General features: G+C 33.1%; 101 protein-coding genes (1 of these 101 running past the window's edge). 62 read left to right on the top strand and 39 right to left on the bottom strand.

Going from position 1 to position 115,343, the window contains the following annotated elements; all coding sequences use genetic code 11:
• Both rsmI and ASE40_RS02030 read right to left on the bottom strand, forming a co-directional pair.
• On the bottom strand, positions 1-190 hold the 5' end (the start) of the coding sequence (gene rsmI / locus ASE40_RS02035; protein WP_057115141.1) for a 16S rRNA (cytidine(1402)-2'-O)-methyltransferase. Its footprint begins 527 nt before the window's first position; 190 of the gene's 717 nt are visible here — the first part of the coding sequence; the start codon lies at positions 188-190; its stop codon lies beyond the left edge, outside the window.
• A 110-nt stretch (positions 191-300) separates the two neighbouring features.
• Positions 301-1,368: a hypothetical protein gene (locus ASE40_RS02030; RefSeq protein ID WP_057115140.1), complete on the bottom strand. Its 1,068-nt coding sequence runs from the start codon at positions 1,366-1,368 to the stop codon at positions 301-303.
• A gap of 235 nt (positions 1,369-1,603) precedes the next feature.
• Here ASE40_RS02030 and ASE40_RS02025 point away from each other — a divergent pair, with 235 nt between their 5' ends.
• Positions 1,604-2,194: a thymidine kinase gene (locus tag ASE40_RS02025; protein WP_057115959.1), complete on the top strand. Its 591-nt coding sequence runs from the start codon at positions 1,604-1,606 to the stop codon at positions 2,192-2,194.
• A gap of 42 nt (positions 2,195-2,236) precedes the next feature.
• Complete coding sequence (locus ASE40_RS02020; RefSeq protein ID WP_057115139.1) at positions 2,237-2,656, top strand: hypothetical protein; 420 nt, start codon at positions 2,237-2,239, stop codon at positions 2,654-2,656.
• Between the two features lie 901 nt (positions 2,657-3,557).
• Here ASE40_RS02020 and rpoN read toward each other — a convergent pair.
• The 3 genes from rpoN to ASE40_RS02005 all read right to left on the bottom strand — a co-directional run bounded on the left by rpoN (position 3,558) and on the right by ASE40_RS02005 (position 9,403).
• On the bottom strand, positions 3,558-5,018 hold the full coding sequence (gene rpoN / locus ASE40_RS02015; RefSeq protein WP_057115138.1) for an RNA polymerase factor sigma-54: 1,461 nt from the start codon (positions 5,016-5,018) through the stop codon (positions 3,558-3,560).
• A gap of 136 nt (positions 5,019-5,154) precedes the next feature.
• Positions 5,155-6,600 (bottom strand): asparagine--tRNA ligase, encoded by a 1,446-nt coding sequence (gene asnS / locus ASE40_RS02010; RefSeq protein WP_057115137.1) that lies wholly within the window; start codon positions 6,598-6,600, stop codon positions 5,155-5,157.
• Positions 6,601-7,036: 436 nt separating this feature from the next.
• On the bottom strand, positions 7,037-9,403 hold the full coding sequence (locus tag ASE40_RS02005; protein WP_057115136.1) for an efflux RND transporter permease subunit: 2,367 nt from the start codon (positions 9,401-9,403) through the stop codon (positions 7,037-7,039).
• A 247-nt stretch (positions 9,404-9,650) separates the two neighbouring features.
• Here ASE40_RS02005 and ASE40_RS02000 point away from each other — a divergent pair, with 247 nt between their 5' ends.
• The 3 genes from ASE40_RS02000 (at position 9,651) to ASE40_RS01990 (ending at position 13,579) form a co-directional block, all read left to right on the top strand.
• Positions 9,651-10,412 (top strand): sensor histidine kinase, encoded by a 762-nt coding sequence (locus ASE40_RS02000; RefSeq protein ID WP_057115958.1) that lies wholly within the window; start codon positions 9,651-9,653, stop codon positions 10,410-10,412.
• Positions 10,375-11,094: a LytR/AlgR family response regulator transcription factor gene (locus tag ASE40_RS01995; RefSeq protein ID WP_057115135.1), complete on the top strand. Its 720-nt coding sequence runs from the start codon at positions 10,375-10,377 to the stop codon at positions 11,092-11,094. Before ASE40_RS02000 ends, ASE40_RS01995 begins: the two co-directional genes overlap by 38 nt.
• 214 nt (positions 11,095-11,308) lie before the next feature.
• Entirely contained in the window at positions 11,309-13,579 is a 2,271-nt protein-coding gene (locus tag ASE40_RS01990; RefSeq protein WP_057115134.1) for a cation:proton antiporter, read from the top strand.
• Between the two features lie 417 nt (positions 13,580-13,996).
• Here ASE40_RS01990 and ASE40_RS01985 read toward each other — a convergent pair whose 3' ends face one another.
• From ASE40_RS01985 to pyrH, 3 genes are all read right to left on the bottom strand, one after another.
• Positions 13,997-16,492 (bottom strand): DUF5686 family protein, encoded by a 2,496-nt coding sequence (locus ASE40_RS01985; RefSeq protein ID WP_057115133.1) that lies wholly within the window; start codon positions 16,490-16,492, stop codon positions 13,997-13,999.
• 119 nt (positions 16,493-16,611) lie between these two features.
• Positions 16,612-17,175, bottom strand: a complete 564-nt coding sequence (gene frr, locus ASE40_RS01980) for a ribosome recycling factor (RefSeq protein ID WP_057115132.1) — start codon at positions 17,173-17,175, stop codon at positions 16,612-16,614.
• 77 nt (positions 17,176-17,252) lie between these two features.
• Positions 17,253-17,960, bottom strand: coding sequence for a UMP kinase (gene pyrH / locus ASE40_RS01975; RefSeq protein WP_057115131.1), 708 nt, complete (start codon positions 17,958-17,960; stop codon positions 17,253-17,255).
• A gap of 159 nt (positions 17,961-18,119) precedes the next feature.
• Here pyrH and ASE40_RS01970 point away from each other — a divergent pair, with 159 nt between their 5' ends.
• Positions 18,120-18,635, top strand: a complete 516-nt coding sequence (locus tag ASE40_RS01970) for a hypothetical protein (RefSeq protein ID WP_057115130.1) — start codon at positions 18,120-18,122, stop codon at positions 18,633-18,635.
• Between the two features lie 81 nt (positions 18,636-18,716).
• On the top strand, positions 18,717-19,334 hold the full coding sequence (locus ASE40_RS01965; RefSeq protein ID WP_057115129.1) for a thioredoxin family protein: 618 nt from the start codon (positions 18,717-18,719) through the stop codon (positions 19,332-19,334).
• A 338-nt stretch (positions 19,335-19,672) separates the two neighbouring features.
• Here the strand turns inward: ASE40_RS01965 and truB are convergent, their stop codons facing one another.
• The 4 genes from truB to ASE40_RS01945 form a co-directional block, all read right to left on the bottom strand.
• Positions 19,673-20,362, bottom strand: coding sequence for a tRNA pseudouridine(55) synthase TruB (gene truB / locus ASE40_RS01960; protein WP_057115128.1), 690 nt, complete (start codon positions 20,360-20,362; stop codon positions 19,673-19,675).
• Complete coding sequence (locus ASE40_RS01955; RefSeq protein WP_057115127.1) at positions 20,362-21,159, bottom strand: undecaprenyl-diphosphate phosphatase; 798 nt, start codon at positions 21,157-21,159, stop codon at positions 20,362-20,364. The genes truB and ASE40_RS01955 overlap by 1 nt, the downstream gene beginning before the upstream one ends.
• Positions 21,160-21,252: 93 nt before the next feature.
• Positions 21,253-21,516, bottom strand: coding sequence for a DUF3098 domain-containing protein (locus ASE40_RS01950; RefSeq protein WP_057115126.1), 264 nt, complete (start codon positions 21,514-21,516; stop codon positions 21,253-21,255).
• 69 nt (positions 21,517-21,585) lie between these two features.
• Positions 21,586-22,461: a cell division protein FtsX gene (locus ASE40_RS01945; RefSeq protein ID WP_057115125.1), complete on the bottom strand. Its 876-nt coding sequence runs from the start codon at positions 22,459-22,461 to the stop codon at positions 21,586-21,588.
• 515 nt (positions 22,462-22,976) lie between these two features.
• Between ASE40_RS01945 and ASE40_RS01940 the strand changes: the two genes are divergently transcribed.
• From ASE40_RS01940 to ASE40_RS01920, 4 genes are all read left to right on the top strand, one after another.
• Positions 22,977-26,018, top strand: coding sequence for a leucine--tRNA ligase (locus tag ASE40_RS01940; protein WP_057115124.1), 3,042 nt, complete (start codon positions 22,977-22,979; stop codon positions 26,016-26,018).
• Positions 26,019-26,394: 376 nt separating this feature from the next.
• Complete coding sequence (locus tag ASE40_RS01930; RefSeq protein WP_057115122.1) at positions 26,395-27,243, top strand: alpha/beta fold hydrolase; 849 nt, start codon at positions 26,395-26,397, stop codon at positions 27,241-27,243.
• A gap of 1 nt (position 27,244) precedes the next feature.
• Positions 27,245-27,718 carry an RNA polymerase sigma factor gene (locus ASE40_RS01925; RefSeq protein ID WP_057115121.1) on the top strand — a complete coding sequence of 158 codons (474 nt, stop codon included), beginning with the start codon at positions 27,245-27,247 and terminating at the stop codon, positions 27,716-27,718.
• Positions 27,705-28,301: a hypothetical protein gene (locus tag ASE40_RS01920; RefSeq protein WP_057115120.1), complete on the top strand. Its 597-nt coding sequence runs from the start codon at positions 27,705-27,707 to the stop codon at positions 28,299-28,301. The genes ASE40_RS01925 and ASE40_RS01920 overlap by 14 nt, the downstream gene beginning before the upstream one ends.
• A 73-nt stretch (positions 28,302-28,374) precedes the next feature.
• Here the strand turns inward: ASE40_RS01920 and ASE40_RS01915 are convergent, their stop codons facing one another.
• On the bottom strand, positions 28,375-28,776 hold the full coding sequence (locus ASE40_RS01915; RefSeq protein WP_057115119.1) for an MmpS family transport accessory protein: 402 nt from the start codon (positions 28,774-28,776) through the stop codon (positions 28,375-28,377).
• A gap of 165 nt (positions 28,777-28,941) precedes the next feature.
• Between ASE40_RS01915 and ASE40_RS01910 the strand changes: the two genes are divergently transcribed.
• From ASE40_RS01910 to ASE40_RS01900, 3 genes are all read left to right on the top strand, one after another.
• Positions 28,942-30,930 carry a sensor histidine kinase gene (locus ASE40_RS01910; protein ID WP_057115118.1) on the top strand — a complete coding sequence of 663 codons (1,989 nt, stop codon included), beginning with the start codon at positions 28,942-28,944 and terminating at the stop codon, positions 30,928-30,930.
• A 15-nt stretch (positions 30,931-30,945) separates the two neighbouring features.
• Positions 30,946-31,575, top strand: coding sequence for a response regulator (locus ASE40_RS01905; RefSeq protein ID WP_057115117.1), 630 nt, complete (start codon positions 30,946-30,948; stop codon positions 31,573-31,575).
• Between the two features lie 104 nt (positions 31,576-31,679).
• Positions 31,680-32,366: a zinc metallopeptidase gene (locus tag ASE40_RS01900; RefSeq protein ID WP_057115116.1), complete on the top strand. Its 687-nt coding sequence runs from the start codon at positions 31,680-31,682 to the stop codon at positions 32,364-32,366.
• Positions 32,367-32,508: 142 nt separating this feature from the next.
• Here ASE40_RS01900 and ASE40_RS01895 read toward each other — a convergent pair whose 3' ends face one another.
• The 3 genes from ASE40_RS01895 to ASE40_RS01885 form a co-directional block, all read right to left on the bottom strand.
• Positions 32,509-32,979 (bottom strand): Lrp/AsnC family transcriptional regulator, encoded by a 471-nt coding sequence (locus ASE40_RS01895; protein WP_012022648.1) that lies wholly within the window; start codon positions 32,977-32,979, stop codon positions 32,509-32,511.
• 242 nt (positions 32,980-33,221) lie between these two features.
• Complete coding sequence (locus ASE40_RS01890) at positions 33,222-33,971, bottom strand: uroporphyrinogen-III synthase (RefSeq protein WP_012022647.1); 750 nt, start codon at positions 33,969-33,971, stop codon at positions 33,222-33,224.
• Between the two features lie 14 nt (positions 33,972-33,985).
• Positions 33,986-34,654 (bottom strand): DUF4271 domain-containing protein, encoded by a 669-nt coding sequence (locus ASE40_RS01885; protein WP_057115115.1) that lies wholly within the window; start codon positions 34,652-34,654, stop codon positions 33,986-33,988.
• A gap of 106 nt (positions 34,655-34,760) precedes the next feature.
• On the opposite strand from ASE40_RS01885, the gene ASE40_RS01880 reads away from it, so the two are divergent.
• Genes ASE40_RS01880 through ASE40_RS01870 form a run of 3 tightly spaced genes read left to right on the top strand, consistent with a single transcriptional unit; the run spans position 34,761 to position 37,334 of the window.
• Complete coding sequence (locus tag ASE40_RS01880) at positions 34,761-35,486, top strand: polyprenol monophosphomannose synthase (protein WP_057115114.1); 726 nt, start codon at positions 34,761-34,763, stop codon at positions 35,484-35,486.
• 9 nt (positions 35,487-35,495) lie between these two features.
• Entirely contained in the window at positions 35,496-36,836 is a 1,341-nt protein-coding gene (locus ASE40_RS01875; protein ID WP_057115113.1) for a dihydroorotase, read from the top strand.
• Between the two features lie 9 nt (positions 36,837-36,845).
• Positions 36,846-37,334: a DUF4296 domain-containing protein gene (locus ASE40_RS01870; protein WP_057115112.1), complete on the top strand. Its 489-nt coding sequence runs from the start codon at positions 36,846-36,848 to the stop codon at positions 37,332-37,334.
• Here ASE40_RS01870 and ASE40_RS01865 read toward each other — a convergent pair.
• Positions 37,329-38,327 (bottom strand): NAD-dependent epimerase/dehydratase family protein, encoded by a 999-nt coding sequence (locus ASE40_RS01865; RefSeq protein WP_057115111.1) that lies wholly within the window; start codon positions 38,325-38,327, stop codon positions 37,329-37,331. The two genes, ASE40_RS01870 and ASE40_RS01865, sit on opposite strands and share 6 nt — an antisense overlap.
• Positions 38,328-38,526: 199 nt before the next feature.
• Here ASE40_RS01865 and tyrS point away from each other — a divergent pair, with 199 nt between their 5' ends.
• The gene (gene tyrS, locus ASE40_RS01860; protein ID WP_057115110.1) at positions 38,527-39,822 is read left to right on the top strand and encodes a tyrosine--tRNA ligase; all 1,296 of its coding nucleotides are present in this window, start codon (positions 38,527-38,529) and stop codon (positions 39,820-39,822) included.
• Positions 39,823-40,300: 478 nt separating this feature from the next.
• On the top strand, positions 40,301-40,645 hold the full coding sequence (locus tag ASE40_RS01855) for a hypothetical protein (RefSeq protein ID WP_057115109.1): 345 nt from the start codon (positions 40,301-40,303) through the stop codon (positions 40,643-40,645).
• A 62-nt stretch (positions 40,646-40,707) separates the two neighbouring features.
• On the opposite strand, the gene ASE40_RS01850 is transcribed toward ASE40_RS01855, so the two are convergent.
• From ASE40_RS01850 to ASE40_RS01835, 4 genes are all read right to left on the bottom strand, one after another.
• A complete protein-coding gene (locus ASE40_RS01850) occupies positions 40,708-41,688 on the bottom strand; it encodes an acyltransferase (RefSeq protein ID WP_057115108.1) in 981 nt (326 codons plus the stop codon).
• 113 nt (positions 41,689-41,801) lie between these two features.
• The gene (locus ASE40_RS01845) at positions 41,802-42,140 is read right to left on the bottom strand and encodes a T9SS type A sorting domain-containing protein (protein ID WP_057115107.1); all 339 of its coding nucleotides are present in this window, start codon (positions 42,138-42,140) and stop codon (positions 41,802-41,804) included.
• A 203-nt stretch (positions 42,141-42,343) separates the two neighbouring features.
• Positions 42,344-43,471: a hypothetical protein gene (locus tag ASE40_RS01840; RefSeq protein ID WP_057115106.1), complete on the bottom strand. Its 1,128-nt coding sequence runs from the start codon at positions 43,469-43,471 to the stop codon at positions 42,344-42,346.
• Between the two features lie 206 nt (positions 43,472-43,677).
• Complete coding sequence (locus ASE40_RS01835) at positions 43,678-46,452, bottom strand: TonB-dependent receptor (RefSeq protein WP_057115105.1); 2,775 nt, start codon at positions 46,450-46,452, stop codon at positions 43,678-43,680.
• 233 nt (positions 46,453-46,685) lie between these two features.
• Here ASE40_RS01835 and ASE40_RS01830 point away from each other — a divergent pair, with 233 nt between their 5' ends.
• The 3 genes from ASE40_RS01830 (at position 46,686) to ASE40_RS01820 (ending at position 50,157) form a co-directional block, all read left to right on the top strand.
• Positions 46,686-47,369, top strand: a complete 684-nt coding sequence (locus ASE40_RS01830; RefSeq protein ID WP_057115104.1) for a response regulator transcription factor — start codon at positions 46,686-46,688, stop codon at positions 47,367-47,369.
• A 228-nt stretch (positions 47,370-47,597) separates the two neighbouring features.
• Positions 47,598-48,683 carry a sensor histidine kinase gene (locus tag ASE40_RS01825; protein ID WP_057115103.1) on the top strand — a complete coding sequence of 362 codons (1,086 nt, stop codon included), beginning with the start codon at positions 47,598-47,600 and terminating at the stop codon, positions 48,681-48,683.
• 163 nt (positions 48,684-48,846) lie between these two features.
• Positions 48,847-50,157 (top strand): porin, encoded by a 1,311-nt coding sequence (locus tag ASE40_RS01820; RefSeq protein ID WP_057115102.1) that lies wholly within the window; start codon positions 48,847-48,849, stop codon positions 50,155-50,157.
• A gap of 123 nt (positions 50,158-50,280) precedes the next feature.
• Here the strand turns inward: ASE40_RS01820 and ASE40_RS01815 are convergent, their stop codons facing one another.
• From ASE40_RS01815 to ASE40_RS01790, 5 genes are all read right to left on the bottom strand, one after another.
• Positions 50,281-51,360, bottom strand: a complete 1,080-nt coding sequence (locus tag ASE40_RS01815) for a glycosyltransferase (protein ID WP_057115101.1) — start codon at positions 51,358-51,360, stop codon at positions 50,281-50,283.
• Between the two features lie 233 nt (positions 51,361-51,593).
• Positions 51,594-52,148: a hypothetical protein gene (locus tag ASE40_RS01810; RefSeq protein ID WP_057115100.1), complete on the bottom strand. Its 555-nt coding sequence runs from the start codon at positions 52,146-52,148 to the stop codon at positions 51,594-51,596.
• Positions 52,149-52,211: 63 nt separating this feature from the next.
• Complete coding sequence (locus tag ASE40_RS01805) at positions 52,212-55,646, bottom strand: hypothetical protein (RefSeq protein WP_057115099.1); 3,435 nt, start codon at positions 55,644-55,646, stop codon at positions 52,212-52,214.
• 418 nt (positions 55,647-56,064) lie between these two features.
• Complete coding sequence (locus ASE40_RS01795; protein ID WP_057115097.1) at positions 56,065-57,324, bottom strand: aspartate kinase; 1,260 nt, start codon at positions 57,322-57,324, stop codon at positions 56,065-56,067.
• 200 nt (positions 57,325-57,524) lie between these two features.
• Positions 57,525-58,013, bottom strand: coding sequence for a GNAT family N-acetyltransferase (locus tag ASE40_RS01790; protein ID WP_057115096.1), 489 nt, complete (start codon positions 58,011-58,013; stop codon positions 57,525-57,527).
• Positions 58,014-58,276: 263 nt separating this feature from the next.
• On the opposite strand from ASE40_RS01790, the gene fbp reads away from it, so the two are divergent.
• Positions 58,277-59,281, top strand: a complete 1,005-nt coding sequence (gene fbp, locus ASE40_RS01785; protein ID WP_057115095.1) for a class 1 fructose-bisphosphatase — start codon at positions 58,277-58,279, stop codon at positions 59,279-59,281.
• A gap of 225 nt (positions 59,282-59,506) precedes the next feature.
• On the opposite strand, the gene ASE40_RS01780 is transcribed toward fbp, so the two are convergent.
• Positions 59,507-59,938, bottom strand: coding sequence for a TerB family tellurite resistance protein (locus tag ASE40_RS01780; RefSeq protein WP_057115094.1), 432 nt, complete (start codon positions 59,936-59,938; stop codon positions 59,507-59,509).
• Between the two features lie 169 nt (positions 59,939-60,107).
• Between ASE40_RS01780 and ASE40_RS01775 the strand changes: the two genes are divergently transcribed.
• From ASE40_RS01775 to ASE40_RS01755, 5 genes are all read left to right on the top strand, one after another.
• A complete protein-coding gene (locus tag ASE40_RS01775) occupies positions 60,108-60,701 on the top strand; it encodes a HupE/UreJ family protein (RefSeq protein ID WP_057115093.1) in 594 nt (197 codons plus the stop codon).
• 5 nt (positions 60,702-60,706) lie between these two features.
• Entirely contained in the window at positions 60,707-61,138 is a 432-nt protein-coding gene (locus ASE40_RS01770) for a deoxycytidylate deaminase (protein WP_008465062.1), read from the top strand.
• The gene (locus ASE40_RS01765) at positions 61,138-62,715 is read left to right on the top strand and encodes a S41 family peptidase (protein ID WP_057115092.1); all 1,578 of its coding nucleotides are present in this window, start codon (positions 61,138-61,140) and stop codon (positions 62,713-62,715) included. Before ASE40_RS01770 ends, ASE40_RS01765 begins: the two co-directional genes overlap by 1 nt.
• A gap of 17 nt (positions 62,716-62,732) precedes the next feature.
• Positions 62,733-63,098, top strand: a complete 366-nt coding sequence (locus ASE40_RS01760) for a nuclear transport factor 2 family protein (RefSeq protein ID WP_057115091.1) — start codon at positions 62,733-62,735, stop codon at positions 63,096-63,098.
• Between the two features lie 76 nt (positions 63,099-63,174).
• Positions 63,175-63,492 carry a hypothetical protein gene (locus ASE40_RS01755; protein WP_057115090.1) on the top strand — a complete coding sequence of 106 codons (318 nt, stop codon included), beginning with the start codon at positions 63,175-63,177 and terminating at the stop codon, positions 63,490-63,492.
• Positions 63,493-63,593: 101 nt separating this feature from the next.
• Here the strand turns inward: ASE40_RS01755 and ASE40_RS01750 are convergent, their stop codons facing one another.
• From ASE40_RS01750 to ASE40_RS01740, 3 genes are all read right to left on the bottom strand, one after another.
• On the bottom strand, positions 63,594-64,199 hold the full coding sequence (locus tag ASE40_RS01750; protein ID WP_057115957.1) for an FAD-dependent oxidoreductase: 606 nt from the start codon (positions 64,197-64,199) through the stop codon (positions 63,594-63,596).
• 1 nt (position 64,200) lies between these two features.
• A complete protein-coding gene (locus ASE40_RS01745) occupies positions 64,201-64,404 on the bottom strand; it encodes a hypothetical protein (RefSeq protein WP_057115089.1) in 204 nt (67 codons plus the stop codon).
• Between the two features lie 107 nt (positions 64,405-64,511).
• Positions 64,512-65,090 (bottom strand): MarC family protein, encoded by a 579-nt coding sequence (locus ASE40_RS01740; protein ID WP_057115088.1) that lies wholly within the window; start codon positions 65,088-65,090, stop codon positions 64,512-64,514.
• A gap of 370 nt (positions 65,091-65,460) precedes the next feature.
• On the opposite strand from ASE40_RS01740, the gene ASE40_RS01735 reads away from it, so the two are divergent.
• From ASE40_RS01735 to ASE40_RS01635, 22 genes are all read left to right on the top strand, one after another.
• On the top strand, positions 65,461-66,030 hold the full coding sequence (locus tag ASE40_RS01735; RefSeq protein ID WP_057115087.1) for a DUF3109 family protein: 570 nt from the start codon (positions 65,461-65,463) through the stop codon (positions 66,028-66,030).
• Positions 66,031-66,366: 336 nt separating this feature from the next.
• Positions 66,367-67,344, top strand: a complete 978-nt coding sequence (locus ASE40_RS01730; protein WP_057115086.1) for a ribonucleotide-diphosphate reductase subunit beta — start codon at positions 66,367-66,369, stop codon at positions 67,342-67,344.
• Positions 67,345-67,609: 265 nt separating this feature from the next.
• Positions 67,610-70,003: a ribonucleoside-diphosphate reductase subunit alpha gene (locus ASE40_RS01725; protein ID WP_057115085.1), complete on the top strand. Its 2,394-nt coding sequence runs from the start codon at positions 67,610-67,612 to the stop codon at positions 70,001-70,003.
• A gap of 247 nt (positions 70,004-70,250) precedes the next feature.
• Positions 70,251-70,391 carry a hypothetical protein gene (locus tag ASE40_RS22225; RefSeq protein WP_241774308.1) on the top strand — a complete coding sequence of 47 codons (141 nt, stop codon included), beginning with the start codon at positions 70,251-70,253 and terminating at the stop codon, positions 70,389-70,391.
• A gap of 53 nt (positions 70,392-70,444) precedes the next feature.
• On the top strand, positions 70,445-70,792 hold the full coding sequence (locus tag ASE40_RS01720) for a type II toxin-antitoxin system RelE/ParE family toxin (RefSeq protein WP_057115084.1): 348 nt from the start codon (positions 70,445-70,447) through the stop codon (positions 70,790-70,792).
• Positions 70,776-71,081 carry a helix-turn-helix domain-containing protein gene (locus tag ASE40_RS01715; protein WP_057115083.1) on the top strand — a complete coding sequence of 102 codons (306 nt, stop codon included), beginning with the start codon at positions 70,776-70,778 and terminating at the stop codon, positions 71,079-71,081. The genes ASE40_RS01720 and ASE40_RS01715 overlap by 17 nt, the downstream gene beginning before the upstream one ends.
• 10 nt (positions 71,082-71,091) lie before the next feature.
• Positions 71,092-71,364 (top strand): hypothetical protein, encoded by a 273-nt coding sequence (locus tag ASE40_RS01710; RefSeq protein ID WP_057115082.1) that lies wholly within the window; start codon positions 71,092-71,094, stop codon positions 71,362-71,364.
• A 187-nt stretch (positions 71,365-71,551) separates the two neighbouring features.
• Positions 71,552-72,949 carry a DUF1800 domain-containing protein gene (locus ASE40_RS01705; protein ID WP_057115081.1) on the top strand — a complete coding sequence of 466 codons (1,398 nt, stop codon included), beginning with the start codon at positions 71,552-71,554 and terminating at the stop codon, positions 72,947-72,949.
• 12 nt (positions 72,950-72,961) lie between these two features.
• Positions 72,962-74,128: a DUF1501 domain-containing protein gene (locus ASE40_RS01700; RefSeq protein WP_057115080.1), complete on the top strand. Its 1,167-nt coding sequence runs from the start codon at positions 72,962-72,964 to the stop codon at positions 74,126-74,128.
• A gap of 532 nt (positions 74,129-74,660) precedes the next feature.
• Positions 74,661-75,500, top strand: a complete 840-nt coding sequence (locus ASE40_RS01695; protein WP_057115079.1) for a prephenate dehydratase — start codon at positions 74,661-74,663, stop codon at positions 75,498-75,500.
• A gap of 87 nt (positions 75,501-75,587) precedes the next feature.
• The gene (locus ASE40_RS01690) at positions 75,588-76,733 is read left to right on the top strand and encodes a pyridoxal phosphate-dependent aminotransferase (RefSeq protein WP_057115078.1); all 1,146 of its coding nucleotides are present in this window, start codon (positions 75,588-75,590) and stop codon (positions 76,731-76,733) included.
• 117 nt (positions 76,734-76,850) lie between these two features.
• Positions 76,851-77,711 (top strand): prephenate dehydrogenase, encoded by an 861-nt coding sequence (locus ASE40_RS01685; RefSeq protein ID WP_057115077.1) that lies wholly within the window; start codon positions 76,851-76,853, stop codon positions 77,709-77,711.
• Positions 77,712-77,723: 12 nt separating this feature from the next.
• Complete coding sequence (locus ASE40_RS01680; protein ID WP_029270594.1) at positions 77,724-78,806, top strand: bifunctional 3-deoxy-7-phosphoheptulonate synthase/chorismate mutase type II; 1,083 nt, start codon at positions 77,724-77,726, stop codon at positions 78,804-78,806.
• A gap of 315 nt (positions 78,807-79,121) precedes the next feature.
• On the top strand, positions 79,122-80,099 hold the full coding sequence (rsgA, locus tag ASE40_RS01675; protein WP_057115076.1) for a ribosome small subunit-dependent GTPase A: 978 nt from the start codon (positions 79,122-79,124) through the stop codon (positions 80,097-80,099).
• A gap of 120 nt (positions 80,100-80,219) precedes the next feature.
• Positions 80,220-80,672, top strand: coding sequence for a D-aminoacyl-tRNA deacylase (dtd, locus tag ASE40_RS01670; protein ID WP_057115075.1), 453 nt, complete (start codon positions 80,220-80,222; stop codon positions 80,670-80,672).
• A gap of 64 nt (positions 80,673-80,736) precedes the next feature.
• The gene (locus ASE40_RS01665) at positions 80,737-82,644 is read left to right on the top strand and encodes a DUF3857 domain-containing protein (protein ID WP_057115074.1); all 1,908 of its coding nucleotides are present in this window, start codon (positions 80,737-80,739) and stop codon (positions 82,642-82,644) included.
• A 21-nt stretch (positions 82,645-82,665) separates the two neighbouring features.
• Positions 82,666-84,678 carry a DUF3857 domain-containing protein gene (locus tag ASE40_RS01660; RefSeq protein ID WP_057115073.1) on the top strand — a complete coding sequence of 671 codons (2,013 nt, stop codon included), beginning with the start codon at positions 82,666-82,668 and terminating at the stop codon, positions 84,676-84,678.
• Positions 84,679-84,948: 270 nt separating this feature from the next.
• Complete coding sequence (locus ASE40_RS01655) at positions 84,949-85,275, top strand: nucleotide pyrophosphohydrolase (RefSeq protein WP_012022600.1); 327 nt, start codon at positions 84,949-84,951, stop codon at positions 85,273-85,275.
• A 134-nt stretch (positions 85,276-85,409) separates the two neighbouring features.
• Positions 85,410-86,639, top strand: coding sequence for a 3-phosphoshikimate 1-carboxyvinyltransferase (gene aroA / locus ASE40_RS01650; RefSeq protein WP_057115072.1), 1,230 nt, complete (start codon positions 85,410-85,412; stop codon positions 86,637-86,639).
• Positions 86,640-87,051: 412 nt separating this feature from the next.
• A complete protein-coding gene (queA, locus tag ASE40_RS01645) occupies positions 87,052-88,101 on the top strand; it encodes a tRNA preQ1(34) S-adenosylmethionine ribosyltransferase-isomerase QueA (protein ID WP_057115071.1) in 1,050 nt (349 codons plus the stop codon).
• Positions 88,102-88,466: 365 nt separating this feature from the next.
• Positions 88,467-89,744 (top strand): kynureninase, encoded by a 1,278-nt coding sequence (kynU, locus tag ASE40_RS01640; protein ID WP_057115070.1) that lies wholly within the window; start codon positions 88,467-88,469, stop codon positions 89,742-89,744.
• A gap of 327 nt (positions 89,745-90,071) precedes the next feature.
• Positions 90,072-90,512 carry a YMGG-like glycine zipper-containing protein gene (locus tag ASE40_RS01635; protein ID WP_057115069.1) on the top strand — a complete coding sequence of 147 codons (441 nt, stop codon included), beginning with the start codon at positions 90,072-90,074 and terminating at the stop codon, positions 90,510-90,512.
• Positions 90,513-90,568: 56 nt separating this feature from the next.
• On the opposite strand, the gene ASE40_RS01630 is transcribed toward ASE40_RS01635, so the two are convergent.
• Positions 90,569-92,380 carry a hypothetical protein gene (locus ASE40_RS01630; protein ID WP_057115068.1) on the bottom strand — a complete coding sequence of 604 codons (1,812 nt, stop codon included), beginning with the start codon at positions 92,378-92,380 and terminating at the stop codon, positions 90,569-90,571.
• A gap of 169 nt (positions 92,381-92,549) precedes the next feature.
• Positions 92,550-94,106: a hypothetical protein gene (locus ASE40_RS01625; RefSeq protein WP_057115067.1), complete on the bottom strand. Its 1,557-nt coding sequence runs from the start codon at positions 94,104-94,106 to the stop codon at positions 92,550-92,552.
• A 116-nt stretch (positions 94,107-94,222) separates the two neighbouring features.
• Between ASE40_RS01625 and ASE40_RS01620 the strand changes: the two genes are divergently transcribed.
• A complete protein-coding gene (locus ASE40_RS01620) occupies positions 94,223-96,613 on the top strand; it encodes a penicillin acylase family protein (RefSeq protein WP_057115066.1) in 2,391 nt (796 codons plus the stop codon).
• Positions 96,614-96,969: 356 nt separating this feature from the next.
• Here ASE40_RS01620 and ASE40_RS01615 read toward each other — a convergent pair whose 3' ends face one another.
• From ASE40_RS01615 to ASE40_RS01600, 4 genes are all read right to left on the bottom strand, one after another.
• Positions 96,970-97,419 (bottom strand): hypothetical protein, encoded by a 450-nt coding sequence (locus ASE40_RS01615; RefSeq protein ID WP_057115065.1) that lies wholly within the window; start codon positions 97,417-97,419, stop codon positions 96,970-96,972.
• Between the two features lie 150 nt (positions 97,420-97,569).
• Positions 97,570-99,030: a serine hydrolase gene (locus ASE40_RS01610; protein ID WP_057115064.1), complete on the bottom strand. Its 1,461-nt coding sequence runs from the start codon at positions 99,028-99,030 to the stop codon at positions 97,570-97,572.
• Between the two features lie 245 nt (positions 99,031-99,275).
• Positions 99,276-100,784 carry a serine hydrolase gene (locus ASE40_RS01605; RefSeq protein WP_057115063.1) on the bottom strand — a complete coding sequence of 503 codons (1,509 nt, stop codon included), beginning with the start codon at positions 100,782-100,784 and terminating at the stop codon, positions 99,276-99,278.
• Positions 100,785-100,859: 75 nt separating this feature from the next.
• Positions 100,860-101,654, bottom strand: coding sequence for a helix-turn-helix domain-containing protein (locus tag ASE40_RS01600; RefSeq protein ID WP_057115062.1), 795 nt, complete (start codon positions 101,652-101,654; stop codon positions 100,860-100,862).
• A gap of 316 nt (positions 101,655-101,970) precedes the next feature.
• Here ASE40_RS01600 and ASE40_RS01595 point away from each other — a divergent pair, with 316 nt between their 5' ends.
• Positions 101,971-103,311, top strand: coding sequence for an FAD-dependent oxidoreductase (locus ASE40_RS01595; protein ID WP_057115061.1), 1,341 nt, complete (start codon positions 101,971-101,973; stop codon positions 103,309-103,311).
• 77 nt (positions 103,312-103,388) lie between these two features.
• Here the strand turns inward: ASE40_RS01595 and ASE40_RS01590 are convergent, their stop codons facing one another.
• Positions 103,389-104,906: a helicase HerA-like domain-containing protein gene (locus tag ASE40_RS01590; RefSeq protein ID WP_057115060.1), complete on the bottom strand. Its 1,518-nt coding sequence runs from the start codon at positions 104,904-104,906 to the stop codon at positions 103,389-103,391.
• 381 nt (positions 104,907-105,287) lie between these two features.
• Between ASE40_RS01590 and ASE40_RS01585 the strand changes: the two genes are divergently transcribed.
• The 8 genes from ASE40_RS01585 (at position 105,288) to ASE40_RS01550 (ending at position 111,759) form a co-directional block, all read left to right on the top strand.
• On the top strand, positions 105,288-106,112 hold the full coding sequence (locus ASE40_RS01585; RefSeq protein WP_008464979.1) for a MotA/TolQ/ExbB proton channel family protein: 825 nt from the start codon (positions 105,288-105,290) through the stop codon (positions 106,110-106,112).
• A 43-nt stretch (positions 106,113-106,155) separates the two neighbouring features.
• Positions 106,156-106,767 carry an ExbD/TolR family protein gene (locus ASE40_RS01580; protein ID WP_057115059.1) on the top strand — a complete coding sequence of 204 codons (612 nt, stop codon included), beginning with the start codon at positions 106,156-106,158 and terminating at the stop codon, positions 106,765-106,767.
• Positions 106,768-106,785: 18 nt separating this feature from the next.
• A complete protein-coding gene (locus tag ASE40_RS01575; protein ID WP_057115058.1) occupies positions 106,786-107,343 on the top strand; it encodes an ExbD/TolR family protein in 558 nt (185 codons plus the stop codon).
• 39 nt (positions 107,344-107,382) lie between these two features.
• A complete protein-coding gene (locus ASE40_RS01570) occupies positions 107,383-108,186 on the top strand; it encodes an energy transducer TonB (protein WP_057115057.1) in 804 nt (267 codons plus the stop codon).
• Entirely contained in the window at positions 108,186-108,416 is a 231-nt protein-coding gene (locus tag ASE40_RS01565; RefSeq protein ID WP_057115056.1) for a hypothetical protein, read from the top strand. Before ASE40_RS01570 ends, ASE40_RS01565 begins: the two co-directional genes overlap by 1 nt.
• A gap of 2 nt (positions 108,417-108,418) precedes the next feature.
• A complete protein-coding gene (locus tag ASE40_RS01560; RefSeq protein WP_057115055.1) occupies positions 108,419-109,342 on the top strand; it encodes a PstS family phosphate ABC transporter substrate-binding protein in 924 nt (307 codons plus the stop codon).
• A 16-nt stretch (positions 109,343-109,358) separates the two neighbouring features.
• The gene (locus tag ASE40_RS01555) at positions 109,359-111,026 is read left to right on the top strand and encodes a tetratricopeptide repeat protein (RefSeq protein ID WP_057115054.1); all 1,668 of its coding nucleotides are present in this window, start codon (positions 109,359-109,361) and stop codon (positions 111,024-111,026) included.
• Positions 111,027-111,126: 100 nt separating this feature from the next.
• Entirely contained in the window at positions 111,127-111,759 is a 633-nt protein-coding gene (locus ASE40_RS01550) for a 7-carboxy-7-deazaguanine synthase QueE (RefSeq protein ID WP_057115053.1), read from the top strand.
• A 76-nt stretch (positions 111,760-111,835) separates the two neighbouring features.
• Here ASE40_RS01550 and ASE40_RS01545 read toward each other — a convergent pair whose 3' ends face one another.
• Together ASE40_RS01545 and ASE40_RS01540 are read right to left on the bottom strand one after the other, a co-directional pair.
• On the bottom strand, positions 111,836-112,381 hold the full coding sequence (locus ASE40_RS01545) for a YfiT family bacillithiol transferase (protein WP_057115052.1): 546 nt from the start codon (positions 112,379-112,381) through the stop codon (positions 111,836-111,838).
• 19 nt (positions 112,382-112,400) lie between these two features.
• Entirely contained in the window at positions 112,401-113,108 is a 708-nt protein-coding gene (locus ASE40_RS01540) for a class I SAM-dependent methyltransferase (RefSeq protein ID WP_057115051.1), read from the bottom strand.
• A 73-nt stretch (positions 113,109-113,181) separates the two neighbouring features.
• On the opposite strand from ASE40_RS01540, the gene ASE40_RS01535 reads away from it, so the two are divergent.
• Both ASE40_RS01535 and ASE40_RS01530 read left to right on the top strand, forming a co-directional pair.
• Positions 113,182-113,676 carry a YkgJ family cysteine cluster protein gene (locus ASE40_RS01535; protein WP_057115050.1) on the top strand — a complete coding sequence of 165 codons (495 nt, stop codon included), beginning with the start codon at positions 113,182-113,184 and terminating at the stop codon, positions 113,674-113,676.
• A gap of 107 nt (positions 113,677-113,783) precedes the next feature.
• Positions 113,784-115,019, top strand: a complete 1,236-nt coding sequence (locus ASE40_RS01530) for an ABC transporter permease (RefSeq protein WP_057115049.1) — start codon at positions 113,784-113,786, stop codon at positions 115,017-115,019.
• Positions 115,020-115,343 lie beyond the last annotated feature (324 nt).

The following is a 115,343-nucleotide window of genomic DNA, read 5'->3' as shown; positions in this document are numbered from 1 at the left end:
TTGTTTTATGTTCGTTGTGCATATGATGGCTGTGCATGTGTGTGCCAATTTCAAAATGCTTCAAGAGTTTGCCGCTTGTTCGGGTATCCTCAGCCAAAATCAAATCGACTTCTTTCAAAACCCGAATGGCTCTAAAAGTCATGTCCTCAAGATTGCCAATTGGCGTTGGAACGATATATAATTTTGACATATATTTTATTTTATAACACGAATTTCACTAATTGACACAAATTTTCATTGTCTATAAAAATTTCACAAAGCAAAAATTCGTGATAATTCGTGAAATCTGTGTTTCATTTTTTACGAGAATTTCTTCTCTATAATTCCAAGGAAACGTTCTGCGTAATCATCTTTTCCTTCCCAATTATTATAATCTGGTTTTACCATGTTTTCAATAAATTCTTTTGCTTCATCATAAGAATCAAAAGTCATTAATTGATTTAAAACACGGCTGTAATCTTCTGTACTGTTACCGAAAAGATTTTTAGTGAATGCAATTCGATCGTTCAAATCAATATGAAAACCTCTTGCCAGTTTTTCATTTAAACTAACCGCTTTTGGTTGTGCAGGAGTTTCAAGAATAGCCGTTTCTGCCTTTTTCTCTTCTTTAAAATCATTGATTGAAGGAGCTTTTGCTGGAGGAACAGCCTCAAAACTGTCAACTTTTACAAATTGTGCATCGGCATAATTCACTCCAAAATCTTCAAATAAAATGGTAGGTATTGGAGAAATTTCTTTTTTTGGTTCTTCTTTAACTTCCTCTTTTATTTCTTCAGTTTCTAATTCGAAAGCAGGTTTGAAATCTGGAATTGGTTTTAAATCGTTTACGGTTGTAAATGAAAATTCTTCGATGTTCTCCTTAGGTTCTTCTATCTTTTCACTTTCTTTTTCTGCTTCCACTTCAATAATTTCTGAAACAACTGCTTCCTCAGTTTTTTCTACTTCAGGTTCAATAATTTCAGCAGCAATTGGCTCTGGTGTTTCCTCAATAATTGGTTCAGTAACTTCTGCAGCTATTGGTTCTTCAGTTTCTTCTGTAATCGGTTCAGGAATTTCAGCAGTGATTTCTCCTTTAACTTCTGGTTCGTAAGATTCCTCAAGTTCAATGATTGCGGCAGGAGTTTCTATTTGAACGGCAGCGGGAGTTATTTCCTCTTTATCAAAAATTGTTTCTAATTCTGAAGTAATATCATTTTGCCCGATTGTTGGTTTTGCAGCATCAAAATTTTCTTCTACAAACTTTAATACCGCTAATTTCTCATATAATTTCTGAGTTTCAAGATACAATTGATTGATATCGGACTTGTTTTTAAGTTTCAAAATTCGATGTGCAATGCTGATTAAATCGGCTTCCAATTTTTTTTTCATAACTGTTGAAATTATAGTGAATAAGGTATTTTAGTGTATTTAATGTCTGAATGTCTTTATTCTGAAAGAAATCCAAAAGATATTTTTTTATTTCTGTTAATAAGCGTTAGCTAATCTCCGATTTGATAAAAATTTTCTACTTTTGAAAAAATGTAAAACAGCACATTTTTACGTCGATTTATTACCAGTACAAAGTAATAAAAACTATTCATTTTTAAAGGCAGAAAAATACAAAATGTTTCTCGAAAATACAGTAAATCACAAAGAACAATTTGGTTGGATTGAAGTTATTTGTGGATCAATGTTTTCGGGTAAAACCGAGGAATTAATCCGCAGATTAAAACGTGCTCAATTTGCCAAGCAAAAAGTCGAAATTTTCAAACCCGCAATCGATACCCGTTATCATGACGAAATGGTAGTGTCGCACGACGCTAATGAAATTCGTTCCACTCCAGTTCCCGCAGCGGCCAATATTTTAATTTTGGCGCAAGGCTGTGATGTGATTGGTATTGACGAGGCTCAGTTTTTTGATGATGAAATTATCACGGTTTGTAATGATTTGGCCAATCAGGGAATTCGTGTAATTGTTGCCGGACTTGATATGGATTTTAAAGGAAATCCGTTTGGACCAATGCCCGGACTTATGGCAACAGCTGAATATGTAACCAAAGTGCATGCAGTTTGTACCAGAACTGGAAATTTGGCCAATTATAGTTTTAGAAAAACAGATAATGATAAATTGGTTATGCTGGGTGAAACTGAAGAATACGAACCACTTAGCCGTGCAGCGTATTTTAATGCAATGAAGAAAAACGAGGAAAAATAGCTGACCTTTTAATATTTACTTAGCAACGTAAGAAAGAAAATTATGAGAAAACAGAATCTTTTATTATTAATTATAATTGGTGTTGCTTTGGCCGCTGCAGCTTTTTTTCAATTTTATCTTTCTGAAAATGCTGATGAAGTAAATACCGAAGTAAAGGAATTAGTTGAAAAATACAATAAGAATTGCCCGCTGACAATTCAAGAAGGAATTCGTTTAGATAGCGTGACTTTGCCAGAGGAGAGGAATGTTCAATACAATTTAACATTAATGAATGTCGTTAAGGAAACTGCAGAAGTTAATGTAATTCAGGAAGAAATTGAAAAAAGTCTCGTAAGTACTGCAAAAGCAAATCCTGGACTTCAGGTTTTTAGAGATAATGACTATACGTTGGTTTATAGTTACAGTGATAAAAAGAAAGCATTTTTATTTACTGTAAAGATATTACCAGATCAATATAAATAATTTAGCGTTCTAGAGACGTTACTAAACCCGACAGATTTTTAAAACCTGTCGGGTTTCTTGTTTTAAAGAAATAGTAATATTTCATTCCGTAGGAATGTCTCATCGGTAGATATAATTTGATATGGGTGGTTTACGTTCCATAAGACGTTTGATTAGAGAACAAATTATTATTGAGGTTAATTTCGTAAAAACAGGTGTCCCTACGGGACACAATGCAATACATTGTTTTTTTGCTACCGATGAAATATTCCTACGGAATATAAACAATATAGGGATATTATTTTTGGTTAATTGATAAAACCTGTCGCGTTTGCTGCTTTAAAGAAATAGTAATATTTCATTCCGTAGGAATGTCTCGTCGGTAGATATAATTTGATTTGGGTGGTTTACGTTCCATAGGAACGTTTGATTAGAGAACAAATTATTATTGAGGTTAATTTCGTAAAAACAGGTGTCCCTACGGGACACAATGCAATACATTGTTTTTTTTGCTACCGATGAAATATTCCTACGGAATATAAACAATATAGGGATATTATTTTTGGTTAATTGATAAAACCTGTCGGGTTTGCTGCTTTAAAGAAATAGTAATATTTCATTCCGTAGGAATGTCTCGTCGGTAGATTATAATTTGATCTGGGTGAGTTTACGTTCCATAGGAACGTTTGATTATAGGATAAATTATTGTTGAGGTTAATTCCGAAAACAGGTGTTCCTACTGAACACAATTTATCACATTAATTTTTTTAGACCGATCAAATATTCCTGACGGAATACCGAATACAACATCATTTGAAATAATAAACAAAAAACCTAACAGGTTTTAAAACCTGTTAGGTTTGCTATTCTTGTAAAACTTTATTTTTCTTAATCTCTTAATGGTTAGAAAAAACAAAAAAAACTAAATCTTCTTTCTCATTCTTGCAACTGGAATATCAAGCTGCTCACGATATTTTGCAATCGTTCTTCTTGCAATTGGATATCCTTTTTCTTTTAAGATTTCAGCCAATTGATCGTCTGGAAGCGGTTTCTTTTTGTCTTCTTCTTCGATTGTATTCTTCAGAATTTTTTTGATTTCCAAAGTCGAAACATCTTCACCTTGATCATTTTTCATCGCTTCAGAGAAAAATTCTTTGATTAGTTTTGTTCCGTATGGTGTTTCAACATACTTGCTGTTCGCTACACGCGAAATTGTCGAAATATCCAAACCAACCATATCTGCAATATCTTTTAAGATCATTGGTTTTAATTTGGTTTCGTCACCATCTAAGAAATATTCTTCCTGATAATGCATAATTGCATTCATCGTTACAAATAGTGTTTCCTGACGCTGTCTAATCGCATCGATAAACCATTTTGCAGAATCTAGTTTTTGTTTGATAAATTGAACAGCATCTTTTTGAGCCGATGATTTATCACGAGAATCTTTATACGTCTGCATCATTTCCTGATAATCCTTAGAAACATGCAGGGAAGGAGCATTTCTCCCGTTTAAAGTCAATTCAAGTTCGCCATCAACAATTCTGATCGCAAAATCAGGAACTACATTTTCAGTTACTTTATTGTTTCCAGTATAAGATCCGCCCGGTTTCGGGTTTAGTCTTTCAATTTCGTGAATTGCTTTTTTAAGCTGTTCGTTAGAAACGCTGTATTTCTGTAGTAGTTTATCGTAATGTTTTTTCGTAAAAGCATCAAACTGATTTTCGATAATATCGATCGCTAGATCAACATATTCAGTTGGTGTTTTGTGTTTTAACTGAAGCAGTAAACATTCCTGTAAATCTCGTGCACCAACTCCAGAAGGTTCTAATTCGTGAATCACGGTCATCATTTTTTCGACCATTGCTTCATCAGTATAAATTCCCTGAGTAAAAGCCATGTCGTCTACAATATCTGGAACGCTTCTGCGGATGTAACCCATATCATCAATACTTCCAACAAGGAATTCGGCGATTTCGCGTTCTTCATCATTTAAAATAAAAGTATTTAACTGATTGATTAAATCCTGATGAAAACTAATTGGAGAGGCAAATGGAGTTTCGCGTTCTTCGTCGTCACTGTAATTATTCACCTGAGTTTTGTAATCAGGTGTATCGTCGTCGCTTAGATATTCATCAATATTAATGTCGTCTGCTTCGATTCTGTCAGATTCTGCATCATCATAATCGTCGTAATCTTCATTGGCAAATTCATCTGCTTCGTATTCATCTTCTTTTCCAGCTTCGAGAGCCGGATTTTCGTTCATTTCTTCTAATAAACGTTGCTCAAAAGCTTGCGTAGGCAATTGAATTAACTTCATCAGCTGAATCTGCTGTGGAGATAATTTTTGGGATAATTTTAAATTTAAAAATTGCTTTAGCATAAAAAAAGTTGCTAAGATACTAAGGCACTAAGGTGCTGAGTATCTTATATTGGCGAATTAATTCGCGGTTGAATTATTTTTTATTTATATTTTAAAAACTTAGAATCTTAGCACCTTAGTACCTCAGAATCTTAGATTAAAATTCCGCACTACCAGGAGTTCTTGGGAAAGGAATTACGTCTCTAATATTTGTCATTCCTGTTACAAACAATACCAAACGCTCAAATCCTAATCCGAAACCTGCGTGAGTGGCAGAACCAAATCTTCTGGTGTCTAAATACCAGTATAATTCTTCTTCGTCGATGTTTAAAGCTTTCATTTTTTCAACCAAAACATCGTAACGCTCTTCTCTTTCAGAACCTCCAACGATTTCTCCAATTCCAGGGAAAAGAATATCCATTGCACGAACTGTTTCTCTTCCTGGTTCTGTGTTGTCGTTCAAACGCATGTAAAACGCTTTAATGTTTGCTGGGTAATCGTATAAAATTACCGGGCATTTAAAGTGTTTTTCAACCAAGTAACGCTCGTGTTCAGATTGTAAATCAGCTCCCCATTCGTTAATTAAGTAGCTGAATTTTTTCTTTTTATTTGGAGTTGAATCTCTTAAAATATCAATAGCTTCAGTATAAGAAACACGTTTGAAGTTGTTTTCTAAAACGAAGTTTAGTTTTTCCAACAAACTCATTTCGCTTCTTTCAGCCTGTGGTTTTGATTTTTCTTCTTCTAAAAGTCTTCCTTCTAAGAATTTCAAATCGTCTTTACAGTTGTCTAAAGCATATTTAATTACGTACTGAATAAAATCTTCAGCCAAATCCATGTTGTCATCAAGATCATTGAAAGCAACTTCTGGCTCGATCATCCAAAACTCAGCCAAGTGACGAGAAGTGTTTGAATTTTCTGCTCTAAACGTTGGTCCAAAAGTATAAATCTGACCCAAAGCCATTGCGAAAGTTTCGCCTTCTAATTGTCCCGAAACCGTTAAGTTCGTATGTTTTCCGAAGAAATCTTTTTTGAAATCAATGTTTCCTTCTTCGTTTTTTGGAAGATTATCCAAAGGCAGAGAAGTTACCTGAAACATTTCTCCAGCACCCTCAGCATCAGCACCAGTAATAATTGGCGTGTTTACATACACAAAACCTTTATCTTGAAAATATTTGTGAACTGCATAAGACAATACCGAACGCACACGCATAATTGCTCCAAAAGCATTTGTACGTACACGTAAGTGTGCATTTTCGCGTAAAAACTCCAAAGAGTGTTTTTTAGGCTGCATTGGGAATTTCTCCGCATCAGAATCTCCAAGGATTTCCAATTTAGAAACCTGAATTTCGTATTTCTGACCTGCACCTTTACTTTCGACCAAAGTTCCAATTACAGAAACCGCAGCTCCAGTTGTGATTCTTTTTAAAATCTCTTCTGGTGTATTTTCAAAATCAACAACACATTGTATATTATTAATGGTAGAACCGTCATTAAGCGCGATGAACTGATTATTTCTAAAAGTTCTCACCCATCCTTTTGCATTAACCTCCTGAAGCGTCGTAGTACTGTTTAATAAGTCTTTAACCTTTGTGTGTCTCATTTTAATTTTAGATTTATAGATTGCTGATTTTAGATCAAAATAAAATCAGTGTTTTTTATATCGAATTGCAAATATAAACGATAATAATTAATTTTTGAAGCGGATTCCTGCTCTTCGCTGTATCTTTCTGTTTTTAAAGAAAAAACAGAAAGGATGCCGCTTCGATCAGGGCTAGAGCAGTCGTTTTCATCAGAACCATTTTAAGTGCATTGGAATGACAGATACATGTGAATGTCATTAGTGTTATTAATTATTTAAAAAGGCATACAGTCTTAAAATAAATAATACAGATCCTGCAATAATAAGAAATAACCAATATTTTTTTAAAGGCTTCAAATCATAGCTGTTTGAGGACTTCAAAATCATTCCAAAGGCAATTGAGATTAGAGGTACACATAGTCTTAATATTTCCATGTTTGGCTTTTTTATTGAAATACTACTTCTCTAAACTCTCCAATTCCTCTTTCTTAGTTTTCTTCTTTTCAAAAGTCAAAACCAGCGAAGGCAATACAACTAAATTAGCAAACATTGCAAAAGCCAGCGTACAAGAAATCAATCCTCCAAGTGCAATGGTTCCGCTAAAGCTTGATAAGGTAAAAGTTGCAAAACCTAGAATTAAAACTACAGAGGTATAGAATGTGCTGATTCCAGTTTCTCTTAAAGCACTAAAAACTGATTTTTTTACTTTTCCATTACTTTGAAGTAAGTCATGTCGATACTTCGCCATAAACTGAATTGCGTTATCAACCGAGATTCCGAACGCAATACTAAATACCAAAATTGTAGACGGTTTTAACGGAATTCCAAAATAACCCATTAATCCGGATGTAATACAAAGCGGTAAAACATTTGTAATTACTGAAGCCATTACCATTTTGAACGAACGGAATAAATATAAAATTAGAACCGCGATCGTTAAAATTGCAAAAATTAAGGACTCGATTAAATTTTCAACCAAATAAGAAGTTCCTTTTTGGAAAACCAATGCTTTTCCCGTAACGGTAACTTCGTAACGATCTTTCGGGAAAATTTCATCAATTTTAGAATGTAATTTTTTCTCGACTTTCGCCATTTCATCCGTTCCGATATCCTTCATGAAAGTTGTGATTCGCGCATATTGGCCAGTCGAATCAACGTAAGCTTTCATTAAATTTTCTTTACTGTTTTTAGTTGCATTTTTAGCATAACTCAAAATAAAAGTCTGCTCCTGCGAAGTCGGCAGTTGATAATATTCAGGATTTCCATTGTAGAAAGCCTGTTTAGAATATTTAACCAAATTTACAATTGAAACTGGTTTTGCTAATTCTGGAATCTCAGAAATTGTATTTTGCAATTCGTCCATTTTACGAATAGTCGAAGCTTTCATAACACCTTTTTTCTTTTTGGTGTCAATCATAATTTCTAATGGCATCACACCATTAAACTCTTTTTCGTAAAATAAAATGTCTTTAAAGAAAGAAGCGCTTTTTGGCATTTCACCAATCAAACTTCCTGAAACTTTCATTTGAGAAACACCGATTACACTAAAAACCAAAAGCAAACCATAAATGATATAAACATATTTACGTTTTGTTCTCACTAAATCTTCTACAACATTCAGCAAAGTCGAAATGTAGGTTTTAGTCAAATGGTATAAATGTTTTTCATTTGGCAATGGCATAAAACTGTATACAATTGGCACAATGAAAAGCGTCAATAAATAAACAGAAATTACGTTGATTGAAGTTACCAAACCAAATTCAAAAAGTAAATCGTTTCCAGTAATCATAAACGTTGCAAAACCAATCGCTGTTGTTAAATTCGTCATTAAAGTCGAAACCCCAATTTTTGAAATAACACGCTGTAACGCTTTTGCTTGATTATTGTGTAATTTAATTTCCTGCTGGTATTTATTGATCAAGAAAATACAGTTTGTAATTCCGATTACAATAATTAACGGCGGAATAATCGCAGTTAAAATTGTGATTTTATAACCAAATAACCCAAGCGTTCCAAACGACCAGATTACACCAACGATTAAAATACAAATTGAAATGAATGTCGCTCTAAACGAACGGAAAAAGAAAAAGAAAATCAAAGAAACGGTAAATAAAGCCGCACCGATGAACAATCCGATTTCGCCTTTCATATCGGCAGCATTGATCGTTCTGATGTATGGCATTCCTGAAACCTTAAGATCAATTCCAGTAGTTTTTTCGAATTTATCGATCTTAGGAACTAAGTTTTCTAGAATAAAAGTCTTTCTTTCTGCGGTATTTACCAGTTTTTTATTGATGTAAATTGCAGAACGAACGCTGCCGCTTTCTTTATTAAATAAAAGTCCTTCGTAAAAAGGTAAATTATGAAACAAATCGTATTGAACGCTTTTTAAATAAGCTGGATCTAAAACTTTGCTTTGATCGATAAAAGGCGTTAAAACAAATTTTTCGTTAACCGTATCTTTTTCAAGCTTTTTTAAATCATTTAAGGAAACGACCAAATCAACTTCTTTAGATTTTTTTAAACCTGTCATCAATTCATTCCACGCCGCATAATTTTTTGGCGTAAAGAATTTAGGATCTTTAAAACCAATAACTACCAGGTTTCCTTCTTCACCAAATTTATCCAAGAATTTTTGATATTCTTTATTAGCAATATGATCTTTAGGAAGCAAGTTTGCTTCGGTATAAGTCATAGCTAGGTTTTTCCATTGAAAACCAAGGAAAATCGTTAAAGCTGATAGGACAACTAGAATTGTTATTCTGTTCTTAAGTATAATTCGGGCCAATTTCTCCCAAAATCCAACTTGAATCGCGTTTTTCATAAAATCTTTAAAAATGGTTGCAAATGTAGTGAAAAGTGCTCGAAATCATAAATAATCGATTGTATTTTACTTAACGTTAACACAAAAACTCCAATTTATGATTTGTGATATATTTCTTTCTTTTTGCGGTTTACTCATCAGCTTTTCTCATATTTGCACTAATTAAAACGAAGAATTTAAAAATTAGTATAAGTGCTCAACCTGTTCAATATTGTTCTGGTTGCTGAAAAATAAAAACGATAACAAAATGCAGGATAACAATACCACAACTTTTATTTTCTTAGCAATTCTGCTGCTCTTGATCGTCATAATTTGTTTTATGATGTATCAATTAATGCAGACTAAAAAAGCAAAAGAAGATGCAGAAAAAAGTTTTTATGCTTTAGAGGTAAAGGTGAATGATCTGCAGCTGGAGAATCTGGAGTCAAAATTAAATCCGCATTTATTCAAGAATATTCTAAATTCAATTCAGTCGCATGCATATCAGACTTATTTTGCTTTAGATAAACTCGCCAATGTTTTGGATTATATTTTATACGAAAGCAAAAAGAAATTTGTAACGGCGAAAGAAGAGATTGATTTTGCGTTGAATTTAATCGAAATCAATAAAATCAAAATCAGTCCGCTTTTTGAATTAAAAGTTAAAACTAATATTAATCAAGATGATAAATTATACGATCAGCCACTATTGGCGCCGTTAATTTCAATTGATTTAATCGAAAATGCTTTTAAACATGCCGATCTTCAAAGTGCAGATGCTTTTATTTCTGTTGTTTTTGAGTTTAAAGACAATGCTTTTTTTATGACGGTTTCGAATAAAATCTCCGATAAAAAAGTGCTCAAAAAGGAGCGAAGCGGTTTTGGACATGCCACTCTGGAGCATCGTCTTCGAATTATTTATAAGAATAATTTCAAACTCGATAAGTTTATAGAAAACGATGTTTATATTGCTCATCTAAAAATTGATTTACTTGAATACAAAACTGAAATGCTTGCTTCTGGACGATGAGCTTCCTGGATTAACGTACCTTAAAATGCTTTGTGAACAAATTCCTGAACTGGAAATTGTAAAAACGTATAATAATCCGCAGAAACTTTTGTCTGATATTTCAGATCTGGATTTTGATCTCTTAATTTCTGATATCGAAATGCCAGGCATGGACGGTTTGCATTTGGCTGAAATGCTCGATGATAAATTGGTCATTTTTTGTACGGCTTATAAAGATTATGCCGCAGATGCTTTTAATATAGATGCAGTAGATTATATCACAAAACCTGTAAAATTGGAACGTCTGCAAAAAGCAGTCTCAAAAGCTTTTGAACGTTTTGATAAACCAGATTCGGCTAAAAAATTCATACAGTTGAATACAGATAAAGGAAAAACTTTGCTGTATTTTAATAAAATTCAATATATCAAAACGGCTGTAAGCGACAGCCGTGACAAAACGGTTCTGCTTTCTGACGGAAGTTTTCTGAATTTAAAAAACGTAAAATTCGACACCCTTTTAAACGAATTACCCGAAGCCGATTTCTGCAGAATAAATAAGAAAGAAATTGTGGCAGTAAAGGCAATAAAATTCTTTAATCATAATGAAATTGTATTGCATCATCTAGAAGAAAAAAATAAAAACACGACTTTAATTTTAAGCGAAACCTATCGTTCTGATTTTTTGAAGAAAGTGAAGATATAGAGTTATTTATGTGTCAGGCTGAGCGAAGTCGAAGCTTTGTTCTCGAAATAAAGCCTTAGATTCCATTCACATTGCTAGTAGATTTTTGTTGAGCTTTAGAACTTATTACAAAGTTTTTCCGACTTGTTACATACATTGAAAATTAGCAGGAAATTTGTTTTTTCACTTGAAGCTCACTTCTGATATTTGCGGCAATAAATTAAAAGAACGAGTTATGAATAACATTAAAAACTCTTTATTCTACGTAACAATTATTGGAGGTTTTACCGCTCTAATATATTGGATAATTTCAAAAGGCGCAGCATTAGAAGTTGGACGCGATATCGTCAAGAAAAAAATAGAAAGTAATCATTGGAATGATTTCCTTCATTCTATGGTCGAAAATTTACAGCATCCGCTGGCTATTTTATTGGCGCAAATCGTGACTATTATTTTAGTAGCGCGTTTATTTGGATGGTTTTTTAGAAAAATCGGACAGCCATCTGTAATTGGAGAAATGATTGCCGGAATTGTTTTAGGGCCATCTTTGGTCGGAATGTACTTTCCAGAATTCTCTGCGGCTTTATTCCCAAAAGAATCATTAGGAAATTTACAATTTTTAAGTCAGATTGGTTTAATTCTTTTCATGTTCGTTATCGGGATGGAGCTGGATTTGAAAGTGCTTAAAAACAAAGCACACGATGCAGTTGTTATCAGCCATGCCAGTATCGTAATTCCGTTTGCTTTAGGATTAACATTGGCCTATTTTATTTATCACACTTTTGCCCCAATTGGTGTTGAGTTTTCTTCTTTCGGATTATTTATGGGAATTGCCATGAGTATTACTGCATTTCCGGTTCTAGCCAGAATTGTCCAAGAGCGAGGCATGCAGAAAACAAAACTCGGAACTATTGCCATTACTTGTGCAGCGGCAGATGATATTACTGCTTGGTGTATTTTGGCAGTTGTAATTGCTATCGTAAAAGCAGGTTCATTTACAAGTGCATTATATGTAATTGGTTTAGCGATTCTTTATGTAATTATTATGCTGAAAATCGTTCGTCCGTTTTTAAAGCGTGTCGGAGATTTAAATTCAACAAGAGAAAGTTTAAATAAACCTGTTGTTGCTATCTTTTTTATCACACTTTTAATCTCAGCATATGCTGCAGAATTAATTGGAATTCATGCTTTATTTGGAGCTTTCCTTGCAGGAGCAATTATGCCTGAAAATAATAAATTCAGAAACATATTTATTGAGAAAGTAGAAGACGTTGCTATAATAGTCTTATTGCCTTTATTCTTCGTTTTTACAGGTTTGCGTACGCAGATTGGGCTGCTTAATGATCCTGAATTATGGAAAATTACTGGATTAATTATAGCGGTTGCTGTAGCCGGTAAATTTTTCGGAAGTGCGTTGGCAGCTAAATTTGTTGGACAAAATTGGAAAGATAGTTTGGCAATTGGAGCTTTGATGAATACAAGAGGTTTAATGGAGCTTGTAGTTTTAAATATTGGCTATGATCTTGGAGTTTTGTCAACAGAGATTTTTACCATGATGGTAATTATGGCTTTGGTAACTACTTTTATGACAGGCCCGGCTTTAGATTTTATAGGCTTTATTTTTAAAGATAAAGCGACGAATGTACCGCAGGAAATTGGGAGTAAGAGCAAATATAAAATCCTGCTTTCGTTTGCAACTCCAGAAAGAGGGAAAAAACTTTTAAAAATTGCCAACAGTTTGGTTAAAAAACAACCAGACAATTCGATTGTAACAGCAATGCACTTGTCTTTAAGTACAGAAATTCACTCTTTTGATGTAAAAGATCATGAACGTAAAATGTTAGTTCCAATTATCGAAGAATCCAACCGATTGAATCAAAATATTGTGAGTCTTTTTAAAGTTTCTAATGATATAGATACGGATATTATTGATTCGGCAAACCAAGGAGAATATGACTTATTATTGGTTGGGTTAGGACAATCTATTTTTGATGGAACTCTACTTGGAAAGATTCTTGGTTTTACAACCCGAATAGTAAATCCAGATCGTTTAATCGATAAATTCACAGGAAAAGAAGGATTGTTTGAAAATTCTCCTTTTGATGAAAGAACCCGTCATATTATTGCAAAAACCAGAATGCCGGTTGGTATTTTTATCGATAAAGATTTTGAAGAAATAAATCAGGTTTTCATGCCTGTATTCAGTAGAGAAGATGCTTTTTTAATTGATTATGCTAAAAAACTAATCAATAATAACGGTTCGCAGATTACAGTTTTAGATGCCAGCGGTGAAGTAAAAAACACTCGTGATATTCAGGAAACTATCCGATCTATCGAACAGATTGCGCCAAATCATATTATGATTATGCATGATAGAACAATTAAAAAAGAATTTTTAGATGGTCAAGACTTAATGATTATAAGTTTAGACAGCTGGAAAAAATTAATTGAATCTCAAAGTACTTGGCTGAACAATACACCTTCAGTCCTGATTTTGAAACCATAAATTTTTAACAAAATATCAATTTTTTTATCCCGAGGCTTCGGGACCAAATTCCAATTTTTATGATTGTGGTTTGGGATTTTTTTTTGATTCTTTCTTGCACGCATACCTTTGTCAAAGTTTTAAACTTTGATAAAGGTTTTTTTGTCATTTCGACGAAGGAGAAATCTCCACGAGTAACTCCATAACGAATATCCAATCTTTGTAGAGGTTCTTACGGAGATTTCTCGTTCCTCGAAATGACAGACTATCTGAAGATTTTTTTTAAGCATGTTTTTTGTCATCCTGACGAAGGAAGGATCACACTAGCGATTCGGCAAAGTAATTTTACATAAAGAATTGCCAATCTTTGTCGAGTTACGAGTGTGATCCTTCCTTCGTCAGGATGACAAACCTATCGTAAAATTTGGAATTTAATTCTTAAAGTCCAAGATCAAGTACATAAGAAATCTTAACTGCAATATTGTCTTCAAACTTCAATAATTGGTTTGGGCCATAACGATAGAATCCGCCAAGACCGAAACCTTTGTAGATTTTATTTAGCTCAATTCCCGATTCAAAATAACCTTTATCAAGTGTTTTGTAATCGGGTCCAACATGTTGTTCTGGTTTTTCCATATTTCCCCAAGCCATTCTGGTTACTAAAACCAGCGACGGACGAACTTTTCTCATAATTTTAATACGGTCAAAACCATGCTTGATCTGAAACATAAGATATTGACTAGAGAAGAATTCATTAAAATACATGGTTTCAAAGGCATTTCTTCCTGCAAAAGTAATACGCTGAATAACAGTTTCTTTGGTTAAATTATTTGGAGAAGTATTATACAAATGAGTAATAGGAACATCTCCCATTGCATAACCTGCCTGCAAAAGCAAACTCGTCTTCTGGCGATTTAAATATTGTTTTTCGTATTCGGCTTTAAAATCTATTTTGCTGAAAGTAAAATCATTATCAAATACATTTGGTAATGACTGTGTATATTGAAACGTAAACCTTGGAAATTTTTTATCTGTTTCATTTCTTCCTGTTGGAGTCTGCATAAACTCGCTGAAAGGCGCCCATACAATCGACAGCATTGCTGTAGTCATTACATAGCTGGAATATAATTTTCCGTCATGATTAAAAAGATAATCAAATTTAGGTTCAATATAATTTCGCGAAACTTCTAAAACTGCTTCAGTTTTCGGAATAAATTTAGTCTGGATATTACCTCGCCATCCTGAATATTCGTAAAATGTACTAATATTAATTGGCCGCGGGTCATAAATTTTAAACACACGTTTGTCTACACTGAAAACGGTACTTGCAATTTCCCGTACATCATCAGCATAATAACCATTCAGCCAGGTATTGGTATATTTATCTAATAAAACGCCGGCTCCCACACTGTATTTAAAAACACCATCTTTGGTTCCGTACGCCGTATAACTTTCAAGTCTGAAGTTTTTCGAAAAGCGATCATTTGTAATTCCGCCTAAACCAATTCGGAAACCTTCATAATTATTAAAACTTATAATCTTCTTTAAATCCAGATCAACAGGACCAATAGGATAGAAGCCATTAATAATTTTTCGGCCTATTCCTAAACGCTTTTCAACTCTATTGCTCACCGAAAGACTGTCTAGTAATAAATATGTTTTTTGGCTTTTTAAGTCAAGATTTTCTTTGCGGTAAGCTTCCCAAAACGATTCAGGTTTTTTGGCCGCATCGTCTTTAATTTCGATATAAAGCGATGGATTTTTTATAGCAGTATTGGTGTTGACACGAATATCGAAACTATTACTTTCTGAAAGTAAATAGGTGAAATCTGAAGCCACTTTTTTTCTGGGTTCAAAATTTTCTTCAACATCTCCGTCAAACTGAATCGTTCCTCCTAAAATTCTAATATCATCGTCATTTTTTCCTTTTACAATTTTGAATGTGGTATTGCTTTGGAACCAAATTTTTTCTTTCGGAATATATTCAAATTCGTGAATGCCGCTAATATCCAAAACACCTTTAATTCGCATTACCGCTTTCGCAACAGCAAAATTTTCTTTATCAATATACAATACGCCTTCTAAGCCAGAAGATTTTCGCTTAAGTTTATTTTTGAAATAAATCATATACGTGTCGCGGCCTTTGATGCTGACAGTATCTAACAATTTATAATTATAACTCGATGGCGCTTGATTAGAAATCGGATTTTCATATTTCGTTTCAAACAATTCGTACTTCGGATCGTAGATGGAAATCGACTGAAGATTAAATGCCAAAACTTCGTAAATAGGCTGTTTAAAACCAGCTATTTTGGTGCCAAGAACAGTTTCTTTTAATTTGTTATTTCCAAATTGATATTCCGAAACTTTCTCGGTTTGAAATAAATGCTGTCTGCTTACAATTTCTTTAAACTTATAATCAGAAGAATCAACATTGATGATTTTTTTATTTAAATCTTTGTAAGACGCGGTAGAGTCGATCCTGCCGTCTATCGAATCTGGATTAGCGGTTACAATAAGTTTGTTGTATGTTTTGTACTCAAAATTATTGAGTTTTTTCTGCGGATCATTTAGCGGTTTATTGGCAATAACTTTTCGAATTATTGTCAATGCAGGATTTTCATTAGAAACCACAACTTCTTTCAAATCATCTGTCTGCTGTACAAGCGAAACGGCATAAAAAGTTTTATTGCTGATTAATGCAATGGTTTTGGTTTGAAAACCAACATAAGATACTGATAGAGTTGTAGCAGATGTGCTGATTTTAAAAATAAACTTCCCATCAACATCTGTAATAGTATTGTTGTTTTCTGAGGTGGTTATTGTGGCAAACGGAAGAGGTTTGTTATTTGAATCGGTTACGATTCCGTTTATTTGAAATTGCGCTTGAAGAGTAAGCGTAAAAAACAAAGTCAAAAAACAAAATAGCTTCATACAGAATGATATAGTTTCAAAAACGAAAAGAATTTAATTTTCGTATGCAAAAATAACAATAAAAAAATCCGTCTGGTACTATTCACCAGACGGATTTTTTAAATATCTCAGATCTTTGATTACACTTTCATGATTTCGGCTTCTTTTAAAACCAATAATTCATCAATTTTTTTAATAAAAGCGTTTGTCAAGTTTTGAACTTCTTCTTCAGCAGATTTGCAAATGTCTTCAGAAGTTCCTTCTTTTTCTAATTTTTTGATTTCGGTATTTGCATCTTTACGAGAGTTACGAATACCAATTTTAGCATCTTCAGCCTCAGATTTTGCTTGTTTAGCCAAATCACGACGACGCTCTTCTGTCAATGGCGGTACGCTGATGATTACCATATCACCATTGTTCATCGGGTTAAATCCGATGTTTGCAATTAAGATAGCCTTTTCAATTGCTTGCAGCATATTTTTTTCAAATGGCTGTAATGTAATTGTTCTAGCATCTGGAACGCTGATTTTAGATACCTGAGAAAGCGGTGTTGCAGATCCATAATAATCTACAAAAACACCTCCAAGCATTGCTGGAGAAGCTTTTCCTGCACGAATATTAAGAAATTCTTTCTCTAAGTGTGCAATAGTACCATTCATCGATTCTTCAGTACTTTCTAAAATAAAGTCTATTTCTTCAGTCATTTTTTTTTAGTTTTCAGTTTTCATTCTCAGTTTTCAGTTAAAGTCTTATTTATGCGACTGTAAACTGTTACTGATGACTATATATTAACTACAGTTCCTATGTTTTCGCCTTCGCAGATTTTCAACAAGTTTCCAATTTTATTCATATCAAAAACTACGATTGGTAATTTGTTTTCTTGACTAAGTGTAAATGCAGTAGTGTCCATTACATTTAAACCTTTTTTAATTACGTCGTCAAACGAAATAAAGTCAAATTTTACTGCAGAAGCATTTTTCTCAGGGTCAGAATCATAAACACCATCAACACGAGTTCCTTTTAAGATAACATCAGCATTAATTTCGATTCCTCTTAAAACTGCTGCAGTATCTGTTGTAAAATATGGATTTCCGGTTCCGGCACCAAAAATTACGATTCTGCCTTTTTCTAAGTGGCGGTCTGCTCTTCTTTTAATGTATGGTTCTGCAATAGATTCCATTTTTAAAGCAGTCTGCAAACGCGTTTTCATTCCTTTATCTTCAAGAGCACCTTGTAAAGCCATTCCGTTAATTACAGTTGCAAGCATCCCCATGTAATCACCTTGAACTCTATCCATTCCAGAACTTGCTCCAGCAACTCCTCTAAATATATTTCCTCCTCCAATAACAATTGCAATCTCTACTCCTTTACTGTGAATCTGCTTAATTTCATCTGCATATTCGGCTAATCTTTTTGGGTCTATACCGTATTGTAAATCACCCATTAGCGCTTCACCGCTAAGTTTTAGAAGAATTCTTTTATATTTCATGTGTGTGTCGCGTTAATTTGTGCAAATATAGACATATTCTGATTTTTAGAAATAATGTTTGTAAAATAATTTTGGGTTCACTTTATTATTCAGATTTTTTATTTTTGTAAGAAAAAACTTTTTTTAAAAATAAGTTTTAAATATTTAATTGATTGGTAGATGAAATTTTTGAATGAATACAGTAAAATCGAAGAAGACGAATTTATTAATAGTCTTACCGAAGAAAGCTTATCAAATTTAATTGATGATTTGTGTAAGTATTGGTTTGTAAATAATAAAGAAAAAGGAGATTCAAAATTTTCATTTAGAATATGGTATTCTTTTGAATTTCATATTTGGCGATTAGGAGAAAATCTAAGAAATATTATCAAGAAAAAGAATTTCAAAAAATCTGCACGAGTTGAGAAAGCAATTATTGATGTTCTCATGAATAATACATATGGCAAAGGCAGGGAAACTTTTGCACTATTAGTTGGGGAATTTAAATTTTACTTATCAGAAAAACAGTTTGCAATTTTGTTAGATGATAATGATGTTTATGGTCATATAATAATATCTCTAAGAAAATTAAAAATGAAAGGTTTTGACGAAAAAATTAAGGAGATTATGAATTCAGAAAAAGGTTGGATAAAACAAGAAGCCAAAAAATATTTAGAAAAGTCAACGTCTTGGTAAATTGTTTGAAATCTGACAATTGTCATTATCCTCGTCTTTCTAAATTTTGTATTTTTATTCTATCCTAAAAATCAAACCAATATGAAAAGCATCGTAGCCAAAGCATTATTCAACAGTCATTCCTATGCTGAATACAGAAAATTAGTAACCGATTTATTGTCTGAAGGAAAGTCGACAGGAAACGAACAATCGGAAAGTTTGACTAATTATTCCAAATTAAACGAAGCGAGAATGAACAGACTGGAGAAAACCATACAAATTGCAGAACCTATTATTGATAAACTACAACATTTAGGCAATCATTACATTTGGCTGGTACTTTCTGAAGGCTGGTGCGGTGATGCGGCACAGATTCTTCCAATTTTAAATAAAATGGCTTTGGCTTCAAACAAAAAAGTGGATCTAAGAATAGCACTGCGTGATGAAAATGATGATTTAATGAATCAATATCTCACAAATGGCGGAAGAGCAATTCCTAAAGTAATTGTTATTTGTAAAGAAGCCGGAATTGTTCGTGCCGATTGGGGACCAAGACCAAAAGGTGCCGCTGAATTAATGGCAAATCACAAAAGAGAGGTTGGCCCAATTGATGAAAAGATAAAAACAGATTTACAATTGTGGTATTTGGCAGACAAAGGAATCTCGGTTCAAGAAGAATTGCTGGAAATTATGGAGAATATTAAATATAATCGACTTTGATTTTGGTAATGTGTTGATAACAAATAATTTGGTTGATAAAATTATCTTAAAGTGTTTTTATTTTACTTCTTATTTTGTAACTTAGTAAATATAATCCCACTTCTATTATAACTTTCTGATTTACTCTTTTTATTGGTGTTTATTTATTGTCTAACATTAAAATACACTATTATGAAAAAGTTATTTGAAAGATTTTATGATTTCTTTTCTCAATTTTTATTTGGAGGGAAAAATGTGCCTCACTATTAACTCAATGAATCAGTATGAGATAATTGTACTATTTGTTTAAAGAGTTGGCACATTACTATTTTCAAATTGTAATGTGCTATTTTTATTTTTTACTGCAGGCTTTCCTCGAAAAGAGTAATATCAATCGCATTTTTTACATCGTAATTGCCAATTTTGGTGCGGCGTAATACAGTTAAATGTGAACCTGAATTCATCGCTTTCCCGAAATCGTAAGCTAGAGAACGAATGTAAGTTCCTTTACTGCAAACTACTCTAAAGTCTATTTCTGGCAGTGCAATTCTTGTAATTTCAAATTCGTGAATAGTGGTTTTTCTGCTTTCAATTTCTATAGATTCGCCAGCGCGTGCATGTTCATATAAACGAACACCATCTTTTTTAATAGCCGAAAAAATAGGCGGTTTTTGATCTATTTCTCCTAAAAACTGCTTTACCGTTTCGTGAATCAAAGCTTCATCGATATGATCTGTTGGAAAAGTCTGGTCGATTTCTGTTTCTAAATCGTAAGATGGAGTAGTGGCTCCGATGTAAAAAGTTCCAGTATATTCTTTTGCCTGACCTTGAAGCTCCGAAATTCTTTTGGTGAATTTTCCAGTACAAATCAATAAAAGTCCAGTCGCCAGCGGATCTAAAGTTCCTGCATGGCCAATTTTGAACTTTTTAGGAAGTCCAACTTTATTAATTAAAAGGTATTTTAATTTATTGACAGCTTGAAACGAACTCCATTTTAATGGTTTGTCAATCAATAAAACTTGTCCGTCTAAATATTCTTCAGGTGTCATTATATGATGGTAAGCGGGTGAATGAAAAAGTGAATCAATAATAAAATGATTCCAGCTAAGATTCGGTAATAACCAAAAACTTTAAAGCCATTTTTAGTTAAGAATCCGATGAAAGTTTTAATGGCCAAAAGTGCTACAATAAAAGCAACAATATTCCCGATAACAAGCATGTTAATTTGATCGTGAGACAATTCAAATCCTGCTTTGTAATAATCGTAACATTTTTTTGCTGTTGCCCCTAACATAGTAGGAACTGCTAAGAAAAATGAAAATTCAGCAGCAGAAGTTCTTGTTAGTTTTTGTGACATACCACCTACAATACTAGCACCGCTTCGTGAAACTCCAGGAATCATTGCCAGACATTGAAATAGTCCAATTTTAAAAGCTTTTGCGTAAGTAATCTCAGTTGAAACTTCAGGATCGTTTGGTTTGTTGAACCATTCGTCTACTTTCAATAAAATAATTCCTCCAATTAGAAGTGAAATAGCAACCGTAACGGGATTTTCTAATAAGCCGTCAATAAAATCACTTAATAGTAATCCTAAAACCACTGCAGGAATAAAAGCAACTAGAAGTTTAAAATAGAAATCAAAAGTTTGAAAGAAACGTTTGAAATATAAAATTACAACCGAAAGTATAGCACCAAGTTGAATTACAATGGTAAAAAGTTTAGTGAAATCGTCATGAGCGATTCCAAAAAATGAAGAGGCAATAATCATGTGTCCAGTTGAAGAAACAGGTAAAAATTCTGTAATTCCTTCAATAATGGCAAGAACGATAGCTTGTAATGTATTCATTTATTTAGATTGTTAGATTATTAGACTTCTTAGATATCAGACTTTTTAAAGATATTAATCTAATAATCTAAAGATCTAAGTTGTCTAAGGAGTCTATTTTGTTTTTTTGAAAATAGAATAAATCGTAATTCCAAAACCGATTAAAACAGTTGTCGGTGCTAAACGGATACGTCTAAAACTAAAAATATCTTCGTTAAAAACATTCGGATCTTTACTTCCTCCGCCAGACATTAGAATAAATCCTAATGCAATAACAGCAATACCAATTAATAAGATTTTATAATTGATGCTGTCAAAAAGGAATTCCTGTTTTGGCTGTTCCTGAGCTTGTTCTTTGTTATTGTTGTTGTTTTTCATTTTGTCATTGCGAGGTACGAAGCAGTCTCACCCTCTTTTGAGTTTATTTTTTTCTAAAGCAATCTAAAATTAATAAAGATCGTCAGTTCTTAAATTCAAGAAACGTTGTGTTGCAAAATGTGTGCTGATCCAAGTAATCAAAACACCTAATCCGAAAACAGCAACTAAAACCAAAGCGATTAAAACTTTGTCTTCTAAAATTCCTAAACCAGGGAAATTAGTTTCTACATAAATTAAAAGTGCAATCAAGGCGATAATTGCCAAACCAGCGCCCAGCATACCTAATTTTACACTTCGCATTACAAATGGTTTACGAATAAATGCTTTGGTTGCTCCAACCATCTGCATAGTTTTGATGATAAAACGATTAGAGTGAATTGATAAACGCAGTGAACTATTGATTAATAAAACAGCAATTATAGTAAGGAAACCACTGATTATTAAAATCCACATACTAACTTTTTTGATGTTGTCATTTACCAGATTTACCAATTGTTTGTCATAAACAATATCTTCAATCATCGTATTTTTTTTCAAATTACTTTCAATCTCTAAAATGCTGTCTCTTTCAACATAATCAGCTTTTAAGTGAATGTCGTATGAATTCAATAATGGATTTTCTCCTAAAAAAGTTAGAAAGTCTTCACCAATAATGTCAGTGTGTTCTTTAGCTGCTTTTTCTTTAGAAACATAAGCAAAAGATCTAGCGAATGGTGCTCTTTTCAATTCGGTATTAAAAGCTTTGATGACGCTGTCATTAGCTTCATTTTTAAAGAAAACGGTCATGGCGATTTTTTCTTTAAAATCGTTGGCCAGTTTTTTAGAATTAATAATGAATAATCCCAGTACTCCCAAAAGGAATAAAACCAAGAATACACTTAATACAACCGAAAAATAAGAGGAAATTAACCTGCGCTTTTGAAATTTATCAAAGTTAGAACTCATAGTTTGCTTAAATTATGTGGTAAAAATAATAAAGAATTTCTTTATTTAAAGTTAATAACGAACTTTTATACTATAAATGTACAATTTGATATTGAATAAAAGTTTATTTAACTGCAAACAAGAATAAGTTTTTTTAAGATTACTTATCTGAGGGCATAAAGCAGATTTTACCGCAAAGTGCGCAAAGTAATTTAAATTGTATAAAACACAAAGCTGCGCAAAGTTCTAGCGGCATAAAGCTTTGTGAACTTATATGTTTTGAATCTACCGCTAAATAAAAACCTTAGCGAACTTTGCGGTTGAAAAAAACGGTGAACCTTAAAATTTACTTTCAAAAACTACATGAAATGCGACTCAATATTAAGTATTTTTAATAATTTGAATAAGTATTTTGATATTTTATTTGTTTGTCTATGAAATGCTTTGGTACAAACCACAATAAATGTAAATTTGCGGCTAATTAACTAGTGAAAAGCCTTAGAACCTTAGTCACTTAGAATCTTAGTCACTTAGAAATGAAATACAATCCAAACGAAATTGACGCCAAATGGCAAAAATATTGGGCAGAAAATCAAACTTTTGCAGCAAAAAACAACTCTGAAAAACCTAAACATTATGTTCTCGATATGTTTCCTTATCCATCTGGAGCGGGATTACACGTTGGGCATCCGCTGGGTTATATAGCTTCAGACGTTTATTCTCGTTTCAAAAGACATCAAGGTTTCAATGTTTTGCACCCGATGGGTTACGATAGTTTTGGATTACCTGCAGAACAATATGCAATCCAGACAGGACAGCGTCCAGAAGATACAACGCGCGTAAATATTGACGGTGGTGTAGACAAAGAAGGAAAACAAATCGCAGGATATAGAAAACAATTAGATAAAATCGGGTTTTCGTTTGACTGGAGTCGTGAAGTGCGAACTTCAAATCCTGATTATTACAAACATACGCAATGGATTTTTATCCAATTGTTCAATTCTTGGTATTGCAAAAAACAAGGAAAAGCATTTGATATTTCAGAATTAATAACTGTTTTTGAAGAAAGTGGAAACGCATTAGTTGAGGCAGTTTGCGATGATAACGTAGTAATTTTTACTGCTGATGAATGGAATTCTTATTCTGATGATCAAAAAGAAAAAATCTTGTTGCAATACAGAATGACGTATTTGGCAGAAACCGAAGTAAACTGGTGTCCAGGCTTAGGAACTGTTTTGGCAAATGACGAAATTGTAAACGGAGTTTCAGAACGTGGAGGCTTTCCTGTTATAAGAAAAAAAATGACACAATGGAGTATGCGAATTTCTGCTTATGCCGAACGCTTGCTTCAAGGTTTGAATGATATTGATTGGAGTGAGTCTATAAAAGAATCACAAAGAAACTGGATTGGAAAATCAGTTGGTGCGTTGGTGACTTTTAATGTGAAAAATCATAACGAAGTTATCGAAGTGTTTACGACAAGACCTGATACTATTTTTGGAGTAACGTTTATGACTTTGGCTCCAGAACACGATTTGGTGGCTAAAATTACAACTCCAGAACAAAAAGCTGCTGTTGAAGCCTATATCGAAAAAACAGCAAAACGATCAGAGCGTGAGCGTATGGCGGATGTAAAAACTATTTCGGGAGTATTTACAGGTGCTTATGCTGAACATCCATTTACAAAAGAAGCAATTCCAGTTTGGATTGGGGATTATGTTTTGGCAGGTTACGGAACAGGTGCTGTAATGGCGGTTCCTTGCGGAGACGAAAGAGATTACGCTTTTGCTAATTTCTTTAAAGGTCAAAACGGAATGCAGGAAATCAAAAATATCTTCGCTAATGTTGATATTTCTGAAGCTGCTTATGGATCAAAAGATAATGTTGAAATCGCTGGTTCTGATTTCTTAAACGGGTTAAACTACAAAGAGGCAACAGCAAAAGCGATTTATAAATTAGAAGAGATCGGACAAGGAAAAGGTAAAACAAATTACCGTTTGCGTGATGCCGTTTTCTCTCGTCAGCGTTATTGGGGCGAACCATTCCCAGTTTATTATGTAAACGGATTGCCAAAAATGATTGATGCACAACATTTGCCAATTATTTTGCCAGAAGTAGAAAAATATTTACCAACAGAAGATGGTCTGCCTCCATTAGGAAACGCAGCAGTTTGGGCTTGGGATACAAAACAAAACAAAGTTGTTAATACTGATTTAGTTGACAATGTTTCGATTTTTCCTTTAGAATTGAACACTATGCCAGGTTGGGCAGGAAGTTCATGGTATTGGATGCGTTACATGGATGCACACAACGAAAATGAATTTGCAAGCAAAGAAGCTTTGGCTTATTGGGAAAATGTAGATTTATATATCGGAGGAAGCGAGCACGCAACAGGTCACTTATTGTATTCTCGTTTCTGGAACAAATTCTTAAAAGACAAAGGTTTTGCTCCAACTGAAGAGCCATTCAAAAAACTGATCAATCAGGGAATGATTTTGGGGACTAGTGCTTTTGTTTATAGAAATTATTATCAAGTAAATTTCAATGCTACAGGTTTTGACGACATTTTAAAGAACGAAGTTACAAAGTCGCCGATATTTATTTCAAAAAATTCTTTGAATTCATTAAATAATGGAACGGCATCAGAATCTCTTAATTTAACTATTGAAAAACTTAAAAACGATTTTAGGAATAGAATTAGAGAGATTATTGGTGCGGATGAATATATTGATGTAAATATTGATTATAATTTTCAACCTATTCACGCTGATGTTTCAATGGTAAATTCTTCTGATGAATTAGATATTCAAAAATTCAAGGCTTGGAGAGAAGATTATGCTGATGCTAAATTTATTTTAGATGATAACGAAAAGTACATAGTTGGCCGCGAAGTCGAGAAAATGTCGAAATCGAAATACAATGTGGTAACTCCAGATGATATTTGTGCAGAATATGGTGCTGATACATTACGTTTATACGAAATGTTTTTAGGTCCGTTAGAGCAGGCAAAACCTTGGAATACTGCTGGAATTTCTGGTGTATTTGGTTTCTTAAAAAAATTATGGAGATTGTATTTTGATGATAATGGTTTAATCGTAAACAACGACGAACCAACAAAAGACAATTTGAAATCGTTGCATAAAACAATCAAAAAAGTGGCTGATGATATTGAGAATTTCTCTTTCAATACTTCGGTTTCTCAATTTATGATTTGTGTAAACGAATTGTCTTCTCAAAATTGTCATTCAAGAGCAATTTTAGAGCCGTTAGCAATTTTAGTTTCGCCATACGCACCGCATATCGCAGAAGAATTATGGTCACAGTTAGGACATACAACTTCTATTTCTGAAGTTGCTTTCCCAATTTTTGATGAGAAACATTTAATCGAAACCAATAAAGAATACCCAGTTTCTTTCAACGGAAAAATGCGTTTCACAATCGAATTGCCTTTGGATTTAACCAAAGAACAAATCGAAGAAATCGTAATGAAAGACGAAAGAACTCAAAAACAATTAGACGGAAAAACTCCGAATAAAGTGATTATTGTTCCTGGGAAAATAATTAACCTAGTCGGTTAATTATTTTAAAATTCCAATATAAAAATTCCAAATTCCAATTTTACGATTGGGGTTTGGGATTTTTTTTATGCTTGTTTTTTTCGCCACGAATTCACGAATTTTATTTTTTAAAAACATATAGTTTGTCATTTCGACGAAGGAGAAATCTTCACAAGTAACTCTACAAAGATTGGCGATTTTGATTGCGGAGCTACTCGCGAAGATTTCTCCTTCGTCGAAATGACAAGATTGAGGAAAAACTTTGCGGTTAAAAACCCGCGCAAACATTGGCGTTTTAAATTTTTTCATTAAAAATTTAAAAACTTTTGTAACATTTTAATAGTCGTCGTATCAAAAGCATGGATCCGATTTAATTAACAACTTAAAACTATTAAAAATGAAAAAGTATATCATCTTAATTATCGCATTCTTATTCTCTGCATTATGTATCAATGTTTTTGCACAAACAAAATCATATCCTTTTGAAGTTATCAAAACAGGAAAGGGAAAACAATCTATAATATTCATTCCTGGATTTGCTTCTTCGGGGGAAGTTTGGAACGAAACCAAAGCAGCTTTCGAAAAAGATTTTACTTGTTACACTCTTACAATGGCTGGATTTGCTGGAGTAAAACCACAGCCCAATCCTTCATTCGAAAACTGGAAAGCAGGAATTGCCAATTATATCAAAGACAATAAAATCGAAAAGCCAATTTTAGTTGGCCACAGTATGGGAGGCGGGCTTGCGCTGGCAATCGCTTCTGATTATCCAGATTTAATTGGTAAAATTGTGGTTGTCGACGCGCTTCCGTGTTTGGCAGCTTTGAGCGATCCTTCTTTTAAATCAAAAGAAAATAATGATTGTTCGCCAATGGTTACTCAAATGGCAGCAATGAATGAAACGCAGTTTTATGATATGCAGAAACAAACGATGCCGAGACTTTTGCAAGATTCATCAAAATTAGAAATGGTTGTAGACTGGAGCGTAAAATCGGACCGAAAAACTTTTTCGGAAGTGTATTGTGATTTCTTTAATATCGATTTGAGAGAAAGAATTGCAACGATAAAATGTCCGTCATTAATTTTATTAGAATCTTATTTTATAAATTTAAAACCGGCAATCGAAGGGCAGTATAAAAACTTGAAAACAGCTAATTTTCAATATGCGGATAAAGGTTTACATTTTATAATGTACGATGACAAAGATTGGTATTTGGCACAATTAAACTCTTTTATAAAATCTTAAAATGGAATTCGAAGATATCTACAAAACATATTGGGATAGAATTTTTAGGCTTTGCATGGGTTTTGTAAACGATTATGACGCCGCGCAGGATTTGACTCAGGAAACGTTTATAATTGTCTGGCAGAAACTGGAAACCTTTAGAAATGAATCTTCTATTGGAACCTGGATTTTTAGGATTGCTTCTAACAATTGCCTGAGGCAGATCGAAAAACAGAAGCGTTTCCCAAAATCAGAGCTGCCTGTTCATCTTTCAGAAGAAAAACAAACCTCATTAGAACCTCAAATTCAGTTTTTATACAAGTGTATTGCTGAATTACCCGAAACAGAACGTATTATTATTTCGCTGGAACTGGAAGATGTAAAGCAGACAGAAATTGCCAAAATTGTTGGACTTTCTGATGCAAATGTGCGAGTAAAAATTCACAGGATAAAAGAAAAACTGACCGAAAAATTTAAAGAAAATGGACAACGATAACAATATAGATTTTAAAGATTTATGGAAAAAACAATCTGTAAGTCAGCCAGATATGAAGGATTTGCTGGCAAGAGTAACCAAGTTCAAAAAGGCAGGATTAAGAAGTTTATGGATTATTAATATATTGCTTTTGGCTACCTGTATCTTTATTGTTTGTATTTGGATATACTATCAGCCGCAATTTATTTCGACTAAAATCGGAATTATTATAACGATTCTGGCCATGGTGATTTATTTATTTACCTATAATAAATTACTGAGCAAGTATAAAAATATTGAAGCCACACAAAACAATCAAGAGTATCTTCAAAATTTAATTATAATTAAAAAGAAACAACAATTTCTGCAGACCAAAATGATGACTTTTTATTTTTTGGCGCTTACAGTTGGTATTTGTTTATATATGTATGAATACGCCAGTAGAATGACGCTTTTAGGAGCTGGTTTAACGTATGGCATTACTTTATCATGGATGTTTTTCAATTGGTTTTATCTTCGCCCGAAACAAGTCAAAAAACAGCAGGAGAAAATAAATAGTCTAATTGAGAAGTTTGAAGAAGTAAACAATCAATTAGAGTTATAAAAAAAGAAGCTTCGTAATATTACGAAGCTTTACTTTTTACCAAAAAACTAAAATCTAAATTTTAAAGTAAGATTTATAGAGGAAAAACGTAAGGAGTAAGAGATAAAACAATTATTCCGTCGCTAGTTGCTGTTGCAGTTAGTTCGTTTTGCAATTTTCCGCCAACATAAATTTTACCAGTTAAAGTTTGTCCAGCAACTCCGCCATATCCACTTGCGCTTAATGATGCTCCCATAGATTTTGCTTCAGCTGTAAATTCTTTAGTCCAAGGAAGCTTAGTAATGTCTTCATTTAATGCGTTCCCGCCTTTTTCAAAATAAACAGTAGATAATGTTCCTGTGTAGTTTCCAGTTATTTCATATTTTACATCTCTTGAAGCTGTTCCAGTGTTATTATCGTCATTGTCGCTGCTGCAAGAAACTGCTGTAAAAGCAAGAGTCAATACAATTGCTAAAGTTTTTAAAATCGATTTCATAATAAAATTCTTAAATTAATATTCATAGTCAAACAAAATTAGACCCTTACTAAAGAGATATCAATACCTGATAAAATGTATTTTTTATTACCTGATATCAGGTAAAAGAGCTAATTTTTTTTTGAAAGTCGCTAAGCTTTAATAACTTTGAGTAAATACCCATTTATGAAGAAAATCTACGCCTTTATCTTTTTTTTGTTTTTTTCTACTATTTCCAATTCACAAGTAATCCTTTCATTAGATGACGATACGGTTTATATTGACAGTATTGTTAAGTCTACAAAAAATGTAAAGTCCGACAGCATTAAAAGTTTGAACAGTTTTAGACTGTCCAAATTATTTTTAATGGTTCAGGATGCCAAAAAATCCAAAGAATATCTCGAACAAGGAAATCGATTAAAAACAAAATTTCCTTTCTTACGGGATATTTCGCTTTATTATAATGCTTACAGTTTTATTGAAAAAGGCGATATAGATGGTTTCGAAAAAGCCTTATTAGAAGCTAATGAAAAACTTAAAAAATACCGCTATAAGGAAGCATATAGAATTCGGGCAATTATACTTCAGAATTATGGCATTATGCAGCAACGCAAGAATAATGAAAATGCTTATATGCGTCTGTTGGTGAATGAAGCAATTCCTATTGCCAAAAAAAGCGGTGATTATGAGTTAATCAGCGGTTTAAATAAAGCCGTTGCCATTATTTTCATGAATAATGGCGAAAGGGAAAAAGCTGCAGAATATCTCGATCAAGCCCAAAAATATATCGAAAATACTACTAAAAAGTCTCCGACGCTGGCAGAGTCTAAAATGGAAACTTATATCATAAATGCAGAGAATTTGGTAGAACTTAAACATTTTTATGATGCTAAAAGTATACTCGATAAAGCTTTTTTGACTTTAAAAAAATATCCAGAATCGAATTTGAATGATTCTTATTTTTATGCAGAAGGAATTTATTATGCTAAACAAAATAAACACAATGAAGCATTAATAAGTTTTGAGAAAGGCATAAATTCTTCTGTAAAACATGGTAACTCTATCGCATTAAACAGATTAAAATTTGCGGAGTATGAAGTGCTTTTTAAACTCAAAAACTACGATAAAGCCAAAAGTAATCTAGAATATTTGGTGCAAAACACACCATTTATTGTTGACAAAAAAAATTATTATAAAGAATTATCTAAAGTTTATAATGCGACAAAAGAATACTCCAAAGCCTATTCGTATTCGCATAAATACAATGTTATAAATGATAGTTTGAACGATGCCAATCTGAAAAATGAAATTATTGAATTCGAGGCAAAATATAAAAAAGCAGAAAGTGAGAAGAAAATCTCTTTACTGCAGTCAGAAAATGAAAAAGCAGTTTTACAAGTCAATAATAATCGATTAAACACAATGCTTTTTGCAGCGCTTTCGTTTTTATTGTTCCTAACAGTTTTGTTTTTATGGATTTATAATAACTATCAAAAAAAGCTGAGCTTTCAGAAAGAAGTCAATTTACAGCAAGAATTATCAGCGCTGGAAAATCAACAGAAATTATCGATTTCAAATGCATTGATTCAAGGAGAAGAAATCGAACGAAAGAGAATTGCAAGAGATTTACATGATGGATTAGGAAGTATGCTTTCTGGCTTGAAAATGCATTTGAGTCTTGTCAACCGAGAAAATAACGAAAACAGTCCGAACATTAATGAAATGCTAAACGACTCCATTAAAGAGCTTCGTAATATTTCTCAAAATTTAATGCCCGAAAGTTTAATGAAATTGGGGCTTGAACATGCGTTGAAAGATTTGTGTGTTTCTCATTCTACTTTAGAAACTGCAGTTGAGTTTCAGTATTTAATTAAAAAATCAAAATTTCCACAGCATTTTGAAATTATGATTTATCGCATAATACAGGAACTTCTAAATAATGCTTTAAAATATGCTAAAGCTTCACAAATTTTAGTTTCCTGTTCGCAGAATAAAGATGTGTTCTTTATTACTGTAGAAGACAATGGAGTAGGATTTAATGTAAAACACGCCGAAAAAAGAGAAGGTATGGGACTGCGAAATATTAAAAACCGCGTCGCATTTTTGAATGGGAAACTAGAAATTGATTCGGTTGTCAATAAAGGGACTTCAGTATATATTGAATTAAAAATTTAAATCCAGACTATATAAATGATACATAAAACAGTAATTGTAGACGATCATCCGATTGTGATTTCGGGAATAGCAGGTTTGTTGTCGGATTTGGATGCTATTAAGATCGTAGAAAAATTTGAGTCGGGAGTATCGCTTTTAGAATATATCGAAGACAATAAAGTTGATCTCATCTTAATGGATATTTTTCTGCCAGTTATAAATGGCGTTGACTTGTGTAAAACCATTAAACAAAAACATCCTAAAATTGTAATTATCGGCATGAGCAGTCAATCTGAAAGAAGCTTGGTAATGCAGTTTATTCAAAATGGAGGGAATGGCTATATCTTGAAAAATGCCTCTTTTGATGAATTTAAAAATTGTATTTATAAAGCTATTGAAGGTGAAATTGTTTTTAGTGAAGAAGTAAAAACCATAATCAGCCAGCCTTTATCTGAAGACTTAGAACGCATTCCAGGTTTAAGCAGAAGAGAACGTGATATTGCATTATTGCTTTCGCAGGGAAAATCGACTCAGGAAATTGCAGATGATTTGTTTTTGAGTTTTTTGACGGTTCAAACGCATCGTCGAAATATTCTTCAAAAATATAAAATGAAAAACGTAGCAGAATTGATTGCTTTTCTGCTTAAAAACAATATGTTAAACTGAGACAAAACTAGTAAATAAATGTCAAAATGGCATTTTGTTAAAATGGTTCATAATTTGCAGTTTGTTTTGTAAATTTAAAAATCAATCTAAAAACACTAGAAAATATGGGATCTGGATATCTAATTATTGCTGGAGCTATAATGTTGTTCAGCTGGCTGGTAAGTTCTCAGCTAAAGAGTAAATTTGAATTATATTCAAAATTACAACTAAGAAACGGAATGAGCGGTGCTGAAATTGCCGAAAAAATGCTTGCCGATAACGGAATTACAGATGTTCGTGTTATTTCGACACCAGGTCAGTTAACAGATCATTATAATCCTTCAGATAAAACAGTAAATTTAAGTGAAGCCGTTTATAATCACAGAAACGCCGCAGCTGCAGCAGTTGCAGCACACGAATGCGGTCACGCCGTACAGCATGCAATTGGTTACGAATGGCTGACAATGCGTTCGAAATTAGTGCCAATCGTAAGCGTTGCTTCAAACTACGTGCAATGGATTTTAATTGCGGGAATCTTAATGATTAAGGTTTTTCCACAATTATTATTAATTGGGATTATAGTTTTCGCGGCAACAACTTTGTTTTCGATTATTACACTTCCTGTAGAATACGATGCGAGTAACCGTGCGCTGGCTTGGTTAGAAAATAAACACATGCTGACACAAGAAGAGCAGGCAGGAGCAAAAGATGCTTTAAAATGGGCTGCAAGAACGTATGTAGTAGCTGCAATTGGTTCTATCGCCACGTTGTTGTACTATATCTCGATTTATTCGGGAAGCAGGAGAAATTAATTAATTTAAATTTTCAATATTTTAAAATTCCAAATTCCAAATCTGTTAGGTTTGGAATTTTTTTATTCTTTCCGATAACGAATGAATCAGTAATACTTTTCGAATTTGGAATTTGGATTTTGAAAATTGGAATTTTAGATTGCTAAAGCTGAATCTGTCTATCAATCTGCTGATCTAAAGAAATAAAAGTTTCAGTTCTAGAAACACCTTCAATCGCTTGAATTTTTGTATTTAAAAGCTGCATTAAATGTTCGTTATCACGACAGATTATTTTAATTAAAACAGACCAGTTTCCAGTAGTATAATGACATTCTAAAACTTCAGGAATTTTTCTAAGTTCTTTTACAGCTTCCGAATTTCGGGAAGCTTTGTCCAAATAAACTCCAATAAACGCCATTGTGTTGTAACCTAAAACCTTTGGGTTTACAGTAAACTTAGAGCCAGAGATTACGCCGGATTGTTCTAGTTTTTTTAATCTCTGATGAATTGCCGCACCAGAAATTCCGATTTTATTGGCGATTTGCAAAATTGGTTTTCGGGCATCGTCCATTAAATACCGAAGGATTTCTTTGTCGATACCGTCAATTTCAATTAAGAGGGAGTTGATTTTCATAACTTACAATTTGAAACTATTTTTTGTGATTTGGGTTTAGAATAGGAATCAAATGTAATTAAAATGGCTTGTAAATAGAAATTCCAATGTAAAAAATCCAAATTCCAATTTAAGAAAATCCAAATGCGTTCCAGTGGTTGAAACCACTTGTTGTGTTTGATTTATGAAGTCGTTAAAACAAAAAATCCAAATCCCAGTGATTAGTTGGAATTTGGATTTTTAAAATTATATATTTCTTAAGGTTATTTTCCTTTGTTTGCTTCGGCAACGTATTTTTCTAGAGCCATTGTCATAGAAGGCGTTTCAGGAGTTGGAGCAAGAATATCAATTCTTAAACCATGATCTAGAGCCTCTTTTTGAGTTGTGCTTCCAAATACTGCGATTCTGGTGTCGTTTTGTTTGAAATCTGGGAAATTCTTAAACAGAGATTTAATTCCAGTTGGGCTGAAAAAAGCTAAAACGTCATAATAAACATCAGCTAAGTCAGACAAATCACTCATTACAGTTCTGTAAAAAATAGCTTGTGCCCAATCTACTTTAAGACTGTTTAATGTTATAGGAGCATCTGCATTTAATTGATCAGATGCAGGAAGTAAAAACTTTTCGTCTTTGTACTTCTTAATCAGCGGAGATAAATCCGCAAAATCTTTTGCTCCAACGTAAATTTTACGTTTTCTGTACACAACATACTTTTGAAGGTAAAACGCAACAGCCTCAGATTGACAGAAATACTTCAATCCTTCAGGAACTTTATAACGCATTTCATCAGCAACTCTAAAAAAATGATCTACAGCATTTCTACTTGTTAAAATGATCGCAGTGTAATGATTAAGATCGATTTTTTGTAATCGAATCTCTTTTGCGCTAACCCCTTCCACATGAATAAATGGTCTGAAATCAATTTTTATTTTGTGTTTTTGTTGGAGCTCAAAGTAAGGAGAATTCTCCACTTTAGGTTCAGGCTGTGACACCAAAATTGTTTTCACTTTCATATTATAAACATTTTCTAAGCACTCCCTTTTGTTATCCAATAATAAAGAAAATAATAAGGGGCTATTTCAAGAGCGCAAAGATATAAAATAAAATAAAATAACTTGCTGATAATTGCGTTTTGATATGTTTTAATTGAAATAAAGTAAGAGTATACACTAATACACAGGGAAATACCTATGATTATTATCGGTATGATTTGTGGAATATTATTGTAATAGAACAAAATAGCATTGATTGGAAGGATTAAAACGCCAATATATGTTCTGTAAGTTACTTTTTGTAAGTTAAAAAGTTCTACAAATTCATCAATGTTGAATGAAGTTGCTACGATTTTCTCGATTAAATACTTTCCTAAAATGAAATAAAGAAGGAAAGTTGCGATCTGAATAAACAAAACCCAATCAGTTTTAGAGGCCTGTCCAAAAATGTTCATCGTAAGCAAAATGAAAAATGCGTACGAAACAATTTGTACAAAAAATAAACCAACTGTAAAACTGCTTTTTAAATGGTTGTTGTCGCGATAAATTTTAGCATATTTATCAGAAAAAATAAGTTTACTAAATTCACTAAATCTAGTTTCATAAGCAGATTTTGTCATGGCAACAACAGCAAAGGTCAGCACAAACAAAAGTGTTGCCCAGTCTTTGTTTTCCAGAATTCGAGGATGAAGTTGTTCAATCATAGCGTTACAAAATTAGTAATTTTTTGATGCAATACTTTTATTATATATTTATTATGAATCAAATGCTATAAAAAGTTTACTTTTGCGGTGAAATTACCGAGAAAAAATGAATGATAGTATTGTCATAATTCCCACATATAACGAAATTGAGAATATAGAAAGTATAGTAAGAGCAGTACTTTCGCAGCATAAATCTTTTCATCTGCTGATTATTGATGACAATTCTCCTGATCATACTGCAAAAAAAGTGATTGCATTACAGGAAGAATTTCCAGATAAGCTTTTTTTAGAACAAAGAACCAAAAAATCAGGTTTAGGAACAGCTTATGTTCATGGCTTCAAGTGGGCTTTAGAACGCAATTATCAATTTATTTTTGAAATGGATGCCGATTTTTCCCATAACCCAAATGATTTAGAAAAGCTGTACGATGCCTGCCATTTTGGTGGCGCAGACCTTGCAATTGGTTCTCGTTATGTAACGGGTGTAAACGTTGTAAACTGGCCTCTAAGCCGAGTTTTGATGTCTTATTTTGCATCGGTTTACGTGAAATTTATCACAGGAATGAAAATTCATGATGCCACTGCAGGTTTTGTATGTTACAAACGAGAAGTTCTAGAAAAAATCAATTTGAATAAAATAAAATTTGTTGGGTATGCGTTTCAAATCGAAATGAAATACAGAACATACTGTGCAAAATTTCAAATTACAGAAGTTCCTATTATCTTTACAGATAGAACAAAAGGAGTTTCTAAAATGAGTAATGCCATTATTAAAGAAGCTATACTAGGCGTAATTTCACTTAGATTAAGAAAATTAGTCAATTCATTATAAACCAACATCATGAATAGGATTTTAATAAAAAATGCCAAAATTGTAAACGAAGGGACAATTTTTGAAGGAGATGTTTTAATAGAAAATGATTTGATTGTTGAAATTGCCGACAGCATTTCGTTAAAAACATCAAATTGTATAGTAATCGATGCCGAAGGAAGTTATTTAATGCCGGGAGCAATTGACGATCAAGTACATTTTAGAGAACCGGGTTTAACGCATAAAGGAGATATCGAATCTGAATCTCGAGCTGCTGTTGCTGGAGGGATTACTTCTTTTATCGAGCAACCAAATACGGTTCCTAATTCAGTAACACAAGAAATTTTAGAAGATAAATATCAAATTGCATCTCAAAAATCATTTGCGAATTATTCGTTTATGATGGGTGCAACAAATGATAATTTGGAAGAGGTTTTAAAAACAAATCCAAAAAACGTTGCCGGAATTAAAATTTTCTTAGGTTCATCAACAGGAAATATGCTGGTTGATAACGAAGCAGTTTTAGAAAAGATTTTTTCTAGCACACCAATGCTAATTGCGGTTCACTGCGAAGATGAAACTACAATTCAAAATAATCTTGCGGCTTTTAAAGAGCAGTATGGAGAAGATGTTCCCGTAACTGCGCATAATTTAATTAGAAGTGCAGAGGCTTGTTATATTTCTTCTTCAAAAGCAGTTGCTTTGGCAAAACGCACAGGAGCAAGACTTCATATTTTCCATCTTTCAACTGCGAAAGAAATGGAATTGTTTACGAATAAAATTCCGTTAGAAGATAAAAAGATTACTGCTGAGGTTTGTGTACATCATCTTTGGTTTACTGACGAAGATTACAAAACAAAAGGAAATTTCATTAAATGGAATCCAGCCGTAAAAACTGCCGAAGATCGTGCTGAACTTTGGAAAGCTTTGAACGACGGGCGAATTGATGTAATTGCTACAGACCACGCACCTCATACAAAAGAGGAAAAAATGCAGTCGTATTTAAAAGCACCTTCTGGTGGTCCGCTCGTACAGCATGCTGTTGTAGCTATGTTTGAAGCACATCATCAAGGTAAAATTAGCGTGGAGAAAATAGTAGAGAAAATGTGCCACAATCCAGCTAAAATTTTCAAAATCGAAAAAAGAGGTTTTATAAGAGAAGGTTATCACGCCGATTTAGTTATTGTAAATCCGAGCCTGCCTTGGAGTGTAAAACCAGAGAATATTTTATACAAATGCGGATGGTCGCCTTTTGAGAATTTTACTTTCAAATCAAGAATTACACATACTTTTGTAAACGGAGAATTGGTTTATAATAATTTCAAAGTAAAAGATACGAGAGCCGGAAAACGATTATTATTTGACAGATAAAAAACGACTATGAAGAATTTTATAGTAATAGTATTGGTTTTGTTTCTTTCTATAAGCTGCAAAAAAGAGCTGGTAAAACAGCCTGCGAAGCTTATTGAAAGAGAAAAAATGGTTGATATCATGTACGATTTGTCGCTTCTTGAAGCAATGAGGTATCAAAAGCCATTGTCTTTAGATTCGATAAACAGTGATCCAACAAAGTTTATTTTACAAAAATATAAAGTAGACAGTCTGCAATTTGTTCAGAATAATATGTATTATGCTTCTGATTATGAAAGTTATAAAGATATGTTCGATGAGGTAAACAAGAGATTGGCTAAAAATCAAAGAGCAGCAGATTCTCTTGCAAAAATCGATGAGAAAAAAGCAGCAAAAGAGAATAAAAATAAGCCAAAGGAATTGAAGGAAGTTTCGAAAGATTCTGTCAAAAAAAGCATTCCAAAAATCAATATTGATTCTATAAAAATGGCGCAAAGAAAAAATAGAAGACAATTATAATTTTGAACTGTCTTTAATGTACTGGTGAATATCTGTAAAAACCGTTCCTAGAGCGGTTTTTATTTTTTCATTACTATATAAATTCTTAGAGTAAGAGGCTTTTGCAGTTGCTTTGGTAATACTTCTTTCTCTAAAAAATAAGGTCGAAAATATTCCATCAGCAATCCATAAGAAATTCATAAAAAATGGTTTAGCATGGATATATGGTCTTTTTGCATTTAATGCATCTGCAACGGTATTTAAAAGATCTCTAAAAACAATGTTATCTGCAATTAATGTAAAACGTTCATTTTTAATGTCGCTTTTCATTAATTCAATAGTAGTTTTTATTACATCATCCACAGAAATAAATCCAGTACTTCCGAGTGTGTAAAACGGAAGGCCGTTAGAAACTTTTTGGTAGATTTTACTGCTTCCTTCTTCAAAAATCGTCATTTTGGGCGGACCTAAAATTACTCCAGGATTTACAATAATCACCTTTAAGCCTTCTTGCTGTCCGCGCCAAACTTCCATTTCTGCACCATATTTAGAAATGGCGTAATCGCTGTGTGGTTTTTCGGGATTCCAATCTGTTTCTTCGGTAATATGCGTTTCGTGTGCTGCAATATCGCCCAAGGCAGCGATTGAACTTATAAAACAAAATTTTTCTATGTTTTTGGCAATAGAAAAATTAACCATGTTTGCCGTTCCTTCGATATTTGTTTTTCTGAGTTTTTCCTCGTCTTTTGGATCAAACGAGATCAAGGCGGCGCAGTGATAAACCTGACTTATGTCGATAAAAGCATTTTCTAAGGAAGGAACATCTAAAATATCAGCCTCAATCCAATTTATTTTTTCAAATAAATCTGGTTTTTTATAGAACTCAAAAATCGATTTTGTTTTTTCGATTTTACTTTTTGATCTATATACAGCCCGAACATTTTCTCCATTTTCAATTAAATGAAGTAATAAATGTGCGCCAACTAAACCAGTTCCTCCAGTTACTAATACCATTTTGTAAAGATAAGTTTTTTGGTTTAAGGTGCAAAGAGACAAAGGTTCAAAGTTGCAAAGGTTTTGGTGTCGAAATAGATTTTGTAATTGACTTTTGCGATTGAAATTGATGTTGAAATTGAGTTTTACGATTGATATTGGAATTGCTTTTTGATATTGCCATTGCCATTGATTATATTTGCGCAAATTATTTTAAAAAATGAAGAATCTAGTTGAAGAATTAAAATGGCGCGGGTTATATCATGATAGTATGCCTGGAACGGAAGAACAATTACTAAAAGAGGCTACCACTGCGTATATTGGTTTTGATCCAACGGCAGATTCACTGCACATCGGAAGTATGGTTCAGATTATTTTATTGGTTCACCTAAAGAATTTCGGGCACAGACCTATCGCTTTAGTGGGTGGAGCAACAGGAATGATTGGTGACCCTTCTGGTAAATCTGATGAAAGAAATTTGCTTGATGAAGAAGCTTTGGCTAAAAACGTTGCAGGAATTAAAAGTGTCTTGTCTCGTTTCTTAGATTTTAGTTCAACCGAAGCAAATGCGCCAGTAATGGTAAATAACTATGATTGGATGAAAGAATTCTCTTTTATCGATTTTGCACGTGAAGTTGGAAAAAGAATCACTGTAAATTATATGATGGCTAAAGATTCTGTAAAAAAGAGATTTAGCGGTGAAGGTGAGGGAATGTCTTTTACAGAGTTTACATATCAGTTAATTCAAGGTTACGATTTTTATCATTTATATAAAAACAACAACTGCATCTTGCAAATGGGAGGTTCTGACCAATGGGGTAATATTACCACGGGTACAGAATTAGTGCGCAGAATGGGAGGCGAAAACGCAAAAGCTTACGCTTTGACAACGCCTTTGATTACAAAAGCAGACGGATCTAAATTCGGTAAATCTGAAGGAGGAAATGTTTGGTTGGATGCTGATAAAACTTCGGTATATAAATTTTACCAATTTTGGGTAAACACTACAGATGTTGATGCGGAAAAATACATCAAAATCTTTACCTTCTTAGATAAAGAGACAATTGATGCATTAATCGAAGAGCATAAAACAGCTCCGGATTTAAGAGTCTTGCAAAAGAAGCTGGCAGAAGAAATAACTGTTTTTGTTCACAGTAGAGAAGAATTAGAAAAAGCAATTCAGGCTTCGAATATTTTGTTTGGAAAGTCAACTGCAGAAGATTTAAAAAAATTGGATGAAGCTACTTTTTTAGAAGTTTTTGACGGAGTTCCGCAAGCTGAAATCGCAAAAGCTGATTTAGAAAACGGATTGGATATTATTACTGTTTTGAATGAAAAAACAGGTTTTTTTAAATCGAACGGAGAAGCTAGAAGAGCTTTAACAGCAAATTCTATTTCTGTAAATAGAGAGAAAATAAAAGAAGATTTTGTATTAACATCAAATGATTTGATTAATAATCAATTTGTTTTATTACAAAGCGGAAAGAAAAATTATTTTGTGATTCGCGTTGTTTAATCTTTTAATCGAGTAGTTGTATAATTGTTTAATCGGAAATTTGCGATTAAATAAGAGACATTTTTATAATATCAGAAATCCGAATATTCGAAAAGAATATTCGGATTTTTTCGTTTAACGAACGATTCGTTCCGTAGGAATGTCTCATCGGTAGAATAAAAATTTGGATTTCGTTTTACGTTCCGTAGGAACGTTTGATTAATAGAGAAGTATTGTATAATAACAAGTGTCCCTACAGGACACAATGCTAAATAATATTCTTTTTTCTACCGATGAGATATTCCTACGGAATATTAAAATTATGGTTGTTATGTACTGACCAAGTAAAAAAAAGATTATTAGGACTGTATTTTTTCTGGATTGGTTAATTTATTCACTGAACCAAATTTATTTTTTTGGGACTTTTGCTCTTTAACTTCTACTATGAAAAAGTATATGTTTTTTTACTAAGTTTATCATCTCAAAACAAACATAAGATATGCTTCTAATTTTATTTATTTACTGGATTTGGAAAGGCTTTACTAATCTGGCCTTAGAATATGATAAGAACAAATGGGGTTATTTCGCTATTGGAATAATATCTTATTATGCAGGAACTCTTCTTGCTGGATTTGTTGTAGGGCTTCTATCTGTTTTTATTGGAGGTTTAGATAGTATTGATGACAGTAGTTTTAGCAGTGCAGGATGGAATATACTTTTTGTACTTTGTGGAGTTCTGACTTGTTATGGAGTTTATAAATTATTAGAACATAAAGGTCAAAAAGAAAAACTACTACAGAAAAAAGAAGGTATAGAGAGTATTGGTGTAAGTGATGAAAATTAATTTTTGATTAAAGGTTTAGCCGTTTAATCTGTTATCATTTATTTGATTAATGATCGATTAAACTATAAAACCATCAAATTACAACCGCGAATATCAGAATTATCAAAACGTCCCAAAACCTCGAAAGAGTTGTTGGGATTTTTTTTGCCTAAATCCTGCGTAGCGATAAAAGAGCATGAATTAATATTCGCCAAGTCAATCACGTTGATGCCGCCCGTTTTTCCATCTTTCACATAAGTGAGAGCATCTTCTGGATCGCGAATTAAAATATTCATCCAAGACGGACATTCGAAAACACCTTCTCCTAAAGAATAGGCCTGCGCTAAAAGTTCTGTCATTCCGTACTCTGAATGAATAGAAGAAACGCCGAAACCTTTGCAAAGCTGTTCGTGCAATTCTTCTCGGATCATTTCTTTGCGTTTTCCTTTCATACCTCCAGTTTCCATTATAATGGTATTTTGAAGATTGAATTGATGTTTTTCGATCAAATCTAATAAAGCGTAAGTCACGCCAATTAAAATAACATTTTGACCCGAATTGTCCAGTTCAATTAGCTTTTGGGTAAGTTCTCCGTAGTTGTGTAAATAAAACCCACTTTCTGGCTGATTAGAGAGTTTAATTAAGTCATCGACCATATAGATTAATGAAGATCCTTCACGTTCCAAATAAGACGGCAAAAGGGCTAAAACGACATAGTCTTCTATATTGCCATAAAACTGAGAAAATCCTTTGCGATAACTTTCTTCGTAAAGCGTAACATCTGTTACCAAATGCCTGCTTGTAATCATTCCAGTAGTACCGCTGCTGGTAAAAGTTACTTGCGCGAAATCATTGTTTGAAACTACTTCGTGGCTTTTAAAAAATTGAATAGGTAAAAATGGAATTTGCTGTAATGATTTTACCTGTTGCGGATTAACTTTTAGGAAATCACAAAAATCGCGATAAACCTTATTGTTTTCGTGCTGAAAACGAAACACTTTTAGAGCTATTTTTTCAAATTGTTTCTGACTCGAAATCGTAAATATATCGCTGGTTGTGATCAAAACTTTTTTTTGCAAAGATATTTATTTTTTAGTCGCAGTCACAGTTTTCAGTTGCAGTTTGTAAACTGAGAACTGTGACTGCGACTGAAAAATAAAAAAGCTCCAATGGAGCTTTATCTTATAATTAGTTTTCGGGTTGCAGATGCGTTTTGTTCGCTTATCTTAATGATATAAACCCCTGAAGGTAATTCAGCAACATTTAATTCTCTAGAGGTTAAATGTGCTTGCAGTACTTTTTTCCCTAAAATATCAAACACAATAATTTCTTTCTCTAGATCGTTTTTAGAAGATATGTAAACTTTACCATTAGTAACAGGGTTAGGGTACAAGCTTAATCCCTCAATAGAAGTCGATTCTTGAGTTTTTGGTAATTGCTTGCTGTCTTGCGCCGAGACGCTCACAGTAAAGAAAAATGCCAATAAGAAAGTAATATAAAAGTAGTTTTTTGCCATCGCGTATATTTGGATATTGTAAATATACAAAAAAAATTACAAAAAGTGCGCCAAAAAAAAACATCCTAAATATTTAGGATGTTTTTAACATTATGTGTTCGAAGTTATTAAGAATGTTATTTTTGATAATAACTTGATTTAGCAAAAAAAGCTGTCTGAAATATTTCGGACAGCTTTTTTGTTTTTTATGATCTAAATTTGGATTATTTAGTCCAGTTAGCCCAAGTTGGTAAGTCAGCACCAGCACCAGCACCAATTGCACCAGTAGTTGTTCCAGACAATTTAGGACCAGTTACATCAGTGATCTGAGCTCCAAAAGTGTAGTTTGTGATAGTAAAGTTACCAGCAGCAATATTTGCAGTTGCACCAGCATCTGTAGATAATTTAGCAAGAGCAGCAGGCATATCGTTAGCAACATATAAGTTTGTGTAAGCTTGTTTTCCACCACCTTCTTTGTAGTTGATTGCTTTTTCGTCAGCTGTAAAAGTAGCACCACCTTTAATGATAGAGATGTTAGTTATTTTAGCGTTAGTCATTGGAACAGCCCCACTTGGATCTTTAGCGTTAGTAGATCCTTCAACTCCTGCTTTACTTACACCTTTAATGTAAACGTTTGTAGCAGTACCTTGCCATCCGTCAGCAAAATCTAAAGAATCATCATAAGAGTTTATGATTGTTAAGTTAGTAGCATTTACTGCTCCACCGAAAAATTCGATTCCGTCATCACCACTTTCGAAAGTGTAGATGTCAGACACTATAGTTCCAGAACCTACTCCGAAGAAAGAAACTCCATTGTATTCTTTTTCAGAAGTGTATTTAGAACCTGTGTAAGAAATTTTCAAGAAGTTAATATTTCCAGAAGAATCTGAATTGTCATTTCCTCCGTAGCTTAAACCACCTACTTCAGAAGTACCATTGTCTCCAGTGTTTACTTTACCATTACCAGCGATAATTAATCCACCCCAGTCACTTTGAGCAGGAGTTGCTTTTCCAGATGTCATAATAACTGGTTTCGCAGCTGTACCATTGATGTTAATTTTAGCGTTTCTTTCTACAGCAATATATAAAGAAGTTGCTTCTGCAGTAGGAGAACTTTTAATTACTGTCCCAGCAGGAATTACTAAAGTAGCTCCACCTTTAACAACTAAACCTCCAGTTAAAGTATAAGTTTGAGTAGGATCTAAAGTTACAGTACCGTCTTTAATCTCTCCTTTTAAATCGTCAACTTTTAAAACAAAAGAACTGTTGTTTGTGTCTTTGTTATCATCAGAACTACAGCTTGTTAAAGCAAGTCCTAATATTGCAGCCATTGCAAATAAACTTTTTTTCATTTTTGTTGTGTTTTATTGTTTTATTTATTTAAGGCAAAGTAAATGAACATATGTTTTTGCTGAGTTAAGACGATATTAACAATCTATTAAGTATGATGGGGTAAAACCGTACCGTCTTAATATAAAATTTACATTGCGATTTTGGATAAAAAAAAGGTGATTAGTATTGTCTAATCACCTTTTATAATTTATTGAAAATATCTCTCTTAGAAAGTGTAGTTTAAAGTAAGTCTTAGATCTGAACCAGCTTTGTATGAAGTCACTATAATATCACCAATAGCTTCTTTTCCTGGTACTTTCCCTTGCTCTTGTACACGCTCGAAAGTTGGGTTTAAAATGTTGTTGTAAATAAGACCTAATTTTAAGCTTTTAGTCAAACTTGTGTTCAAGATAAAATCTAATTTATTCACAGCTTTGTCAACCATGTTTCCAACTCTTGAAGTTCCAATTACAGCAAGTTTATCTGAGAAATAAGAGTAAGATACTGTTGCTGAAATATCCTTACTTTCTGTAAATTGATTTAAGAATGAAATGTTAGCATTTGCTAAGAAGTTAGAAGCTCCGGTTAATTTACTTTCAGTAAATGTAAAGTTTGCTCCAAAATCATTTTCATTGTTTACTTTATCATTGCTTAGATCTTGGTTTGTGTATAAGTATGATCCGTTTGCATCAAAAGAAAGTTTTGTTTTTAAGTTATCATTTTTTTCAATTTCAAAAATGTCTTTTCTAAATTCTACTTCAACCCCTGCTACTGTTCCTTTATCTCCTGTATTTGCATATGAAATGTCATTTGAAGACGAATTCAAGAACATTTCGTTGATTGGATTTTGAATGATTTTTCCAAATGCAGTTACGGAGATTAACTCACCTGCTTTCGGGAAAAATTCCCATCCTAAATCGAAATTATAATTTGTTGAAGCATATAAATTAGGGTTTCCTTCGTATGCTTGTGCTACATCTTCGTAAATAATTGGCACTTTTTCTTTAAACTGAGGAAGCGTATATGTTTTACTAGCAGAAAACTTTAAGTTTTGCTTGTCTGTTAATGTATACTTTGAAATTAAACTTGGTAAGATATTAAATTTAGAGTCATTTGAACTGTCTCCGCCTGGAACTGTTGTTGTGATATAGTAAACATTCTGAGTCAGTTGCTCTAATCTTGCACCTAATATCACACTCAATCTTTCAGTTAAAGAATATTGAACATTCAAGAATGCAGCATTGATATCTAAGTTTCCATTATATTCTTGGTGGATTCTATTTGAGTAAGATGAACCCCAGTGTGCAGGATCTAAATAGTTGTCTACGTGGTGAATATCTTCTTTAGGAAAAGAAATTGTGCTTCGGTCTGGGAAGAACGAATATTGTTCCATGTCGTAATCTACATCCTTAAATTTTCCTGAATAACCAACAGTTACCTTTCCCTTATAAGTATCATCACTGCCTTTTTTGAAGTTATAAGTAAGCGCAACATTTGCAGCGATTTCATTTTCCTTTAGATCTTGAAAAAATCGGTGATTATTGATGTTCGAATTAGTAAAGAAAGTATAGTCTATCGCATTTGGAGCATATACAAAAGAGTTTTGCATACGATCTGGAATTGCACTGTTAGAGATACTGTATCCTACTCCCCAATTTAAATTCCACTGATCGTTGAATTTGTTTTTTCCTGTTAATTGGTTTACAATTAATTGAGTTCTTTCAAAAGTTCCACGTTTAATAAAACCAGTAATTTGTTGAGTAGCATCTCCGCCACCGTCAAAATTTTGATTTGTTCCTTCGTACTCACTGTAATCCTGATCACTTGAATTTAAGAATAAAGAAGTAAAGAAGATCGAGTTTTTATTATTGATTTTATAATCAGCTGTACCCATAACAGTTGTTGTAGTGTTATGTTTGTAAGCCGTTCTAACAAAGTCAGAAAAGATATCTCCGTCAGAAGTAATTCCTCCTCTGCTGTAACCTTCAGTATATTTGTTTTTTGCACTGAAAGATCCTGTGACAAATGTACCAATTGAACTTTCGTCATTGATATTAAATTTCTTTCCTCCAGATAATGTGTAAAAAGCATTTAATACATTTTTGTTCTCTTGTCTATCCCAGCTTGTTGTATAACTATAAGGAAGTAAAGGAGCATCAGGAATACCTACTTTTTTAAATCCAGTGTAAGACGGTCCGTCTTGCAGGTAAAAATGATCTTGTCCTAAAACATTTGTGTTTGCTCCAGTACCGATAGAAAAAGTAATAAAAGGGCTTCCGCTGAATTTTTTAGCGTTGATGTCAATATTAGCTCCTCCAAAATCGGCATAGTTTTGAGCTTCAAAAGTTTTGCTGATTCCAATATTATCTACAATGTTTGTAGAGAAAATTTCTAAAAGAATGTTTTTGTTTGCGGGATTGTTTGATGGTAACGGAAGACCATTTAAAGTAGTTACATTGTAACGGTCACCTAAACCTCTAACAAAGACATTTCCTGAGTCATCTTGTTTAGAAACTCCACTAACTTTTGCAACTGCATTAGCCACATCATTAACTCCTTTTCTAGCTATTTCCTCAGCACCAATTGCAGCTTTAAAAGAAACTGCGTTTTTTTGATCTAATAATAATGCCGATTCTTTTTGTTTGTTTACTGTTGCAGATTTTACAACTACATCCTTAAGTGTATAACTTCCAGAAGAAAGAGTTTGATTGATAACTACAGTTTCATTTGCTTTTACAGCAACTGGAGTTTCTACAGATTCATATCCTAAAAAACTAAAAATAAGAGTATAATTTCCTGGATTTACGCTCAACGAATATTTTCCGTCTACGTCAGTGTTTACGCTAATATTTGTACCTTTAACTAAAACATTAGCAAATGGTAAAACTTCATTGTTCATTTCTTTGTCGGTTAGAACTCCAGAAATTGTACCTTTGTTTTGCGCGATCGAAATCGTACAGATAAATAATGCAATAAAGAGAAATCTTAAATTGAATTTCATTTCAGTGTTGTGTTTAATTTATTTTTGTGCAAAGAAATAACTGCGCCGTGAAGTCCATGTTACGAACTTGTTATGTTTTTGTGTGCTAAAGATTATCAAATTGTTACCAGATTAAATTACCGTTAACACCAATTTTTAAAGGTTCTTTTGTTAGTATATTTACCCTGTGAAATAAAAAACATCGGATAAATAATTAAAAAGATTTGATGTAAAAATCTCAATTTTTGCTATTTATGAAAAAAACACAAACTAAGATTTTATTAGTTGACGACGAACCGGATATCTTAGAAATCGTTGGCTATAACCTTGCTCAAGAAGGCTACCAGATTGTTACAGCTTCTAACGGAAAAGAAGCTATAGCAAAGGCTCAGAAAGAATTGCCAGAATTAATTATTATGGATGTGATGATGGCAGAAATGGACGGAATGGAAGCGTGCGAGCATATTAGAAAAATTCCTGAATTAAATAATGTTATCATAACATTCCTTACAGCAAGAAGTGAAGATTATTCTCAAGTAGCTGGTTTTGACGCTGGTGCTGATGACTATATTACCAAACCTATTAAACCAAAATTATTGGTATCGAAAGTAAAGGCTTTGTTAAGAAGGTTAAAAGAACAAGAAGTGGTTTCAGATACTTTAAATGTAGGCGGAATCGAGATTAACCGTGAAGAATATAAAATCATAAAAGGCAGTGTAGAAATTGCTCTGCCAAGAAAAGAATTCGAATTATTTTATTTATTAGCTTCAAAACCTGGAAAAGTTTTTAAAAGAGATGAAATTCTGGATAAAGTTTGGGGTAACGAAGTTGTAGTTGGAGGAAGAACAATTGATGTTCACATCAGAAAACTGCGCGAGAAAATAGGCGAAGACCTTTTTAAAACTATAAAAGGAGTTGGTTATAAATTTGAAGTATAAACAGTCAATAAAAATTTGAACCATATAAGTGATATAATTTCATTTAAATTATAGAACGTACTTTTGGTTATACTATACTAAGTTCATCTTTGTCAAAGTTCAAACTTTGATAAGATGAACTTTTTAAATTCTTATTTTTATGGTAAGAATTATGAGCTTTGAATTTAAATGAACTTATATCACTTACATGGTAAAATATAATAATCTCTTAATGGTTAAATATTATCAATGAAAATTAATTTTAAAAAAACATACAAATTTGCTATAAAATCGGCATTGTATATTAGTCTCTTCTCGACTGGATTTGTGCTGATTCTAATGTCTTTATTTTATAAAAACCAACTGAAACATCAAGTAGCTTTTGGGATAATTTTCATTATTGCGATTTACATATTCTCGTTCTTGGTTATACAATATCGCGTAGAACGTTTCATTTATAGAAGAGTAAAGAAAATTTACGATGAGGTTTCGTTATTAGAATCAACAACTCTTATCAATCAGCCAATTAATACTGATATGGAAACGCTTTCGCGGGAAGTGAAAAAGTTTGCAACCGATAAAAAACTCGAAATCGAAATGCTCGAAATTCGAGAACAGTACCGAAGAGAGTTTTTAGGAAACGTTTCGCACGAACTTAAAACGCCTTTGTTTACCGTACAAGGTTATGTTTCAACTTTACTTGATGGCGCAATGGATGACAAACACATTCGCAAAAAATATTTAAAACGTGCCGAAAAAGGTGTAGAGCGTTTGATATATATAGTTGAAGATTTGGATATGATCACCAAATTAGAATCGGGCGATTTAGATCTAAATATGACCGATTTTGATATCGTTGAGCTCATTCAAAATGTTTTTGATTTATTGGAAATGAAAGCCGATAAAAAGAAAATCAAATTGGCATTTGAAAGTAAAAATGTGCAGTCAGTTATCATTCGCGGAGATCAGGACAGAATTCAGCAGGTTTTAGAAAACCTAATTGTGAACTCCATTAAATACGGAAAAGAAGGCGGTTTAACAGAAGTCGGAGTTGTAAACTTAACCAAGAAAAAAGTCTTGATTCGTATTAGCGATAACGGAGAAGGAGTTGAAAAACAAAATATCCCAAGACTTTTTGAACGTTTTTACCGAGTTGATAAAAGCGGAACCCGTTCTGAAGGAGGTTCTGGTTTAGGATTAGCGATTGTAAAACATATTATTGAAGCGCATAAAGAGAAGGTTTATGTAGAAAGTGAGTTCGGAATTGGTTCAGAATTCTCTTTTACGCTCGAAAAAGCATTTAAAAATCAAAAAACAGACGTTAAAAAATCGTAACGTCATTTTTGCTGAAAGCCCTAAAATGAAGGTGTTTAACAATAAATCAACATTTCATTTTAGGCCATAACATTAAATTTTTATTATAGTAACATCTGGTTAATGATTTCTTAACATAGGTGCTCCATCTTTGCATCCTGAAATTAAGGGAATTACAGAACTAATGATAAAAAGAAAAATAGCAGCCATTTTATTGCTGATAACTTGTGCCGCTAATGCGCAGGAAACAAACAAACAAGAACTAAATAAACAGGATGTAAAAAACGAAGTAATGCGTATTTTAGATTCTATCAACAAAGCAAAACTTCCGGAGACTAAATCTGGAGGAGGAGTTGAAGAACATTGGTATGACAGAATCTCTTTAAGAGGTTATGCGCAAATCAGGTACAACGGACTTTTTTCTACAAACGACAAAGTTTCTTGCGATCAATGCGATAAATCCTGGGGAACAACTTCTACAGCTCCAGATGCAAAAGCAAATAATGGACTTTTTATCCGCCGTGCGCGTTTAGTGTTTTCGGGTCAGGTTCATCCAAATGTATTTTTCTATTTCCAACCCGATTTTGCGAGTTCGCCAAGTACAGGAATTCAAAATTTTGTACAAATTCGTGACCTTTATTTTGATCTTTCTTTTGATAAGAAAAAAGAGTACCGAGTTCGTGTTGGGCAGAGTAAAATTCCATATGGATTTGAAAACATGCAGTCAAGTTCACAGCGTTTGACTTTAGACCGTGCCGATGCTATAAATAGTTCAATAGCAAATGAGCGTGATTTAGGGATATTTTTTTACTGGGCACCAGCCGAAATTAGAGAGCGTTTTGCGATGCTGGTTAGAGATGGCTATAAAGGTTCGGGTGATTTTGGTGTATTTGCTTTTGGAGTTTACAATGGGCAGATTGCAAATAAACTGGACGGAAATAGAGATCTAAATGTGGTTGCAAGAGTAACGTATCCATTTGTAATTGGAAGTCAGATTATCGAACCAGGAATTCAGGCTTACACAGGGAAATGGGCTTTTACGGGAGAAATATCATCTGGAGTTATAGTAAACGATCCGCAGTATGTAAAAGACCAAAGGGTAGGAGCAACATTTGTTTTATATCCAAAACCATTCGGAATCCAGACAGAATATAACATCGGAACAGGACCTCGATACAATCCACAAACCAATACAGTTGATGAAACAGATTTGAATGGAGGATACGTTTTATTAAACTACAAATGGGACATCAAAAAACAACATGTTTATCCTTTCGCCAAATTTCAATATTATGACGGAGGAAAAAAATACGAGAAAGATGCCAGAAGTTATGTGGTTAGAGATTATGAATTAGGTGTCGAGTGGCAGCCAATTAAAGCTTTCGAATTAACAGCATCTTATGTAATTGCAGACAGAACTTTTGAAGACAGTGCACTCCCAATAAACAGACAGAAAGGAAACGTTCTAAGATTACAAGTGCAGTTTAATTTCTAAAGAATAAAAATAAATCCCTGTTAATTAGTGATTTTGCGAATAAAAATCCGTTTAATCTGTGTTCTAATTTTGACGCAGATTAAACGGATTCTCTATAGAAAAGACATGGATAAATACGGATTTTTAGTGAGAATTATTCTCAAAAACAGTAAATAAGGAATCCCAGTCGATATTGTTTTCAAATTGGGACAATCCTTTAAAGGACTTTACTTTTGATAAATCTTCAATAGTAAAGTCGTCCTGCATGGCATACGGTACTAAATTTTCCTCTTGAAGTTTTATCGCCAGATATTCTTGTTCATATTGACCAGGAGTTGGAATAAAAAAAGCTTTTTTACCCAATTTGGCTAAATCCATTACAGTAGTATAACCTGAGCGGCATAATACAAACTCACTTTCGTTAAAAGTTTGTTCAAGCTGTTTTGAGTTCATGAAATTATAATACGTTATATTTCCTGCCTGCCATTTTTCCTGTGACTTTTGAATAATTCCCTGTACAAAAACTACTTTACCAGGATATTTAGCTGCTTCTTTCTGCAGCTTTTCATCTAAGTAAGTACGCTGCGGCTCAGGTCCCGATAATATAATCATTAGATCATATATTTTAGGAGTATCCTTTTTCTTCATGCGGCTCAGCGGTCCAATATATTTTAAATTGAGTTCGTTGCTTTTAAGATGACCTAAATCTCCAGTAAGATTTACTTCATCATTTGTGTCAGGAACCCAGCATTCAGTATATTTTTTAATAAAATGCTGATGACATTTACTCGTAAACCAAGTAGTATTTCCAGTCATCACATTCAATTGATGCGTCATAAAAACAGAAGGCACTTTTTTGCTGAAAACCCCTAATCTGTTATCTGAGATTATACCATCAATACCGTATTTTTTGATCCAGCTATTGACCATTTTTTTCTCATCTAAAATAGCAGTAATCATTTTAGGAAGATTTTTGATCAGCTTCCATTTAAAGTTTTTACCATTCTTTGCATATTCAATATGATAAGAAGGCAGTTCTAAAGTTTGTATATAAGGAAACTCTTTTCGCAGCAAAGCCAAAGCAACACCATCTGAAGCGATAATGGGAATATAATTATTCTCCTGAAGCGCTTTAATGATGGGAATGCATCGAGTTGAATGGCCAAGTCCCCAATTTAATGGAGCTACTAAAATAGTTTTATTCGCAGAATAATCAATGCTCATTTTTAACACTTTTTAAAAACGAAGATAAAGAAATATGTTTTCTATGCTATTTCAAGGGTATTACTAAATTATTAACTCAATATTTTTTTTAAGGTTCTAAGATGCTGAGGTACTAAGGTTCTGAGTATTTTTTTTATGAAAAAAAAGCCGAACAATAGTTCGGCTTCAATAGTGTTTCTTAGATTCTCAGAACCTTAGCGCCTCAGCACCTTAGTCTCTCAGAACCTTTTAAACTAATCCTGAATATAAGTTTTATTACCATTTTTGTTAATGTAGTATTTACCGCCTCTTGGTCCAGTATATACTTTTTTACCATTGTATTCACCGGTAACTTTATCTGGAACAGCTGGAGCTTTTTCGTTAGTCTCCTTTAAAGTTTTAGCAGCTGATTTTTTTGCGGTAGATGCATCTTTTTTTGCAGCGTCAGCTTTTGCGGTTGTTTTTTTAGCATCGGCTGTAGCTTTGTCTGCTGTTTTTTTAGCTTTGTCAGATTCAGTTGTTGCTTTTTTTGCATCGCTTTTAGCTTTAGCGGCTTCCTTATCTGCAGTTTTTTTTGCTTTATCAGCAGTTTCTTTTTTTGCTTTTGCCGAAGCTTCTTTCGCATCGTCTGCTGCTTTTTTAGACTTTGAAGCTTCTTTTTTTGCATCAGATGAAGCTTTATCTGCAGTTGATTTTGCTTTTTTTGCTGAAGCTTCTGTTTTACTTTTCGCAGTTTTTGCAGTTGTTTCCTGAGCGTAGAAATTAGAGGAGAAAACAACTAAAAAACAGATTAATACTAATTTTTTCATAAGGTTATATGTTTAAATTCAAACTAAAATTAAACAATTTTTTGTCATCTTTTTCGCAGGTCACTAAAAATATGCACGAAGCTGAACATTTCCTGTATGAATCGTATTTCCTGTTTCGCTTTTACGGCCCTGATAATTTAAATTAACATCTAAGAAAGACGTAATATTCTTTTGCAGAAGAAGTTTCCAAACTAAATTTGATCCAGCCTGCAGTCCTTCAAGCATTTGAAAACCGACAGATGAAAATTCATTTCCGTTAAATTCATTTTCATAAAAAGAAAATTCACCATTTACGGTTACTTTCTTTTCTCCGGCATAAGAAAAAGAAGTTCCGATTCTGTTTTGTTTTAAAGTTTCAAGATTGCCAATTTGATTCTTCTTGTTTTGCAGCTCATAAAAGAAATCTAATTTGGTGTTTTTAGAAAACAAATAACTAATTTTTGGGGAGAGCTGCCAGCCATTAATGTCGTAATTCTTCTCAGTAAAATCTTCAGAAACCAAATCAGTTTTTATGGTTTTGCCAAAAAGATTAAACAGCCAGCTTTTTTGATACAAATGAGTGTATTGAAGCTGATGCGAATAATTGCGGACATTTTGCGAACCTATAGAAAGCAAACTTTTGCCTTTATTTACAAGATAAGAATACGTAACAGAATGTTTTTGCCGGCCTCGATTGTAGAACAAACTGTTTCTAAAACTCGAATTCAATCCTAAAATATTTTCTTCAGAGGAATCAAAGGGATTAAGTTCCAGCTTTTCGCCTTCGCTTTTTACTTTTCGATCCATTATAAAAGAAGTCTGATTGTAGAAATAAGATAATATTTTTTTATAACCTTTCTCATTCTGCCATTGCAGCGGATTCAATGTCAAAGACTGCGAGAACTTATTTTGGTTCGTTTTAATATAAATCTGGTTCGGTAAAAAGATTCGAACATATTTTGCCTGATCTTGAAAAACTGCAACTTCAAATTCCTGTAATTCCTGAATTCCGTTTCCGTTATAATCATTCCAAGTATAAACTCCCTGTCCAGTTGGAACTTCAACATACGTAAATTCCTGTTGTGCAATAGTTCCAGAACTTGTTTCGTAAGCTGTTCCAATCTGCATCAATTGATTGAAAAAACGATCATTATATAAAACTCTGGAATTTAATGAAGGTTCATTTTTTCTCGTATTATCTGTAAAATCTAAATTTCGATAACTTGCATAAACCGCTAAATCAGTTTTTTTGTTTTGAATCAATTTCGACTTTAAATAATAAGTCTGCGAATTATTAACGTGCTGCAATAGTCCGTTTTGTAAACTATCATTTCTCCTTTGTAAAAAGCCTATTTCGACAAAAACTTTAGTACTGTCGCCTCTTCCCGTAAAAACGCCATATTCTGAGAATCTTTGGCTTAAAGCCGAAAACTGATTGGTAATTTTATCTTTTTCCTGATTGTCTTCTAATTGCATACTGCCTCCAATCCAGTTTTTACCAAAATGATATTTGGTTCGGGTTTGGTTTCGAATGAATTTTGAGGTTGAAGCAGTTGCATCAGAATTTAAAAAACTCCCATTGTTTTCGATCGTCCAGTTTTTTATTTTAAAGAGAGCAGTTGTTGTATGTCTGGAGCCGGTATAACTTTCGCTGAAATCTAATTTCTCAAACTGATAATTTATTAATCCTATATTAGAAGTTTCCTTTTTAGAATATAAATCAAAATTTAAACCTGTAACCAGCAGACTTTGATTGCCCAAAAGTGTTCCCGTTAAGTTCCAGTCGCGGTTAAATTCAATATTATATAAACGCTCAACCGATTTGAAATTTTGCTGCACATATTGATAATTTCCAAAAACATCTAAATTCCAGCTTCTAGAAAAAAGACGTTTTTTAATATTTGTTTTAAAAGCAACGCCTTCATTATTGCCATCATCAATTTTAGAAAATAAATTTTGATCGTTATTGCTCACAGCCAATTCAAAATCGACTAAAGTTTTCTCGTCCGGATTATATTTCCCCAAGAAAGTGGCGACTTGAAGTTTAATTGGTGCTACAAGCTGTACAATTGGCTCATAATTTCCTTGCAGAACTCCATTAACAGGCGCAGCATATTGATAAATACGTTCAACAGAATTATTATTTTGAATGATATAATTTCCAGCATTTGCACCAACAAGACTAAATCTTACATTGTACAGAACATTGGCTGGATTATTAGAATATTCATAAACTTCCACTGAATTTACCAATGTTTTTTTATACAGGATTTTGTTGTCGGCATAACTATCTTCGTAGGCAGAAGGCGCTTTCATTAAATTGATGTTATCTCCAGCTTCACTCAAAATCTGGACTTGTTCTGTAGAAAGATTTTGCTGCAAAGGCTGATTTTTCATGTCATTTTCAGAATAGACATAACCGCCAAAACTCCAGTTTTTATTTTCGTGTGTGGCGCCGGCGTACGTCACAAGTCGATTGTAATTTCTTTCAGAATATTGGTATTCTACATTAATCCTCATTTCTGAAGTTATGGTGAAAAGCGAAGTAAAAACAATTTCTCCAGCATTATAATCAATTACATAATCGTTGTTTTCGCCGCGTTTTAACAAAACACCGTTTACGTAAACACGTTCGGAACCAGAAATAACCAAAACATATAACTCACCGTTTTGACCTTTTAGTTTATACGGACCTTGATTTCCTTCCTGTCCTATAAAAGTACTTTTAGCATATTGCCCTTTTACAAAAGCAACAGATGCAAAAACATTCGTTTTACTTTTTTCGGTATCAAAATCAAAGCTGGCAGAAATTCCCTGAACCTTTTTATTGAAACTTAAAAATTGTGTTTTGCGATTCTCTAAGAAAACATCGCCTGCGCGAATGTTCCAATCATCACTGAAAAGTTCCATGAAAATATTATCGAACTGATCCAGCTTTTGCGAATAACCGCCATCCTGCAGGGGAATATTATTGTCTTGAAGAGAAGCTCTCAAGCTGACTTTATCTGAAATTTTACCCGTAATCTGTAAATCTAAATTGGAATTTAAAACCGTGCTCTGATTATTCCCAACTGTAATGCCTCGCGTAATGCTTCCAGAAGTGTTCAAACCATCAAAAGGCGTTACTTTTTTAGCATTTGCATTATTATCAATTCGGTACAATTTTTCGGTTCCAACGTCGCTGCTTACAATCTGATCCGATTTGTAAAGACTGTATTCTTTGGTTAAGAAATCTGGATATTTTAGATAATTGACAATTAAAGTGTCAGAAGCAGATTGGAATTTTTCATTTAAAAGTAAGAAGCCTTTTTGAAAATCAATTTTGTAGAAAGTCGAATCAATCGGTTCGTTTTTGGTATTTAAAAGCTCGAAGAAACTCGAATTAATACTCACTTTTTCCAGCCGAATGGTGTCTTTTGAGGTTACTATTTTTTTGGTTTTGTACAGCGATTCAGTTTCCTGAGCCTGAAGCGCAGAAAACCAGATGAAAACCGTCAAAAACAGTAATTTTTTCAACATAATACTTTAACTCTGAAAAGTCAAAAGTAGTATTTATAATTGGGAAAAATAGAAACAGAAATTTTGAGTTTTTAAAATGATGAAGTGCTTTGTTTTTCTTCATTTTTTTCGTTTCTCAATAGTTTCTTATAAGTTATAAAAACTGCAATAAATGTTAAGAAAGGACCAATTGAATTTCTGAAATCTGAAAATGAAATGTCATTTACATTTTCTTTTTTTAATATAGGACTTAAGTCTATACCAATGAATATGATAATGAAAACAAGTAAAAGGACTATTGTGAATTTTTTGGTTATCATATGATGAGATAAATTACTTTATACTTTGTGATAAAACTACTAAATATAATTAAAAAAAAGGCTTCATCAATTAAGATGAAACCTTTTATAATGAATTGAAATAATTAACGCTTAGAAAATTAATTTAGTTCTTTAGTCACAATCTGCATCGTTTCGCGGCTGACTTGTTTTAATAAAACTTCTTTGTTGGCCTCAACAGTATGAGCAGCGTCTTCATTAAAGTGACGGATAGTGTAAAGTGTTACATTTTCATTGAAATCAACTTTGAATTTTTTCGAAAGAATCGCATTCAAATCGTTGAAATTTCCAAATTTATCTTCCACACAAACAGAGAAACTAATCGCCGAATTCTGAATCAAGTTCACTTTGATTTTAAATTCATGGAATAATCCAAAGATCTCACTGATATTTTCTTCCATTATAAAAGAAAAATCAATTGATGAAAGCGAAATTAAAAGCTGTTCTCTTTTTACAATAAAACATGGATATTGTGGTTCCAAATCAACTCCTTTAGAAACACAAGTTCCTTTTAATAACGGATTGATAAAAGATTTAACGTATAACGGAATTTCTTTTTTCTGTAATGGCTGTAATGTTTTTGGGTGAATTACCGTTGCACCATAAAATGCTAATTCGATAGCTTCACGATATGAAATTTGGTTTAATAAACTCGCATTTTCAAAATAACGAGGGTCGGCATTCATAACTCCAGGAACATCTTTCCAAATTGTAACACTTTCAGCATTTAAGCAGTAAGCAAAAATTCCCGCAGTATAATCAGAACCTTCACGGCCTAAAGTTGTAGTGAAATTATTTTCGTCTGCACCCAAAAATCCCTGAGTAATATTTAATGTTTTTCTAGGAACATTTTTGCTGATAAGCTGTTGTGTAGTTTCCCAATCTACTTCTGCATCTCTATAATTTGCATTTGTTTTGATGAAATTACGAACGTCAAGCCATTGCGTCTGAATTCCCATGAAATTCATGAAATGACTTAAGATATTAGTCGAAATTAATTCACCAAAACTTACTACTTGATCGTAAACAAAGTTATAGTTTGGAGATTTATTATGCGATAAAAAATATTCCAATTCAGCAAACTGCGCATTTACGGCAGCAAAAACCTCATGTTTTTCGTCTTCAAATAAATCTAATAATATTTGATTGTGATATTTTTTTATTTCTTGTACAGAAGAACTTAATTCTGCCGATTTTTCAAAATAATTTTTGATAACAACTTCAAGAGCATTTGTAGTTTTACCCATCGCCGAAACTACCAAAATCACATCTTCATATCCCACTTTTTGTAAAACGTCGTATACGTTTTTAATTCCATCTGCATCTTTTACCGATGCTCCACCAAATTTAAATACTCTCATTTTTAATTAATAGATTTTAGATTTTAGATTTCAGATTCAAATCGAAACCTAGTATTTTTTAATTTTTTTGCCCGAATTATTTCAATTAAAAGGATTTAAATCTTTGTTAGTTCGCCACGAATTTCACAAATTGACACGAATTAATTAGTGAAAATTAGTGAAATTCGTGGCAAAAACCTTTTAAACTGTGCAAACTGCTTTTATAATTTTTCTAAGAACGAATTAACTCCAGCTTCATCCATTTGAACCACTTGCCAGTCTTCTAGAATTTTTGCGCCAGAATTCTTGTAAAAATTAACTGCAGGTGTGTTCCAGGCTAAAACATTCCATTCTACTCTTCTCACTCCATCTCTTTTACCTTGCTTCATGATTTCGGCATACAGAGCAGAACCTAAACCAGTACCGCGCATTTTCTCTTTTACAATTAAATCTTCAAGGTGTATTGTTTTTCCCTTCCAGGTAGAGTAGCGGTAATAGTATAAAGCGATTCCAACAATTTCTTTTTGTTTTTCGTCGTTTTCGATCTCTGCAACAAAAACATGAAATAATGGTTTTTCCCCAAAACCATCACGCACTAAATCCTCTTCTGTAATAACAACCGCTTCGGGTTCTTTTTCGAATATTGCCAGCTCCTGAATTAGCCCCAACACCGATTTCATATCTTCAGGATTTCCTTTTCTAATATTCATAATTGGTAAACGTTATTTTTTTGTCCTTTATAGTATTGCTTTTTCCTAATGCAGCATTTGTTTTCACCAAGACATGCAAGAGGCAATTTCATGTATTCGTATTTTTATCTACATATTATCAAAGAAAACAGAGCTTTGATTGTTGCTTTATGTAAAATATTAGCAAATATACAATAGTAGCAAACTAACAAAATAATTTTTAAATCATTCTCACAAAATAAGCGATATTTGTGACTTAAAATTAAAACTATAACGATTTAGCAATGGAAGAACGCAATAAAACACTGGGAGAGTTTATTATTGAGAACCAAAAAGCATTTCAGTATTCGTCGGGAGAGCTCTCGCGAATTATCAACTCTATTCGATTGGCAGCAAAAGTGGTCAATCATAAAGTAAACCAAGCGGGTTTAGTGGATATTATCGGCGCTGTAGGCGAGCAGAATATTCAGGGCGAAGACCAGCAAAAATTAGATGTCTATGCAAACGAAGTATTTATCCAGACGTTAATAAACCGTGAGATTGTCTGTGGTATTGCTTCTGAAGAAAACGACGATTTTATTACAGTTCAGGGGAGCGACAACTGTCATAATAATAAGTACGTGATCTTAATGGATCCGCTTGACGGATCTTCAAACATTGATGTTAATGTTTCTGTGGGAACTATTTTTTCTGTTTTCAGAAGAATTACTCCAATAGGGACTCCGGTAACTAGCGAGGATTTTTTACAACCGGGAATCAATCAAGTTGCAGCAGGCTACGTAATTTATGGAACTTCGACAATGCTGGTTTACACAACAGGTTATGGAGTAAATGGGTTTACGTTAAATCCAGCGATTGGAACATTTTATCTTTCGCATCCGAATATGAAGTTTCCGAAAGACGGACATATCTATTCGGTCAACGAAGGTAATTATGTTCATTTTCCGCAGGGAGTAAAAAATTACATTAAATACTGCCAGCGCGAAGAAGGGGACAGACCTTATACTTCTAGATATATAGGAAGTCTGGTTGCCGATTTTCATCGAAATATGATCAAAGGCGGAGTATATATTTATCCGACAAGTTCAAAAGCGCCAAAAGGAAAATTACGTTTATTATATGAATGTAATCCAATGGCATTTCTTGCAGAACAAGCTGGAGGAAAAGCCACAGATGGTTTTGGAAGAATTATGGAAATCCAGCCGACAGAACTACACCAAAGAGTTCCATTTTTCTGCGGAAGTTATAATATGGTAGAAAAAGCTGAGGAATTTATGGCAGCTGAATAAAGTATTCAGTTTTCAGTCTCAGTTTTTAGAGACTATTTAACTCTAGCTTACATTTCAATCCCGACAGGTTTTAAAAACCTGTCGGGATTCTTTTGCGGAAAAATTAAGATTCAGTTTAAAACAGAAAACCCGAAAGATTTTAAATCTCTCGGGTTTTTTATTTTATTTCAATTTAGGCATCAGTAAAAAACTGAATACTGTGACTGTAAACTGAATACTAAAAAATTACTTGTTCATATTTTCCATTTCGAAAAGGAAAGTATCTAAGTCTACTTTTTTGTCAACTAATGAAAGAGCTTTAGCAACAATGTAGTTTACGTTTCCTGGAGTAAATCCTAATGCTAATCCCATACGAGTTAACATAACTTCTTGCTGGTCTCCTAAATGATGATCTACGTGAACCATTCTTGCTAAATCATATAAACGCTCCAAACGTTGAGTATATAAATAAGGTGGGTTTATTGGATGTTTCCACGGATCTTTAAGGATTTCTGTATATTCTTCTGCTGAAATTTCTAATCTTGAAGCTAATTTGTCCAAAAAGTCTTTTTCTTCTGGACTTACATGTCCGTCAGCGAAAGCTACACGCACAATTGCAGAGAAATGACCTCTGTTTCTTTGTTTGAATTCGTTATCAAATAATTCTGAAAATGGCATAATTAAATCGGTTTTTATGCAACAAATATAATCCTATTTTTAAATTATTGTTTTTAAATTTCTCATAAAATTTAACTTATTTTTATTGAAGGAATTAAGTGCTTAGATCTTTAATTTTGAAAATTAATCGTAAGTTTACAACCCCTAATTATTTAATTATAGAATATCTATGTCACAATTTTGGATTTATTTTCAAATAGGATTAAAACACGTTTTGGATATTAATGCCTACGATCACGTTCTTTTTTTAATCGCCTTAACCGTTCCGTATTTATTTAAGGACTGGAAAAGAATTTTTCTCTTAGTTTCCTTGTTTACAATTGGACACACATTAGCTTTAATTCTTTCCGTTTACGGCATAATAGCGATAAAAGTAAATATTGTAGAATTTCTTATTCCAATAACAATTTTAGTAACCGCTCTGTATCATTTGTTTACAGCAGGAAAGACTTCTAAAAATGATGGCGTGAATCTGGTATTTTTCATAACTTTATTCTTTGGAATTATTCATGGTTTAGGTTTCTCTAATTATTTCAAAACAATATTAGGAGGATCTGCAACATCAAAATTGTTACCTTTGGGAGAGTTTGCTCTAGGAATCGAAGCTGCACAATTGGTAGTTGTTTTTGTTGTGCTGGTAATTTCATATATAGTGCAGACTGTTTTCCGTTTTTCAAAACGCGACTGGGCACTAGTAATGTCGGCTTTTATTATTGGAGTTGTTATTCCGATGATTATTGAAAGTCCGATTTGGAACAGATAATATAAATGGAAGTAAAAAAACTGAATAAATACGATAAAGCTTATCTGCGAATTGCAAAAGAGTGGAGTCTGCTTTCGTATTGTAAACGAAAACAAGTTGGTGCCATTATAGTAAAAGACAGAATGATTATTTCTGATGGTTACAATGGTACGCCATCTGGATTTGAAAATTGCTGTGAAGATGAAAATGGTCTGACTCGCTGGGACGTTTTACACGCAGAAGCAAATGCAATTCTAAAAGTAGCAAGATCGACACAATCTTGCGAAGGTGCAACCTTATACATTACACTTTCACCTTGCAAAGAATGCAGTAAATTAATCCATCAATCGGGAATAAAAAGAGTGGTGTACAAAGACGGATATCGTGACGATTCTGGAATTCAATTTTTAATAAAGGCAGGTGTTGAAGTAGAACATATTCCTGTTTTAGAAGAGTAATGAAATTTAACTCAAAATATTTACCAATAGTAATAGGAGCGACTTTTGCTCTTGGAACAATTGCGGGCAGCCTTATGAATGCTCCTGCAAGCGACCAGCTTTTGGCTAAAAATTACTCTAAAACTAAGCTTAACAAATTAATTGATTTTATCAATACAGAATATGTTGATAGTGTCAATACAGATTCGATTGTAAATCTTACAGTCGATAATATTCTTTCTAAATTAGATCCGCATTCTGTTTATATTCCGCCAAGCGAACAAGCAGAAGTTGCTGAAAGTATGAAGGGTGACTTCGTGGGAATTGGAATTAATTTTTATATGTATAAAGATTCTGTTGCGATTATAAAACCAATCGAAAACGGACCTTCAGCGAAAGCGGGACTAAAATCTGGAGACCGAATTTTATTTGCTGGGAAAACCAAATTATACGGTAGAAAATTACCTTCAGACAGCTTATTCTCAAAATTAAAAGGTTTGCAAGGTTCGGAAATTGAATTAACAGTTTTTAGAAAATCAGAACAAAAGAAATTAAAGTTTAAAGTAAAACGAGATATTATTCCAATTAAAAGCGTTGATGCTTCTTTGATGATTGGAAATAATGTTGGATACATCAAAATCAATCGTTTTGCCGAAACCACTTTTAATGAATTTAAAACTGGTTTAACAAGACTCAAACAAAAAGGAATTCAATCACTTGTAATTGATCTTCGTGACAATGGAGGCGGTTACATGGAAGAAGCAATAGCAATCGCAGATGAATTTCTAAAAGACAAACAGCTGATTGTTTTTACGAAAAGTAAAAATGGTACGACTGAAAAAACGTATGCAACAAAAGCAGGTAGTTTTGAAACTGGAAAAGTATATGTTTTAATTAATGAAAACAGTGCTTCTGCCAGCGAAATTTTAGCTGGAGCAATCCAAGATAATGACCGAGGTACAATTGTAGGCCGACGTTCATTCGGAAAAGGTCTAGTACAGCGCGAAATGGATTTTAACGACGGATCGGCTGTAAGGTTGACTGTTGCGCGTTATTATACTCCAACGGGAAGATCAATTCAGAAACCCTATAAAAAAGGAAACGAAGAATATTTCAAAGAATCAGAATCTAGAATTGCTACGGGAGAATTATACGCAAAAGACAGTATAAAAGTTGCTGATTCTTTAAAATTCAAAACGCCAAAAGGCAAAATCGTTTACGGCGGCGGCGGAATTGTTCCCGATGTTTTTGTTCCGATGGAAGCTGAGCATGGAAATGAAAATGTTGGTTATCTATTGCAAACTGGAATTGTAGGCCATTTTGTTTTTGAAGAATTAGATAAAAATAGAGATGCTTTTGCAGGACTTAGTTTTGCTGCGTTTTTAAACAAAATGAAAACCTCTGATGTGTATTTCAAAAAATTCAAAAACTATATCCTTATGACAGGTTTGGATTTAAAATTAGATAAAACCAAATCGCTTGTAAACCGATATATCACTGCCGAATTTGCGAGACAGTTGTATGGAGAATTGTATTATTATGATGTGATCTTGAAAGAGGATGCGATGATTAAAACAATTCTGAATCCTAAGAAGTAACTTCAATTTTTTATACGATGAAAATAGAAACCGTTATTAATGCAGAAATAGAACTTCTAACTGCTATTAAAAATTCGGATGTTTCTGCATTGGAGACAATCCTGCACGATGATTTATTATTCAATCTTCCAGATGGACAAACGATCACTAAAGAATTTGATTTGAATTCCTATCGTTCTGGAAAAATGAAAATAGATTTTCTAGAAGCTTCAGATCAAATTATAAATATAATAGACGATTCTGCTGTCGTTGCAGTTACTATTTCATTAAAAGGAAGTTTTGATAATAATCCAATAAATGGTGTTCTTAAGTACATCAGAGTTTGGAAACAGTTTGAAAGTAATTTAAAAGTCATTGCAGGAAGCTGTATCCAGCTGGCATAAATTTTGAAAAGAAATTTAATAATAACATAAAACAAAGCTTCGTAAACTTGACTTACTTTGTGACTAAAACTCAAATATGAAAAATTTAAAAAAAATAAGTTTCCTTGTACTTCTAATGGCTTTTGTAATCTCTTGTACAACTATGAAAAATGATACAAATGGTGCGGTTTCAGGAAAAGTAGAATCTATAGAATCTGGAAAAGACGGTTACACAGCAAAAATTACTACTGACAAAAAAGAAGTATATTTTGCAACAATCAGTATCGTAAACGTGGGCGGACCGCAAAACTATAAGCAAGTAAAAATTGGCGACGTAGTTTCTGTAAAGGGAGAAAAATGGAAAACCGATGATGAAAATCACATTAAAGTCACAGAAATCGTTTCGGTTAAATAAAAAGATAAACCATATAAGTTATATAAGTTCATTTAATATAGATGCGTAAAGCATTATATTTACTTATATAACTTATGTGGTTTATAATTTTGTAAATGTTTTTATCGAATACTATCGTGCGCATGAGTCTGCACGCCGTTATTCCATAAAGTTAGAATATCAGTTGCAACAGCAGCACCGCTTCCGGCAGCAATTGCCAATTGGCTTCTCCAGCCGGCTAAAGTTCCAATCACATAAATGCCGTCGGCAACTTTATGGTCGTCGTTTTTAAGCTGAATGCGCTGTTTTTCTGGAAGTGCTTTTTTATGGGGTTCAACATATTGCATTAAACCTTCAATATCAAAAGTATTAGCAGAACCAATTCCGACAACTATATTTTTTGTTTTATAAGAATTTTTGTTGGTAACTACAGTAAATTCAGGATAACTGCCTTCAAGTCGAATTACTTTCTCATTCGGAATTTGAGTAATATGCGGATAAGTTATCGCCAAATCCTGTGTGCTTTCAATCAGCAATTCAGAGCCTAATTTGCCTGGTGAAATACCATAAGCATTGTAAAAGATTGCCTCTTGTAAAGAAGAATTTTTCTGATGAGTAAAAATCCCGATTTTTTTGTCAGTAACAAAAGTTTTGTTTTTTGCGGATCCTAAGACAAGAGCACAAGACATACCTGATACTCCACCGCCAATAATTAAAACGTCAAACATGTTATCTGTTTTCATTCATTTTTTCCTCAATTCTTTTTGAAATCCTAAAGATCAAAAGAATAAGAACAGCGCAAAATGAAGCTGCGATTCCAATAAAAGCTACAATACTGTCTCCTTGAAAAGGATTTTTAAAGTCTAGCAGCGTAATATTAAAAACAATTAGAGCTAATGCTAAAAGCACTAAGATTGAAGTGAAAATTTTCATATGATTGTCTTTGTTTGTCTAAAATAATAAAAGTAGAACTTAAAGTGAAAATGAACTCCAAGTTGTATTTTAGAATATTTTACGGGGTAAATTTATAAAAATAAAATTTAGACAAACAAACCTTTAACATTAGCAGCGAATAATTTAACAGCAATTGCTAAAAGTATCACGCCAAACGTCTTACGAACTACTCCAAGTCCGTTTTCTCCTAACAAAGTTTCAATCTTTTTAGACGATTTTAGAACAACATAAACCAAGATTATATTCAATAAAATCGCAATGATAATATTAATAGTGTGAAATTGAGATCGAAGAGATAATAAAGTCGTCATAGTTCCTGCACCGGCAATTAGAGGAAAGGCTAGGGGAACAATAGAAGCAGAACCGGGTTCTTCGTCACGATAAATTCTAATTCCTAAAATCATTTCTAATGCCAGAAAGAATAAAACAAAAGAACCTGCCACGGCAAATGAATGCACGTCGATACCTATAAGGTTCAATAAGCCTTCTCCAACAAAAAGAAAAACAATCATAATAGCACCAGCTACAATAGAAGCTTTTTCAGATTCGATGTGTCCCACTTTTGCGCGTAGATTGACAATAATCGGAATTGAACCAACAATATCAATTACGGCAAAAAGCACCATACTAACTGTAATGATTTCTTTGAAGTCTATATCTAACATATCGCTTTGATTTTAAGGGATTAAAAACTGCTGCAAAAGTAGATAATAAAGTTAGGTGTTTTTTCAATACGATTCACTTTTGTTATAAAAACACGTTTTAGTTGTTAAAAAAGTGATATTTATAACAAATGATTCTTTTTACACAGAGATTCGCAAAGATTTTCCACAGAGTTACACAAAGATTTTAAAGTTAGATCTTGAAACCTTGTGAGCTTAAAAAGTTCTGCTCCATAAAACTTTGTGTAACTCTGTGGAAACCTTTGCTTCCTCTGCGTTAAATTTTCCTTCCAACCTGTAGAAAAATTTGAAAGTATTTTATCTGCTTTCTTTGACTATCTTTGCACTTTATAAATTAGAGTATTTTAATATCATGTTTCAGTTAGGTAAAACTATTATTTCAGAAGATATTCTGGAGAAAGAATTTGTGTGCAACTTGTCTGCTTGTAAAGGGGCTTGTTGTGTTGATGGAGATGCGGGCGCGCCTTTAAATGAGGCTGAAACGAAAATCTTAGAAGAAATCTATCCAAAAGTAAAACCCTTTTTACGAAAAGAAGGAATTGCAGCAATCGAAGCACAAGGAACTTGGGTAACCGGAACCGATGGTGATCTTGAAACACCGCTTATTGATAATAAAGATTGTGCTTATGTGATTTTTGATGGAAAAACTGCGCTTTGCGGCATCGAGCAGGCTTACAACCAAGGAATCGTAGATTGGAAAAAACCAGTTTCTTGTCATTTATATCCAATTCGTGTCAAAGACTTCACAGAATTTGCTGCGGTGAATTATGACAAATGGGATATTTGCGATGATGCTTGTTCGTTAGGAAAAGAATTGGAAGTTCCAGTTTATAAATTTGTCAAAGAAGCGTTGATAAGACGTTTTGGAGAAGACTGGTATTTGGAGCTTGAAAAAGTTGCTGAAGAACATAAAAATTCTTAAAAAATCGGCTATTCTTATATAGTCTTTTTGACTATATATTTTGACTCAAAAAAATAAAGTTTTGACTCAAAAAAAACTTTTTAAAACTATTTTAAATCTCTTGCTTTTTATATTAAAAAGTCTATATTTTACGGGGCTTCACGAGATAACTCTTGTGTTTAAATAATTCATTTACAGTAGATTAATTATTTGTATGAAAATGTTTCGAAAATTTAACGTTGTTAAAAACTACGTCAAATTGTGAATAAGTTTGGCTTTCATTTTTGACGTTAAATGACAATCTTTGTAGTCTACTGAATCAGTAAAAATTCAATAAAAAAATTAACAGAATCTGTCATGTCACAAATCGAACCAATATTACAAGAAAATAAAAACCGCTTCGTTATTTTTCCGATTAAACATCATGATATTTGGGAATGGTATAAGAAAATGGAAGCAAGTTTTTGGACTGCTGAAGAAATCGACTTACACCAAGATTTGACAGACTGGAATAACAAGCTAAATGACGATGAAAGATATTTCATTAAGCATATTTTAGCATTCTTTGCTGCTTCTGACGGAATCGTAAATGAAAACCTTGCTGAGAACTTTGTAAATGAAGTTCAATATGCAGAAGCGAAGTTTTTCTACGGATTCCAAATTATGATGGAGAATATTCACAGTGAGACTTATTCTTTATTAATAGATACTTACGTTAAAGACGAAGCAGAAAAAGCAGAATTATTTAATGCTTTGGAAGTTTTCCCTGCAATTGGTAAAAAAGCAGAATGGGCTTTAAAATGGATCGAGTCTGATTCGTTTGCTGAAAGACTTATTGCTTTTGCTGCTGTTGAAGGAATCTTTTTCTCAGGTGCTTTCTGTTCAATTTATTGGTTGAAAAAACGCGGTTTAATGCCAGGTTTAACTTTCTCTAATGAATTGATTTCGCGTGACGAAGGCGTACATTGTGATTTTGCAGTTCACCTTCACAATCACCATTTGGTAAACAAAGTGCCAAAAGAAAGAATTAAAGAAATTATTGTTGATGCACTAGATATCGAAAGACAGTTTGTAACTGAATCTCTTCCGGTAAGTTTAATTGGTATGAATGCTGGTTTAATGACACAGTATTTAGAGTTTGTTGCCGATAGACTTTTGGTTGAATTAGGATGCGAGCGCGTTTACGGATCAGCGAATCCATTCGATTTCATGGACATGATTTCTCTTCAAGGAAAAACTAATTTCTTTGAAAAACGTGTTGCCGAGTATCAAAAATCTGGTGTGATGAACACAGATAGCGATGCTCAGAAAATTTCATTTGATGCAGATTTTTAGACAACAAAAATACTTTTAGCATCTACTCTTCTAGAGGTGCTGAAAAAAAAGATTAACAGAATATTTTAAGGTTGAATCTCTTTCCCAAATCGCAGATTCAATGACAATTTTTGACGTATTTAAATTCGATTTTCGAATTTGAAACGAGTAACTATTGAGAATTCGGTAATTCTCAAAAAATAATTTAAAAACACGCAATGTTTAAGTGCTGGAAACCGTTTTTCTAGTGTCTTTCATTTTTTCAATAACTAAATTTAGTAAGCTTATGTATGTAGTAAAAAGAGATGGCCACAGAGAGCCCGTAATGTTTGATAAGATTACAGAAAGAATCAAAAAATTGTGCTACGGCTTGAATGAGCTTGTAGATCCGGTAAAGGTAGCGATGAGAGTTATCGAAGGATTGTATGACGGAGTTTCTACTTCTGAATTAGATAACCTTGCGGCAGAAACTGCAGCATCTATGACTATTGCTCACCCGGATTATGCACAATTGGCAGCTCGTGTGGCAATTTCAAATCTACATTCTAATACAAAAAAATCTTTCTCAGAAACGATGAAAGATATGTATCACTACGTTAATCCAAGAAACGGTCAAGACGCGCCGTTAATTGCTGATGACGTATATAAAGTGATTCAGGAAAATGCTGCTTTTTTAGATTCTCACATCATTTACACAAGAGATTTTAATTACGATTACTTTGGTTTCAAAACCTTAGAGCGTTCTTATCTTCTTAAAATAAACGGAAAAATCGTAGAGCGTCCACAGCACATGTTAATGCGTGTTTCTGTTGGAATTCACTTAGACGATTTAAAATCGGTAATTGAAACTTACGATTTAATGTCTAAAAAGTTCTTTACGCATGCAACGCCAACGTTGTTCAATGCCGGAACTCCAAAGCCACAAATGTCTTCTTGTTTCCTTTTGGCAATGCAGGATGACAGTATTGATGGTATTTACGATACATTAAAACAAACAGCAAAAATCTCGCAGTCAGCGGGAGGAATTGGATTATCTATTCATAACGTTCGTGCAACAGGATCATATATTCGCGGTACAAACGGAACTTCAAACGGAATTGTTCCGATGTTGAGAGTTTTCAACGATACGGCTCGTTACGTAGATCAAGGTGGAGGAAAACGTAAAGGAAGTTTTGCCATTTACATCGAAACTTGGCATGCTGATATCTTCGATTTCTTGGATTTGAAGAAAAATACAGGAAAAGAAGAAATGCGTGCGAGAGATTTATTCTTCGCGATGTGGACATCAGATTTGTTCATGAAACGTGTTCAGGAAGATTCAACTTGGACTTTAATGTGTCCTAACGAATGTCCAGGGTTATATGATGTTTACGGAGATGAATTCGAAGCTTTATATACAGATTACGAATTTAGAGGAAAAGGTAGAAAAACTATCCGCGCTCGTGAGTTGTGGGAGAAAATCCTAGAATCTCAAATCGAAACTGGAACTCCATATATGTTGTACAAAGATGCAGCAAACCGTAAATCGAACCACAAGAATTTAGGAACCATTCGTTCTTCTAACTTGTGTACAGAGATTATGGAGTTTACGTCTAAAGATGAAATTGCAGTTTGTAACTTAGCTTCTATTTCGTTACCAATGTTTATTGAAAACGGAAAATTCGACCACGAAGCACTTTACAATGTTACAAAACGTGTAACTCGTAACTTGAACAAAGTAATCGATAGAAACTACTATCCAGTAAAAGAAGCTGAAAACTCAAACATGCGTCACCGTCCAGTTGGATTAGGAGTGCAAGGTTTAGCAGATGCTTTCATTATGCTTCGTATGCCGTTTACAAGTGATGAGGCTAAAAAATTAAACCAAGAGATTTTCGAAACTTTATATTTCGCTGCTGTAACTGCTTCTATGGAAATGGCAAAAGAAGAAGGCCCATATTCTACATTTGAAGGTTCTCCAATGTCTAAAGGAGAATTCCAATACAATATGTGGGGAATGAAAGATGAAGAATTATCTGGTCGTTGGGACTGGGCTTCATTAAGAAAAGAAGTGGTTGAACACGGAGTTCGTAACTCATTATTAGTGGCGCCAATGCCAACAGCATCAACTTCTCAAATTCTTGGAAACAACGAAGCTTTCGAACCTTATACATCAAATATTTACACACGTCGTGTATTGTCTGGAGAGTTCATCGTAGTAAACAAACATTTACTAGAGGATTTAGTAAAATTAGGTTTATGGAACGAAGATTTGAAACAAGAAATTATGCGTCATAACGGATCTGTTCAAAATATAGATAAGATTCCGCAAGACTTGAAAGATCTTTATAAAACAGTTTGGGAAATGTCGATGAAAGATATTATCGATATGTCTCGTCAAAGAGGATATTTTATTGACCAATCTCAATCGTTGAACTTGTTCATGCAGGATGCCAACTATTCTAAATTGACGTCAATGCACTTCTATGCTTGGCAATCTGGTTTAAAAACAGGAATGTATTACTTAAGAACAAAAGCGGCTGTAGATGCGATTAAATTCACATTGAACAACGACAAAAAAGAAGAAACAGCTCCATCATTAGTGGCAGAAACTGAAGCAATCAGCGTTGAGGATTATAAAGCAATGCTTTTAAAAGCGCAAGCGGCAGATCCTGAGGATTGTGAAATGTGTGGGTCTTAATGATTTTATAGTTTAGATTTGAGATTTTAGATCTTTAAAAATATAAAAGCAGTTATTATAGTGATAACTGCTTTTTTTTATTTTATATTTGTTTTTTAATAGTAAAAATAATACAAATATGAAAATGTAAATTGATACGTATAATAGAATTGCAAAACAATTAAAAGAAGAATATTCTAAACTATCAGATTTTGAAATTTTATCATTAGCAATTCAAATACAGAGAAATCAAATTTTAGAGAATGGATTGGCAGTTAGCTCATCAGATAAATATCCGAGTGCGCTAGAGGCAATAGCTATTGCACTAGGATATGAAGAAAGTAATGCCGTTACTATTACTGATGTTTTACGAAATATTGTAAATAGGGAAGAAGCTTCATTATTTTAAATGTTAGGATCAATGAGTTGTACTTTGGTGCAACTTTTATACATTTGTACTTTATGAGTTATAATCAAAAGATTAGAACTGTCATTTTTTTTAAAAATTATTTCAATGAATTTTTTGTCAAACAAAAAGAAAAAGTTCAACAAAAAATTGTTTGGACGATTAATTTAATTGAAGAGCTCGATAGAATTCCCGAAACGTATTTGAAATTTATTGAAAACACAGATGGACTTTATGAAATTCGAATACAACAAGGAAATGATATTTTTAGAATTTTTTGTTTTTTTGATGAGGGAAAATTAGTTGTATTAGCTAATGGATTTCAAAAGAAAACTCAGAAAACACCAAAGAAAGAAATTAAAAAAGCTTTAAAAATTAAAAAGGAGTATGAAAACGAAAAATAACAACCTAACAACCTTAGAAGAGTTTAAAGAGCAACATTATGGGAAAATTGGAACACCAAAACGTGACGAACTAGAAGCGGGCTATGAAAATTTTAAAATTGGGGTATTGCTTCAGGAAGCCAGACTTCAAAAAGGAATGACTCAAGAAGAACTTGCATTAAAAGCGGGAACAACAAAATCGTATATTTCTAAGATTGAGAATAACGTAAAAGAAGTTAAATTTTCGACCCTGCAGAAAATTGTAGAGCTTGGTTTGGGAGGTCATTTAGAGCTGTCAATTAAATTATAATTTGAAATAAATGGATTTATTAGAAAGAATATTTCAGAATAAAAAAGAGTTTTACAATCTCGTTTTGGAATATTTTCACAATATAAATTCAGCAATATATGAAGATACTAAATTCGATATGATTGTTTCAAAATCAATCTCTATTTTGATTGACCACGATTTTATTCCAACTCCTTGTATTGAGATCAAATTAGAACTTCGCAAGAATCAGATTAAGAGAGGTAATTATTTTCTTTATGTTAGTGAAAATAAAGAATTCATAGATGAGCTTCTAATAACATAACTCGTGGTTGAAACCACGGGCTGATTATGATTGCTCAATATTAAATAAACAATATCTCAAAAAATTCACCGTTCTAATATTACCAAAGACTTTTAAAACTTAGCACCTCAGAATCTTAGCGACTTAGCATCTTTTAAAATTAAACCTTTAAAAGAAAGTCAAGTCTTATTGTAATAATTTCTGAACGATGAAAAAAAGCAGTCTTTGGTCCCTTCGATTAGGTTTTTCAGGAAAACAAGCTTCAACAATTGAAAAACTCGGATTAGAAAAATTTCTAAAGCATTCCTACGATTCAAAGTTTGACACAGAAATGCCAGCATTTCTGCAAGATCAGCCTAAAACCACTTTAGAGCTTAAGCAAGTTCGGGAATTAGTCAAAAATTCAGATCCAGAAACCAAAAAGGAAATTCAGAAAAAAGAAAATCAAGCAACCGCCGCACTTAAAAAGTGGTGGATTGCCAAAATGCGTAATGACGAATTTCCATTACGCGAGAATATGGTTTGTTTTTGGCACAATCATTTCGTTTCCACTTCTCAAAAAGTAAAAATCAATTACTGGATTTATCAGCACAATATGATTTTACGCGAAAATGCTTTTGGAAACTTTAAAGATTTAACCAAGCAGATTCTGAAATCGAATGCAATGGTGCGCTATCTCGATAATGGCGATAATAAAAAAGGCAAAATCAACGAAAACTTAAGCCGTGAATTGCTGGAATTATTTACCATCGGAATTGGGAATTACACCGAAGAGGATATTAAAAACGGCGCCAAAGCTTTGGCCGGTTTGAATATTGGTGATGACGGCGCCGTCTACAGAAAAAACATTGAAGATAATAGTGATAAAACCTATTTCGGGAAAACCGGAAATTGGAAAGCAGACGACTTAGTCGATATTATTTTCGAACAGAAAAACATTCCGTACCTCATTACCAGAAAAATCCTGAAATGGTTTATTTATGATAATCCGCCGGAAGATTTGGTAGTTTATTACGGAGATTATTTTCGGAAGCAAAAGTTTGAAATCGAGCCTTTGCTGACAAAGATTTTTACAGAAGAATTTAAAAAAGAGAATTCGGGAAATAAGATTAAAGACCCGTTGGTCTATATTTTACAGCTTTGCGATGAATTGCAGATTGAGAATGTTGATGATGCCGCAATTATGGCATTTATAAAACAGCAGGGAATGGATTTGTATAATCAGATCAATGTAAAAGGCTGGGATGGCGGAAATTCATGGCTGACTTCGCAGATTTATCTCCAAAGAAACAATACATCCGATTTATTATGCAGTGGTAAAAGCCTAAACAGAAAGGTTTTAAAAACTATGGTAAACGGCGTCGAAAAAGAAAAATCAGAATATGAAAAAACTGCGGTAAAAGTCGTTTTTGATTCAAATGGAAATAATAAAAACATTATTGCTGAATTGTCAGATAGATTGTTGTTTTCTGTCAGCAATTCGGCTCAAAAAGACATGGAAAATCTTTTGAAATACGATTTCGACCCAAAAGATCCTCATGCTGATTTTGCTGTAGTCAGAGTTTTCAATTACATCACAAAATTGCCCGAATATCAATTAATCTAGAAAATAAGAATCATGAACAGAAGAGATTTTCTAACATTAACAGGAACATTTACAGGTGGGATGCTTGTTCTTCCTGATTTTTTACACGCTTTTGGTTCACAGTCAAATTTAGTAATTGGCGAGCAGTGTATTGTTTTTGTGCAGTTGAATGGCGGAAACGACGGTTTGAATACTTTTATTCCATTTGAAGATCCGTTATATTATGAATTGCGAACAAAAATTGCATTAAATAAAGATGCCGTTGTGGGAAAGAATAGAGGAATGGCTTTTCATCCGTCGTTAAAAGATTTTGCTCAAATGCAGCAAAACGGAGATTTAACTGTAATTCAGAATGTCGGATATCCAGAACCTATTCGGTCGCATTTTAGAAGTCAGGAAATTTGGCAGACAGCAACCGATTCTAATAAATATGTAAACGAAGGCTGGTTGGGAAGATTTTTAGATCTGCAATGTAACGGACATCAGGCAACGGCGGGAATTAATTTAGATTCGATTGATAATTTAGCTTTAAAAGGAGTAGAGCCTAATTTTATCACGGTAAAAGATCCGGATCGATTTAAAGTGAAATCTAAAGAAGAAAATGTGACTTTGTCTAAAAATCCGCATTTAGATTTTGTTCGAAAAATCGCTAATTCCGTTACCGAGGGATCAGATGAAATTCAGAAAGCGTTAGCAAAATCGAAAACAGAAATCAGTTATCCTAAAACAGAATTATCTAAAAACCTAGAATGGATTGCGCGATTGATAAAAGGAAATTTAAATTCAAAAGTATATTACACTTCGCTTAACGGATTTGATACGCATGATAATCAGCTTTCGATTCACGAACGAAAATTGACGGACTTAAACGATTCCATATATAGTTTTTATTCAGATCTAAAAGAAGCGCAGTTATTACAGAATGTCACAGTTGTAGTTTTTTCAGAATTTGGGCGACGTGTAAAAGACAACGGAAACGGAACGGATCACGGAACTGCAGCACCAATGTTTATCATAGGAGGAAATAATAAAGGAACGATTTTAGGCAATAATCCAAACTTAGCCGACTTAGATAATGGCGATTTAATACACGAAATAGATTTTAGAAGTGTTTATGCTTCTTTACTAAAAGAAAAAATGAATTTCGATTATTTCAAGATTGGGATTTCTAATAAGCCGGTTTCGGGATTGTTTACATAATCGCAATCTTGTCATTTCGATCCCGAGGCTTCGGGAGAGAAATCTCCGTTAGAAACTCTACAAAGATTGGCGCTTTTGATTACGGAGTTACTTGCGGAGATTTCTCCTTCGTCGAAATGAAAAACAAACCAATTTTGCTGGTAAATCATCTTCGAAATACTATTTAAATAAGGAAAACCTTAGAACCTTAGCAACTCAGAATCTCAGAACCTTAAAAACCTCAATTGTAAATATCTCATTTCAAGCCGATATTTTTATATTATCCTACAAAACCTCCTAAATTTGTTAAGAAATCCTTTTTTGTTTCATAAAAAGCATTATTTTTTTTGGTGCGGTGAAAATAATTTATACATTCGCAGAGAATTTATTGAAAAACACAAACAAAATGTCTAATAACCGTTTTTATTTTAGCAACTCTTTTTATTTCTTCTTTAGTAGAAGTAAGGATTGTGCTATGGTTATTTGAGAAATATAAAATACAAATAAAACTAATATACAATCCTGATGCAAATCAGGATTTTTTTTTGAATATATGACAACGAAAATTGCAATACAAGGTATAAAAGGTTCTTTTCATCATCAGGTTGTGAAAGAGTATTTCTCTGAAAATGTGGAAATTGATGAATGTTTGTCTTTTGAAGAATTGATTGACAGTCTGCTTTCTGGAAAATCAGAGCAAGCAGTTATGGCAATTGAAAATTCGATTGCAGGGCCAATTATTCCGAATTATGCTTTGATTGACAAGAATAATTTACACATTATTGGAGAGCATTATTTGAGCATCCACCAAAATTTAATGACTTTAAAAGGTCAGAAAATTGAAGACATAAAAGAAGTTCATTCGCACCCAATGGCACTTTTGCAATGCATGGATTTCTTAAAGCAATATCCAAACATCAAATTGGTTGAAGATAAAGATACTGCCGAAACAGCAAGAAGAATTCAGGAAAAACAATTAACCGGAATTGCGGCAATAGGAAGTAAAGTAGCTTCTGAAATGTATGATTTGGAAATCATTGCTCCTGAAATTCAAACGATCAAAAACAATATGACTCGTTTTGTTATTATCAAAAAGCAAAATTCATTTTTGCCAGAAAACGAAATCAACAGAGCTTCAATCAAATTTGAATTAGATCATAAAAGAGGAAGTTTAGCAGCAGTTTTAAACGTAATGAGCGACTGCAAACTGAATTTGACAAAAATTCAGTCACTTCCAAAAATCGAAACACCTTGGAAATATTCATTTTTCGTAGACGTAACATTCGAGAAATATGAAGACTTTGCAAAAGCAAAAGCATTACTGAATATAATGGCAGAATATTTAAAAGTTCTGGGAGAATACAAGAATACAAAACCTTTGAGTCAGTCTTAAAGTTGGAAAGTCGAAAGTCTTAAAGTCCAAAATAGAAAGTTTAAAAGAGCCTAAAGCCTAGAGCTTACGGCCTAAAGCAATATAGAAATGATTACAACAGCAAAACGATTAGATACAGTTGAAGAATACTACTTCTCATCAAAATTGAGAGAAGTTCGTCAATTGCAGTCTGAAGGAAAATCGATCATCAATATGGGAATTGGAAGCCCTGATTTGAGTCCGTCAAAAGCAGTAATTGAAGCAGTCGCTGCAGCAATTCAAGACGAAAACGGGCATGGTTATCAAAGCTATCAGGGATTACCAGAAATGAGGCAGGCGATGGCAGATTTTTATAAAGATCAGTTTGGTGTTGAAGTGAATCCTAATAATGAGATTTTACCTCTGATGGGTTCGAAAGAAGGAATTATGCACATTTCGTTAGCATTTTTAAATGAAGGCGATCACGTTTTGATTCCGAATCCGGGTTATCCAACTTATACTTCAGTAACCAATTTGGTTCAGGCAGTTCCTGTTTATTATGATTTGAAAGAAGAAAATGGCTGGGAACCGGATTTTGAAGCTTTAGAAAAATTAGAGCTGGAGAAAGTAAAAATTATGTGGCTGGGTTATCCGCACATGCCGACTGGAGCGAGAGGAAGTTTAGCGTTATTTGAAAAATTGGTTGCTTTTGCTAAAAAACACAATATATTATTGATCAACGACAATCCGTATAGTTTTGTTTTGAATGATAACCCGATGAGTTTATTGCAAGTTGAAGGTGCAAAAGATGTGGCTTTAGAATTGAATTCACTTAGTAAAACGTTCAACATGGCAGGCTGGAGAGTTGGAATGGTTTTAGGAAATCCTGAAATTATTGATGCTGTCTTAAAAGTAAAAAGCAACATGGACAGCGGAATGTACTACGGAATTCAGAAAGGTGCGATTGCGGCTTTAAAATGTGATAAATCGTGGTTTGAAGATCAAAACAAAATCTACAGACGCCGAAGAGAATTAACAGAAAAACTAGCAGAAAAATTAGGCTGCGAAGTGTATAAAGAAGGAGTTGGATTATTTGTTTGGGCAAAACTTCCGGAAGGAATCGAATCATCAGAAAAGTTCATTGACGAAATATTATATGAGAAACATATTTTCATTACACCGGGAACAATCTTCGGAAGCAATGGTGAAGGATATATTAGATTCTCATTGTGTGTGAAAGAGGAAAAAGTACAGGAAGCGATAGATCGATTTTAGTAATTGTAGATATCAGATTTTAGATTTTAGATTTTCAGGCTGAGCGTCTCGAAGCTTCGGGAAAAGCCTTTTTAATTGGAATTTGGAATTTAAAATTTTGGAATTTAAAGAAATAGTATGAAAGTATACGTAATAGGAATAGGGTTAATAGGCGGATCGATGGTGCTGGACATCAAAGACCAACATCCTGATTCGACAATTTTTGGAATTGATAATAACGAAAAACATTTGCAGGAAGCAATTGATTTAGGAGTTATCGACGAAGCAGGAAGTTTCGAAGATTTGGCTGAAGCCGATTTTGTAATTGTTTCGGTTCCGGTTGATGTGGCGCTGACAGTTTTGCCTAAAGTTCTGGATTCGGTTGGAGATAAAACGATTGTTTTTGAAGTAGGTTCAACGAAAAAGCCAATTTGTGAAGCAGTAGCCAATCATCCAAAAAGAAGAAATTTTATCGCTACACATCCGATAGCAGGAACGGAGTTTTCGGGACCTTCGGCAGCGATAAGAGGTTTGTTTAAAGGAAAAACAAATATTATCTGCGAAGTGGAAAAAACCACTTTTAAATTGCAGGAAAAAGCATTAAAGCTTTTCAGCGAAATCGGAATGAGGATTCGATATATGGATCCGACTTCGCATGACAAACACATTGCTTACGTTTCGCATTTGTCACATATTAGTTCGTTTATGCTTGGGAAAACGGTAATGAATAAAGAAAAAGACGAACAGGATATTTTTGATATGGCGGGAAGTGGATTTGAAAGCACGGTTCGTTTGGCAAAAAGTTCGCCGGCAATGTGGACGCCGATTTTTAAGCAGAACAAAGAACACGTTCTGGAAACATTAGAAGAATATATTTCAAATCTCAGTCGGTTTAGGGATTTGTTGAAAGATGAAAATTACAACGCCATTTTTGAAGAAATGGAAAGCACAAATAAAATAAAAGAAATACTAAACGGATTAACAACAACTAAAAAGTAAATTAGAATTAAGATGGAAAATAAGAAAGAAATGAGAAAGTGGTTAGAAGATTTCAATTTAAATCACCCACTTGTGATAGCTGGACCTTGTAGTGCAGAAACTGAAGATCAGGTTTTGAAAATTGCTCACGAATTAAAAGATTCAAAAGTTAGTGTATTCAGAGCTGGAATCTGGAAACCAAGAACGCGTCCGGGAGGCTTTGAAGGTGTTGGAGAAATTGGTTTGAAATGGTTACAAAAAGCAAAAGCCGAAACTGGTTTATTAATGGGTACTGAAGTTGCGACTGCAGCACACTGTAAACTAGCTTTAGAACACGATATCGACGTTTTATGGGTTGGGGCCCGTACAACTGCAAATCCTTTCGCAGTTCAGGAAATTGCTGATACTTTAAAAGGAACAGATAAAATCGTTTTAGTTAAAAACCCTGTAAACCCAGATTTAGCTTTATGGTTAGGTGGTGTTGAGCGTTTACATATGGCTGGAATTGAGAAATTAGGAGTTATCCACAGAGGTTTTTCTACTTACGAAAAAACAAAATACAGAAATATTCCAGAATGGCAGATTGCTATCGAATTGCAAAATAAATTCCCTGATCTACCATTGATCATTGATCCATCTCACATTACAGGAGATCGTAAAATGATTTTCGAAGTAACGCAAGAGGCTTTAGATTTGAACTACGACGGTATGATTATCGAAACACACTACGATCCGGACAACGCTTGGTCTGATGCTGCGCAACAAGTTACTCCAGACGCTTTGAAACAAATCATTAAAGATTTGACAATCAGAAAAACGGATGATACTACAGATGAGTACAGTTCAAAAATGACTAAACTAAGAGCTAACATCGATGTTTTGGATGCTAACTTATTGGAATTATTAGGAAAACGTATGAAAGTGGCTGACGAAATTGGTCAGGTGAAAAAAGATGCAAACGTAGCGATTCTACAAAATAACCGTTGGAACGAAATTTTAGGAAAAATGATTTTAGAAGGTGAGAAAAAAGGTCTAACTGAAGAGTTTGTTTTGAGAATGTTCAAAGCGATTCACCAGGAAAGTATTGGTCATCAAGAGAAAATTTTCAACGCATAATTTTGCTGAACCATATAAGTGATATAAGTTAATTTTAGTTTTTGAAAACAAGATCCCTAAATTTTCTTATAACATTAATTGAAGATAGATTGTTTTTTAAAATCTCCATTACTTTGAAAGAAGTTTTGGGGATTTTTGTTTTTAGATTATATCAACCAACGTTTGAATCTTAATGGCGGAACGTTTATCTCAATCAATTCAGAAGGTTGAAACCTTGGGCTATGTTTAAAATTATTCATTTATCTTTGCAGGGATTTAGTTTTCAAATCTGAAATCTAATCCCGAAGTTTCGGGACAACAATCTAAAATTAAAGAATGACAGGAATCGTATATAAATCTACAGGAAGCTGGTATACCGTAAAATCTGAAAAAGGCGATTTTATAGAATGCCGTATGAAAGGGAAATTCAGAATGAAAGGTATCAAAAGTACCAACCCAATTGCTGTAGGCGATATTGTCGATTACGAATTAGAAGAAACTTCAGATGCTGTTACGGGAACGATTTATAATATCCATGAAAGAAAAAATTATATCGTTCGTAAATCAGTTAACTTATCTAAGCAGATTCATATTATAGCATCGAATATTGATCAGGTTTTTTTATTGATTACTATTGATAATCCGCCGACAACGACGAGCTTTATAGATCGTTTTTTGGTTACGGCAGAAGCATACGGAATTGAAGCTATCCTGATTTTTAATAAAATTGATACACTCAACGAGCAAACTTTAGACGATCAATTGTATTTGCAGCATATTTATACCGAAATTGGATATAAATGTCTTAGAATTTCATCAACAGAAAATAAAGGCGTTGACCAGTTAAAGGAAATGATGATTGGAAAAGTAAGCATGTTTTCCGGACATTCTGGAGTTGGAAAATCAACTTTGGTCAATGCAATGGAACCAAGCCTGCATTTAAAAACTACTGTAATTTCAGAACAAAGCAAACAAGGACAGCATACGACTACTTTTGCCGAAATGTATGATTTATCTTTTGATGCTCGAATTATTGACACACCAGGAATTAAAGGTTTCGGAATTGTCGATATGGAGCCATCTGAAATCAGCGGTTATTTTCCAGAATTCTTCAAACTGAAAGACCAATGTAAGTTTAACAACTGTTTACACAAAGAGGAACCTCATTGTGCGATAAAAGCAGCTTTAGAAAAAGACGAAATCGCTTGGTCACGTTACAATAGTTATCTTAAAATCCTTGAAGGAGATGACGAGCATTATCGCACCGATACTTATGGTGAAGATCGTGCAGCTAGTGATGAAACGAGAAAATAAAAAATCAATTTTTAAAATTCCAAATTCCAATTGTAAAGATGTACTGCTGTGTATCTAACGTCCAGAAATAAAATCCAAATAATCTTTTAATCATGGTGTAAAAGCCACTCCAGATAAATAATGAAAATAATAATCCAAAGAGTTTCAGAAGCATCAGTAACTGTAGAAGGTCAAACAACAGCAGATATTCAAAAGGGATTATTAGTTTTAGTTGGAATTGAAGACGCCGATACTCAGGAAGATATTGATTGGCTTTCTGGAAAGATTATAAAAATGAGAATTTTTGGAGACGAAAATGATGTTATGAATTGCTCAGTTCAAGATATTGACGGCGATATTATTGTAGTAAGTCAGTTTACACTTCATGCTTCTACTAAAAAAGGCAACCGCCCATCTTATATAAAAGCTGCAAAACCAGATTTTGCAATTCCTATGTATGAAAACTTTGTAAAATCTCTAGAAAAAGAATTGGGCAAAAAAGTTCAAACAGGAATTTTCGGTGCCGATATGAAGGTTAATCTCTTAAATGATGGACCAGTTACCATAATAATGGACAGCAAAAATAGAGAGTAAAATTTTATTAAACATTTGTTAAGGATTTCTGAAAATAATATATATTTGACGAAAATACCTACTAATGAAAAACCTCTTTTGCGCGTTATTTTTTGTTATAATCACGGTTAATTCATTTGCTCAAAAGAGCGATTATTCCATTTTAAAAATTTCTGATAGTCTTAAAGAAAACGCCAATGCTGTTCTTCGTTTAGACCAGATGGATATTGTTATTGCTTCGCAACGAAGTATGAATATAAAAGTACAAAGAGTTGTTTCTGTTTTAAATAATAAGGGTTTAAACGATATTGACGCTTTTCAGCATTATGATAAAACAACTTCCATAAAAAGTATTGAAGCCGTTGTTTATGATGCATTCGGAAACGAAATAAAAAAAATCAAACGAAAAGATTTTAAAGATCAAAGCGCCGTAAGCGGGAGTACCCTTTTTTCAGATAATCGAGTACTTTATTTAGATTATACTCCTATTTCTTATCCTTTTACAATTGTTTATACTAGTGAGGTGGAGACTTCAAACACTGCATTTATACCACAATGGTATTTTTTAGGCGGTTATTATTTAAGTGTAGAAAAATGTGCGCTGAATGTTACTTTCCCTAAAGAACTGGGGTTTAAAAAGAAAGAGTTCCGTTTTTCTGATTTTAATATAACAAAAACAGTTGATACAGATACCAAACTGAGTTATACAGCTGTTAATATCCTAGCTCAAAAGCAAGAAGATCTTAGTCCTTCTCAAACAGATCTTTTTCCTAAAGTAATGATGGGACTCGAACATTTCCATTTAGAAGGAGTCGATGGCACGGCTACCACTTGGGAAGCTTTTGGTAAATGGTATGGAGAAAAAATCCTAACCGGAACTACAACTTTACCAGAAGAAACTAAAACAAAAATAAAAGCACTTGTTGGCAATGAAAAAGATCCTGTCAAAAAAGCAAAGATTATTTACGATTATGTTCAAAAGAAATCTAGATATGTAAATATTGCGGTAGGCATTGGCGGCTGGAAACCAATGCTCGCAACAGATGTAGATCGTTTAGGTTATGGAGATTGTAAAGCATTGTCAAATTATACAAAAGCACTTTTACAGGCTGTTGATGTTCCTTCATACAATACAATTTTATACGGAGATCGCTATAAATCAGATATTCAATCGGATTTTGTTTCCATGCAGGGGAACCACATGATTCTTGCTGTTCCAGATAAAGATAATTATATATGGCTGGAATGTACCAGTCAAGATGATCCTTTTGGTTATCAAGGAACTTTTACAGACGATAGAGATGTTTTGGTAGTAAAGCCAGAAGGCGGAGAAATTGTAAGAACTAAAATTTATGACGATAAAGGAAATACCCAAACAGGAAAAGGAACTTATACAATTGATGAGAATGGAAATTTTTCTGGTACTTTAAAAATAGCTTCCCAAGGAAGTCAATATGCTGCTAAATCCAGAGTTGAGAATTTACAGCCAAACGAAAAAGAAGAACATTATAAAGAATATTGGGATAACATCAATAATTTAAAATTAGGTAAAATAACTTTTACGAATGATAAAGAGAATATTCTTTTTACCGAAGATGTTCAGTTAAGTGCATCAAATTATGGGGCTGTTTCTGGAAATAAAATGATTTTTGTTGTCGATGCATTCAACCAATATACCGGAAATGTAAAGCGCATTAGAAATCGTAAAAATCCATTTCAAATTCAGCGTGGCTATTTAGATACAGATGAAATTGAGATAAATCTGCCAGCAGGTTTTAGTGTCGAATTTCTGCCTCAAAATTATGAGTTAAAAGGAAAATTCGGAGAATATAAAACAGAAATCCTTAAAAAAGAAAACAACAAAATAACCTATAAAAGATCTATGTTCTTAAACAAAGGAAAATATTCAAATAAAGAATATGACGAATACCGTTTGTTTATGGAGCAGGTTTCTAGAAATGATAACGCCAAAATAATACTAACCAAGAATTAAAACTATAACCAAAAACAACCAATGAAAATTATTAAACTTTTTAGCCTGTCTGTGATTTTATTAATCGCTCCCAAAGCGATTTCACAGGATTTTAGATTAGGGAAAGTTTCTGTTGCAGAATTAGAACAGAAAGCACATCCTAAAGATACTTCAGCCGTAGCGGCAATTTTGTATAAAAAAGGAGTTTCCAAAGTGGAATACGATCAAAATGACGGCTTCTATATGATGACAGATGTCGAAACCCGTATTAAAATCTATAAAAAAGAAGGTTATGAATGGGCCAATCAACAAGTTTGGTATCGAAACACGACAAATTTAAAAGAAAGGGTCTTTTTTACAGATGCAGTTACCTATAATCTGGTAAATGGTAAAGTTGAAAAAACTAAGTTGAAAAGCGACGGATCGTTTGATGAAGTTATCTCTAAGTACAGAGGACAAAAAAAGATTACAATGCCCAACGTAAAAGAAGGTTCAATAATCGAATTTCGATACACGATTAAATGTCCAAATCCCGGTATAATTCGCGATTGGGATTTTCAGACCTCAATTCCTATAAATTATTCTGAACTTAAAGTCGCATATCCGGAATATTATGTCTTTAATCCAAGACAAAAAGGTTATATTTTTCCAAAAGTAACAACATTAAAAAATCCAAGATCAATAACTATTAATAGTAAAGAAAGAACTGGTACATATTTGTCTAAGACTGAATTTTCATCTGATAAATTTGAATATTTGGAAACAGAAATAACTTATGTGGCAGAAGATTTTCCTGCACTAAAAGACGAAAGTTTTGTGAATAATATTGAAAATTATACCTCAAGTGTACAGCATGAATTATCGCTTGTTCATTTTCCGAACAGTCCAATGAAAGAGTTTTCTACAGACTGGAATTCTGTAGTAAAAACTATTTACGAATATGATGATTTTGGTCCTGAACTTAATAAAACAGGTTATTTTGAAGAGGATTTAAAAAAAATGCTGGCAGGTATAAATGGGCAGGATGAAAGAATCTGGGCAATTTTGAATTTTGTAAAGGCAAACATTAAATGGAACGGTTACACGGGTTACAGTTGCGATAATGGCGTTAAAAAAGCCTATAAAGAAAAAACAGGAAATATTGCCGATATCAATTTAATGCTTACTGCAATGTTGCGTTCTTCAGGTTTAACAGCAAATCCTGTTTTATTAAGCACGCGTTCTAACGGAATTGCATTGTTTCCAAACAGAAATGCTTTCGACTATGTAGTTGCAGCAGTTGAAACTCCAAACGGCTATATTTTATTAGATGCAACCGATAAATATTCAACTCCGAATGTTCTTCCTTTTAGAACATTAAACTGGATGGGAAGGCTAATTAGAAAAGATGGTTCATCACAAGAAATAGATTTAATGCCTAAAAAAGCATCAAATGATATTGTTTTTATGAATTATGATATTGATGCCGAAGGACATGTTAAAGGAAAAACCAGAAGACAATGCTCAGATTATAATGCAATGATTACGAGAGAGAATTTCGAAAAATTAAAAGAAGAAGAGTATTTAGAGAAACTTGAAAATAATAGTGGTAAAATCGAAATAAGCGAATACTCAAGAACAAATGAAAAAGATTTATTAGCTCCTGCTATCGAAACTTACTCATTTACCGGAAATAATTTGTGCGAACTTATTGGCGGTAAAATTTATGTGAACCCAATGCTGTTTTTTGCTAAAGACAAAAATCCATTTAAGCAGGATGTTCGCGAGTATCCAGTAGATTTTGGTTATCCGTTTTTAGATAAATACAATATTACAATTAAAATTCCAGAAGGTTATACGGTAGAAACGCTCCCAGCGGCAGTTGCTTATAATATGGAAAATAATTTAGGAAGTTTTAAATTTAATATTGCCGCAAACGATAATGTACTTCAATTAAGTATAGCTCATCAAATAAATGAAGCAATCGTTACCACAGAACAATATGAAATGCTGAAAGAATATTACAAAGGCATGATTGAAAAACAAACAGAAAAGATTGTTTTAAAACGTATTTAAGATGCTGTTTAGATCTCTACTAATAGTATAAATATCCAGGCTCATGATTATGAGCTTGGAAAAATACTAATGCCGGATTAGAAGAAAAAATAAAGCCTGTAGAGTTTCAATGTTAAATGTTTTAAATGAAGGAAACAAAATTCAGTTTAGCTTTTCAAAAGACATTAACAATAGTATTTTTGCAGCCGAGCACTACAATACATTGAAAATTCTTTTTCAGAAAATGATTGCTAGTCAAAACGAAAAAATTGTTCTAAAAAAAGCTTAAAGATGGATTTAAAAAATGCCCAATTAGATGTTGATACCTGGATAAAAGAACATGGTGTTCGTTATTTTAACGAATTAACAAACATGGCTCAGTTAACAGAAGAAGTAGGTGAAGTAGCAAGAATTATTGCGCGCAGATACGGAGAACAATCAGAAAAGGAAAGTGATAAAAACAAAGATTTAGGCGAAGAACTAGCCGATGTCGTTTTCGTGGTTTTATGTCTGGCAAATCAAACAGGAATCGATTTACAAGCCGCTTTTGATAAAAAAATGGACTTAAAATCGGTTAGAGATAAAGATCGTCATAAAAACAACGATAAATTGAAATAATTGTGAAATATCACTCATAAGTTTTGAATTATGAGTTTTGAATTTTGAATTATGAATGGGGAGTGGTAAATTGCGGGGCTGAATTATGTTTCTAATCATTCATAATTCAAAATTCACAACTTACAATTAAAAAAATGAATTTAAAATTAAGCACGAATTCAATATTCACGATTGATGATTCGCAACTAAATATCACCGGTTCTAAAAGTGAAACGAATCGCTTACTATTACTAAAAGCATTATTTCCAAATATCACTTTAGCCAATACTTCAAACTCCGATGACAGCGAAGTAATGCAGAAAGCATTAGCAGGAAATGATGAAATTGTAGATATTCATCATGCAGGAACAGCAATGCGTTTTCTTACTGCTTATTTTTCGGTTAACGAAGGCAGAGAAGTGGTGCTGACAGGATCAAGCAGAATGCAGGAACGTCCAATCAAAATTTTGGTGGAAGCTTTGGCTCAATTAGGAGTTGAGATTTCATACGAGAAAGAAGAAGGTTATCCGCCAATCAGAATCAAAGGCAAAAAAGTTACTGCTTCAAAAGTAAAATTAGCTGCAAATGTGAGCAGTCAATATATTTCGGCACTTTTATTAGTTGCTTCAAAACTAGATAATGGTTTAGAATTGACTTTAGAAGGAGAAATCACTTCAATTCCATACATTAAAATGACTTTGGCTCTTTTGAATGATTTAAATATTCAAACTAGTTTTGAAGGAAACGTGATCAAAGTTTTTCCAAAAGAAGCAGTCGAATCAAAAGAAATGGTTGTAGAATCAGACTGGAGTTCGGCTTCTTATTTCTTTAGTTTAGTGGCGCTGTCTGATGCTGCCAAAATAACTCTAAGCAGTTATAAAGAAAACAGCCTGCAGGGAGATTCAGAATTAGTTTCACTTTATGAAAAAATGGGAGTGAAAACTACTTTCCAAAATAACAAAATGACTTTGGAAAAAGTAGCTGGATTCAATTATCAAGACGTAAATTTTGAATTGAATAATACACCAGATATTGCGCAGACAATTGTAGTAACCTGTTTAGGGTTAGGCATTGGATGTCACTTAACGGGTCTTCATACTTTAAAAATAAAAGAAACGGACAGATTAGAAGCGCTAAGAATCGAACTTACAAAATTAGGAGCCAATATTTCTGTAACCAATGACAGCTTGACTTTAGAACGTTCTGAAAATATTAATCACGATGTTCATATTGCAACATACAACGATCACCGTATGGCAATGGCTTTTGCACCTTTAGCAATAAAGGTTCCAATTATTATCGATGATGCAGAAGTAGTTTCTAAATCATACCCAGATTTCTGGAACGATTTAAAAGCTTTGAACTTCCAAGTTTCAGAATTGTAGAAATAATTGAACCATATAAATTATATAAGTTCATTTAAATAAAAGTGCAATAAAACATAGCCTCTGGTTTCAACTAGAGGTTTTTTTATGTTCGAATTTGAGTATAATCGTAAAGTTTGTCATTTCGACGAAGGAGAAATCTTCGTAAGTAACTCCGCAACGAAAATCCAATCTTTGTCGAGCTACTTCCGAAGATTTCTCCTTCGTCGAAATGACAATAATACGTTGAACAGGTTTGTGTAAGAAAAAAAAAACATTTTAAATAGTTGCTAAAACAGCACAAAATCAAGGACTTTTGAAAATAAACGTCAAAACACTTGACAACGCCTATCTCACAATCGTATATTTGCAGGCGATTTAAAATTTTAGATAAAAAAGTCTAAGATTGATATTTTAAAATCTAACTTCAAATATGAAATTATCACACTTCAATTTCAATTTACCGAAAGAACTTTTGGCTGAATTTCCAGCAGAAAACAGAGATGAATCTCGTTTAATGGTAATTGACCGTAAAAAAAACACTATCGAACATAAAATGTTTAAAGACGTTATCAACTATTTTGATGATGGAGACGTTTTAATTCTTAATAATACAAAAGTTTTCCCTGCGCGTTTGTACGGAAACAAAGAAAAAACTGGAGCCAGAATTGAGGTTTTCTTATTAAGAGAATTAAATTCTGAGCAACGCCTTTGGGACGTTTTAGTAGATCCTGCTAGAAAAATCCGTATTGGTAACAAACTTTATTTTGGTGACGACGATTCATTAGTTGCTGAGGTAATTGATAATACAACTTCTCGTGGTAGAACTTTACGTTTCTTATACGATGGTTCTTATGAAGAATTTAGAAACAAATTGACAGAACTTGGAGAAACTCCAATTCCTAAATACATCAACAGAGAAGTAACTGCCGAAGATGCTGAAAGATACCAGACTATCTACGCAAAAGAAGAAGGAGCTGTAGCAGCGCCAACTGCTGGTTTACACTTCTCAAAACACCTTTTGAAAAAATTAGAAATCAAAGGAGTAAATTTTGCTGAGGTAACTTTACACGTTGGTTTAGGAACTTTTAACCCAGTTGAGGTGGAAGATTTATCTAAACACAAAATGGATTCAGAGGAATTGATTATCAATCAACAAGCTTGTGATATTGTAAATGAGGCAAAAGCAAAGAAAAAACGTATTTGTGCAGTAGGAACAACTTCTATGCGTGCAATCGAAAGTTCTGTTTCTTCTCAAAATACTTTAAATCCGTACGAAGGATGGACAAATAAATTTATTTTCCCTCCTCATGATTTTAGTATTGCAAACTGTATGATTACAAATTTCCACACACCAAAATCAACATTATTAATGATGATTTCTGCTTTCTGTGGTCATGATTTAATGAAAAAAGCATACGACGAAGCGATCAAAGAAGGATACAAATTCTATTCTTACGGAGACGCGATGTTAATTCTTTAATTAGAATTTATCTTATAAAGAGACCCGACAAGTTTTTAAAACCTGTCGGGTTTTCTTTTTTTTATAGTTTTGTTTCAAGTTTCAAGTTTCAGGTTTTAAGTTAACGCTCGTGTGATTTACCGCAAAGTGCGCAAAGTTTTTTTGCTCAGTTTGTGTCTGCCAAGTGCTAAAGAACGCAAAGCTTTGCGAACTTAGTGTTTGTAAACGTCAACCTTGATAAAATCTTTGCGCACTTTGCGGTTAAACACACAAAGCATATCAACCTGAAACCTGAAACTTGAAACCTGAAACTTGAAACCTGAAATTTTGAAACCTGAAACAAAACAAACAAAATTTGTTATTTTAGCATCCAAAACAAAAACACAATGACTTTTCAAAATACACGCGAATTCGCGAAACAACTTGATGCTCAAGATGCATTAAATCATTATCAAAACGAATTTATTTTTCCAAAAGTGAATGATAAACGTGTTATTTATTTCACAGGAAACTCTTTAGGATTACAGCCAAAACGCACCAAAGCTTATGTAGACGAAGTAATGAATGACTGGGCAGAATTGGCTGTCGAGGGTCACTTTTATGCACAAAAACCATGGTGGGATTATCAGGAAAGATTTGCAGAACCGTTGAGTAAAATTGTAGGTGCACTTCCGTCTGAAGTTACTGTAATGAATACTTTGACGGTAAACCTTCATTTATTGATGGTTTCTTTTTATCAGCCAAAAGGAAAGCGTTATAAAATTATCTGCGAAGAAAAAGCATTTCCATCAGATCAATATATGTTTCAGAGTCAGGTTCATTTTCATGGATATAAACCAGAAGATGCTATCGTAGAAATTAAACGCCGCGAAGGCGAACACAATATTCGTCTTGAAGATGTTTTAGCAAAAATTGAAGAAGTTGGCGATGAACTGGCTTTGGTTTTAATTGGAGGTGTAAACTATTATACGGGGCAAGTTTTCGACATAAAAACTATTACTGCTGCAGGACAAAAAGCGGGTGCAAAAGTAGGCTGGGACCTAGCACATGCTGCTGGAAACATTAAATTAGAACTGCATGATTGGAATGTAGATTTTGCAGCTTGGTGCAGTTATAAATATATGAACTCAGGACCTGGAAATGCTTCTGGAGTTTTTGTTCACGAAAGACATCACAACGATCCAGATTTACCTCGTTTTGCAGGATGGTGGGGACACAATAAAGAACGCCGTTTTAAAATGGAACCTAACTTTGATCCAGTTCATGGAGCAGGAGGATGGCAGATTAGTAATCTTCCAGTTCTTTCTTTAGCACCATATTTGGCTTCGGTAGAAATGTTTGCTGAGGTTGGAATGGACGCTTTAATTGCTAAACGTGATCATATTACCTCTTATTTAGAATTTATTCTGCACGAAATTGACAAAGAAGTAAAAGGGAATTTTGAAATTATTACGCCTTCAAACCCTGCAGAAAGAGCTTCACAATTATCAGTTTTTCTTCATGGAGAAGGAAGAAGTTTGTTCGATTATTTAATGAAAAACGGAGTAATTACAGACTGGCGCGAACCAAATGTAATTCGTTTAGCTCCAGTTCCATTATATTGTTCTTACGAAGATATGTACGACTTCGGGCAAATTCTAAAAACAGGAATTTTAGGGAAGTAAAAGTTAATGAATCTCGCAGAGCCGCAAAGTTTAATCTTAAAGTTTGAATAGCGTCCAGCTTTAGCTGGATGAGAATAAAACATAATCAAAAAGGCTTTAGCCAAACTTTTATAGTTTGGCTAAAGCCTTTTTTTATATTCCGCAAGAAAGTAGTGATGAGAAAAAAACTTTGCGGCTCTGCGCTTTTGTGCGATTAATAAATCAACTACAATAATTAATAATTAAGTATCAAATCTTCTAATCTTATAAACTTTCGAAAAAATTCTGTAACAATCATTATGGCGGATATTCCGTATTTTGTAATGTATAATTATTAAAACTACAATCATGAAAGGCTTATATATAATAATGGCGGCAATTCTTTTAACTTCTTGTCAAAATCAAAGTAAACAAGATTTAAATAAAGCCAAGCAAGCCAGTATTGATTCAATGAAAGTTGAGATTAATAAACAACGCGTTATCGATTCAATGAAGACAGAAATGGCTAAGATAAAAGAAGAGCAAAAAGTTGAATCTGAAAAAGAGAAAGTTGTAGTGGTGCATCAGCAAGCTGCAAACGGAAATACAGCAACAACAACGACTACAACGAAAAAGAAAGGCTGGAGTGCAACTGCTAAAGGTGCTGTAATTGGTGCTGGAGTTGGTGCCGCAACCGGAGCAATCGTCAGCAAGAAAAAAGGCGAAGGAGCTATTATTGGAGGTTTGGCTGGTGCTGCTTTAGGAACAGGAACTGGTGCTGTTATTGACAGCAAAAATAAAAAAGAATAGATATTAAATCTTTATAATAAGAACGCCGATTTAGAAACCTAAATCGGCGTTTTGTTTTATGCTAATTCTAATGTTGGAATTTGAATGGCATTCAATTCTGATTTATAGAAATTGAATTGATTTCGTATTTTCTCTTCTTCTTTCTTAAAATACAAAGTAGATGAAAGTAAATTTTGATAATATTCAATTCCTTCTAGAATATTTGTTTTAAAAGAATTCCATTTTTTAAGCTGATTGGCCGTTACTTCGCCAGAAATAGTTTCGATTTCATTTCTAAAATAATCAACATACATTTTTAATTCCTTCACAAATAAATTCGGACGGTCATTAGTTCTCAAAATCGATTTTCCTTGATAAATGTGCTGCAGCATATCTTTTAAAGAAACTTCTTGATCAAAATAAGCCAGATTAGGTCCCGGACAGATTACCACACCCTGCGACTGGCCTTTTATTTTGATATCATTTTCGAGATAAGAAGCATTTGCTAAACCAACGCACAGACAAGATTTCTCTGTTATTTTAATTTTGCTTTTTTCGAATTCTTCGATAGTTAGAGAATCTTTTTTTGCTTCTAATTCTTGTAGTTTAATATCCTGATATTTTTTGGATGCCGTACAAATTCCGTGTGGATCGTATTCTTTACTTAGAGCCAAAAATTTCTTTGGGCAAGAACTTCCGGCCTTATTTTCTTCGATGCGTTTTTGTTTTAAGATTTCGTTTGACGTGCCACGCAAAGTATTAAAAGGAACTCCTAAGGGCGAAATGTGACTTAGGTAAAAATCGTCTTCTTTGGCATTCTTTAATAAACTTCTCGTTTCCTGATCTACAGATGTTGCTTCGGGAACTAATAAAAATGGAGAGCCCCAGCCAACAGAATCTACTTTATATTCGTATAATAAAAATTCATGTTCTTCTGCAGTTCCAACACCGCCTTGAACTGTAATTTTTAATTCTAAAGGTGTTTCTGGAAAAACTTGATTTTTGAGCTGTAAAGCTTTAATCATTAAATCGTGAGCCGATTGTACCAATTGTTCTTTTTTCTGCTTGAATTCTTCTAAAATAGTGCCTAATAAGAGTCCATCAGTGGCAAAGGCGTGACCGCCGCAGTTTAAACCCGATTCGATTCGGTATTCAGAAACCCAAAGTCCTTTTTTGGCCAAGAAATTTCCCTGAATCATTGCCGATCTAAAATCGCTCACTTTTAAAATGATTTTCTTTTTAAGTTCGTTTTTTTCGTTTGGAAAAAAATCTTTGAAGTTTTCAAAATAACCGAACAATCTCGGATTCATTCCAGCAGAAAGTACAACAGAAGATTCTAAATTACTTTTTGCAAAGCCTCTTAAAGCAGCATGAGCATCATTAAATTCGACGGGAAGCTGAGTGTTTTTAACAAAATTATCTTTATCTAATTTTGTCATAATGTTTACGTCGATTTCGCCGGGAAAAAGATGCGTTTCGATATAATTCTGAATATTTTCTTTAAAAGCAATTCCGTCATCCAGCAAATTTTGAAATCCTTTTTTAATGTCGGAAGTATTCGGCAGCATCGACATAAAATTTTCAAGCGCAGTTTTGCTTTCGGCTAATTCTGTTTTAAAACTTTCGAATTTTTCTTTTACAATTTTGTCAACTAGATTTAAGTAAGACGTAATTCTTTCCGCGCGGTAATCGTGAAATTTCTGGGTAATTTCTTCGTAAGGAATATTGAATTTAGTGCTGTAGAAATTACGCATTTTTTCAATTAAATCGTCATCGGCAATAGAAATAACAGACGAAATACCATATTGTGCAACACGAATTGGACTGTCAATCGTATAGGCAAGACCCATTACAGGAATATGAAAAGTATGTAAAGGTGTTTTTGTCATTTGTCTTCGGGTTAAAATAAAGACAAATATTGAAAAAAGGATTTTTCTAAAACCTGATAATTGTCAGGTTTAATTTGTTGCCGCGAATTACACGAATTTCCACTAATTTTTATTCGAAAGATTTTAAAAATAATTCGTGAAAATTAATGGAAATTCGTGGCAAAAAAAACTATATCAAAATTTTCTTCAAAGATTCTGCAATGCTTCTCCATAAAAAGTTATAGAATGATTTTTCCTGAATTCTTTCCAGTTCAACTTCAGCAGTTTTTGCTTTGTCTTTTGAATCATTTTTGACTAATAAATTGACAATTGCCGATTTGAGCTTGGCTTCTTTTTTAGGATCTTTTTTCTTGTAAAGTTTTACTTTTAGGTCATCATAATCTAAAGAAGCGTTTCCTTTAGAAATATTATCATTTCCATAAAAATTAAATCGGTACTTATTAAAAACTCCTGTAAACGAGGCATTCATATACGGTTTACTGAATTGTCCCATAGCCCGAACATCAAAATTTGAAATTACACCTTGAATGTGAAATCCGTCATTTTTATCGAGAACGTTAAAACTCCAATCTACATCGAGAGGAGAGGTTTTCATGAAAATACATTTTACTTTAATTTTTACATCATTCGTTTTTTTCAAACCAGAACCACTTCGCAGATTAGTTGCCTGCAGATTGAATTTATCAAAGCTTAAAATTCCTGGACCTTTAGAGAAATCAATTTCTTCTTCGTAAACCAATTTCGATTTAAGAACTTGCAAAGTATCAATTTGAAGCGGGAATTTTATATTTCGCAATAAATGATTGTAAAGGTATTTTTTGCTCAAATCATCTTTCGGCATTTTGCCACGATAAATATTCGCATCAAAATGATTAATTACAACTGAATTTGCTTTAAAGAAAAAACGATCATTTTTAAAACCCCAATCCATTTTTGAAACTTGTGCCGAATCGAATTTTAGCGTATAAATATCTTTTTCTTTATCTAAACGCTTGATGAAATTTGGGCGGTTAAATTGCGGAATATTAGAGAAATTATTAATTTTTAGAAAGTTTTTCTCGGTGCTTATTTTACCAATATTAATATGATAAAAAGCACTTGGTCTGTAAAATAAACTGTCAATTACTAAAGTGTAGCTTTCATATTGCAGCGGAATTTTTTCTTTTAAAGTCGCATCCGTCAGCAAAATCCCTTCTAATTTCAAAATGATTTTCTTGATGCTGAAAATAGGTTTTTCGGTATCCAAAGAAACCACATCGACAGTTCCGTCATTGAGATAAATATTCGAAACTGCAATAATCTTACGAAAAGGTTCAAGAATTTCGCTTTTAATACTTTTGCTGTTATTGATAAGTTTCTCGCCTTTTTTATATAAAATCACTCGCGGTTTATTGATAATAATACTTTCGGCTTGAATAATATCACGGAAAGCTAAATCCCAAACATTAAAATGTTTGATTGTAATAGATTCTATTTTAGAAAAAAGTCCGTTTTTACTGTCTTTAGGCTGGTTTTTCGGGCTTACCAATAATGTCTGAGCATAGATATTTCGAGAAAAAAGAGAGACTTCAATTTTTTCGTAATTGATATTGTACGCTGTTTTATTTTTCTCGTGAATAATAATCGGAAGCTGTTTTTTAATCCAGTAATTCAAACCTATATTGGCAAAAATCACTAGGAGAAAAAGAGAAATTACACCGATTGCTATTTTTTTATATATGGACATTTATAGGATTGGTTTTAAATACATAAATTTAGGCTTTTAAAAAGAATGATTTTTACATTATTCTTCTTTTCGATTACATCATTTTACCAACTTATCGTTTATACCTTTTGCAAAATATGAGAAGATTTAAAAAATTTCTGCTGGTTTTATTAGTACTTATAATTATAATTGGAGTTGGTTTATGCGCTTATATTTTTCATTTAAAACCCAAGTACGAAGGAGAATTGCAGCTGAAAAATATCCAAGAAGAAACTACAGTTTATTTTGATGAATTTGGTATTCCTCACATATATGCCAATTCTGAAAAGGATGCCATGACAGCGCTCGGCTACGTTCATGCGCAGGAAAGATTATGGCAGATGGAATTACTTCGGAGAATTGCTCCGGGAAGATTATCTGAAATCTTTGGTTCTGTCGCGCTTAAAAATGATGAGTTTTTTGCTGGAATTGGTATTGAAGAAGCTTCCGCGAAAGCGATTGCCAAATTAGACAAAAACAGTGAAAGCTATAAATTGGCGGAAGCTTATCTGGATGGAATCAATCAATATTTGGACGAAGGAACAACACCAATTGAATTTACATTGGTTGGCGTAAAAAAGCAAAAGTTTACTATAAAGGACGTTTATAATATTTTTGGTTATATGTCCTTCAGTTTTGCGATGGCGCAAAAAACAGATCCTTTATTGACAGATATTAAAAATAAATATGGTGCCGAATATTTAAAAGATTTAGGAATTGAAGGTGAGTTTAATACTACCCAAATTAAAATTTCTAAAGAAAATACAGAAGAATATTCAGAGATTGCAAAATCGGTTACAGCAATGCTGGATCAATCACCAATTCCGCCTTTGATTGGAAGTAACAGCTGGGTTGTTGGTCCTCATAAATCTAAAAGTGGTAAAGTGATTTTTGCAAATGATCCGCATATTGGATTTTCGCAGCCTGCAACTTGGTACGAAGCTCATATTGTAACACCAAAACATGAATTATATGGTTGTTATCTTGCGGGAACTCCATTTCCGTTACTGGCACACAATCGTGATTACGCTTACGGTTTAACAATGTTCGAAAATGATGACATCGATTTTTATAAAGAAAAGAATAAAGCTGGAGATCCCACTCAATATCAAACACCTAGTGGTTTTGCAGCTTATGAGACCAGAAAAAAAGTAATCAAAGTTAAAGATACTTCAGATGTGGTCTTGACAATTAAATCAAGCCGACACGGACCAATTATGAATGATTTTTTGGAACGTTTGGAAAAGAAAACTCCAATTGCAATGTTGTGGACTTACACCCATCAGCCAATTCAGATTCTAGATGCAGTTTACGGACTTTCGCATGCGAAGAGTAAGGACGAATTTAAAAATGCCGTAAAACTTGTCGCGGCGCCGGGACTTAATGTAATGTATGGAGATGCTAAAGGAAATGTGGCTTGGTGGGCAACAGGAAAATTGTATAAACACAAAGAAGGTGTAAATACGCATTTGATTTTAGATGGATCGAGCGGGAATGATGATATTACAGAATATCTAGATTTTGATAAAAACCCGTCATCAGAAAATCCGAAATGGGGTTATGTTTATTCTGCTAATAATCAGCCTGAAGCTATAGATGATGGATATTTGTATCCAGGATATTACCTGCCTGAAGATCGTGCAAAAAGAATTGCAGGATTAATGGATGCAAAATCCGATTGGGATAAAGAAGCAGTGAGTAAAATGATTTATGACAATACTTCTGATGTTGCCGTTGATGTGGTTAAGAATTTGATTTCTAACATCGATCTTAACACAATTTCAGCAACAGAAAAAGAAGCCATAAAGGTTTTAAAATCATGGAAAGGAACCAACAATTTAGAGGATACTGCGCCAACGATTTATAATAAATGGATTTATTTATATCTAAAAAATACTTTTGAAGACGAAATGGGGGAGGAAAACTTCAATCTCTTTTTAGGAATTTCTGTTGGGAAACAAGTTATTGCCAATCAAATTAAAAATGAAAATTCGGTTTGGTGGGATAATATTAAAACTAAAAATGTAAAAGAAACTAGAAAACAAATTGTTTCAAAATCTTTTCACGATGCAATTATATCATTACAAAATCAATTAGGAAATACTGTTTCTAATTGGAAATGGGGAGAAGTACATACCGTTGAGCACGAACATCCTTTAGGAAAAGTGGCGGCACTTCGAAGATTATTTAATGTCGGACCATTTAATTCGCCAGGTTCAAATGAAGTAATCAATAATTTATTCTTCGGATTTAACGACGAAGGAAAGTATTATACAAAAGGAGGACCTTCAACCAGAAGAATTGTAGATTTCTCTGATGTCGAAAACAGCTGGAGTATTCTGCCTACGGGACAATCTGGAAATCCGTTTAGTAAACATTACGATGACCAAGCCGAAATGTACAACGCTGGAAAATTCAGAAAAATGAAATTGAATAAAGAAGAGATTATAAAAACTTCAACAAAATTGGTTTTTAAACCGAAGGAATAGTTTTGTTTCAAGTTTCAAGTTTCAGGTTTTTTTACTCTTTGTAAAAGTTTAAAACCAAAATTTTAAAGAAATTTGTATTAAACAAAATAACCAGAATATTGTCATTTCGACGAAGGAGACTCGAGCAATAGCGACTGGCGGAGCAAATCTCCGTAAGTAACTCCGCAAAGAGAGTTTAATCTTTATAGAGCTTCTCGCGGAGATTTGCTCCGCCAGTCACTATCGCTCGAGTCTCCTTCGTCGAAATGACAAAAATGAGAAGACAACTTAAAATTGAATCTTTGAGTCAAAGTTTAAAACTTTGACAAAGAGTACAAAAACTTAGAATCTTAGCATCTTAGAACCTTAGCACCTTTTTATTTAGAAATATACTTCCCCTTCACAATATCAGTAGCAAAAATATTCAGATTATTGATAAGCACTTTATTATTAGTCATTACATTTTTAGTCTGGTAAGCCGTGTCTTTTTCATATGCTTTTAATAAAGTTTCCAGTTCTACTTCATCAAAAACAACAAAACTGTTGTAAATCGCATCCCTAAAATTTTTATAATTAATGCTTTGACTGATCTCCATTGTTTTCTGGTCATTCCAGCCTTCTTTTGCCGAAGTTTCGTTTATTTTCGATAAACAAAAATCAATCACATAATTTTTATAATGTGCTGCTTCGACGATTTTATCAATTATAATTCTGTTTTGCTGTGAAGGCATTGCTGGAGCTTGCGAATTGTTTTGTGATAAACAGTTTAAAGAAATAAATAAACATAAAAATACAGCCAGAAAGCCTTGTTTCTTAAAATTTTTCATAGGTTAAATTGTTATTTTGGGTCGGGCTAAAATAATATTTTTAAAGCTAAATTATCCAATTTGAATGTTAGAAATTGTAACAAAAAAACTCCGATAAAAAAGATTTGAATCTATTTTATCGGAGATAATTTTAAAAGGATTTTTTAAATGTTATTTAGTTTTACTTTTTGAAAGTTCATCTAATACTTTTTTCCCGTTTTCATTTGAAGGATCTAATTCGACTGACTTTTTGTAATTCGCGATAGCTAATTTTTTATCACCATCTGCTAGATAAGCTTCACCTAAACTGTCAAAAGCATTTCCTGATTTTGGGAAAGTTTCTACGTTAATTTTGAAAACTTCAATTGCTTCTTTCTTTTTTCCGTTTTGTAATAACTGATATCCAACTCGATTCATATCTCCTTCTTTAATAGCGTATGTAGGATCATTTTTCAGTTTTTTATAAGTTTCGGTTCCAGTCGCTGCGCCTTTTTCATTATAAATATCCAATAAATCTAATGCCAGCGATTTTTTAGGCTGATCAAACGGCTGATTGTATAAAATAGCACGAATAGCAGTGTTCATTTCGCCTAAAACGGTTCCGCCTGTATTGTTTAATAAAACTACAAGATTCTTATCTGCAGGAATACGAGAAATGACTGTATTAAATCCGTTAATGCCACCTCCGTGCTCAATAATATTCAATTTGCTGTTTTGTCCATTTGGAGCTTCATAAGTTGACCATCCATATCCATAAAAACCGCCCCACGCTTTAATATATGGTTTGTATAAAGATTCTATGGATTTTTCTGAAAGCAGTTTGTTTGTATAAAGCGCCTGATCCCACAAATACAAATCTTCTACCGTTGAGTACAAAGATCCAGCGGCATACGGAATGCTCATGTCAAGATATGCAGCGTTTACAATTTTTTTCCCCTGTTTTTCGTAACCAGCCGCTCTGTTTTTTAAAATGACATCGCTGTGGTCATAACCAGAATTAACCATTTTTAAAGGCGTAAAAATAATTTCCTGTAAATATTGTTCGTATGTTTTCCCTGAAATTTTTTCAATAATATAACCCAATAGAAAATAACCAGAATTGCTGTAATTGAATTTTTCGCCAGGCGTAAATTCAAGCGGCAGACTTGAAAACGTTTTTACGAATTCTTCTGGAGTATACGGATTTCGAGCTTTATCTTTAAAAAAGTTTGGCGCACTGGTATAATTCGGAATTCCAGACGTGTGTGTCAATAAGTGATGAATTGTAATTTTACCACCATTTTCTTTTGGATAATCTGGCAGATAACTTGTGATTGGAACATCTAATTTCAGTTTTCCTTCTTCAGCTAGTTTTACTATTAAAAACGCTGTAAATTGTTTGCTGATAGAACCTAATCTGAATTTGGTATCAGGCTGATTTGGAACATCCCATTCCATATTGGCCAAACCAAAACCTTTTTTAAAAATTACTTTCCCATTTACGGCAACGAGAGCGGAGCCGTTAAATTGTCCGTATTCGTTGTATTTAGCTAAAAGCTGTTCAATTTGCTGTGCTTTATCTTGTGCAAAAGTGCTTAAAGCCGAGATTTGAAAAACTACAAAGAGTGTAATAAGTTTGATTGATTTTTTCATAATGATTGATAATTGGTTGAAATAAATGATTCATTTTTGATTGATGATTGAAACCTGATAACAGTTAGACATTCAGTGTTTTGTGTCGAAATTACGATTTTTTACTGAAATAAATGTAAGGTCTTAAAATGTTAGACGAGCGATTTTCGATTTGGTTTCACAATCAATCAATTTTTTTTCATTTAATTTAAAAAACGAATTCGAGCATAGACTAAAAACTACTCTTTATAAGGTCTATATTGGCTTTATTTCGTTTCGATATCGACTATTTTTCTTCCATTTTTTCCTAGGTAATGCACAACGATATCTTCATAAATTTTATAGCCGTCATCAACATTGGTAAAAATTACTAATCCTTGTTTTGTTTTTGGCAACAGTAAAAAAATAGTCTGAACACCTTTGTCTGCACCACCATGCGATAAAGCATAGTTTTCATTTCCTAAATCATAAATTTCAAAACCCAGACCAAAGTATTTGTCTTTTTTTGTTGAAACCTGATGTGATTTCATTTCTTCAAAAACTTTTTTGCTTAAACCGTCACCTTTCATAACGCTGCACAAAAATGTTCCGTAATCTTCAATAGTTGTTAGTAAATCGTCTGCGGCACTGGCAGTTTTATTTTTTGTTGGTTCATAGGCATTTCCTTTGTTGTCATAATTAGTAGCATATCTCAAAAGATCAATTTTGTCATTCCATACTAATTGAGAATCAGTCATTTTCAGCGGTTCAAAAATTAATTCTGAAGCCAGCTGATCTAATGTTTTGTGAAATTTTTTCTCCAAGGCTTTTCGTAAATACTCAAAACCTTCTCCAGAATATTGATATTGAGTTCCAGGTTTAAATTTAAAATCCAGTTTGTTAGAATCATTAAAAGACCTCCAATTCGGAAAACCAGTCTGATGACTTAAAACAATTCTAGTCGTCAATAATTTTAAATAGGGATCTTTTGCAATATCTGGATCTGTCCAATATTTATAAAGAGGTTCATCTAAATCCCATTTTCCAGAACTTACTAAATTTAAAGTTACAACAGCCGTAACCGGTTTAGTTAAAGATGCGACATTCCAAATCGTATTGTAAGGTGCCGAAACACCTTTTTGAAGTTCGCCAAAAACTTTTACCTGTTTTAGTTTACCATCCGTAATAATGCCGATTCCTAAAGTTGGAACATTATTTTCTTTAAGCCATTTTTCTGTTTCTTCAACATTGTCAAAAAGGCCTGCTTTATTAACTGTAGAACTCGTCATTTGATGATTGTAACTCAGAGATCGGGCTAATTTCCATTCTTTATTTTTTAAAAGCCAAAGATGAGTAAACTTGGCAAAGCTTCCTGCTTCTTCGGGTTTTTCAGCAGTGCTTTCAAAAAATCGATGCGTGCCCATTTGTATGGCGCCATACAAAACGCCTTTTTTGTAAAGCGGATAAATTTCAGTACTTCCATCAACTAATTCTCTGCGGTAATTGTATTTTCTGGGCGTTGCACAAATTCCATTTTTTAAGTTTTTTAAAAATAGCGCCTTGTCCGAAATACTGTCTTTGTCGTGAAAAAACTCAAAATCGTCCGTGTATAAGTTCTCAAATTGTTTAATGTCGCAAGTATTAAAGCCAATATTAAAAAGAAGACTGTCTTTTGACATAATGGTCTTGTACAAAGCCGAGCTTTTTTCTTCCTGCGAGAATGCGATTTGAATTTGGATGAGAAGTATCCCAACTAAAAAAGTTTTTAGTTGAAAAAAAGTGTTATTGATTTTCATTTTGATTGATGAATGATGATTGATTTTGCAAAAGTAAGTCAATCATTATTTGCAAAATTGTATAAATGCGAATACTTATCTTTTTTGAGAAAGAAAATACGAATCGGGATCGAACGTTTTTGGAGTCGTTTTGGTCACATCTTTAAACTTTTTTATAAAATGCGACTGGTCAAAATATTTATTGTAAAGCGCGACATCAGTTAGTTTTAATTTTTCTAAATCAGAATTCACCATTTGGTCAACCGATTTTCTGAACTTCAAAATCTGGATGTATTTTTTAATTGTAAGTCCAGTTGCGGTCTTAAACTTGATTTGCAGTAATCGCTGTGATAAATTTAATGTTTTGCTAATTTCCGAAACCGAAATTTCTTCGTTATTAAGTTTAATGATTTCACATATTTTTTCAACTAGATCTTTGTCTGGATTTGAAAAAGTCAATTCTTCAAAATATACATTAATTGTATCTAGCAAAGTTTTAATATCTAAATAAGTATGAATTTTAAAAGGTAATTCTTCGCCATTAATATGAACAATAGAATCTGTAAAATCGCCTAAATCATATTTCGGAAACATCGAAAGCGTCCAGCCATGAAACTGTATAATTGTAACTTTAGTTTTGTGCTGGATATTGACCAAAACTTTATTGGTCATTTGCGAACAAAAGTAAATGCCTTCGTTCATCTCGTATTTCTTTTTACTCGTATGAACTTCTATCGCATTTCCGCTTACAATGGCGAGATTAAAACAGCCGTTTGGTAAAACGAGTTTGTTTTCGATCAGGTCTTCGCCGATGCTGTTGTCCAGACACCAAATTTTATTAACGAACCTTTCCGTTTTTTGAGTTACGTAATGTTCTGAGTAGAGGTTCATTTTTTTTCGATTTGCCAATATTTTGTTTAATAATTCTAATTATACTAAAGTAGTATTTTTAATTAAGATTTTTATTGACATTTGAAATCTATAAAATATATTATACATGATTTAGTTATGAAAATAGATGCCGCATGAGGGATAGAGGCGGTATCCTTTTATGAAGAGAAACGGAATAAAAGATATAGCCGAAAGCCCGACCCGAAGGGACATGCCCAAGTAAATATTAGACTTGATGGGCAAATATTTGGTTTATTTTAAAGCTTATGTGTAATTATTACTTATTTTTACGTTCTTATATATTAGATTTTCCCTGATGCAAACTTCACTAAAAATTGCAGTTGTAGGTTCTGGACTTGTAGGATCACTGCTGGCAATTTATCTTAAAAAAGCTGGTCACACCGTTCATGTTTATGATCGTAGTCCTGATATTCGAAAAATTAATTTTTCTGGTCGCTCTATTAATCTGGCAATGTCTAACAGAGGCTGGAAAGCGCTCGATGCAGTTGGAGTTGGAGATTCGGTAAGAGAAATTGCAATTCCGATGGACAAACGTGCAATTCATCTAGTAGACAAACTGAATTTTCAGAATTACGGACAAGAAGGCGAATCTATATACTCAATTTCCAGAGGAAAGCTAAACCGAAAAATGATTGATCTTGCTGAAGAAGCTGGAGCCGAATTTCATTTTGAGCAGAAAGTCTGGGATGTTACTTTAAGCGACGCAACCCTACATATTGGCGAAAGTGAAAGAGGAGAGTGGGAAGAACGAAAGTTTGATATGGTTTTTGGTGCAGATGGTGCTTTTTCAAGAATCCGCCACAGAATGCAGCGTCAGAGTATGTTTAATTATTCTCAGGAATTTTTAAACATGGGTTACAAAGAATTGAACATTCCCGCAAATGCAGACGGAACACATAAATTAGATAAAAATTCTTTTCATATTTGGCCGAGAGGTGAGTACATGTTAATTGCGCTTCCTAATCTTGACGGAAGTTTTACCTGTACTTTATTTATGCCTTTTGAAGGTCAAAATTCTTTTGAATCACTTGTCGATCGAAAAATGGTAGAAGATTTTTTTGAGAAAAATTTCCCAGATTCTATTGAAGTAATTCCAGAACTGGCCAATGATTTCTTTAAAAATCCAACCAGTACTTTGGTGACCATGAAATGTTTTCCGTGGACTTACGAAGATAAAATTGCTTTGATCGGAGATGCCTGCCACGCAATTGTTCCATTTTACGGACAAGGAATGAACGCAGGTTTTGAAGATATTACGGTTTTAAATGAAATGATAGAGAAATTTGGAGACGACTGGAAAAAGATCTTTACCGAATATCAAATTTCCCGTAAACCAAATGCCGATGCAATTGCAGAACTTTCATACCGAAATTTCATGGAAATGAGCACAAAAACGGCAGATGAAAAATTCTTATTGCAAAAGAAAATAGAAAAAGTCTTTTCAGATAAACATCCAGATAAATGGATTCCGCTTTACAGCCGTGTAACTTTTAGTGATCGTCCGTACGCAGAAGCTTTGGCGATTGGAGATTTCCAAAACGGAATTATGGAAGAAGTTTTAAAGCTGGATAACATCGAAAATATCTGGAATTCTACCGAAGTCGAAAATAAAATTCTTGAATTGTTATCTAAATAATTTTAACAACAATGTCAATATCAATTACAATTTTCAATATTGTAATTGATATTTGTTTTTTGACATTGTGGTATTGTTTATTTCTTAAAGATTTTGGTTAAAACTCCAAAAACACCTCTAATAAAAGTAGCGCTTGTTACAACTTTTAAAACCGATTTTCCAACAACACTTGCTGTACTTGGTTCTGCTTTTGAAGATCTTGTAGGTGCTTGTTCTTCTTGCTCTGCTGCAGCTTGATTAGCGCTTTCAATTTTCTTGGTCAGTAGTTCGTAAGCACTTTCTCGGTCTATTTCTTCAGCATATTTTTTGACCAATTTCGATTTGTTGTTTATTTCATCAATTTCAGAAGCAGATAAAATATCCATACGGCTTTGTGGCGCACGCATCATTGTCGCAACAAGCGGAGTTGGAACACCTTTTTCGTTGAGTGCTGTAACCAAAGCTTCTCCAATTCCGAGACTTGTCAGTAATTCATCTGTTTTATAAAATTCAGAAGTTGGGTAATTGTCCGCTGTTTTTTTAATTGCCTGACGATCATTTGCCGTGAAAGCCCTAAGCGCATGCTGAATCTTTAATCCTAATTGAGCTAAAACGCCGCTAGGAACATCCATTGGATTCTGAGTTACGAAATAAACACCTACACCCTTAGAACGAATTAATTTTACAATAGTTTCAATTTGCTCTAACAATGCCTTACTGGCTTCATTGAAAATTAAATGTGCTTCGTCAATAAAAATCACTAATTCAGGTTGTTCTGCATCTCCTTTCTCAGGCATTTTTTGATAAATTTCCGCCAAAAGGCTTAACATGAAAGTAGAAAATAATTTAGGTTTGTCCTGAATATCCGTCAAGCGAATGATATTAACATAACCTTTTCCATTCTCATCAATTCTCATTAAATCATCAGTTTCAAATGATAATTCGCCAAAAAATATGTCACCTCCTTGTTGCTCTAATTCGATAATTTTTCTAAGAATTGTTCCAGTAGTTGCAGTTGAAATTTTACCATAACTTGCAGTAATTTCATCCTTGCCTTCTTCTGTGATATAATTGATAACTTTCTTTATGTCTTTTAAATCTAATAAAGGCATTTGGTTGTCATCACAATATTTAAATATAACCGCTACAACTCCAGCTTGAGTATCATTAAGATCTAATATTCTAGAAAACAAAACAGGTCCAAATTCAGAAACCGTGGCACGCAGACGAACTCCGTTTTGTTTAGACAACGACATTAGTTCAACTGGAAATGAAGCTACATTATAAGGTATGTTTATTTTTGAATGTCTTTCTGTAATAAAACCTTCCTCTTCTCCTTCTTTAGCAATACCGCTAAAATCACCTTTAATATCCATCATTAAAACTGGAATTCCAGCATTCGAAAGCTGTTCAGAAAAAACTTGGATTGTTTTAGTTTTTCCTGTTCCGGTTGCACCAGCAATTAATCCGTGGCGATTTAAAGTTTTTAATGGAATTTTCACATGCGCTTCCGCAAGTGGCTCACCGTCAAGCATTGCGCCACCAAGGATGATGCTGTCTCCCTTTGAAGAGTACCCTGTGTTTATAGCAGCAATAAAATTATCTTTTCTATTCATGTTTTTATTTGTAATTTAGATGGTTATATGAGTATTGCTTTGTTTTTGGGCATTTTTATTGTGGTTTTTTTTAGTAAGAAAAAGCTTTTTTTGATTGAAAATTTAATAAAAAAAAAATTCGCAGCTTTTTAAGAAGATATCAATGGAATCTTTGAATATTTACTAAAACGTTGTAATTTTTCTAATTATCTACCTTTTTTTTGTTTTATCTAAAAAATGATGGTGGCAATTTAATGAGATATTTTTTAAATTGAAGTTAAATTTCGGTCAATAAAATTAAAAAAAGTTTTTTTATTTAAACTAAACGTATAAATTTGCTCCTCTACAAGTTAAATATAACTAAAAAATAAAAATTATTTAAAACTATTAAAATTAAAAAAAATGGCAAACGTTAAAGTTAAAAAAGAAAGCACTTCAAATGGGGGAGGAATGATTACAGGAATCATTATTGTAGCGTGTATCTTAGTAGGGGTGTTTATTTGGAAAGTAATCATGGGGGATTCTGCTAACTTCGAAGGAGGTAATCCAGAAACAGGACATCCAATCAATACATTAGGACAAGTATATAAAGGAGGTTTCATCGTACCAGTATTATTAGGTATGTTTTTAATGGTTGTTGTTTTTTCTATTGAAAGATTTATTGTTATCGGTAAAGCTGCTGGAAAAACTAATCTTGACAAATTCATGAAAAGTGTTCAAGGTAGTATTAAAGAAGGAAACATCGAAGCTGCTATCGCTTCATGTGACAAACAACAAGGTTCAGTTGCAAACGCAATTAAATCTGCTTTGGTAAAATACCAAGATGTTAAAAAAGAAGGATTCAACAGCGAAGAAGCTTCAGAAGTAATCCACAAAGAAATCGAAGAGGCAACTTCATTAGAAATGCCAATGTTAGAGAAAAACATGACTATTATCTCTACTTTAGTATCTTTAGGTACATTAGGAGGATTATTAGGAACTGTATCTGGTATGATTAAAGCGTTTGGTGCGTTAGCTTCTGCTGGTACTCCTGACCAAGCTGCTCTTGCAACAGGTATCTCTGAGGCACTTATCAACACTGCAACAGGTATCTCTACTTCTATCTTAGCAATTGTTTCTTACAACTTCTTTACTGCTAAAATTGACGATTTAACTTACTCTATCGATGAGGCTGGTACTACAATCGTGAATACTTACAGAAAATTCAGAGGAAGTTTAAGACAATAATTAATTTTTGATATTTATATCAAAAAAATAAAATAAAAAGATAATGGCTAAAATAAAAATGAAAAAAAAGTCGACATCGACAGATATGACTGCGATGTGTGATGTTGCATTCCTTTTGCTAACGTTCTTTATTTTGACCGCTACTGCTAAAGTGCCAGAAGCACTTCCTGTAGATACTCCAGCATCTACTGTACAAACTAAATTGCCAGATACAGATTTGGCGATTATTACAGTAGGAAAAGGAAAAGTATTTTTTGACATCAAAGGTAGAGAGGTTCGTAAAAGAACTCTTGAAGGAATTGGTGCAAAATATGGTATTACTTTCTCTGAAGAAGATAAAGCCAAATTTGCATTAATGGACGATTTTGGTGTGCCAGTTACAGGTTTAAAGCAAATCATTGACATGAAAGCGGCGGACAGAACCAAAGCAAATCAGCCTGGAATTCCTTTGGATTCATTAGATAATCAATTAAAAGAATGGCTTCTAATCTCTAGAAGAGCTACAATTGATTTAGATGATAAAGAATTGCAGATTGCTATTAAAGGAGATGCGAAGGAAGAATATCCAAGAATTAAAAAAATTATGGATATTTTACAAGATCAGAAAATCAATTCCTTTAACTTAGTTACTGGTACGAGAGGAAAAGACTTTTAATTAAAAAATATACACTAAATGGCTGAATTAAATACCGGCGACGGCGGTGGTGGTAAAGGTGGTAAAGTAAGAAGTAAAAAGCAGAATTCTAAGGTCGATTTAACGGCGATGGTGGATTTGGCATTCTTATTGATCACATTCTTTATGTTGACTACTTCGTTGTCAAAACCTCAATCGATGGATTTGTCTCTGCCAGATAAAGATCCAAAAAATGAAGACGTTAAGGATACCAAAGTAGACGAGAATCGTACAATGACAGTAATGTTAGGTGGAGATAATAAAATCGTTTATTACATGGGATTGTTAGCAAGTCCTAAGGTGGGACCAAAAGATATTACTTATGGTAAAGATGGTATCCGTAGAGAATTGTTAGTGCAAAAAAAGAATGTTCTAGCTTATTCTGCTGCTTTAGGGAAACCTAAAAACGGTATCATAGTGATCATTAAACCAACTAAAAAATCAAATTACCGTAATTTGGTTGATATATTGGATGAGATGGCAATTTCAGGAGTAGATACTTATGCTATTGTTCCTGAGTTTTCACCAGAGGAAACGAAATTGATAGATAAAAAATAAGAGCAATCTTAAGTTTTATCAACTTAAAAATCAAGAGATATGAAATTAGATATTATAAAAAATCAGTGGCTTGATATCGTATTCGAAGGACGTAATAAGATATATGGAGCATACGAGCTGAGAAAATCGAACGGTAAAACAACTGTGAAAGCACTTGTGATCGGTTCACTTATTTTTAGCTTCGCAGTTGCTGCCCCTCTTATTGCAAGTTTCTTACCTGATTCTTCTGAAGAGGAAGTAAACAACGATATTAAGATTGCAACGGTAAAATTACCTCCAAAGAAAAAAGAGGAAATTAAACCAAATACACCACCACCTCCGCCACCTCCACCAAAAGTGGATCAAGTGAAATTCGTAAAACCAGTGGTTGCGAAGGCAGAGGAAGTTACTGAAGATCCACCAAAAATTGTGGATTTGAAAGACAAAAAAGTTGGTGCTGAAACTATCAAAGGAGATCCAGATGCAGTTTTAACTGTTGATGAACCAGTTGGTAAAGGACCAGTATCAGAGGTTGTACAAGAAGATAACACTGTATATAATACAGCAGGTATCGAAGTAAAACCAGATTTTCCAGGAGGAATTGATAAATTCTACAAATTCGTAGGAAACAATTACAAAACTCCAGAAGAAGAAGGTCTTAAAGGTAAAGTTTACGTTACGTTTGTAGTTGAAAAAGACGGTTCATTAACCGACATTAAAGTTTTAAGGGATATCGGTTACGGTACAGGAGCAGAAGCAATTCGTGTTCTTAAAAAATGTCCAAAATGGACTCCTGGCGAGCAAAATGGTAAAAAAGTTAGGGTACTATACTCTCTACCTATTACTATTCAATCTGCAGAATAATGTTAAAAGATATGCTTAATAATATTCAGAAGAAATCGCTCAAAGAGCGATTTCTTCTTGTTTTAGGAATACTGTTTTTTTTAATTTATCTTGTACTCGGTTTAATGATTATGTTTTGGAAAAAGCTGCCGCTTAACATGGAGCCAAAATATAGATATGCTTTCGGTGGATTATTGATTGTATATTCTGGAATAAGATTTTTAAGATTAATTAATTCAAAAGAAGAATAATTATGTTGAAATATAGTAAGGCTTTAGGTTTGATTATTTTTGTCTTTTTGTTTGCCATGTGTAACCAAAAAAACAAGAGTGAAGCTGAAAAAGAAACCATTTTAAAAGGATCGCTTGATGTTGCTGTCGATGAAACAGTTAAACAAATAGTAGACGATCAGGTGGCTGTTTTTGAAGGCACTTACTATGAGGCAAAAATTACAGTTAAACCAAAGTCAGAAGCAGAAGTAATAAATGATTTGTTGAATCAAAAAGCTAAAGTCGCGATAACGACCAGAGATTTAACAAGAGAAGAAAAAGCTCGTTTTGAAAAAAGCAAAATTAATCCGCGTGTCACACCTTTTGCGCACGATGCGATTGCATTTATTTCCAGCAAAAACAATAATGATACACTAATTGCGTTGAAAAGTGTAATCGATTTTATACAAGGAAAGCCAGATTCTAAAATCAAGGGATTAGTTTTTGATAATCCTAATTCAAGTACAGTTCGCTATATGAAAGAATTAGCGAAAGTTAATGAAGTTCCTAAGACAGGAGTTTTTTCTTTTAAAACAAATAATGAAGTAATCAAATTTGTTTCTGAGAATGAGGGAATGGTGGGTGTTATTGGTGTTAACTGGTTGTATCAGCCGACACCTGATATGACGGAGGTCATCAAGAAAATAAATGTTTTAAGTGTAAAAGGATTAAATAGTGATAAATATTATAGTCCGACTCAAGATGACTTAGCATTAGGGAAATATCCTTTGGCACGTGATTTGTTTATTATCAATTGTCAAGGCTATTCAGGTTTAGGAATGGGATTTGCTTCATTTGTAGCCGGAGATATTGGTCAACGTATAGTTTTGAAGTCAGGATTATTGCCATACAAGACTCCTGGGCGTAAACTTAAAATAAGGAATGAAATTATAAAAGATAACGAATAAATTAATTACGATAAAGATGAATAAATTTAAAATTTTTAGTCTTGCATTAGTAGCTTCGGCGACTGCGGCAACAGCGCAAGACATCAACCAAGCAAAAAAAGCGATTGATGCAGAACAATTTGATAAGGCAAAAACAATCCTTAAATCAATCATCAAATCTAAACCTTCAGATGGTGAAGCAAATTTTGTTTTAGGAAATGTTTATTTAAATCAATCTGTTGTAGACTCTGCTAAAATCTATTATAATAATGGATTACAAGCTTCGGATAAGAAAAACTTAAACTACATTGGTTTAGGACAATTAGATTTAGATGCTAAAAATGCAGCTGCAGCTCAGGCTAATTTTGCTTTAGCAACTAAAGACATGAAGAAAAAGGATGTAAATGAGTTTATTTATATCGCTAGAGCTTACATGAATTCTGATAATCCTGATTATAAAAGTGCTGTTGACGTTTTAAAACGTGCTTTACTAGTTGATCCTCAAAATGCTCAAGCACTTTTAGCTATTGGTGATGCATATTATGGATCTAATAATCAAAATGATGCTTATAAAGCTTATCGTGATGCTTTTACAGCTGACAATACTTTACTAAGAGCAAAAATGCAGTTAGGAGTTTTATTAAAAGGTGCTAAATCATATGATGAGGCAATTAAATCTTTCAATGAAGTTATTGCATTAGATGCTAATTACGGACCAGTTTATAGAGAACTTGCTGAAACATATTACAAATGGGCAAGAAACAAACCTTCTACTGCTAAAGTTAATTTGCAAAATGCAATTACAAACTACGAGAAATATTTAAGTTTAACTGATTATTCTCTAGATTCTAAAATGCGTCATGCAGATTTCTTGATCTTAGTGAAAGATTACAAACAGTTAGAAACTGTTGCAAACAAAATGATTGCACAAGATAAAGTTAATCCTAGAATTTACAGATATTTAGGATATGCTGCTTACGAAAATGGTAACGTTGATGTAGCTATTAAATCTATCGAGGATTTCATTAAAGCTCCAGGAAATAAAGTAATTGGAAGAGATTACTATTATTTAGGGTTAGCAAAAATTAAAAAAGGAACTGCTGCAGATGGTACAATTGATCAAGCTGCGTTTGATGCAGGTTTAGCTGATATTAAAAAAGCAATTGAATTAGAGCCTTTAGTAGTTGAGGAATTTGCTGATTTTGGAAAAGAATTGTTTGGTAAAAAACAATATAATCAAGCAGCATCTATTTTTGAACTGGGAGCAAATAATAAAGAATCTAAAAATTATTTGGATGATGCTGTTTATTATGGAATTTCTGTTTACTATGGTAATGCTGGTAAACCTCTAGAAAGCCGTGATAAAGTTGCTTTAGAAAAAGCAAATGCTACGTTTGATAAAGTTCTTGAAGCGTCTCCAACATACGATGAGGCTTATTTGTACAAAGGAAGAATCAATAGTGCATTAGACAAAGATGATATGATTATCAAAAACTATGAAGAATACGTAACTAAAATTACAGCAAAAGGTGCAGAGGAAGTGGCTAAACCTGCAACGGCTAAAAAAATCGTTGAGGCTTATAATGCAATCGGAGCTGCTTATGCAAATACTGATAAAGTAAAAGCTTTGGAGTATTTTAATAAAACTTTAGTTTTAGATCCAGCAAATACTTACGCTGCACAATCAATAAAATCTTTAAAATAATCTAGATTTTCAAAATAAATAGAAAACCGATAGTTCAATAAACTATCGGTTTTTTTGTTCCGTATATTATTGACTATCTTTGCATTCTTAAAATAATAAAATGTTACCAAAAGAAATACAATTAGAAGTAAATAAAGGAGCAATGCTTCCTTTGATGGAGGAATTTTATACCATTCAAGGTGAAGGCGCGCATACAGGCAGAGCTGCTTATTTTATTAGAATTGGAGGATGTGATGTGGGATGTCATTGGTGTGATGTAAAAGAAAGCTGGAATGCAGCAATTCATCCGCCAACAAGTATTGATTTAATTGTTGAAAATGCAGCAAAATATGCTGATACGGTTGTTGTAACTGGAGGTGAGCCTTTATCTTGGGATATGACGCTTTTGACAGAACGCTTAAAAGAAAAAAACTTAAAAGTTCATATAGAAACTTCAGGCGCTTTTGAATTATCTGGAACATGGGATTGGATCTGTCTTTCTCCGAAAAAGAATAAATTACCAACTCAGACTGTGTATGACAACGCTCATGAATTAAAGGTGATTATTTATAATAAGCACGATTTTATCTTTGCGGAAGAGCAGGCAGAATTAGTAAATGATGATGCAATCCTATTCCTTCAGCCAGAATGGAGTAAAAAAGAGGAAATGACTCCTCTTATTGTTGACTATGTTATGAATAATCCGAAATGGAGAGTTTCATTACAAACACATAAATATTTAAATATACCATAACAAAAAAAGCCTCTTTATTTGAAGAGGCTTTTTTGTATACATGAAGTAAACAAATGTATAAATGATATACATTTTGTTAATTCCAGTTTTTATATTTTTTTAAACTAGTAATATGTGCTAAATGATGATTTCCATGCCAAGCATATGATCCGATAATCTTTTTGATTTTATTTTCTGAATTATCTGAAGGATGAACAAAAGTTTTCTCCAAATCAGATTCTGATAAATTTTTCATTATATAAGCTAATCTAAAATGAAGTCCTTTCAATAAATCAAGTGTTGGCTGTATTGGCATCGTTAGATTGTCATTCAATTCAGACCAAAGAACTTCATCATAAGCTTTAATCACTGGATTGTTTTCTGTTAAAGCCCATTTAATTCGAATGTAACAATTCATATGACTTTCTGCACAATGATGTATAACTTGTCTCACTGTCCATCCGTCTGGACGATATGGCGTGTCTAATTGTTCGTCGGTTAAATGAAGTGTTTCATTTTCTAATCTCTTTGGGAAACTTTCTATTTCTTCAATTTTTTCTGAAAGATATGTTACAGAGTAATCATTAGGAGCTATAAATTTTTCAATCGGATATTTTAATTTTTCTAAATCTAATTCGGTCATATTTTAATTGGTTTATTTTTTAAATAGAAAGTTTAGCTAAATAATCGTAATGTTCACCTTCGAGAATCAGCTCACAATTTAATCCATTAGCAATCGCAGCATTTTGAAGTGTGTTGTAATCCAAATATAACCAATTAAAAGGTTGTTCTTTTTCGTTTTTGTAACTTAGATTAAATACAAGTTCTCCATAATAATCATTTTCAGAAGGAATCCATTTACCACCATCTTCATCCTCATCAAACATATAAATAATATCAGAGCTGTCAATTAAAATTTGTCCGCCAGAATTTAAAAGTGATTTTAATTTTCCTAGATATTTATTACAGTCCTTTAATTTACCAAAAATTCCAGTTCCGTTCATTAGAAGTAAAATGGTGTCAAATTTTTCACCTTCAAAATCTAAAATATTTTCAACTTTAGCATTTTTAATTCCTCTAAGAAGACAAGTTTCGATTGCTTTTTCCGAAATATCGATAGCAGTTACATCTAGATTACGTTCATTTTGTAATGAGAGAGCATGGCTTCCTGCGCCGCAACCCACATCGAGTGTTTTTCCTTTTGCTAGTTGCAGTGCTTTTTGTTCAATTAAAGGCATTTCGTTATAAGAGCGAAAAAGATATTCAACGCTCATTTCATCTTCTTCAGAAATCGAAGTTTCTGTAATAATATCTTCAGGCGAATTATTGGTATAGAAATCAAATATCGCTTTTCCAAAAAGATCTTTCATTGTTTTTATTTCAAAGTTTAAGGTTTCAAGTTTAAAGTTGTTTAATTTTGCAGATCAACTTTAAATTCTAAACTTGAAACAGATTTTAAATAACTTAAGTAAGTTAGCCAAAGATAAGCATATCGAGAATAAAAAGTATTTCGATAAGCTCAAAAAGAAACAGCCGAAGAATTTAGATTACATTATGCAGGATTTGCACAATGCAGAATTTAAAAGAACCGATTGTTTGAAATGCGCTAATTGTTGTAAAACAACAGGCCCATTATTTACTTTGGCTGACATTGAGCGTATCTCAAAACACTTAAGACAAAAGCCACAGCAGTTTATTGAGCAATATCTTCGAATTGATGAAGACAAAGATTATGTTTTACAAAGCGTTCCTTGTACTTTTCTGGATAGCGAAAACTATTGTATGATTTATGATGTTCGCCCAAAAGCCTGTAGAGAATTTCCACATACTGATAGAAATAAGTTTCATCAAATATCTCACTTAACATTAAAAAACGTTGAAATTTGTCCAGCAGCATTTAATATAGTAGAAGAGATGAAAAAGAAAATTCCGTTGTAGTAGAATTAAAAAAAATGGTAATTGTTTTCAAGAGAATCTAGTTTTCTCTTTTTAAGATGTACTTTTGAAAAAGGAATAGTTGTAATAATTAAAGAAACATTTGTAATTTGAATTTAGAATATTTTATAGCTACAAGACTTATTACTGCCAAAAACTACAAAAGCAGTATTTCAGCTCCCATAATAAAAATTGCTATTTCTGCAATTGCAATAGGAATTATTATGATGATTGTTTCGGTTGCAACTGGAATAGGATTGCAGAAGAAAATCCGTGATAAAGTTTCGGCATTTAACGGACAGATTATAATTTCTAATTATGATAATAATAATTCTGAAGTTACTATAATTCCAATTTCAAAGAAACAAGATTTTTATCCAAATTTTAAATCAGTTCCAGAAGTTAGCCATATTCAGGCAATAGCAAGTAAGGCAGGAATTATTCGAACTGAAAATGCATTTGAAGGAATTGTGTTTAAAGGAGTAGGTGCCGATTATGATTGGAATAATATTAATGAATACATTGTAGAAGGAAAACTGCCTGATTTTTCAAAAGCACTAAATGAAGATGTTATTATTTCTAGATTTCTGGCAGATCGATTAAATTTAAAAGTAGGAGATCAATTCAATACATTCTTTATTAAAGAAGAGCAGGGAAAACTTCCTAATAGTCGTCGATTTAAAATTTCGGCCATATTTAATTCGGGGTTCCAGGATTTCGATGCAACATATATAATAGGAGATATTCGTCATATTCAGAGAATCAATAAATGGAATGAGGATCAAATTGGAGCATTTGAAGTTTTTGTAAAAGACTTTAACGATATAAAATCTGCAGGTGATCAGATTTATGAGCAGACGTCTTCGAATCTAGATACCAAAACCATTATAGAAAAGTATAGTTATATTTTTGATTGGCTTCAGTTGTTTGATTTCAATATCGTAATCATCTTGGCAGTAATGATTCTAGTTGCTACAATCAATATGGTTGTTGCTTTATTAGTACTTATTCTAGAGAGAACTCAAATGATTGGAATTTTAAAATCGATGGGAGCAAATAATTGGACAGTTCGCAAAATATTTCTTTACAATGCATTCTATTTAATCCTTCGCGGATTATTCTGGGGAAATTTAATTGGGATTTCAATTTTATTAATCCAGCAGCACTTTGGAATAATTCAGCTTAATCCTGAAAATTACTATGTAAATCAAGCTCCAGTTTATCTAAATTGGATTTATATACTTTTATTGAATTTACTAACTATTGCTATTTGTTTTTTGGTATTATTAATACCATCATACATAATAACCAAAATATCTCCAGTAAAAGCGATTCGTTTCGATTAAATTATAAATTAAAGTATTCATACAACCCGACAGGTCTTAAACCTGTCGGGTTTATTTTTTTATACATATATAAAGAGAAAAAACATCTTTCAGGCTGAGCGCAGACCGGGAAGTAGATTTGAGAGATCATTCGAGTAAAAAGTGCCGGAAAAAAGTGCTGAAAACTAAAAACTATGCAAAAATGGAATGCAAAATTGGGGTTAAATTGAGGAAATACAAACCGTAAGNGAAAAAACTGACAATGGTTCAAAAAAGCTGATAATGTAAATGGAGAGTTATCAGTGTGTTAAGGAAAACTTTCAAAAAAGATGGAAAAAATATAAG

The organism is Flavobacterium sp. Root935 (assembly GCF_001429295.1).
In the GTDB taxonomy this organism is placed as follows: Bacteria; Bacteroidota; Bacteroidia; order Flavobacteriales; family Flavobacteriaceae; genus Flavobacterium.
The sequence above is the reverse complement of the archived record's forward strand: the minus strand, read 5'-3'. Positions and strand labels throughout refer to the sequence as shown.

Bases quoted from the DNA above. Each gene is read 5' to 3' on its own strand.
- ASE40_RS02030 (WP_057115140.1), bottom strand. From the start codon at position 1,368: ATGAAAAAAAAATTGGAAGCCGATTTAATCAGCATTGCACATCGAATT.
- ASE40_RS02025 (WP_057115959.1), top strand. From the start codon at position 1,604: ATGTTTCTCGAAAATACAGTAAATCACAAAGAACAATTTGGTTGGATT.
- ASE40_RS02020 (WP_057115139.1), top strand. From the start codon at position 2,237: ATGAGAAAACAGAATCTTTTATTATTAATTATAATTGGTGTTGCTTTG.
- rpoN (WP_057115138.1), bottom strand. From the start codon at position 5,018: ATGCTAAAGCAATTTTTAAATTTAAAATTATCCCAAAAATTATCTCCA.
- asnS (WP_057115137.1), bottom strand. From the start codon at position 6,600: ATGAGACACACAAAGGTTAAAGACTTATTAAACAGTACTACGACGCTT.
- ASE40_RS02005 (WP_057115136.1), bottom strand. From the start codon at position 9,403: ATGAAAAACGCGATTCAAGTTGGATTTTGGGAGAAATTGGCCCGAATT.
- ASE40_RS02000 (WP_057115958.1), top strand. From the start codon at position 9,651: ATGCAGGATAACAATACCACAACTTTTATTTTCTTAGCAATTCTGCTG.
- ASE40_RS01990 (WP_057115134.1), top strand. From the start codon at position 11,309: ATGAATAACATTAAAAACTCTTTATTCTACGTAACAATTATTGGAGGT.
- ASE40_RS01985 (WP_057115133.1), bottom strand. From the start codon at position 16,492: ATGAAGCTATTTTGTTTTTTGACTTTGTTTTTTACGCTTACTCTTCAA.
- frr (WP_057115132.1), bottom strand. From the start codon at position 17,175: ATGACTGAAGAAATAGACTTTATTTTAGAAAGTACTGAAGAATCGATG.
- pyrH (WP_057115131.1), bottom strand. From the start codon at position 17,960: ATGAAATATAAAAGAATTCTTCTAAAACTTAGCGGTGAAGCGCTAATG.
- ASE40_RS01970 (WP_057115130.1), top strand. From the start codon at position 18,120: ATGAAATTTTTGAATGAATACAGTAAAATCGAAGAAGACGAATTTATT.
- ASE40_RS01965 (WP_057115129.1), top strand. From the start codon at position 18,717: ATGAAAAGCATCGTAGCCAAAGCATTATTCAACAGTCATTCCTATGCT.
- truB (WP_057115128.1), bottom strand. From the start codon at position 20,362: ATGACACCTGAAGAATATTTAGACGGACAAGTTTTATTGATTGACAAA.
- ASE40_RS01955 (WP_057115127.1), bottom strand. From the start codon at position 21,159: ATGAATACATTACAAGCTATCGTTCTTGCCATTATTGAAGGAATTACA.
- ASE40_RS01950 (WP_057115126.1), bottom strand. From the start codon at position 21,516: ATGAAAAACAACAACAATAACAAAGAACAAGCTCAGGAACAGCCAAAA.
- ASE40_RS01945 (WP_057115125.1), bottom strand. From the start codon at position 22,461: ATGAGTTCTAACTTTGATAAATTTCAAAAGCGCAGGTTAATTTCCTCT.
- ASE40_RS01940 (WP_057115124.1), top strand. From the start codon at position 22,977: ATGAAATACAATCCAAACGAAATTGACGCCAAATGGCAAAAATATTGG.
- ASE40_RS01930 (WP_057115122.1), top strand. From the start codon at position 26,395: ATGAAAAAGTATATCATCTTAATTATCGCATTCTTATTCTCTGCATTA.
- ASE40_RS01925 (WP_057115121.1), top strand. From the start codon at position 27,245: ATGGAATTCGAAGATATCTACAAAACATATTGGGATAGAATTTTTAGG.
- ASE40_RS01920 (WP_057115120.1), top strand. From the start codon at position 27,705: ATGGACAACGATAACAATATAGATTTTAAAGATTTATGGAAAAAACAA.
- ASE40_RS01915 (WP_057115119.1), bottom strand. From the start codon at position 28,776: ATGAAATCGATTTTAAAAACTTTAGCAATTGTATTGACTCTTGCTTTT.
- ASE40_RS01910 (WP_057115118.1), top strand. From the start codon at position 28,942: ATGAAGAAAATCTACGCCTTTATCTTTTTTTTGTTTTTTTCTACTATT.
- ASE40_RS01905 (WP_057115117.1), top strand. From the start codon at position 30,946: ATGATACATAAAACAGTAATTGTAGACGATCATCCGATTGTGATTTCG.
- ASE40_RS01900 (WP_057115116.1), top strand. From the start codon at position 31,680: ATGGGATCTGGATATCTAATTATTGCTGGAGCTATAATGTTGTTCAGC.
- ASE40_RS01895 (WP_012022648.1), bottom strand. From the start codon at position 32,979: ATGAAAATCAACTCCCTCTTAATTGAAATTGACGGTATCGACAAAGAA.
- ASE40_RS01890 (WP_012022647.1), bottom strand. From the start codon at position 33,971: ATGAAAGTGAAAACAATTTTGGTGTCACAGCCTGAACCTAAAGTGGAG.
- ASE40_RS01885 (WP_057115115.1), bottom strand. From the start codon at position 34,654: ATGATTGAACAACTTCATCCTCGAATTCTGGAAAACAAAGACTGGGCA.
- ASE40_RS01880 (WP_057115114.1), top strand. From the start codon at position 34,761: ATGAATGATAGTATTGTCATAATTCCCACATATAACGAAATTGAGAAT.
- ASE40_RS01875 (WP_057115113.1), top strand. From the start codon at position 35,496: ATGAATAGGATTTTAATAAAAAATGCCAAAATTGTAAACGAAGGGACA.
- ASE40_RS01870 (WP_057115112.1), top strand. From the start codon at position 36,846: ATGAAGAATTTTATAGTAATAGTATTGGTTTTGTTTCTTTCTATAAGC.
- ASE40_RS01865 (WP_057115111.1), bottom strand. From the start codon at position 38,327: ATGGTATTAGTAACTGGAGGAACTGGTTTAGTTGGCGCACATTTATTA.
- tyrS (WP_057115110.1), top strand. From the start codon at position 38,527: ATGAAGAATCTAGTTGAAGAATTAAAATGGCGCGGGTTATATCATGAT.
- ASE40_RS01855 (WP_057115109.1), top strand. From the start codon at position 40,301: ATGCTTCTAATTTTATTTATTTACTGGATTTGGAAAGGCTTTACTAAT.
- ASE40_RS01845 (WP_057115107.1), bottom strand. From the start codon at position 42,140: ATGGCAAAAAACTACTTTTATATTACTTTCTTATTGGCATTTTTCTTT.
- ASE40_RS01840 (WP_057115106.1), bottom strand. From the start codon at position 43,471: ATGAAAAAAAGTTTATTTGCAATGGCTGCAATATTAGGACTTGCTTTA.
- ASE40_RS01835 (WP_057115105.1), bottom strand. From the start codon at position 46,452: ATGAAATTCAATTTAAGATTTCTCTTTATTGCATTATTTATCTGTACG.
- ASE40_RS01830 (WP_057115104.1), top strand. From the start codon at position 46,686: ATGAAAAAAACACAAACTAAGATTTTATTAGTTGACGACGAACCGGAT.
- ASE40_RS01825 (WP_057115103.1), top strand. From the start codon at position 47,598: ATGAAAATTAATTTTAAAAAAACATACAAATTTGCTATAAAATCGGCA.
- ASE40_RS01820 (WP_057115102.1), top strand. From the start codon at position 48,847: ATGATAAAAAGAAAAATAGCAGCCATTTTATTGCTGATAACTTGTGCC.
- ASE40_RS01815 (WP_057115101.1), bottom strand. From the start codon at position 51,360: ATGAGCATTGATTATTCTGCGAATAAAACTATTTTAGTAGCTCCATTA.
- ASE40_RS01810 (WP_057115100.1), bottom strand. From the start codon at position 52,148: ATGAAAAAATTAGTATTAATCTGTTTTTTAGTTGTTTTCTCCTCTAAT.
- ASE40_RS01805 (WP_057115099.1), bottom strand. From the start codon at position 55,646: ATGTTGAAAAAATTACTGTTTTTGACGGTTTTCATCTGGTTTTCTGCG.
- ASE40_RS01795 (WP_057115097.1), bottom strand. From the start codon at position 57,324: ATGAGAGTATTTAAATTTGGTGGAGCATCGGTAAAAGATGCAGATGGA.
- ASE40_RS01790 (WP_057115096.1), bottom strand. From the start codon at position 58,013: ATGAATATTAGAAAAGGAAATCCTGAAGATATGAAATCGGTGTTGGGG.
- fbp (WP_057115095.1), top strand. From the start codon at position 58,277: ATGGAAGAACGCAATAAAACACTGGGAGAGTTTATTATTGAGAACCAA.
- ASE40_RS01780 (WP_057115094.1), bottom strand. From the start codon at position 59,938: ATGCCATTTTCAGAATTATTTGATAACGAATTCAAACAAAGAAACAGA.
- ASE40_RS01775 (WP_057115093.1), top strand. From the start codon at position 60,108: ATGTCACAATTTTGGATTTATTTTCAAATAGGATTAAAACACGTTTTG.
- ASE40_RS01770 (WP_008465062.1), top strand. From the start codon at position 60,707: ATGGAAGTAAAAAAACTGAATAAATACGATAAAGCTTATCTGCGAATT.
- ASE40_RS01765 (WP_057115092.1), top strand. From the start codon at position 61,138: ATGAAATTTAACTCAAAATATTTACCAATAGTAATAGGAGCGACTTTT.
- ASE40_RS01760 (WP_057115091.1), top strand. From the start codon at position 62,733: ATGAAAATAGAAACCGTTATTAATGCAGAAATAGAACTTCTAACTGCT.
- ASE40_RS01755 (WP_057115090.1), top strand. From the start codon at position 63,175: ATGAAAAATTTAAAAAAAATAAGTTTCCTTGTACTTCTAATGGCTTTT.
- ASE40_RS01750 (WP_057115957.1), bottom strand. From the start codon at position 64,199: ATGTTTGACGTTTTAATTATTGGCGGTGGAGTATCAGGTATGTCTTGT.
- ASE40_RS01745 (WP_057115089.1), bottom strand. From the start codon at position 64,404: ATGAAAATTTTCACTTCAATCTTAGTGCTTTTAGCATTAGCTCTAATT.
- ASE40_RS01740 (WP_057115088.1), bottom strand. From the start codon at position 65,090: ATGTTAGATATAGACTTCAAAGAAATCATTACAGTTAGTATGGTGCTT.
- ASE40_RS01735 (WP_057115087.1), top strand. From the start codon at position 65,461: ATGTTTCAGTTAGGTAAAACTATTATTTCAGAAGATATTCTGGAGAAA.
- ASE40_RS01730 (WP_057115086.1), top strand. From the start codon at position 66,367: ATGTCACAAATCGAACCAATATTACAAGAAAATAAAAACCGCTTCGTT.
- ASE40_RS01725 (WP_057115085.1), top strand. From the start codon at position 67,610: ATGTATGTAGTAAAAAGAGATGGCCACAGAGAGCCCGTAATGTTTGAT.
- ASE40_RS01720 (WP_057115084.1), top strand. From the start codon at position 70,445: ATGAGTTATAATCAAAAGATTAGAACTGTCATTTTTTTTAAAAATTAT.
- ASE40_RS01715 (WP_057115083.1), top strand. From the start codon at position 70,776: ATGAAAACGAAAAATAACAACCTAACAACCTTAGAAGAGTTTAAAGAG.
- ASE40_RS01710 (WP_057115082.1), top strand. From the start codon at position 71,092: ATGGATTTATTAGAAAGAATATTTCAGAATAAAAAAGAGTTTTACAAT.
- ASE40_RS01705 (WP_057115081.1), top strand. From the start codon at position 71,552: ATGAAAAAAAGCAGTCTTTGGTCCCTTCGATTAGGTTTTTCAGGAAAA.
- ASE40_RS01700 (WP_057115080.1), top strand. From the start codon at position 72,962: ATGAACAGAAGAGATTTTCTAACATTAACAGGAACATTTACAGGTGGG.
- ASE40_RS01695 (WP_057115079.1), top strand. From the start codon at position 74,661: ATGACAACGAAAATTGCAATACAAGGTATAAAAGGTTCTTTTCATCAT.
- ASE40_RS01690 (WP_057115078.1), top strand. From the start codon at position 75,588: ATGATTACAACAGCAAAACGATTAGATACAGTTGAAGAATACTACTTC.
- ASE40_RS01685 (WP_057115077.1), top strand. From the start codon at position 76,851: ATGAAAGTATACGTAATAGGAATAGGGTTAATAGGCGGATCGATGGTG.
- ASE40_RS01680 (WP_029270594.1), top strand. From the start codon at position 77,724: ATGGAAAATAAGAAAGAAATGAGAAAGTGGTTAGAAGATTTCAATTTA.
- rsgA (WP_057115076.1), top strand. From the start codon at position 79,122: ATGACAGGAATCGTATATAAATCTACAGGAAGCTGGTATACCGTAAAA.
- dtd (WP_057115075.1), top strand. From the start codon at position 80,220: ATGAAAATAATAATCCAAAGAGTTTCAGAAGCATCAGTAACTGTAGAA.
- ASE40_RS01665 (WP_057115074.1), top strand. From the start codon at position 80,737: ATGAAAAACCTCTTTTGCGCGTTATTTTTTGTTATAATCACGGTTAAT.
- ASE40_RS01660 (WP_057115073.1), top strand. From the start codon at position 82,666: ATGAAAATTATTAAACTTTTTAGCCTGTCTGTGATTTTATTAATCGCT.
- ASE40_RS01655 (WP_012022600.1), top strand. From the start codon at position 84,949: ATGGATTTAAAAAATGCCCAATTAGATGTTGATACCTGGATAAAAGAA.
- aroA (WP_057115072.1), top strand. From the start codon at position 85,410: ATGAATTTAAAATTAAGCACGAATTCAATATTCACGATTGATGATTCG.
- queA (WP_057115071.1), top strand. From the start codon at position 87,052: ATGAAATTATCACACTTCAATTTCAATTTACCGAAAGAACTTTTGGCT.
- kynU (WP_057115070.1), top strand. From the start codon at position 88,467: ATGACTTTTCAAAATACACGCGAATTCGCGAAACAACTTGATGCTCAA.
- ASE40_RS01635 (WP_057115069.1), top strand. From the start codon at position 90,072: ATGAAAGGCTTATATATAATAATGGCGGCAATTCTTTTAACTTCTTGT.
- ASE40_RS01630 (WP_057115068.1), bottom strand. From the start codon at position 92,380: ATGACAAAAACACCTTTACATACTTTTCATATTCCTGTAATGGGTCTT.
- ASE40_RS01625 (WP_057115067.1), bottom strand. From the start codon at position 94,106: ATGTCCATATATAAAAAAATAGCAATCGGTGTAATTTCTCTTTTTCTC.
- ASE40_RS01620 (WP_057115066.1), top strand. From the start codon at position 94,223: ATGAGAAGATTTAAAAAATTTCTGCTGGTTTTATTAGTACTTATAATT.
- ASE40_RS01615 (WP_057115065.1), bottom strand. From the start codon at position 97,419: ATGAAAAATTTTAAGAAACAAGGCTTTCTGGCTGTATTTTTATGTTTA.
- ASE40_RS01610 (WP_057115064.1), bottom strand. From the start codon at position 99,030: ATGAAAAAATCAATCAAACTTATTACACTCTTTGTAGTTTTTCAAATC.
- ASE40_RS01605 (WP_057115063.1), bottom strand. From the start codon at position 100,784: ATGAAAATCAATAACACTTTTTTTCAACTAAAAACTTTTTTAGTTGGG.
- ASE40_RS01600 (WP_057115062.1), bottom strand. From the start codon at position 101,654: ATGAACCTCTACTCAGAACATTACGTAACTCAAAAAACGGAAAGGTTC.
- ASE40_RS01595 (WP_057115061.1), top strand. From the start codon at position 101,971: ATGCAAACTTCACTAAAAATTGCAGTTGTAGGTTCTGGACTTGTAGGA.
- ASE40_RS01590 (WP_057115060.1), bottom strand. From the start codon at position 104,906: ATGAATAGAAAAGATAATTTTATTGCTGCTATAAACACAGGGTACTCT.
- ASE40_RS01585 (WP_008464979.1), top strand. From the start codon at position 105,288: ATGGCAAACGTTAAAGTTAAAAAAGAAAGCACTTCAAATGGGGGAGGA.
- ASE40_RS01580 (WP_057115059.1), top strand. From the start codon at position 106,156: ATGGCTAAAATAAAAATGAAAAAAAAGTCGACATCGACAGATATGACT.
- ASE40_RS01575 (WP_057115058.1), top strand. From the start codon at position 106,786: ATGGCTGAATTAAATACCGGCGACGGCGGTGGTGGTAAAGGTGGTAAA.
- ASE40_RS01570 (WP_057115057.1), top strand. From the start codon at position 107,383: ATGAAATTAGATATTATAAAAAATCAGTGGCTTGATATCGTATTCGAA.
- ASE40_RS01565 (WP_057115056.1), top strand. From the start codon at position 108,186: ATGTTAAAAGATATGCTTAATAATATTCAGAAGAAATCGCTCAAAGAG.
- ASE40_RS01560 (WP_057115055.1), top strand. From the start codon at position 108,419: ATGTTGAAATATAGTAAGGCTTTAGGTTTGATTATTTTTGTCTTTTTG.
- ASE40_RS01555 (WP_057115054.1), top strand. From the start codon at position 109,359: ATGAATAAATTTAAAATTTTTAGTCTTGCATTAGTAGCTTCGGCGACT.
- ASE40_RS01550 (WP_057115053.1), top strand. From the start codon at position 111,127: ATGTTACCAAAAGAAATACAATTAGAAGTAAATAAAGGAGCAATGCTT.
- ASE40_RS01545 (WP_057115052.1), bottom strand. From the start codon at position 112,381: ATGACCGAATTAGATTTAGAAAAATTAAAATATCCGATTGAAAAATTT.
- ASE40_RS01540 (WP_057115051.1), bottom strand. From the start codon at position 113,108: ATGAAAGATCTTTTTGGAAAAGCGATATTTGATTTCTATACCAATAAT.